Source organism: Mangrovibacterium marinum (genome assembly GCF_003046625.1).
Lineage (GTDB): Bacteria > Bacteroidota > Bacteroidia > Bacteroidales > Prolixibacteraceae > Mangrovibacterium > Mangrovibacterium marinum.
This window is the reverse complement of the sequence record NZ_QAAD01000006.1, coordinates 1-115,343: the sequence shown is the minus strand read 5'-3', so window position 1 is coordinate 115,343 and position 115,343 is coordinate 1. Positions and strand designations below refer to the sequence as shown.

At 46.9% G+C, this 115,343-nt stretch carries 96 protein-coding genes and 1 tRNA gene; 60 read left to right on the top strand and 37 right to left on the bottom strand.

The window, feature by feature from the left end:
- Window positions 1–775 precede the first annotated feature (775 nt).
- From C8N47_RS07455 to C8N47_RS07400, 12 genes are all read left to right on the top strand, one after another.
- A complete protein-coding gene (locus C8N47_RS07455; RefSeq protein WP_107821917.1) occupies window positions 776–1,735 on the top strand; it encodes a hypothetical protein in 960 nt (319 codons plus the stop codon).
- 11 nt (window positions 1,736–1,746) lie between these two features.
- Entirely contained in the window at window positions 1,747–2,802 is a 1,056-nt protein-coding gene (gene pstS, locus C8N47_RS07450; RefSeq protein WP_107821916.1) for a phosphate ABC transporter substrate-binding protein PstS, read from the top strand.
- Between the two features lie 103 nt (window positions 2,803–2,905).
- The gene (gene pstC, locus C8N47_RS07445; protein ID WP_107822034.1) at window positions 2,906–3,757 is read left to right on the top strand and encodes a phosphate ABC transporter permease subunit PstC; all 852 of its coding nucleotides are present in this window, start codon (window positions 2,906–2,908) and stop codon (window positions 3,755–3,757) included.
- Between the two features lie 11 nt (window positions 3,758–3,768).
- The gene (pstA, locus tag C8N47_RS07440) at window positions 3,769–4,656 is read left to right on the top strand and encodes a phosphate ABC transporter permease PstA (protein ID WP_211316071.1); all 888 of its coding nucleotides are present in this window, start codon (window positions 3,769–3,771) and stop codon (window positions 4,654–4,656) included.
- Window positions 4,657–4,672: 16 nt separating this feature from the next.
- The gene (gene pstB / locus C8N47_RS07435; RefSeq protein ID WP_211316070.1) at window positions 4,673–5,455 is read left to right on the top strand and encodes a phosphate ABC transporter ATP-binding protein PstB; all 783 of its coding nucleotides are present in this window, start codon (window positions 4,673–4,675) and stop codon (window positions 5,453–5,455) included.
- Between the two features lie 35 nt (window positions 5,456–5,490).
- Entirely contained in the window at window positions 5,491–6,177 is a 687-nt protein-coding gene (locus C8N47_RS07430; protein WP_107821915.1) for a phosphate signaling complex PhoU family protein, read from the top strand.
- A 1-nt stretch (window position 6,178) separates the two neighbouring features.
- Window positions 6,179–6,859, top strand: coding sequence for a two-component system response regulator PhoB (gene phoB / locus C8N47_RS07425; protein ID WP_107821914.1), 681 nt, complete (start codon window positions 6,179–6,181; stop codon window positions 6,857–6,859).
- 32 nt (window positions 6,860–6,891) lie between these two features.
- Complete coding sequence (gene phoR / locus C8N47_RS07420; RefSeq protein ID WP_107821913.1) at window positions 6,892–8,658, top strand: sensor histidine kinase; 1,767 nt, start codon at window positions 6,892–6,894, stop codon at window positions 8,656–8,658.
- 331 nt (window positions 8,659–8,989) lie between these two features.
- Window positions 8,990–10,444: a hypothetical protein gene (locus tag C8N47_RS07415; protein WP_107821912.1), complete on the top strand. Its 1,455-nt coding sequence runs from the start codon at window positions 8,990–8,992 to the stop codon at window positions 10,442–10,444.
- Between the two features lie 108 nt (window positions 10,445–10,552).
- Window positions 10,553–13,444: a TonB-dependent receptor gene (locus tag C8N47_RS07410; RefSeq protein ID WP_107821911.1), complete on the top strand. Its 2,892-nt coding sequence runs from the start codon at window positions 10,553–10,555 to the stop codon at window positions 13,442–13,444.
- Window positions 13,445–13,643: 199 nt separating this feature from the next.
- Window positions 13,644–13,997 (top strand): carboxypeptidase-like regulatory domain-containing protein, encoded by a 354-nt coding sequence (locus C8N47_RS07405; protein ID WP_107821910.1) that lies wholly within the window; start codon window positions 13,644–13,646, stop codon window positions 13,995–13,997.
- A 210-nt stretch (window positions 13,998–14,207) separates the two neighbouring features.
- A complete protein-coding gene (locus tag C8N47_RS07400; RefSeq protein ID WP_107821909.1) occupies window positions 14,208–14,666 on the top strand; it encodes a toxin-antitoxin system YwqK family antitoxin in 459 nt (152 codons plus the stop codon).
- 103 nt (window positions 14,667–14,769) lie between these two features.
- Here C8N47_RS07400 and C8N47_RS07395 read toward each other — a convergent pair whose 3' ends face one another.
- The 3 genes from C8N47_RS07395 to C8N47_RS07385 all read right to left on the bottom strand — a co-directional run bounded on the left by C8N47_RS07395 (window position 14,770) and on the right by C8N47_RS07385 (window position 19,501).
- Entirely contained in the window at window positions 14,770–15,372 is a 603-nt protein-coding gene (locus C8N47_RS07395) for a TetR/AcrR family transcriptional regulator (RefSeq protein ID WP_170111328.1), read from the bottom strand.
- A 93-nt stretch (window positions 15,373–15,465) separates the two neighbouring features.
- Window positions 15,466–17,556: a ribonuclease R gene (rnr, locus tag C8N47_RS07390; RefSeq protein ID WP_245915684.1), complete on the bottom strand. Its 2,091-nt coding sequence runs from the start codon at window positions 17,554–17,556 to the stop codon at window positions 15,466–15,468.
- A gap of 481 nt (window positions 17,557–18,037) precedes the next feature.
- Window positions 18,038–19,501, bottom strand: a complete 1,464-nt coding sequence (locus C8N47_RS07385; RefSeq protein ID WP_107821906.1) for a glycoside hydrolase family 32 protein — start codon at window positions 19,499–19,501, stop codon at window positions 18,038–18,040.
- Window positions 19,502–19,587: 86 nt separating this feature from the next.
- Between C8N47_RS07385 and C8N47_RS07380 the strand changes: the two genes are divergently transcribed.
- The 3 genes from C8N47_RS07380 to C8N47_RS07370 all read left to right on the top strand — a co-directional run bounded on the left by C8N47_RS07380 (window position 19,588) and on the right by C8N47_RS07370 (window position 24,298).
- The gene (locus C8N47_RS07380; RefSeq protein ID WP_107821905.1) at window positions 19,588–22,026 is read left to right on the top strand and encodes a T9SS type A sorting domain-containing protein; all 2,439 of its coding nucleotides are present in this window, start codon (window positions 19,588–19,590) and stop codon (window positions 22,024–22,026) included.
- A gap of 282 nt (window positions 22,027–22,308) precedes the next feature.
- Window positions 22,309–23,202 carry a prephenate dehydrogenase gene (locus C8N47_RS07375; RefSeq protein ID WP_107821904.1) on the top strand — a complete coding sequence of 298 codons (894 nt, stop codon included), beginning with the start codon at window positions 22,309–22,311 and terminating at the stop codon, window positions 23,200–23,202.
- Window positions 23,203–23,206: 4 nt separating this feature from the next.
- Window positions 23,207–24,298, top strand: a complete 1,092-nt coding sequence (locus C8N47_RS07370; RefSeq protein ID WP_107821903.1) for a chorismate mutase — start codon at window positions 23,207–23,209, stop codon at window positions 24,296–24,298.
- A gap of 456 nt (window positions 24,299–24,754) precedes the next feature.
- Here C8N47_RS07370 and rnpA read toward each other — a convergent pair whose 3' ends face one another.
- The 3 genes from rnpA to C8N47_RS07355 form a co-directional block, all read right to left on the bottom strand.
- Window positions 24,755–25,147, bottom strand: a complete 393-nt coding sequence (rnpA, locus tag C8N47_RS07365) for a ribonuclease P protein component (protein WP_107821902.1) — start codon at window positions 25,145–25,147, stop codon at window positions 24,755–24,757.
- A gap of 69 nt (window positions 25,148–25,216) precedes the next feature.
- The gene (locus tag C8N47_RS07360; protein ID WP_107821901.1) at window positions 25,217–25,966 is read right to left on the bottom strand and encodes a uroporphyrinogen-III synthase; all 750 of its coding nucleotides are present in this window, start codon (window positions 25,964–25,966) and stop codon (window positions 25,217–25,219) included.
- A gap of 30 nt (window positions 25,967–25,996) precedes the next feature.
- A complete protein-coding gene (locus C8N47_RS07355) occupies window positions 25,997–26,950 on the bottom strand; it encodes a DUF4271 domain-containing protein (protein WP_146161460.1) in 954 nt (317 codons plus the stop codon).
- A 95-nt stretch (window positions 26,951–27,045) separates the two neighbouring features.
- Here C8N47_RS07355 and C8N47_RS07350 point away from each other — a divergent pair, with 95 nt between their 5' ends.
- From C8N47_RS07350 to C8N47_RS07325, 6 genes are all read left to right on the top strand, one after another.
- On the top strand, window positions 27,046–27,993 hold the full coding sequence (locus C8N47_RS07350; protein ID WP_146161459.1) for a tRNA dihydrouridine synthase: 948 nt from the start codon (window positions 27,046–27,048) through the stop codon (window positions 27,991–27,993).
- Window positions 27,994–28,212: 219 nt separating this feature from the next.
- Window positions 28,213–29,547, top strand: a complete 1,335-nt coding sequence (locus C8N47_RS07345; RefSeq protein ID WP_107821898.1) for a TolC family protein — start codon at window positions 28,213–28,215, stop codon at window positions 29,545–29,547.
- 25 nt (window positions 29,548–29,572) lie between these two features.
- Window positions 29,573–30,655 (top strand): efflux RND transporter periplasmic adaptor subunit, encoded by a 1,083-nt coding sequence (locus tag C8N47_RS07340; RefSeq protein WP_170111327.1) that lies wholly within the window; start codon window positions 29,573–29,575, stop codon window positions 30,653–30,655.
- 10 nt (window positions 30,656–30,665) lie between these two features.
- A complete protein-coding gene (locus C8N47_RS07335) occupies window positions 30,666–33,890 on the top strand; it encodes an efflux RND transporter permease subunit (RefSeq protein ID WP_107821896.1) in 3,225 nt (1,074 codons plus the stop codon).
- On the top strand, window positions 33,887–34,198 hold the full coding sequence (locus tag C8N47_RS07330) for a hypothetical protein (RefSeq protein WP_146161458.1): 312 nt from the start codon (window positions 33,887–33,889) through the stop codon (window positions 34,196–34,198). Before C8N47_RS07335 ends, C8N47_RS07330 begins: the two co-directional genes overlap by 4 nt.
- A gap of 130 nt (window positions 34,199–34,328) precedes the next feature.
- Window positions 34,329–34,511 carry a YgaP family membrane protein gene (locus C8N47_RS07325; RefSeq protein ID WP_107821894.1) on the top strand — a complete coding sequence of 61 codons (183 nt, stop codon included), beginning with the start codon at window positions 34,329–34,331 and terminating at the stop codon, window positions 34,509–34,511.
- Window positions 34,512–34,629: 118 nt separating this feature from the next.
- Here C8N47_RS07325 and polA read toward each other — a convergent pair whose 3' ends face one another.
- Both polA and C8N47_RS07315 read right to left on the bottom strand, forming a co-directional pair.
- Window positions 34,630–37,419, bottom strand: a complete 2,790-nt coding sequence (gene polA / locus C8N47_RS07320; protein WP_107821893.1) for a DNA polymerase I — start codon at window positions 37,417–37,419, stop codon at window positions 34,630–34,632.
- A 175-nt stretch (window positions 37,420–37,594) separates the two neighbouring features.
- Window positions 37,595–37,897 carry an ArsR/SmtB family transcription factor gene (locus C8N47_RS07315; RefSeq protein ID WP_107821892.1) on the bottom strand — a complete coding sequence of 101 codons (303 nt, stop codon included), beginning with the start codon at window positions 37,895–37,897 and terminating at the stop codon, window positions 37,595–37,597.
- A gap of 260 nt (window positions 37,898–38,157) precedes the next feature.
- On the opposite strand from C8N47_RS07315, the gene C8N47_RS07310 reads away from it, so the two are divergent.
- Window positions 38,158–39,132: a polyprenyl synthetase family protein gene (locus C8N47_RS07310; protein ID WP_107821891.1), complete on the top strand. Its 975-nt coding sequence runs from the start codon at window positions 38,158–38,160 to the stop codon at window positions 39,130–39,132.
- 108 nt (window positions 39,133–39,240) lie between these two features.
- Here C8N47_RS07310 and C8N47_RS07305 read toward each other — a convergent pair whose 3' ends face one another.
- Window positions 39,241–40,695 (bottom strand): sodium:solute symporter, encoded by a 1,455-nt coding sequence (locus C8N47_RS07305; protein WP_107821890.1) that lies wholly within the window; start codon window positions 40,693–40,695, stop codon window positions 39,241–39,243.
- A 119-nt stretch (window positions 40,696–40,814) separates the two neighbouring features.
- On the opposite strand from C8N47_RS07305, the gene murQ reads away from it, so the two are divergent.
- Entirely contained in the window at window positions 40,815–41,624 is an 810-nt protein-coding gene (gene murQ, locus C8N47_RS07300; protein WP_107821889.1) for an N-acetylmuramic acid 6-phosphate etherase, read from the top strand.
- Between the two features lie 53 nt (window positions 41,625–41,677).
- Here the strand turns inward: murQ and deoC are convergent, their stop codons facing one another.
- From deoC to dtd, 3 genes are read right to left on the bottom strand one after another with little or no spacing between them, the layout of a single operon-like run.
- On the bottom strand, window positions 41,678–42,505 hold the full coding sequence (gene deoC / locus C8N47_RS07295; RefSeq protein WP_107821888.1) for a deoxyribose-phosphate aldolase: 828 nt from the start codon (window positions 42,503–42,505) through the stop codon (window positions 41,678–41,680).
- A gap of 6 nt (window positions 42,506–42,511) precedes the next feature.
- Window positions 42,512–42,868, bottom strand: coding sequence for a nucleotide pyrophosphohydrolase (locus tag C8N47_RS07290; RefSeq protein WP_107821887.1), 357 nt, complete (start codon window positions 42,866–42,868; stop codon window positions 42,512–42,514).
- A 51-nt stretch (window positions 42,869–42,919) separates the two neighbouring features.
- Window positions 42,920–43,375 carry a D-aminoacyl-tRNA deacylase gene (gene dtd, locus C8N47_RS07285; protein WP_107821886.1) on the bottom strand — a complete coding sequence of 152 codons (456 nt, stop codon included), beginning with the start codon at window positions 43,373–43,375 and terminating at the stop codon, window positions 42,920–42,922.
- Window positions 43,376–43,562: 187 nt separating this feature from the next.
- Here dtd and C8N47_RS07280 point away from each other — a divergent pair, with 187 nt between their 5' ends.
- Together C8N47_RS07280 and lplA are read left to right on the top strand one after the other, a co-directional pair.
- Window positions 43,563–45,959 carry a TonB-dependent receptor gene (locus tag C8N47_RS07280; protein ID WP_146161457.1) on the top strand — a complete coding sequence of 799 codons (2,397 nt, stop codon included), beginning with the start codon at window positions 43,563–43,565 and terminating at the stop codon, window positions 45,957–45,959.
- Window positions 45,960–46,043: 84 nt separating this feature from the next.
- Window positions 46,044–47,027: a lipoate--protein ligase gene (lplA, locus tag C8N47_RS07275; protein WP_146161456.1), complete on the top strand. Its 984-nt coding sequence runs from the start codon at window positions 46,044–46,046 to the stop codon at window positions 47,025–47,027.
- 256 nt (window positions 47,028–47,283) lie between these two features.
- Here lplA and C8N47_RS07270 read toward each other — a convergent pair whose 3' ends face one another.
- Genes C8N47_RS07270 through C8N47_RS07255 form a run of 4 tightly spaced genes read right to left on the bottom strand, consistent with a single transcriptional unit; the run spans window position 47,284 to window position 51,997 of the window.
- Entirely contained in the window at window positions 47,284–48,810 is a 1,527-nt protein-coding gene (locus tag C8N47_RS07270) for a carboxypeptidase-like regulatory domain-containing protein (protein WP_107821883.1), read from the bottom strand.
- Window positions 48,810–50,378: an aspartyl protease family protein gene (locus C8N47_RS07265; RefSeq protein ID WP_107821882.1), complete on the bottom strand. Its 1,569-nt coding sequence runs from the start codon at window positions 50,376–50,378 to the stop codon at window positions 48,810–48,812. Before C8N47_RS07265 ends, C8N47_RS07270 begins: the two co-directional genes overlap by 1 nt.
- Before the next feature lie 21 nt (window positions 50,379–50,399).
- Window positions 50,400–51,401 (bottom strand): FecR family protein, encoded by a 1,002-nt coding sequence (locus C8N47_RS07260; RefSeq protein ID WP_107821881.1) that lies wholly within the window; start codon window positions 51,399–51,401, stop codon window positions 50,400–50,402.
- Between the two features lie 50 nt (window positions 51,402–51,451).
- Entirely contained in the window at window positions 51,452–51,997 is a 546-nt protein-coding gene (locus tag C8N47_RS07255; RefSeq protein WP_170111326.1) for an RNA polymerase sigma-70 factor, read from the bottom strand.
- 150 nt (window positions 51,998–52,147) lie between these two features.
- On the opposite strand from C8N47_RS07255, the gene C8N47_RS07250 reads away from it, so the two are divergent.
- From C8N47_RS07250 to C8N47_RS19095, 12 genes are all read left to right on the top strand, one after another.
- Window positions 52,148–53,521, top strand: a complete 1,374-nt coding sequence (locus C8N47_RS07250) for an MFS transporter (protein WP_107821879.1) — start codon at window positions 52,148–52,150, stop codon at window positions 53,519–53,521.
- A gap of 222 nt (window positions 53,522–53,743) precedes the next feature.
- Window positions 53,744–53,827, top strand: a tRNA-Leu gene (locus tag C8N47_RS07245).
- A 106-nt stretch (window positions 53,828–53,933) separates the two neighbouring features.
- Window positions 53,934–54,311, top strand: a complete 378-nt coding sequence (locus C8N47_RS07240) for a response regulator (protein WP_107821878.1) — start codon at window positions 53,934–53,936, stop codon at window positions 54,309–54,311.
- A 124-nt stretch (window positions 54,312–54,435) separates the two neighbouring features.
- Window positions 54,436–54,861, top strand: a complete 426-nt coding sequence (locus tag C8N47_RS07235) for a deoxycytidylate deaminase (RefSeq protein WP_107822031.1) — start codon at window positions 54,436–54,438, stop codon at window positions 54,859–54,861.
- Between the two features lie 14 nt (window positions 54,862–54,875).
- Complete coding sequence (locus tag C8N47_RS07230; RefSeq protein ID WP_107821877.1) at window positions 54,876–56,510, top strand: S41 family peptidase; 1,635 nt, start codon at window positions 54,876–54,878, stop codon at window positions 56,508–56,510.
- Window positions 56,511–56,549: 39 nt separating this feature from the next.
- Window positions 56,550–57,032, top strand: a complete 483-nt coding sequence (locus C8N47_RS07225; RefSeq protein ID WP_107821876.1) for an RNA polymerase sigma factor — start codon at window positions 56,550–56,552, stop codon at window positions 57,030–57,032.
- 6 nt (window positions 57,033–57,038) lie between these two features.
- Window positions 57,039–58,088: a hypothetical protein gene (locus C8N47_RS07220; protein WP_146161455.1), complete on the top strand. Its 1,050-nt coding sequence runs from the start codon at window positions 57,039–57,041 to the stop codon at window positions 58,086–58,088.
- 70 nt (window positions 58,089–58,158) lie between these two features.
- A complete protein-coding gene (locus tag C8N47_RS07215; RefSeq protein WP_107821874.1) occupies window positions 58,159–59,079 on the top strand; it encodes a porin family protein in 921 nt (306 codons plus the stop codon).
- A 302-nt stretch (window positions 59,080–59,381) separates the two neighbouring features.
- Window positions 59,382–60,239: an outer membrane beta-barrel protein gene (locus C8N47_RS07210; RefSeq protein WP_170111325.1), complete on the top strand. Its 858-nt coding sequence runs from the start codon at window positions 59,382–59,384 to the stop codon at window positions 60,237–60,239.
- Between the two features lie 76 nt (window positions 60,240–60,315).
- Window positions 60,316–61,023, top strand: coding sequence for a dipeptidase PepE (pepE, locus tag C8N47_RS07205; protein ID WP_107821872.1), 708 nt, complete (start codon window positions 60,316–60,318; stop codon window positions 61,021–61,023).
- A gap of 139 nt (window positions 61,024–61,162) precedes the next feature.
- Window positions 61,163–61,396 (top strand): hypothetical protein, encoded by a 234-nt coding sequence (locus C8N47_RS07200; protein WP_107821871.1) that lies wholly within the window; start codon window positions 61,163–61,165, stop codon window positions 61,394–61,396.
- Complete coding sequence (locus tag C8N47_RS19095; protein ID WP_107821870.1) at window positions 61,380–61,682, top strand: type II toxin-antitoxin system RelE/ParE family toxin; 303 nt, start codon at window positions 61,380–61,382, stop codon at window positions 61,680–61,682. The genes C8N47_RS07200 and C8N47_RS19095 overlap by 17 nt, the downstream gene beginning before the upstream one ends.
- A gap of 9 nt (window positions 61,683–61,691) precedes the next feature.
- Here the strand turns inward: C8N47_RS19095 and C8N47_RS07190 are convergent, their stop codons facing one another.
- From C8N47_RS07190 to rbfA, 3 genes are all read right to left on the bottom strand, one after another.
- On the bottom strand, window positions 61,692–62,894 hold the full coding sequence (locus C8N47_RS07190; protein WP_107821869.1) for an ABC transporter permease: 1,203 nt from the start codon (window positions 62,892–62,894) through the stop codon (window positions 61,692–61,694).
- The gene (locus tag C8N47_RS07185; protein WP_107821868.1) at window positions 62,895–63,719 is read right to left on the bottom strand and encodes a class I SAM-dependent methyltransferase; all 825 of its coding nucleotides are present in this window, start codon (window positions 63,717–63,719) and stop codon (window positions 62,895–62,897) included.
- 74 nt (window positions 63,720–63,793) lie between these two features.
- Entirely contained in the window at window positions 63,794–64,132 is a 339-nt protein-coding gene (gene rbfA / locus C8N47_RS07180) for a 30S ribosome-binding factor RbfA (RefSeq protein WP_107821867.1), read from the bottom strand.
- A 584-nt stretch (window positions 64,133–64,716) separates the two neighbouring features.
- On the opposite strand from rbfA, the gene trpS reads away from it, so the two are divergent.
- Together trpS and C8N47_RS07170 are read left to right on the top strand one after the other, a co-directional pair.
- A complete protein-coding gene (gene trpS / locus C8N47_RS07175) occupies window positions 64,717–65,718 on the top strand; it encodes a tryptophan--tRNA ligase (protein WP_107821866.1) in 1,002 nt (333 codons plus the stop codon).
- Between the two features lie 188 nt (window positions 65,719–65,906).
- Window positions 65,907–66,935 (top strand): PorP/SprF family type IX secretion system membrane protein, encoded by a 1,029-nt coding sequence (locus tag C8N47_RS07170; RefSeq protein ID WP_107821865.1) that lies wholly within the window; start codon window positions 65,907–65,909, stop codon window positions 66,933–66,935.
- On the opposite strand, the gene C8N47_RS07165 is transcribed toward C8N47_RS07170, so the two are convergent.
- The 6 genes from C8N47_RS07165 to C8N47_RS07145 all read right to left on the bottom strand — a co-directional run bounded on the left by C8N47_RS07165 (window position 66,932) and on the right by C8N47_RS07145 (window position 77,415).
- Window positions 66,932–71,128, bottom strand: a complete 4,197-nt coding sequence (locus C8N47_RS07165; protein WP_107821864.1) for a T9SS type B sorting domain-containing protein — start codon at window positions 71,126–71,128, stop codon at window positions 66,932–66,934. The genes C8N47_RS07170 and C8N47_RS07165 overlap by 4 nt on opposite strands.
- A 106-nt stretch (window positions 71,129–71,234) precedes the next feature.
- The gene (locus C8N47_RS07160) at window positions 71,235–71,606 is read right to left on the bottom strand and encodes a hypothetical protein (RefSeq protein WP_107821863.1); all 372 of its coding nucleotides are present in this window, start codon (window positions 71,604–71,606) and stop codon (window positions 71,235–71,237) included.
- 118 nt (window positions 71,607–71,724) lie between these two features.
- A complete protein-coding gene (metF, locus tag C8N47_RS07155) occupies window positions 71,725–72,678 on the bottom strand; it encodes a methylenetetrahydrofolate reductase [NAD(P)H] (RefSeq protein WP_107821862.1) in 954 nt (317 codons plus the stop codon).
- A 29-nt stretch (window positions 72,679–72,707) separates the two neighbouring features.
- Complete coding sequence (locus C8N47_RS18755; protein WP_170111324.1) at window positions 72,708–72,866, bottom strand: hypothetical protein; 159 nt, start codon at window positions 72,864–72,866, stop codon at window positions 72,708–72,710.
- A 120-nt stretch (window positions 72,867–72,986) separates the two neighbouring features.
- Window positions 72,987–76,664, bottom strand: a complete 3,678-nt coding sequence (gene metH, locus C8N47_RS07150) for a methionine synthase (RefSeq protein WP_107821861.1) — start codon at window positions 76,662–76,664, stop codon at window positions 72,987–72,989.
- Window position 76,665: 1 nt separating this feature from the next.
- Entirely contained in the window at window positions 76,666–77,415 is a 750-nt protein-coding gene (locus tag C8N47_RS07145) for a hypothetical protein (protein WP_107821860.1), read from the bottom strand.
- Window positions 77,416–77,946: 531 nt separating this feature from the next.
- Between C8N47_RS07145 and C8N47_RS07135 the strand changes: the two genes are divergently transcribed.
- The 7 genes from C8N47_RS07135 (at window position 77,947) to tdh (ending at window position 84,924) form a co-directional block, all read left to right on the top strand.
- Window positions 77,947–78,615, top strand: a complete 669-nt coding sequence (locus C8N47_RS07135) for a hypothetical protein (protein WP_107821858.1) — start codon at window positions 77,947–77,949, stop codon at window positions 78,613–78,615.
- A 480-nt stretch (window positions 78,616–79,095) separates the two neighbouring features.
- Window positions 79,096–80,343: a hypothetical protein gene (locus C8N47_RS07130; protein ID WP_146161454.1), complete on the top strand. Its 1,248-nt coding sequence runs from the start codon at window positions 79,096–79,098 to the stop codon at window positions 80,341–80,343.
- 238 nt (window positions 80,344–80,581) lie between these two features.
- The gene (locus C8N47_RS07125; RefSeq protein WP_107821856.1) at window positions 80,582–81,031 is read left to right on the top strand and encodes a hypothetical protein; all 450 of its coding nucleotides are present in this window, start codon (window positions 80,582–80,584) and stop codon (window positions 81,029–81,031) included.
- Window positions 81,032–81,288: 257 nt separating this feature from the next.
- Window positions 81,289–82,758 carry a cysteine--tRNA ligase gene (gene cysS, locus C8N47_RS07120; protein WP_107821855.1) on the top strand — a complete coding sequence of 490 codons (1,470 nt, stop codon included), beginning with the start codon at window positions 81,289–81,291 and terminating at the stop codon, window positions 82,756–82,758.
- 133 nt (window positions 82,759–82,891) lie between these two features.
- Window positions 82,892–83,293 carry a nickel-responsive transcriptional regulator NikR gene (nikR, locus tag C8N47_RS07115; RefSeq protein WP_107821854.1) on the top strand — a complete coding sequence of 134 codons (402 nt, stop codon included), beginning with the start codon at window positions 82,892–82,894 and terminating at the stop codon, window positions 83,291–83,293.
- Window positions 83,294–83,334: 41 nt separating this feature from the next.
- On the top strand, window positions 83,335–83,817 hold the full coding sequence (locus C8N47_RS07110) for a thioredoxin family protein (RefSeq protein WP_107821853.1): 483 nt from the start codon (window positions 83,335–83,337) through the stop codon (window positions 83,815–83,817).
- A 78-nt stretch (window positions 83,818–83,895) separates the two neighbouring features.
- A complete protein-coding gene (gene tdh, locus C8N47_RS07105) occupies window positions 83,896–84,924 on the top strand; it encodes an L-threonine 3-dehydrogenase (protein ID WP_107821852.1) in 1,029 nt (342 codons plus the stop codon).
- 36 nt (window positions 84,925–84,960) lie between these two features.
- On the opposite strand, the gene C8N47_RS07100 is transcribed toward tdh, so the two are convergent.
- Together C8N47_RS07100 and C8N47_RS07095 are read right to left on the bottom strand one after the other, a co-directional pair.
- Window positions 84,961–85,974: a DUF4421 family protein gene (locus C8N47_RS07100; RefSeq protein ID WP_107821851.1), complete on the bottom strand. Its 1,014-nt coding sequence runs from the start codon at window positions 85,972–85,974 to the stop codon at window positions 84,961–84,963.
- Window positions 85,975–85,981: 7 nt separating this feature from the next.
- Complete coding sequence (locus C8N47_RS07095; protein ID WP_107821850.1) at window positions 85,982–86,749, bottom strand: exodeoxyribonuclease III; 768 nt, start codon at window positions 86,747–86,749, stop codon at window positions 85,982–85,984.
- A 63-nt stretch (window positions 86,750–86,812) separates the two neighbouring features.
- Here C8N47_RS07095 and rsgA point away from each other — a divergent pair, with 63 nt between their 5' ends.
- Window positions 86,813–87,757 (top strand): ribosome small subunit-dependent GTPase A, encoded by a 945-nt coding sequence (gene rsgA / locus C8N47_RS07090; protein WP_107821849.1) that lies wholly within the window; start codon window positions 86,813–86,815, stop codon window positions 87,755–87,757.
- A 64-nt stretch (window positions 87,758–87,821) separates the two neighbouring features.
- On the opposite strand, the gene uvrC is transcribed toward rsgA, so the two are convergent.
- From uvrC to C8N47_RS07060, 6 genes are all read right to left on the bottom strand, one after another.
- Window positions 87,822–89,627: an excinuclease ABC subunit UvrC gene (gene uvrC, locus C8N47_RS07085; protein ID WP_245915683.1), complete on the bottom strand. Its 1,806-nt coding sequence runs from the start codon at window positions 89,625–89,627 to the stop codon at window positions 87,822–87,824.
- 118 nt (window positions 89,628–89,745) lie between these two features.
- Window positions 89,746–90,264, bottom strand: a complete 519-nt coding sequence (locus C8N47_RS07080) for an adenine phosphoribosyltransferase (RefSeq protein WP_107821848.1) — start codon at window positions 90,262–90,264, stop codon at window positions 89,746–89,748.
- 35 nt (window positions 90,265–90,299) lie between these two features.
- Window positions 90,300–92,177 carry a tRNA uridine-5-carboxymethylaminomethyl(34) synthesis enzyme MnmG gene (mnmG, locus tag C8N47_RS07075; RefSeq protein ID WP_107821847.1) on the bottom strand — a complete coding sequence of 626 codons (1,878 nt, stop codon included), beginning with the start codon at window positions 92,175–92,177 and terminating at the stop codon, window positions 90,300–90,302.
- A gap of 53 nt (window positions 92,178–92,230) precedes the next feature.
- The gene (ybeY, locus tag C8N47_RS07070; RefSeq protein WP_245915682.1) at window positions 92,231–92,602 is read right to left on the bottom strand and encodes an rRNA maturation RNase YbeY; all 372 of its coding nucleotides are present in this window, start codon (window positions 92,600–92,602) and stop codon (window positions 92,231–92,233) included.
- 19 nt (window positions 92,603–92,621) lie between these two features.
- The gene (locus C8N47_RS07065) at window positions 92,622–93,041 is read right to left on the bottom strand and encodes an ATP-binding protein (protein WP_170111323.1); all 420 of its coding nucleotides are present in this window, start codon (window positions 93,039–93,041) and stop codon (window positions 92,622–92,624) included.
- Window positions 93,042–93,043: 2 nt separating this feature from the next.
- Window positions 93,044–96,310 carry a coiled-coil domain-containing protein gene (locus C8N47_RS07060; protein ID WP_107821844.1) on the bottom strand — a complete coding sequence of 1,089 codons (3,267 nt, stop codon included), beginning with the start codon at window positions 96,308–96,310 and terminating at the stop codon, window positions 93,044–93,046.
- 445 nt (window positions 96,311–96,755) lie between these two features.
- On the opposite strand from C8N47_RS07060, the gene C8N47_RS07055 reads away from it, so the two are divergent.
- Both C8N47_RS07055 and ruvB read left to right on the top strand, forming a co-directional pair.
- Complete coding sequence (locus C8N47_RS07055) at window positions 96,756–97,208, top strand: response regulator (RefSeq protein WP_245915681.1); 453 nt, start codon at window positions 96,756–96,758, stop codon at window positions 97,206–97,208.
- A 63-nt stretch (window positions 97,209–97,271) separates the two neighbouring features.
- Window positions 97,272–98,294 (top strand): Holliday junction branch migration DNA helicase RuvB, encoded by a 1,023-nt coding sequence (ruvB, locus tag C8N47_RS07050; protein ID WP_107821843.1) that lies wholly within the window; start codon window positions 97,272–97,274, stop codon window positions 98,292–98,294.
- Window positions 98,295–98,297: 3 nt separating this feature from the next.
- Here ruvB and C8N47_RS07045 read toward each other — a convergent pair whose 3' ends face one another.
- Window positions 98,298–99,371, bottom strand: a complete 1,074-nt coding sequence (locus tag C8N47_RS07045) for a glutaminyl-peptide cyclotransferase (RefSeq protein WP_170111322.1) — start codon at window positions 99,369–99,371, stop codon at window positions 98,298–98,300.
- 461 nt (window positions 99,372–99,832) lie between these two features.
- Between C8N47_RS07045 and C8N47_RS07040 the strand changes: the two genes are divergently transcribed.
- The 8 genes from C8N47_RS07040 (at window position 99,833) to C8N47_RS07005 (ending at window position 109,072) form a co-directional block, all read left to right on the top strand.
- The gene (locus C8N47_RS07040) at window positions 99,833–101,305 is read left to right on the top strand and encodes a lipopolysaccharide biosynthesis protein (RefSeq protein WP_107821841.1); all 1,473 of its coding nucleotides are present in this window, start codon (window positions 99,833–99,835) and stop codon (window positions 101,303–101,305) included.
- 193 nt (window positions 101,306–101,498) lie between these two features.
- A complete protein-coding gene (locus tag C8N47_RS07035; protein WP_107821840.1) occupies window positions 101,499–102,887 on the top strand; it encodes a lactate utilization protein B in 1,389 nt (462 codons plus the stop codon).
- Window positions 102,888–102,926: 39 nt separating this feature from the next.
- Entirely contained in the window at window positions 102,927–103,370 is a 444-nt protein-coding gene (locus tag C8N47_RS07030; protein ID WP_107821839.1) for an RrF2 family transcriptional regulator, read from the top strand.
- Window positions 103,371–103,493: 123 nt separating this feature from the next.
- A complete protein-coding gene (gene hemW, locus C8N47_RS07025) occupies window positions 103,494–104,627 on the top strand; it encodes a radical SAM family heme chaperone HemW (RefSeq protein WP_107821838.1) in 1,134 nt (377 codons plus the stop codon).
- A gap of 108 nt (window positions 104,628–104,735) precedes the next feature.
- Window positions 104,736–105,170 (top strand): dUTP diphosphatase, encoded by a 435-nt coding sequence (gene dut, locus C8N47_RS07020; RefSeq protein WP_107821837.1) that lies wholly within the window; start codon window positions 104,736–104,738, stop codon window positions 105,168–105,170.
- Window positions 105,171–105,236: 66 nt separating this feature from the next.
- Window positions 105,237–107,000 (top strand): tetratricopeptide repeat protein, encoded by a 1,764-nt coding sequence (locus C8N47_RS07015; protein ID WP_107821836.1) that lies wholly within the window; start codon window positions 105,237–105,239, stop codon window positions 106,998–107,000.
- Window positions 107,000–107,878, top strand: coding sequence for a lipoprotein insertase outer membrane protein LolB1 (lolB1, locus tag C8N47_RS07010; protein WP_170111321.1), 879 nt, complete (start codon window positions 107,000–107,002; stop codon window positions 107,876–107,878). Before C8N47_RS07015 ends, lolB1 begins: the two co-directional genes overlap by 1 nt.
- A gap of 6 nt (window positions 107,879–107,884) precedes the next feature.
- The gene (locus C8N47_RS07005; RefSeq protein ID WP_107821834.1) at window positions 107,885–109,072 is read left to right on the top strand and encodes a murein hydrolase activator EnvC family protein; all 1,188 of its coding nucleotides are present in this window, start codon (window positions 107,885–107,887) and stop codon (window positions 109,070–109,072) included.
- A 33-nt stretch (window positions 109,073–109,105) separates the two neighbouring features.
- Here C8N47_RS07005 and C8N47_RS07000 read toward each other — a convergent pair whose 3' ends face one another.
- A complete protein-coding gene (locus tag C8N47_RS07000) occupies window positions 109,106–109,807 on the bottom strand; it encodes a Crp/Fnr family transcriptional regulator (protein ID WP_107821833.1) in 702 nt (233 codons plus the stop codon).
- Between the two features lie 110 nt (window positions 109,808–109,917).
- Between C8N47_RS07000 and C8N47_RS06995 the strand changes: the two genes are divergently transcribed.
- The gene (locus tag C8N47_RS06995) at window positions 109,918–110,334 is read left to right on the top strand and encodes an OsmC family protein (RefSeq protein ID WP_107821832.1); all 417 of its coding nucleotides are present in this window, start codon (window positions 109,918–109,920) and stop codon (window positions 110,332–110,334) included.
- Between the two features lie 196 nt (window positions 110,335–110,530).
- Window positions 110,531–111,892 (top strand): NAD-dependent succinate-semialdehyde dehydrogenase, encoded by a 1,362-nt coding sequence (locus tag C8N47_RS06990; protein WP_107821831.1) that lies wholly within the window; start codon window positions 110,531–110,533, stop codon window positions 111,890–111,892.
- Here C8N47_RS06990 and C8N47_RS06985 read toward each other — a convergent pair.
- Both C8N47_RS06985 and C8N47_RS06980 read right to left on the bottom strand, forming a co-directional pair.
- A complete protein-coding gene (locus C8N47_RS06985) occupies window positions 111,885–112,172 on the bottom strand; it encodes a hypothetical protein (protein ID WP_107821830.1) in 288 nt (95 codons plus the stop codon). The genes C8N47_RS06990 and C8N47_RS06985 overlap by 8 nt on opposite strands.
- A gap of 96 nt (window positions 112,173–112,268) precedes the next feature.
- Window positions 112,269–112,760, bottom strand: coding sequence for an SRPBCC family protein (locus tag C8N47_RS06980; RefSeq protein ID WP_107822028.1), 492 nt, complete (start codon window positions 112,758–112,760; stop codon window positions 112,269–112,271).
- Between the two features lie 385 nt (window positions 112,761–113,145).
- On the opposite strand from C8N47_RS06980, the gene C8N47_RS06975 reads away from it, so the two are divergent.
- Window positions 113,146–114,954 (top strand): sensor histidine kinase, encoded by a 1,809-nt coding sequence (locus tag C8N47_RS06975; protein ID WP_107821829.1) that lies wholly within the window; start codon window positions 113,146–113,148, stop codon window positions 114,952–114,954.
- Window positions 114,955–115,343 lie beyond the last annotated feature (389 nt).

Genomic DNA, 115,343 nt, shown 5'->3' with positions numbered 1-115,343 from the left:
CTTTGGTGTTTTTCACTCCTACTTTTGCGCAATTCGGATCTTTTGTCCTACCAGACGGGTTTTCATTTTTCAGTACTGGCTTTAGCCATTCAACTTGGGTCGTATAAAAGATGATAAGAAGATTCTCCCGTCCCGTACGGGACGGAATTTCCCCCTGTCGTCGTTCAGCTACCCAAATGTCATCCCTCCGGGATTGCAGGAAGCTTTTCGTTTGATTCCGGCCTTCATAAAAATAGGCCAACCGCCTCCCAACATTTTGGCATTGTTCAAAAGGACTTCTTACTAGTTAACGCTTTTTTAAATAACAACCCGATAACTTGAGACAACCACGACAACAGAAAAATTCGACAACAAGGAAAACCAGGAATGAGCCTCTTGTTTTCAATCCGTCCCCGCGCCACCATTCACTCCGACTAAAGACTGCCCCTTTCTTCGGTCTGCTCACAGCATAGGCAAACAATTATTGAAAGCCTTTTTCGTGCTCATGACATGGGCAGCCAATTGCTGAACAGCAAAGGCCCGGAAACCGGAACTACCCGCAGCTTAGCACAATTCAAAAAAAACACCAGGCAACAACCACCGGCTGTAACATTTTTGCAACACCCTACAACCCCCTGTTTTTCTGCACGTAGACAGACTAAAAAAACGCCAAAATGGTCCATTATTCACACAATTAATCGTTTTGTAATCTTTCATTAATCCACCTGTAACTAAATAGATCTTGATTTGCTTTCGAATTCTGGCAAAGGAATTTAATTACGAATCTTAAGTATATATGAACCGCAAAGTAATCTTAACACTTGCTATGCTAGGCGTAGCTTTAATTGGCATGTCACAGACACCCGAAGAGTTTAAACCGAGTGGGAAACCGTTCGTTACCATTTTCAGTAACGTTCATTCTACAATCGCCGACGGCGAAACCGCAACAGCTTTCGAGCTGTCACGCCTGTATCTTGGATACGAATACGCCTTCAGCCCCAACTTCTCGGCTAAAGCAAACCTCGACATCGGTGACCCAGGTGTTGGCAAATTACAGATGACCGCCTACGTGAAAAACGCTTACGTTGCCTACAAGAACAACGGCTTGACGGTAAACTTCGGTTTAATCGGTACCACCGCCTTTAAAACACAAGAAAAAGCCTGGGGTAACCGTTACGTCGAAAAGTCGTTTCAAGATAAATTCGGGTACAACTCAAGTGCCGATTTAGGAGTAAGTGCCGCTTACAAATTCTGCGACGCCTTCAGCGCCGACATCATCCTGGTAAACGGCGAAGGTTACAAAAAACTTCAAGCCGACAGTGCAATGCGCATGGGTTTCGGAGCAACAATCAACCCGGTCAAAAAATTAACAGCCCGTGCTTATTACGACTTCATCAGCAAAGATGTAACCCAATCAACACTGGCCTTCTTCGCCGGTTACAAAGCCGACAATTTCAGCATCGGTGCCGAATACAACAAACAGTATAACAATGGCTATGTTGACGGACAAGACCTGGATGGTTACTCAGCTTATGCTGCCTTCAAAGCATCGAAAAAAGTAAAACTTTTCGCTCGCTACGACAAGTCAAACAACGACTATAAATCGTCGAACAATGGCGAACTCTACATTGCAGGTCTTGAGTACGCTCCTGTAAAAGGAATTAAAATTGCTCCCAACTTCAGTGGCTGGAAACCTGCCGACGACAGTAAGCCATTCGCATCAACTCTATTCGTGAATTGCGAAATTAAATTCTAATAAAATTAAACATGAAAAAGTTATTGACCTTGGTTTTAGCAGTTGCTCTTTTGAGTAGTTGTTCAAACTCATCGAAGAAATCAACTGAAAGCAAAAGTGTAGACCTGACAGCTGCCGGAGCAACCTTCCCGCTGCCCTTCTACAACATGGTTTTCAAAAAATATGGTGAAGAAAACGGATCAACCGTTACTTACGGTGGCATTGGTTCGGGCGGTGGTATCCGCTCGCTGAGCGACCAGGTTGTTGACTTCGGTGCTACCGATGGTTACCTGAGCGATGACAAACTGAAGGATATGCCGGGCGAAGTTTTGCACATCCCCACTTGTATCGGGGCTGTTGTTATTGCATACAACATCCCGGGTGTTGAGTCGCTGAAATTAACCAACGAGTTGCTGGAAAAAATATTCATGGGCGACATCACCAAATGGAATGACGCTGCCATTAAGGCCAATAACGAAGGCGCCAATCTGCCCGATATGGACATTACCGTTGTTCACCGTTCGGACGGTAGCGGAACCACCCAAATTTTCTCCGACTTCATGACCAAGATCAGCGAGAAATGGGCAAACCAGATTGGTGTTGGCAAATCGTTGAACTGGCCGGTAGGCATGGGTGCCAAAGGGAACCCGGGAGTTGCCGGAACCATCAGCCAAACCGAAGGCTCCATCGGTTACATCGGTTCCGAATTTGCCTTTGCACAGAAAATCGCTATGGCCGAAGTGCAAAATGCTGCCGGCAACTATGTGCTGCCAACCATCGAAACCATCAGTGCTGCTGCTCAAGGCGAAATTCCGGCCGACACACGCATCATGTTGACCAACTCAGCCGATCCGGCAGCCTACCCCATCAGCGGTTTCACCTGGTTGATTTTCTACAAAGACCAGGCTTACAACAACCGCAGCGAGGCGCAGGCTAAACAAACCGTTGACTTGCTGAAATGGATGGTGAGCGAGAAAGCACAGAGCGAAGCTCCCAAAGTACACTATGCTCCGCTGCCAGCTGCTGCTGTCGAAAAAGCAAAAGCTATTTTGAGCACCGTAACCTACAACGGCAAGGCGCTGCAATAACATTAAGCTCTTTCGGACGAAGTGAGCAAGGAGGAAAACCGGGAAGTTAGCCCTTCCCGGTTTTCTGCTCAGAACATGCAATTTGAAATTTGATACACGCTTTATGAATAGTGATAAAATAACAAAACTCGTTTTATCCCTTGGCTCATTTATCCTCATTATAGTGGCTGCAGGAATGGTTTACTCACTGGTAGTGGGCTCAATTCCGGCATTCAAAACCTTTGGCTTCCAGTTTATCTTTTCCAACAACTGGGATCCCACATCCGGGAAGGAAAACTACGGTGCCCTGCCCTTCATCGCCGGAACGCTGATTTCATCCATTCTGGCACTGCTGATTAGTCTACCCCTCTCCTTCTCCACCTCGCTGTTTTTGGGCGAATACTTTAAAGGAACCCGCGTTGCCCGCATCTTAAGCACGCTGGTTGACCTGTTAGCCGGTATTCCGTCGATTGTTTATGGTCTTTGGGGCTTCTATGTGTTGCGCCCCCTGATGATCGAACTGGGAATCGGCAGCCAGGGATTTGGCGTATTCACAGCCAGCGTCATTCTGGCCATCATGATTATTCCTTACGCCACATCGCTGAGCAACGAAATTATTAGCATGGTTCCCAACGATCTGAAAGAAGCCGCCTACTCGCTGGGAGCTACCCGCCTGGAAGTCATCCAAACGGTAACCATCCCCAATGCACACTCGGGAATTATTGCCGGCTACATTTTATCGTTTGGCCGCGCATTGGGCGAAACCATGGCGGTGACCATGCTCATTGGAAACTCAAACAAGGTTCCCGACAGCCTCTTCGGCACCGGAAACTCCATGGCCAGTGTCATCGCCAACCAGTTTGGCGAAGCCGACGGGCTTAAGCTAAGCGCACTAATCGCCATCGGGCTGCTGCTGTTTGTCATCACAGCACTGGTCAACGCACTCGGAAAACTGATCATTAAAAAGATGCAATAAAAGTCAGGAACGTGAACACTACAGAAAACATACGACTTCAGGATACTTCAAAAGGCCGTCAGCTCAAAGATAAACTCATTCTTGGACTGGTCATTTTACTCTCGCTAATCACCATTTCGCCAATTGTCCTAATTATTGGCAAGCTGGTCGCGAAAGGCTACCGGCAAATCAGCCTCGAGTTCCTGATTAAAAATACACCCGATACCTATACCGCCATGACGGCTTTGGCCAATGGCGAACGCATTCCGGGCGGTATTGCCAACGGTATTGTCGGCACCCTGATTATGGTTGTCCTGGCCTCGGCTATCGCCATCCCTGTGGGCATCATCGTTGGCATTTTCCTGTACGAAAATCCCGGTAAGCGACTGGCCAACTTCACCCGCAGCCTGTCCGACGTTTTGCAGGGAGTGCCGTCAATCGTCCTGGGTTTGATTAGCTACCTTTGGGTGGTCAAGCATGTTACCAACGGTTACTCAGCTCTGGCCGGTGCTGTTTCGCTGGCCATCATGATGCTTCCCATGATTGTACGCTCAACGGAGGAAACCCTAAAGATGATTCCGAACACATTAAAAGAAGCGGCCTTAGCCTTAGGAACGCCCTACCATAAAGTCATCCTTCGGGTATTGATCCCTACCGGATTCAGCGGCATGTTCACCGGCATCCTGCTGGGCATATCCCGCGTTTTGGGTGAAACCGCTCCGCTGATGTTAACGGCCCTGGGCTCTTCCATGATCAACCTGGACATTAGCAAACCCACCAGTGCAGTGCCACTGCTCATCTGGGAATTTTATAATGATCCGAACATGATTGACCTGATCTGGAGCTCCTCACTCATGTTGATGGCCATCGTTTTGATCCTGAATTTGATTTCAAAACAAATTGCGAAGAAGACAAAATAAACAGAACTTTAGAGACATGATACAAGATACAATTGCTGAAATAAAAAATCCCGCGCTGAGCATTCAGGACCTTTGCGTTTACTACGACCAAAACAAAGCCGTAAAAAACGTTTCGGTCGATATTAAAAAGAATACAGTGACAGCCATCATGGGCCCCTCGGGCTGCGGAAAAAGTACCTTGCTGCGTGCACTAAACCGGATGCACGAGCTGTACGACAACATCCGCACCGAAGGCAAAGTATTGATTCACGATCAGAACATTTACGACGTTCCGGCCATTAAACTGCGCCGCCAGATGGGCATGGTCTTCCAACGCCCCAACCCCTTTCCAACCATGAGCATCTACGAAAATGTGATTGCCGGTTATAAGCTGAATGGCATCCGCCTGAAAAAGGGCGAAAAAGACGAGGTTGTTGAGCGTTCACTGCGCGATGTGGCCCTCTGGGACGAGGTGAAGGATACCCTGCATAAAAAAGGAACTTTCCTCTCGGGTGGACAGCAACAGCGCCTGTGCATTGCCCGTGCCCTGGCTTTCGGTCCGGAAATCATCCTGATGGACGAGCCCACCTCGGCACTCGACCCCATTGCAACCTCGAAAGTTGAAGACCTGCTGGTGAAACTGAAGGAAAACTACACCATCATTTTGGTTACCCACAACATGACCCAGGCGGCCCGTATTTCGGATTATTCGCTATTTATGTATCTTGGTGAGTTGGTGGAGTACGGCAAAACAAAAAACATGTTTACCAACCCCATCGATCCGAGAACAGAGCAGTACCTAACCGGAAAATTCGGATAATTAACACGACACACTTCACTTAAAAAGTAAAAGATATGACCATCAAAAAAGATGAGGCTATTCAATCGATATTAGATGACTTTGAAAAATTGGCCAATACGGTTCTCGAACAACTCGACTTTATGGAACACTTTATCACATCGGGTGAGTTAACTGTTTCGGACGAGGTGCTTGGCTTTATTGCTAAAAACGAGGAAACCATTGACAAAATGGAAGTCAAGCTAAGCGACAAAATCGTGAACACCATCGTTTTGCAAAAACCAGTCGCTTCGGAGCTCCGCAAGCTGATGTCCTGCTACCGCATCCTGATTAACCTGGAACGTATTGGCGACCGGGTCATCAATGTTTCAGCCTTCATGAAGAAGATTAAAACAAAGGAGCTGTACGAAGCTTTTCACGAAGTATTTTCCAATACGGCAATTCTGAGTGTGAAGATGGTTCGCAAAGCCTTGCTGGCCTTTTCGAACGACGATCTGGACCTGGCCATCTGGACCATTAAGAACGACGATATCATGGACGAAATCAACAGTAAGTTGATGAAGAAACTGGTCAAAAAAGCAACCACCGAAGAAGCCAACAAAAGCTTACTGGTGAGCACCATCACCATGAAGGAAATGATGAGTAACCTGGAACGCATCGGCGACTATGCAACCAATATTGCCGAAGCAGCCATCTACTCCATTGAAGGAAAAGATGTAAGACACCACAAATTAGAAGACTAACATGGACGTTACACCCAAAATATTAATTGTTGACGACGAACAGGATTTACGCGAAATCCTTCAGTTTAACCTGTCGAGCGAAGGCTTTGAAGTGGATACAGCAGCCTCGGCCGAAGAAGCCCTGACCAAAGAACTGCAAAGCTACCATCTGATTTTGCTCGATGTGATGATGGGTGGCATGTCGGGCTATAAAATGGCCGATATGGTGCGGAAAGAACATCACCTGGATACCCCAATCATCTTCCTCACCGCCAAAACATCGGAAAATGACCTGCTGACCGGATTTAATGTGGGCGGCGACGACTATATCGTAAAACCCTTCTCCATCAAGGAGGTCATTGTTCGCATTAAGGCCGTACTGAAACGCGGCAGCGCAAGCGGACAGGCCACAACAAGCCTGCAACACGAGGATATGCTTGTTGATGTTGACCGCAAGACGGTAAGCATTAAGGAGGAAGCCATAAACCTGACCCGCAAAGAGTTTGAAATACTGGCACTGCTGCTCCGTAACAAAGGCAAATTTATCAGCCGCCAGGATATACTGGACCGTATCTGGAGCAACGATGTTATTGTTACCGAACGAAATGTAGATGTGAATATCGCCCGGCTGCGGAAAAAAATAGGCAACTACGGAAGCCTGATTGTCGGACGTTCGGGCTATGGCTACTGCTTCGAAATGTAATTTGCGAATACTAACACTTAAAAGTAAACGACGTGCTTAAACAACGAACATACCAACAACGAATCTTTATTTACTTTTTCAGTGCCTTTACAGTGTTCACACTGTCCATTCTGGCCTTTCAATACAGCCGCGAAAAAGCCTATCGCACCAATCAGCTGGAGAATACCCTGGACAATGTGGCCCAGATGACCAACTTGTTCATTCAGCACAAGCAGCTCGACAAAAACAAAGATTACCGACAGTTGGATTCGATCGTTTACCTAATTCCCGATCCGGAAATCCGCGTAACGGTAATCGACCCCAAAGGGCGGGTGCTTTTCGACAGTTTCGTGGACGACTATTCGGACATGGAAAACCACTTTAAGCGCCCCGAGGTGCAAAAAGCCTTGTACAACGAACGCGGTGCCAACATCCGCAACTCGGCTACCACCGGCCTCGACTTCTATTACTACGCCCGCAATTACGATGAATATTTCATTCGATGTGCCGCCGTGTACAACATCAAGATTCAACACTTTCTGAAGACTTCCCGGGTTTTCATCTTCTTTATGATTGCCCTGTTTCTGTTGATGTGGATCCTGCTGTATATTGTCACCAAACGCCTGGGAGAGTTCATCACCAAGCTGCGCGACTTTGCCATGCGTGCCGGAAAAGAAGAGGACATCGACCCCAACTACAAGTTTCCCGACTCGGAGTTTGGCGACATACAACTGCAAATTGTGCGTATTTACAATCGCTTAAAAAGGGCGAAGGATGATTTAAGTGCCGAAAAAGAACGCCTGTTCAACCATTTGTATGCGCTGAACGAAGGGATTGCCTTTTTCACCACCGACAAAGAGAAAATACTGGCCAACAGCCACTTCATTCAATACATCAATTTAATATCGGAGCATTCCACCATTTCGGCCGAGTCGCTGTTCGATGTTCCCGAACTAAAACCCCTGATTGAAAAAATCGAGGAGCATCTGCAACCGGGCAACACCATCAACCCCAAAAATCCGCCACAGGTGCAGATTACCGTGGCCAAGAATGAAATGTTTTTCCGCGTGCAGGGCATTGTGTTTGCCGACCGCAGCTTCGAAATCCTGATTGAAGATGTTACCCGTCCCGAGAAGCGCCGTTTGCTGAAACAACAACTGACCTCCAACATTGCGCACGAGCTGAAAACTCCTTTGGCATCGATTAAGGGCTATTTGGAAACGCTGCTTTCCAACAAAAACGTGCCCCAGGAGAAAATGCACTATTTCATTGAGCGGGCTCACCTGCAAAGCGAACGCCTGAATGAATTGCTGAACGACATTTCACTGCTCAATAATATTGAGGATGCCGGCGACCTGTTCGAGTTTAAGCAGGTGAAACTGCGTCCGCTCATCAACGATGTGGTCGAGAACCTGGAATCGCGAATTGCGGCCCAAGAAATTAAACTGGAGATTGACATTGCCGAGCAGATTTCGGTTTACGGAAACGACAGCCTGCTGTCATCCATCTTCCAGAATTTTATCGAAAACAGCATCAATTATGCCGGCCCTAAGGTAACACTGCGCATAAAGCAATATCTGGAAGATGAAAAGTACTATTACTTCAGCTACTCCGACACCGGCAAGGGAATCCCCGAAGAGCACCTGAGCCGCATTTTCGAGCGTTTCTACCGGGTTGACGAAGGACGCACCCGCGATACCGGAGGAACCGGCCTGGGACTTGCCATCGTGAAAAATGCAGTCAGCCTGCACAAAGGAGAGATATCGGTTCGCAACCGCCCCGAAGGAGGATTGGAATTCCTGTTCTCACTAGCGAAATAATAATTCACACCAAATAACACAACGCTCAAAATCCCGATGGACTCGTTCATCGGGATTTTCTGTTTCACCATTTTGCAACACCTTCTTAATAGAATTGGATTTCAATCATTTACAAAAACCAATGTAATTCAAGAGTAAATAATTTGTAATCATCATGCAACATAAAGGCTCGTATTTAGCAACAGATTTCAGAGGCAAACAATGGCACATACAACCACCATTCGGAGAGTGTCGCTGAATTGAGCAAGATTAAGAAAACATTACAGCAACAAGCTGATAATTAAAAGCTAAAAAGTACAAGTTATTTAATACCAAATTTTATTCTAGCAAAATGAAAAAGTTGAATTTATTATTTGTGATGTCCCTTTTCTTAGGTGTTACATTATTTACGTCATGTAGCGAAAGCGATGATCCTACCTTCGACGCTCCGGCCGTAGTGGTTCCTGCCAGCAGCTCGGTTATTGCCGGCGAAACAACCGCTATGGAATTTAACTATACCTCTGAAGCCGGTTTTGCTTCAGCATCGGTTGTTGCCACAAACGGTACCGCAACCATTACAACAAACGGCAGCTCTTCGGCGACATCGGGAACTATCGTTGTCAGCTTTGTGGGTACTGCCGAAGGTGCAGCCTCTGTCGTGCTTACAGTGGTTGATGCCCAGGGAAACAGCGACGAAGTAACCGCTGTGTTGACCGTTGAAGCGGTTCAAACTGAATTTGAAATTACCGGAAATATTACCGAAGACACAACCTGGTCAACGGGTAATGTATACGTATTGAAAACACGTGTAGCAGTAACCAGCGGAGCTACCTTAACCATCGAACCGGGTGTCGTAATTAAAGGTGCTGCCGGTACGGGCTCTAACGCTACTGCCCTGATCATTGCACGCGGTTCTATGATCGATGCTGAAGGTACCGCTGAAGCTCCGATTATCTTCACATCAGTTGCCGACAACATCATGCCCGGAGAAATTGCCAGCCCGAATCTGGATCCTGACCTGAACGGTTTATGGGGTGGTTTGATCGTACTTGGTAGCGCCAAAGTATCGGTAAGCACAGGTACTGAAGCACAAATTGAAGGGATCCCTGCAACAGACACTAACGGCCTGTATGGTGGCGACAACGACGACGACAACTCAGGTATCATCAAATATGTTTCGATCCGTCACGGTGGCGCGAACATCGGCGAAGGAAACGAAATCAACGGTTTGACGCTTGGCGGTGTAGGTTCTGCGACAACTATCGAAAACATCGAAATCGTTTCGAACCAGGACGATGGTATCGAGTTTTTCGGTGGTAAACCAACGGTTAAAAACGTAGTCTGCTGGAACGTAGGTGACGATGCATTGGACACGGACCAATCATTCTCGGGTGTTATCAACAACGCACTGGTTATCAACCCCGGCGATGAATGTTTCGAGCTGGACGGACCGGAAGGAACCTACCAAGGCGCTGGCCACACAATCACCAATGTTACTTGTAAAGCTGAAGACGCTCAAGGGTTGATCGACTTCGATGCAACAACCGACGTGAATATGAGCAACATCTACTTCTACGACTTAGCTGCCGGTCAAGATGTTGAAGAGTATACCAAATATGCTGCAAACACATTAGGATTTGCAAGCTCAAACTTCCAAGTTACATTGCCAACCGGAGTGAGTGTTGCCGATGCCTTCGCGGGAGCTGAAGCTATTGTTACTGAAGTTGCTGAAGGTGCAAACACCGTAGGTGCTGACTTAACCGTATTTGCCAACTGGACCTGGGCTTCTGCTGCAAGCGCATTCTAACTCAAGGAGAAAAATCATCCGAATTACTTTATATCCAATAAAACTCACAGGCCTCCGCGGCTTGTGAGTTTTCACTTTTCACTTATTTATCGAAGAACAAATACAATCATGCGAGTATTAAAATTGTCTGTTACTACCGTCTTTCTTTTTCTAACAACCCTTCTTTTCGGACAAAACGGCTACTTTCGGGGAACGGTTTATGATGGTAAAACAGGTGAGTTCCTTCCGGGTGTAACCATCTTTGCTGAAGGAACAACAAAAGGAACAATTACCGACCTGGACGGTAAATTCAACCTGCCCCTCCCTGCGGGAACCTATCAAATCAGGGTATCATTTATTTCTTACCAAACACGAAGTATCAACGATGTTATTATTAATGAAGGAGATGCAACGGTTCTGGATAATATTCAACTGAACGAGGCTACCGTTCAAATTGGCGAAGCTGTTGTTACAGCAAAAGCCATCCGCAACACCGAAGCAGCCATGCTTAGCATGAAGAAGAAATCGGCCAACCTGCTGGATGGTATTTCAGCTTCAGCACTTCAAAAAATCGGAGACTCGGACGCAGCAGCCTCCATGAAACGCGTTACCGGAGTCTCTGTTGAAGGCGGTAAATACGTCTTTGTCCGGGGTCTTGGCGACCGTTACACCAAGACGCTTCTCAACGGCTTGGACATCCCCGGACTGGATCCCGACCGAAACACCATCCAAATGGACATTTTCCCAACCAGCATCGTTGAAAACCTGGTTGTGAACAAAACCTTCAGTGCCGACTTGCCGGCCGACTTCACCGGCGGTGTGATCGATATTAACATTAAAGATTTCCCGGTACGCAAAACCGGTAATCTTTCCGTGAGTGCCGGTTATAACCCGGGCTCTCACCTCAATAATAATTTTGTGAGTGCAGCGGGTGGTAAAACCGACTGGCTTGGAATTGACGATGGCACACGCGATATTCCCGCAACCACCAACATTCCATTCCTTACCGATGCTATCAGCAGCGAGAGTTCAGCAACACGCTACAAAGAAATTCTCTCTTCGTTCAATCCTACAATGGCGGCAACACGCGAACGCAGCCTCATGGATTTCGGCCTTAGTGCTTCCTTAGGCAATCAAATAAAAGTTGGCAAGTATGATTTGGGATACCTCGTTTCAGCTTCGTACAAAAACAATACAGACTATTACGAAGGAGCTGAATACGGCCGCTACGGCTTATCAGCCGATGTCAACCTGAACGAAATGGAAACCCGCGAATTGACACAGGGAGATTATGGCGTAAACAACGTGCTTTGGAGTGCACTTGGCGGTCTGTCATTAAAATCGCAAAAGGCCAAATACCGCTTGAACTTCCTGCACCTGCAAAATGGGGAATCAAAAGCGGCAATTTTCGACTACTATAAAAACAACTACGGAACAACGATTTCCGGTATTCAACACAACATCGAATACAGCCAACGCGCGTTGACCAACATTTTCCTGTCGGGTAAATACAATTACCACGATAAGGGCTGGGAGATCGAGTGGAAGCTTTCGCCAACCTTATCAAAGATCGACGAACCGGATATCCGTTTTACCCGCTATTTGGTTGAAGACGGGAACTATATCATCGGAACCGAATCCGGCTTTCCGGAGCGTATCTGGCGGGAGCTGGAAGAAAAAAGCTATGCAGGCGTTTTGCACTTTACCAAAAGCCTCAAAATTAATAACGAAGATGCCAAGTGGAAATTCGGTGGAGCCTACACCTACAAAGACCGCTCGTTCGCCATCCGCGACTTTAACATCAACATCCGGGGCGATGTACCTTTAACCGGTGATCCGAATGAGCTGTTTGCCCCTGAAAACCTCTGGCCTTACAACGGAAAAGTAAGTGCCGGAACCACTTACGAAGCACCGTTTGTCCCGGTAAACTACAATAGTTACGACGCCAATGTGAGCAATATCGGCGGATATACTTCGCTCGAGTTCAACCCGCTTGAGAAGCTAAAAGCAATTGTAGGTGTGCGCGCCGAACAATACCTGCAACATTATACCGGAAAGACACAGCAGGATGCCATTGAGTTTAATGATGAGAAAGTTCTGGACAACCTGGACTTCTTCCCTACCGCAAACCTGATTTTCAGCTTAAACGAAGCGCAAAACCTACGTTTCTCGTATGCCAAAACGATTGCGCGCCCTTCATTTAAGGAGTTGTCCTTCGCTCAAATCTTCGACCCGATTAGCGGTAGAAACTTCTTTGGAGGTATGTTTCGCGATTACAACGAAACCAAAGGAATTGTTTACTGGGATGGTAATCTGACAAAAACGGACATCCAAAATATCGACTTACGCTGGGAACTGTTTAAACCCAGCGGACAAACCGTTTCAATAGGCGCCTTCTACAAAAGCTTTAAAAAGCCCATCGAGCTTGTTCAGTACTCTATTCAACCCGGATCGTTCCAGCCTCGAAATGTTGGCGACGGACAAGTTATAGGAGCTGAAGTTGAATTACGGCAAAACTTAAAGCCGATTAGCGAGAAACTGAAGAACATGAGTTTCCAGGTTAATTTCACCTACACGCACTCGCAAATAAAACTGAGCGATACCGAGTACGAATCGCGCCTGGAATATGCCCGGACAGGACAAAGCATTTCGCGCTACCGCGACATGGCCGGACAAGCGCCTTATATCGTCAACGCCGGAATCTCGTTTGATGGCAGTGACGAAGGTTTTGGCAAAGGCCTAAACGCCGGATTATACTATAACGTCCAAGGCGAAAGTCTGATGATTGTGGGAATTACCGACCGCCCGGATGTGTACAACGTTCCCTTCCACAGCTTAAACCTGAACGCTTCGAAAGCATTTGGTGAAGATCAAAAATGGAAGCTTGGTTTGAAGATCGACAACCTGTTAAACTCGAACAAAGAGGCGATCTACAAAAACTTCGGCGCCAAAGAGCAATTTTACTCCAAACTAAGCCCGGGAACAACATTCCAGCTGAAAGTAAGCTATGCATTCTTCTAACACTTTAGTATAAAGGCTTTTTTAGTAACAGAAGTTACTCGCATGTAGCCCAAGCCCCGGTAATCTCCTCGCAGATTCCGGGGTTTCTTGTATTCCTAAGCCTCCGCCGAGCAATCTCACGTTTAATCTATTTTTAATTCAGCTGTAACGGGCCGGTAATGTGCGGCAACTACATTTGAACTACCTAAAGTTAAAGAAGATGAAGAATTTAGTTTTAAGCCTAATGATGGTTTTTGCAGTTAGTTTTGCAATGGCCTCGGAAAAAAACGACAAGCAAACTGCTGAAGTAAATGTGAACGCAACGATCATGCTCAGCGGTTCAGTAATCGACCAAAACACCAACGAAGCATTAGTCGGTGTAAAAGTGAAGCTGGAAGGCACCACACAGGTAGCCTACACCGATTTTGACGGTAACTATACATTCGAAAACGTGAAACCGGGAACCTACAACGTTTCTGCAAGCTATGTTTCATACCAAAACAAAAGCCTGCAAAACATTACGGTTAGCCCTTCGAACAAACAAATTGAGATTAGCTTGAAATCTACAAACTAGTTTTTGTACGGTTTATATATATACTTAAGATTGCAGCCGCTTCTGAGAGCAGAGGCGGCTTTTTTATGTCGCCTCAATACGACTTTACATAAGGGATTAAATTTTCCGGCAGCTTATGAAATTTAATCGTAATTGTTCTTTAATATTTTATACGCCACTTAACTTTGGCTTAACATTGAAATACAAACCAATTAACAGGAGGATACAGCTATGAAAAAGATATTCTTATTGATGGGGTTCATTTTCTTCGTTGCGCTGGGAGCCAACGCGCAGGAAATTGTTGAAAAAGAAGGCATCTATTATTTCGATTCGAAACCCTATACGGGCAGCTATATTGGCACTTACGAAAACGGTCATACGCAGTTCAGCCTGTACCTGAAAAACGGCAAAAAAGACGGCGAAATGCGCACCTATTTCGAAAACGGCGAGCTAAATGAAATTCGCCATTACAGCAAAAATGAAATGGACGGTACCTGGATCACTTACAATAAAAACAAGGTACAGGTGGGACTGGCGAATTACAAGAATGGCAAAAAAGACGGCGAATGGAAAATTTGGGACGATGCCGGCAACCTGATCTACGAGATGAACTATGTTGACGGGCAAAAATCGGGGAACTGGAAAAAGTACAAGCCCAACGGCGAAATTCTTAGCGAACGAACATTCTAACCAGCACGCTGGTTTGAAAACGAAAAAAGAGGAGCAGCAATGTTCCTCTTTTCTATTTTGTGAGCCGCCCCTCGCGGGCTAAACTGTCATTTTTTCCACGAAACTAATTGCGCTTCATAATGCCGTAGCAAAGGATCTTCAGGATGTTATCCACGCCGGTTTCCAGGTTTACCGTGCCATAGTCGCCTGCCGACAGCGGCATCTCGAGCCCTTTAATGGCCGTAGTAATCCCAATAGCTACCAAGGTGAAATCTTTAACGTCAAAAGCGTTCTTACGCACCCCTTCAATCAAAATGCGTTTAATCATCCGAATTTCTTCCTGATTGTACTTATTCTTGATATTATCGATAAACTCGATAGCGGTAACATCGTTCTCGAGCGCATGGTAAAAATTGGCCAATCCCCGATAGGTGTTTAGCTTGGTTAAAATATAATCGCGCAATTTTTCAACAGGATCCGTATTGCGCAGAATTACTTTCTCGAGCTCACGTTTCAGAATTTCAACTTCCTTCAGAATCACGGCCTGAAACAAATCTTCCTTACTGCTGAAATAATAATACAGCGAGCTTTTGCCCTTCCGCACGGCATTGGCAATATCGTCTAAAGTTGTTTTCTTATAACCGTATTTACTGAAGATTTCCTGTGCAATCTTCAGAATATTCTCGCGATTGGCATCCTTTTTATTCACACCAGTGTCGGAACTCATAACCATAAAGAGGTATTAATTAATTTGATTTTAAGGCGGATAAAGATAGCTGATTTTTTCGAATAAATTATACCAAAAATCAATTGACAAAAATCAACTATCGGCAACCAACTTAAAATCAAGTTGTTTTTTCGTCAAGTCGGCGCGCATAATTTCGACCCTCACCGACTCGCCCAGCTGGTAGGTCCGCTTACTGTGGTTGCCAACCAAACAATAGTTCTTCTCATCAAAAACGTAAAAATCGTCGTCCAATTCGCGCATCGGCACCATTCCTTCGCATTTGTTCTCCAGCTCCACATAGAGGCCCCAATCGGTAACTCCCGAAATAACCCCGGGGAAAACCTCACCGATCTTGTCCTTCATAAACTCAACCTGCTTGTATTTGATCGAGCTGCGTTCGGCATTGGCAGCCCGACTTTCCATCTCGGACGAGTGCTTGCAATAATCTTCAAATTTCTGTGCATTGGCCGAACGTCCGCCATCCAGATAGCGCTCCAGCAGGCGATGCACCATCACATCGGGATAACGGCGAATTGGCGATGTAAAGTGACTGTAGTATTCAAAACCAAGTCCGTAGTGCCCAATGTTACGGGTCGAATATTCGGCTTTGGCCATCGACCGGATTGCCAGCGTCTCCACCACATTCTGTTCGCTTCGGCCCTTCACCTGCTCCATCAACGAGTTCATCGAATTTGAAATAGTCTTGGCCGAGGTCGTTTGAATATCGTAACCAAATTTCTTGATAAAATGGTTGAAGTTTTCCAGTTTCTCCGGATCGGGTTTATCGTGAATACGGTACACAAAAGTCTTGGCTTGTTTTCCTCCCTTTGTTTTCCCGATCGACTCGGCCACTCGTTTGTTAGCCAGCAGCATAAACTCTTCAATCAGCTTATTACTATCCTTCGATTCCTTAAAAAATACGGAGAGCGGTTTGCCGTCCTCATCAATTTCAAACTTCACTTCGATGCGGTCGAAGGCCAGTGAACCTTCTTTAAACCGTTTATTGCGAAGCTTAACCGCCAGGCTATTCAGCCGTAATACTTCTTCTTTCAGCTCTCCCTCGCCGGTTTCAATAATCTCCTGTGCCTCTTCGTAGGTAAACCGCCGGTTCGAGTGAATCACGGTTCGGCCAAACCACTCTTTCAGCACTTCGCCCTCTTCGTTCAACTTAAATACAGCCGAAAAACACAGCTTATCTTCTTCAGGTCGCAATGAGCAAACCCCGTTCGACAACTTCTCGGGCAACATAGGTACCACCCGGTCGACCAAATAAACCGAAGTTGCCCGCGAATAAGCTTCCTCATCGATAATGGTGTTGGGTTTCACATAATGGCTCACATCGGCAATATGAACACCAACTTCCCAAACACCGTCCTTCAACTGCCGAATTGAAAGTGCATCATCAAAATCTTTCGCATCGGCCGGGTCAATGGTGAAAGTCGTAACATCGCGCATATCGCGGCGTTTATCAATTTCGTCCTGCGGAATCTCCATCGGAATACGCTCGGCTGCTTTCAGTACATTTTCCGGGAAGCGCAATGGCAAATCGTACTCGGCCAAAATAGCGTGCATCTCGGTTTCGTTCTCACCCGCGTTACCAAGCACCTCAATCACTTCGCCAAAGGGGTTTTTGGCCCGTGCCGGCCACTCTGTAATCCGTGCTACTGCTTTCTGTCCGCCAACAGCGCCGTTTAGCTTTTCGTTCGGGATAAACAGGTCGAAGCCAACTTTCCCGACCGGGATCAAAAATGCAAAGTTGCGCGACCGTTCGATGGTACCAACAAAGGTGGTTTTGGCTCGCTCAATAATTTCGACCACCTCACCCTCGAGCTGGTGCTTTTTGCGACGCGCATACACCATTACACGCACTTTGTCGCCTTCCATTGCATGGTTCAGGTTACGCTGCGAAACCAACACCGGTTGATCTATCTCATCCGAGATAATCAGGCCGAAGCCTTGAGGCTGAAGCTCAACATGCCCGCAAACCTGGCCGCCACGGGATTTTACCTTGTATTTGCCACGGAACACTTGTTCAACGGTGTTATCCTCGGCCAGCTCGTCGAGCACCACACTGACCAGGCGCCTGATCTCGGGATCTTTCACGCCCAGTTCGCCCGCCAGCTGCTTGTAATTATAGGATTTTTGAGGATTATCGTAAAAAATCGTCAGGATTGCATTTTTCAAATTTCGCTTGTTAAACGTCTGTGATCCTGATCGTTTTTTCTTTTTTTTCTTCATAATGTGAAGTTGAATATTCGAGATTGAAGTTAAAACTTTTTGGATGGGATAAAAAGAGGAGCGCAAATATTTGCCTCCTCCCTAAAACAAGAGGTCGTTAGATTTTCAGATGCCCGATTATCAGACTTTTGTAATACCTTAATTTAGAGTGCTTTGACGAATCGCGCAACAAACAAGCAAAACACTGAACACCAGTCACTTATAAGTACCAAACGAACTATTCTAAAATATACGGCCGCATGTTTACGGCGTAGTTCTTAACTGCAACAACAGCAGAACGCAAAATGTTGGCCATTCCGGGCAGTGCCACGGCAAAATAGCCCCCTCCGATTGCTTGCTACAAGCTGAGCACCGACATCTCCCGATGGCCTGCAACATTCATGTTTGTGCACACAAGCCGGATATGAAGAATGCTGTTGCCCCAGATCTACTTTTTCCCTTCCCCATAAACCGACTCGAGCGGATAGATCTCGAGATTCTCGATATAGAGTTCACCTCCGGTATTGTAAAGGACACAGTCTTCGGCATCGATAACCGGAGTGAAAACACTCGACATCACCACCTTACCATCATTGGCAAATATTTCAACCGACGAACGATCCACCCAAATATCGAGCTTAATTTTACCATCTTCGGGAGGCAACGAAGCAGTCGCTCCCAAACAGAACAATTGCTGACGGGTGGCATCGTAGCGAATTTCGGTTCCTTCGCCGGTTTTTCCAACCCGGATTACAAAGCCGAAACTGCTAACCGACTTCAACCCAAAGGTTCCTTTCAATCTAAAGCAATCTCCTTTAATCCGTTTAATGGGGTTTTTATTCAAGCCGGGGATGATATTCTTATCCGTTATCGAAATTACTTTGCGCTGTAGTTGCTCCAGTGCTTCAATAGGTTGTTTCACCAGGCGTATGCCCTCGGGATAAGTGCGCAGCTTCAACTCTACCGGAATCGACAATTGACCGGCAAAAGGCATATCGGGTTGTTGTGCATCACCAATCGAAGCCAGTTGCAACACCCTGGATGTGCCCTTCTCGTCTGCTACGGCAAACGTTTTTGCTCCCCTGAAAGTCCCGGAAACACCCGACAACAGCTCTGTTTCCGGCTTAAAACGCTTTCCATCGAACTGCCCGACCATATACGAGCCAAGCGAGTCGGTTACAACCCAATAGGTTTCATCAAGATGATTATTGACCGGCAATTGGAACATATCCGGACTTCCTTTGGGGCCAATATAGTGGCTCTGGTAAGTCCAGTCGATTAAATTCCCGGAAGTATAAAATGAAATTCCTTCCGGAATATCCGAACTCTCCGGATTACGGGCCAGCACCATCACATAGCATTGGCCGGCATCGTACCAGAAAACTTTGGGCGACCGGGCGTTTTCATCGGCTTTAAACGGAATCAGCGGGTTGCCACCATATTTAACCCAGTTCTTGCCGGCATCGGTACTGTAAGCCAGCCGAATACCACATTCAACGCTAGTGTAAAACATCAACCAACTTGGCTGATCACCCAATTGCTTACCCAGTCTGTTTTGGTGATCAACCAGAACACTTCCGGCGCGAATGGTACATTTGTACAAATCACGGGTATTGTCGTCCGGCTCAAGGGCTACGGGCAGACAGTTCCAGTGCACCAAATCGGGGCTCACGGCATGTCCCATATTCAAATAAACAGGCGTAACGTCAACCGTGCTCTGCTCATAAAAAAGATGATACAAACTATCCTTTTCCGAATAAATCACCCCCGAAGGACTTCCAATCCAATTTTGTGGTGAAGTAAAATGATATTGAGGTCGATAAACTTGTGAAAAATTCGTTTCTTCATCTTGCCCAAAAACAAAACCGGCAAGGAAACAACAAAGCACAATAGTAGTAATTGTTTTTATCATGACTGATTTTTCAGTTTTATGAGCAAAATAAACAAAAATTTGTTACATAATTTGTAAATCACAATCATCAAGACATCCGTTCCGATATGAAACTGATCTTTTCATTCATCATCATCCTGTTTCTTTTGGCTCCGCAACAAGGACATGCTGAAAACAAGCACCGCAGCAAACACAAGCATATTCCTCTTTGTTACGCATCGGCCAAAGTAAACCGGGTGTACGTTCCCTCGCGGGTGAAAAGCCGGTTAAAATCAGCGGCCATACAAACTGCAACCATCGAGGTAAGTTATTCGGGTTTTTCGGAAGAAGCACAAGCTGCTTTTGCCTATGCCGTAAGCCTTTGGGAGCAGTTGATTAGTTCTCCGATTACCATCCATATCCATGCCAACTGGAGCCCCCTGGCATCGAACGTGCTGGGCAGCTGCACGGCCTCCGATCACCTGGAAAATTTCGACAGCGCCGCCTTGGCCAACCACTTCTACCCCATCGCCCTGGCAGAAAAAATAGCCGGCAAAGAGCTGAACAGCAGCGACGATCCCGACATTATCGCTCAGTTCAACAGCAACAATGCCAACTGGTATTTCGGTACCGATGGCCAAACCCCGGACGACAAATACGATTTTGTGACTACTGTGATGCACGAGATCGCCCATGGGCTGGGATTCAACGGAATGTGCTACGAACCCTCCGACGGCATCGGCGCTTACAGTTGGACTACTGACCACCCCGCCATTTTCGACGATTTCATGATCAATCTGGATGGCCAAAAACTTACCGACGAAAATATCTTTGCCAATTATTCTGCCGAGTTGATGGCCGAGTTCGAATCCGGCTACCTCGACTTCGCTGGCGAATGGTCAAAAACCAAGCTCAACGGTTCATACCCCCGCCTGTATGCGCCGCTTTCGTACGACGAAGGATCGAGTTTATATCATCTGAATGAGTTGAGCTACAATAACGAAAATGCCTTGATGACACCGGCAATTGGCAAGGGGGAAGCCATACACGATCCCGGCATTGCACTGACGATGCTCGAGGAAACAGGCTGGATTAACACCACCATCAGCCACCAGGAGCTGACTGATACCGAAGAGCTTTCAGCACCGCTGGAGGTAACTGCCGCAATTGTAAGTGACAAGGGGCTGGATTCCACTTCGGTGCAACTGATTTATACCGATGCTGATTTTTCGACGGCTGACAGCCTGAGCATGACCTGGCTCCAGGCAAACGATTTGTTTTCAGCAGAAATACCAGTCACCGAAGCCGCCACATTTCAGTACTACCTTACAGCACAAAATATCGAAGGCCGCAGGTTCAGGCTTCCCGCAGATGCGCCGCAGAGCTACTTCGATGTCCATGTGGGTCCCGACCAGCAGGCCCCGGTTATCGCTCACGATCCGGTGAAAATCATGCTCGAAAACAACCAAACGGCAGCCATAACAGCTGTGGTGAGCGACAACATTGCTGTGTCGGATGTCGAACTGGAATATGCGGCAAATAAGGAGGCCTTCCAAACCCTGTCGCTCAATTCCGACGGCGATAGCTATGAAACCAATTTGAGCTTTTCGGACCTGGTTGATGGCGATTCAATCCGCTACCGATTGATCGCAACCGATAGTTCATCGCAGTCGAACACAACCAGCTCTCCCGCCGACGGATATTATACCATTTCGGTGGAAGGATATTACGCTCCGCTGACAACCTATAGCAATGATTTTAACAACACAAGCCGCGATTTCATCTCGACTGATTTTTATATCGGGACCGAGTTAGGCTTCGAAAACGGAAGCCTGAATAGTCCGCACCCCTACCCAAGCCCCAACGCCAACGATGAGTCTTATAACCTCAGCTGCACGCTGAAACACCCCATCATTTTAGAAGAAAATGGCAAAATGAATTTTAATGAAGTGGTTTTGGTTGAACCGGGCGATGACGGCGCCGTTTATGGCAGCGACAATTTTTGGGATTATGTGATCGTGGAAGGCTCGCTGGATGGAACGACAAACTGGCTGCCGCTGACTGATGGTTATGATGCGGGCCAGAACAGCCCATGGCTTTCAGCTTACGAGAGTTCCACCGTTGGGCGATCCGATTTGCTGCTCCCCCACGAGATCAACCTCACTGAAAACGGCAACTTCAGCGCCGGACAAACTGTCTATATTCGGTTCCGACTCTATTCCGATCCCTTTGTAAACGGCTGGGGCTGGGTGATCGACGATTTAGTGATCCAGGATCCCAAAACAGCCTCGGAAACAATGCTCGCCTCATCCGGGACCTTCAGCTTCTACCCAAACCCGGTAAAAAGTAAGCTTTTCATCGAGGCCAACCTGGCAACAGCTCCCGGAAAAATCCGCTATCAGCTTCAAACCACTTCGGGCCAGCAAATTCAATCGGGGATATTTGACGGGCAAAGCCAACAGCTGACCGAGAAACTTGATCTGTCCATGCTAACACCGGGCTTTTATTTTCTGGTGCTGGATTTCGAAAACGGCGAGCGCTTCAGTCAAAAAATTATCCGGCAATAACCAGGCGCCAGAGCAAAACGGCTATTGATTTTCCGTTTTTCGACTTGCCGGAATTAAAAATTAACAACAAAAACAAGGATTAATTTTGATTTTAAAATAAATCTCTATCTTTGTCAACAAATTAGACAGAAACAAATGCTTTCAAACAATACATTTTATTACTGGTTTTATTACTTCACTTCAGCAAACGGGGTCGAACAGTAATTGTATTGTCAAAAGCAAATAAAAATACTAGAAGGTCCCGAATTTTTTCGGGACCTTTTTTTTTGAAATAAACCAAACATGAATGTAACGATTATCGGATTAGGACTCATCGGCGGATCGGTTGCCAGGGACTTGCGCAAGGCTCACTTTGCCACCCACCTGATTGGCGTTGATGCCAGTGAGAAGCACGCAGCCGAAGCCCTTGAAATCAATTTGGTCGATGAAGTTCTTCCTCTACAACAGGCCGTTGCGCAAGCCGACCTGGTGGTGGTTGCCATTCCGGTCGACAAAATCCGCCGGCTGCTGCCCCAAATTCTGGATATGATTCAACCGGGCACAACGGTTACCGACCTGGGCTCAACCAAGCTGCGCATTTGCGAAGCCATTGAAAACCACCCCAACCGCCGCAACTACATTGCCGCCCACCCCATGTCGGGAACCGAAAACTCAGGTCCTTCAGCAGCTTTGGAAGGACTGTTCGAAGGAAAAATAACGATCATCTGCGATCAGGAAAAAAGCGGGCCGCAACACCTGGCTTTGGTCGAAAAAATGTTCCAGTGTATGGGCATGAACATTGCCTACATGTCGTCCGACGAGCAAGACCACAGCACGGCCTACATCTCGCACCTGCCGCACGTTGTAGCGTACGCACTGGCCAACGCGGCCATGGCCAAAGAAAACCGCCACATCATCTTCGACCTGGCAAGCGGTGGTTTTAACTCAACCGTTCGCCTGGCCAAAAGTACCCCTTCGATGTGGGGACCTATTTTCCAGGACAACAAACAATACATTGTTGAATCACTTGATATGTATATCAAGCATCTGATCGAGTTTAAGGACAGCATCCTGAACAACGAAGAAAAGATGTACGAACTGATGGAAAATGCGACAAAAATTCGCGAAGTGCTGAATGGCTCAAACCCATCACTAATTAAAAACGAAGAAAAAATTATTAAACTTTATACCAAATAAAAAGATGGCAACAGAATTAGACATTAGACCGATAAAAGAGTGGTTACCCGAGTTAAACAACCCGCTCTTAATTGCAGGGCCTTGCAGCCTGGAGACTGAAGAACAAGCGATGGACACAGCCCGTCAGCTGGCTAAAGATCCCCGCGTATTTGGCTACCGCGGTGGTGTTTGGAAACCTCGCACCCGCCCGGGTAGCTTCGAAGGAATCGGTTCGATTGGCCTGGAGTGGTTGAAAATGGTTAAACAGGAAACCGGCTTACGCGTTGGTACTGAAGTCGCAAACGCTCAACATACCGAAGAAGCATTAAAAGCCGGATTAGACATCCTTTGGATTGGTGCGCGTTCAACAGCAAGCCCTTTCGTGGTGCAGGAGATTGCTGACGTTTTGAAAGGAACCGACGCTACCGTAATGGTTAAAAACCCGGTAAACCCGGACGTCCAACTGTGGATGGGAGCTTTCGAGCGTTTGAGTCGCTCAGGCATTAAAAACATGGTTGGTATTCACCGTGGTTTCACTCCTTTCCGCGAAACCAAATACCGCAACTACCCCAACTGGAAAACCTTCATCGAGCTGCGTCGTTTAATGCCGAACTTACCGGTTATCTGCGACCCCAGCCACATTGCCGGAAAACGGGAATACCTGTTCGAGGTTGCTCAAAAAGCATTCGATATGGGTATGGACGGACTGATGGTTGAATCGCACCGCGATCCCTCATGTGCACTGAGCGATGCCGGACAACAACTAACCCCGGCCGACCTGTTCAAAATGTTGGACAAACTGGTAATCCGCAACGTGTCGGTTGATAATAAACAATTTGAAAACCAGCTGGAAGTACTGCGTAACCGCATCGATTCGCTGGACACCGAGCTGTTGGAGATTTTGTCGTCGCGCATGAATATTGTTCGCGAAATTGGTCAGTACAAAAAGGAAAACAACGTTACGGCATTGCAAATCAGCCGTTGGACTGAACTGATGAACAAACGTGTTGCAACCGGCGAAAAAATGGAGCTGGATCCTGTTTTCGTGAAAATTCTCTTCCAGTTAATCCACGAAGACTCGGTGCGTATGCAAACCGAAATCATGGATGCCGAATAATTTGAGGATCATAAATTTATGAAGAAGGACTACCGAAAAGGTGGTCCTTTTTTGTGAAAGTCTCACTCCGCAGAGGCGCTAAGTTGCAATGCCAATAACTGTTTTTGACTAGACGAGGAACGACAACCCGGCAACTTGTGAAAACAACGACAACAGTATAGTTGAAAGAATCCTAAACTTTCATTCCTGTTGGTGATTCCCGGGAATCATGAATGTTTTTTGTGAATACCGATCAGAACAAAGTCCTCGAGTCGCGACAACATTCGCCACCAGAAGGCTGGTTTCCCGAGAAGTCGATAAGTTTTAAGAATAGTTCATTAAACTCCTATAACCACTTGGGCTCCCCTGTCTTACAAGATGGCCTACTGATTGACAAAACACGCTAAACTAAGGCATTACAAATGTCTGATCGTCTAAAACCTGAAAATCTAACGATCTATTGAAATTCGTTTCTTTTTATTCCGGATCGCCAAGCATCAATTTCAGTTTGTCAAGAGCTTTTAGCATTCCCTTTTCAACCGTTTGATAATCACGTAGCTCTTTAGCCGCATAAATAAACATGACGCTAAGCTGCTCTCCCCGTTCATCCAGAAACGAGCTTAAGGCAGGACGATTGAGCCGATAGGCTTCGCGCATCAATCGTTTCAGGTAATTGCGCTTTACGGCGCGTTTGAAGTTACGCTTTGAGACCGAAAAGGCGGCCTTTACGGCTTTGCCATCGTCAAAGCTGGCTTTCAAAAACACGACCTTAAGCGGAAAAACAAAAAACGACTCCCCTTGCTCAAACAATTCGCCGATCAGCTTTTTGCTGTGAAGCCGGTCACTTTTCGAAAGACAAAATTCACCCATAGCTCAACGAAAATACAATAAAAAAGGGGAATTAACTTCCCCTCATTATACCTGTATCGATTGGAATAATTACTTCGCTTTGTTGTATTTTTTAATAAACTGCTCCAGAGCCATGGTCATTGACGGTGCCTGAGGCGTCGGCGCTTCGATATCCAACCGCAAACCGGCGTCGCGCACGGCACTGGCTGTTGTTGGACCAAAACAAGCGATTTTGGTGTTGTTTTGCTCGAATTCCGGGAAATTTGTTTTCAGCGACTTGATCCCCGAAGGGCTGAAGAACACTAAAATATCGTAGTTCACATCTTTCAAATCCGACAAATCACTGCTAACCGTCCGATAAAGAATTGCTTTGGTGTATTTAAAGCCTCCTTTATCCAGTAATTGCGGAATTTCTTGCTTATGAATGTGCGAGAGAGGAACAAGGTATTTGTCATCCTTGTGCTTTTTCATCAAGTCAGTCACACTGGAGAACACACCGGTACCATAGAAAATTTTACGTTTACGATAAACGATATACTTCTGCAAATAGAAAGCAGTAGCTTCCGAGATACAGAAATATTTCATGGTATCAGGAACGGTTATCCGTTGGTCCTGACAAATTCTGAAAAAGTGGTCAATTGCTGTACGGCTGGTAAAAATAACTGCCGTATGGTCCAAAATCTGGATTCGCGTCTGCCGAAATTCTTTCGCAGAGACGCCTTCAACCTGAATGAAAGGTCTGAAATCCACCTGAACACCCATTTTTTCGGCTAAATCAAAATAAGGGGATTTTGCAGTTGCAGGTTTGGGTTGCGATACTAAAATTTTCTTGATTTTCAAGATTTCTCAATTTAAAAATTACACACCAGCTTAAACTAACACCAATTTGTAGATGAAGAATAGTGGTAAAATTTCAAGGGTACAAAGGTACAAAATCAAATAAAATAACGGAAAATCTTTCCTTAGTAAAATTTTAAGCCCTCGTAATACCAGCAAAATATAGCATACAAGCGCCATAATGCCTCCTATTCCAACAATAATTTCAGGGTTTTGCAACCTCGAAAAGGCCAATATCAGTGTCACCGGCACCAGGCCTAAGCCTAAAATCCGGTTATATAGATTCATATTATACAGAACTTCTTGTGTTTCAGCGTTGGTTTCCGTAAGCTTTCCCTGGGCGGAATAAACAACCTGCTTGAAGCCGAAATAAACAACAACGCCTCCAAAAATCACCAGATATTTCAGGATGCTGCTGCTTAATCCGAGGCTTAGCTGGCTCCCGAAAATCTGAAACAGGAACAAACTCAGAATCAGCGCAAACAGCAGATCAAGGCGGAATGCGGCATGCGTTAAACTGACCGACCGCTCCCGATACAGGCGCGAAGCCGTTGCGTAGTTCACCGCAGCGTGAAACATTTGCTTGAGATATTTCCCAAAAAACAGCCGAACGGATGTAAACAACACCAATGCCGCAATCAAAACACCGATCGTCCAGTCGGCTGAACGCCCGGGGAGCTTATGCTCGGGAAGTGCCAAACCGATTATTGCCGGTTCCGCAACAGTCTCAACCCGCAGCGATTCCAGGGGATGGCGCATCGGAATTAGGCTAATCGCCCCACTCCGGAGCTGCTCACTTTTTGACGTATTATGCGTTTGCAGGTGCTGCTGGCCAGTGCTCGCGGAGCTGACGACAGAGGCTGCTGCCTGCCCCGAAGACGACAGCGGTGCAGAGTCAATCTTCCCCGTAGGGTTCGAGAGAACCTTGAAAGCAGGGGTTGAAAGTGAGGTTTTCAAACTATCATCAGGCTGTAATATTTCTGTCATGGCCAGCACCGTGTTTGATTTTTCTGCAAAATTAATGATTTCGAGACTCAAATCGTTTGAAACTGTACCTTTGTGCAAAAATTATTTTTTTCAACATGGACAAACCGCCTATTTTCCATTTAGCGCCACTCCAGGGATTCACCGATTTTGTGTACCGCAAGTGCTACCATCAACTATTTGGAAACATCAATGCTTACTACATTCCATACATCAGCCTGGGCCCCGGAGCCAAAATTCGAAACAGTCAGCTACGCGACCTGCTACCGGAAAACAACCAGGAAGTACCGGTCGTTCCGCAGGTATTATGCTCCAACCTAAGCGAACTGCGTGAACTGGCGCCAATCATCCGCGACTTTGGCTACTCAAAATTAAACCTGAATATGGGCTGCCCCTACCCCATGGCTACCAACCGCGGCCGCGGATCGGCTTTACTCGAAAAACCGGACGAGCTGCAACAGATGTTCGATCTGTTGTTTTCGAAATTCAACTTCGAAGTATCGGTCAAATTCCGGGCGGGAATCACGGATGAAGAGCCGATTTTCAAGCTGATTCCCTTGCTCCGGGCCTATCCGTTCAGCCAACACATCTTCCATCCCCGAACCGCCAAGCAGCTTTATAAAGGCCAGGCAAACCGCGATCTGTATGCCCGTTTCGTTGAAGCCTTCGGCCAGCCTGTCGTCTATAACGGCGACATCAGCACTGCTTCCGACATCGCCCAACTACAACAACTGGTGCCGACACAACACGAATGGATGATTGGCCGGGGAATTCTGTCCGACCCCTTTCTGATTGCACGAATTAACAAACAACTACCGGATCCTACCACCCAAACGGAAATGAAAAGAACATTCCATGAGCTGGTGTTCGAAGAATACCAACGACATTTCTCCGACAATGGTCAGGTTTTAATGAAGATGAAGTCCTTTTGGTCCTACTTTGCAAATTCATTTTCCAACCCACATAAAGCATTTAAGATCGTAAAAAAAGCTTCTTCGCTGACAAAATTCAAAGCCAGTTACCCTGAGACCTTTCGCCTTTATTGAACTTTAACTCGCTTCATTCCTGCCCTTTACATTTACCACACCGAAATACAACTCCTATTCACATCCATCCCACGCTCACTACTTGACTTAAAATCAAATTCTTAGTATATTGATCAAAAAAATCGATTCTGCAATAGAAAAAACCAATCACATCCACACATATAGATTTCTGCATATTTCAATATATTTGTCGCAGGAATTTAAAACACAAAATCAGATATGCGTAAAATTGATCACCTCTTACTCCTTTTAGCGATGCTGGCTTTACCCATTTTAGCCAGTAGCCAAAGCAAACGGCAATTGAGCTTACAGGAAGCTCTTCAATTGGCCGAGGAGAACAACCTGGCAAGCAAAAGTGCCGAAGCACGTGAGTTGGCAGCCCGCGGTCAGTACCGAATGACCAATTCCGTCTTTCTGCCCGGACTAACGGTGAGCACCACCGGTGTCGCCACCAACGATCCGCTTTCGTCTTTCGGTTTTAAACTGAAACAGGAAATTGTCACTCAAGCCGATTTCGACCCGGCGACTTTGAATGATCCGGGCCGGATTGACAACTTCAACACCAAGCTGGAAGTGCAGCAACCGCTTCTCAACCTCGATGGTATTTATGCCCGCAAGGCTGCCAAAAACCAGTACGAGGCCATGAGCCTGCAAACCCAGCGCGTAAAAGCTAATATTCGCTACCAGGTGAAGAAGGCCTATTTTATGCTGGAACTTGCTCAAAACGCCGTTGGCGTATTGGAAACTTCGGTAAAGGTTGCCGAGGATGCCCTGAAACTCACCAAAGACAACGAAGCCCAGGGCTTTGTCAAACATGCCGACGTTTTGGAGGCCATGGTTCGGGTTGACGAGCGCAAAAACCAGTTGTTGGAAGCCCAAAACAACATGCAATCGGCCAACGAATTCCTTGCCCATTTACTGGGTGTTGATTTAAATACGCCTATTGAAACAACCGACCCGATGATCCAATCGCCGACACTGGCGGTCTGGCAAGCATCGGAAACAACCATCGAAAGCCGCTCCGATGTTCAGGCCATCCAAAAGCAAATTCAGGGAGCCGAGAACATGCTGAAATCTGAAAAGATGAAGTTTGTACCCCGCCTCAACGCTTTTGGAGCCTACGAGTGGAACGACAGTAAATTGCTGGGAACTTCGGCCAACAACTACCTGGTTGGAGCAAGCCTGAGCTGGAACCTGTTTGGTGGCTACAAAAACGTGGGCAGCGCGCAGCATGCCAAAGCGCAATTACAGGAAGCACAGTACAATTACGAAGACTATCTGTCGCAAAGCCAAATTCAATTGAACCAGGCCAAACGAAATGTGGAACTGAAATACCAACAGGTGCAATCGGGCAAATTGGCCAGGGAGCAAGCTGCTGAATCGTTCCGCATTCGCAACGACCGCTTTGCACAAGGCCTGGAAAAAACAACCGAACTACTGATGGCCGAAGCGCTGTCATCACAAAAAAACCTCGAATTCATCCAGGCCATTTACAACTACAAGGAAGCCGTCTTTCAACTTGAATTATTACTCGAAAAAGATATTAACGAATAACGCCACGATAACAATGAAAACTCGTATGAATAAAACCAAACTTATGCTGCTTGCTGTAACAACAGCAACGCTGTCGCTGACTTCTTGCGGAAGCAAGGACAAGCAAGAAAGAACCCCTGAACACAGCATCACCGCCAAAGTAGCAACGGCCCAGGAGACCAACTACCCGGTACAATACAGTTTCTCCGGAAAGCTGCAGGCCGACAAACAATCGAACCTCAGCACCCGTGTGATGGGGCAAGTGCAAAAGGTTTATGTAAAACCCGGTCAAAAAGTGAATGCGGGTGACCTGCTGATTCAAATTCGCAACCAGGATATTTTGGCTAAAAAAGCACAGGTTGAAGCCAGCAAAGTGGAAGCAAGCACCGCTTACGAAAGCGCCGAGAAAGATCTGAAACGTTACGAAGCGCTCTACAAAAACAAAAGCGCTTCGGACAAAGAAATGGACGACATGCGTACCCGCTACCAAATGTCGAAAGCGCGCCTGGATGCGGTTAACCAAATGGAACAGGAAGTAGAAGAATCGCTGCGTTACACGGCCATTCGCGCTCCGTACAGCGGTGTCATCACCGGTAAGTTTGTGCAGGAAGGCGATATGGCCAACCCGGGTATGCCCTTGCTAAGCATAGAAAGTCCAAGCCAATGGAAAGTTTACGCCCGCATTCCGGAAAGCGACATTTCTCGCCTGGAACTGAATTCACCCGTCAACGTGCAATTCACCTCTGTTCCTGGATTGGAAATTGGTGGTACCGTTTCTGAAATCAACCCGTCGTCGACCAACACCGGCAGCCAGTTCGAAGCCAAAGTTCTGCTAAACACATCCGGCGCCGACGCCAAACAACTATACAGTGGCATGTTTGCAACGGTGAACTACGAAGAAGGCACCCAACCAATGATTTTAATCCCCCAAAGCAGTTTGGTAACCCGCGGTCAGCTGGTTGGCTTATACACCGTGAGCCAGGCCGGAACATCGCTGCTGCGCTGGGTCCGCACGGGTAAAAGCTACGGCGATTCTATTGAAATCCTTTCGGGATTAAGCGATGGTGAGAAATACATTTTGTCGAGCGAAGGAAAATTGTTCGACGGAGCACTGGTTGTAAACAAATAAGCAGAACAGTATGAAGACAGGATTTGCAGGCGGAATCGCCAAACTATTTATAAACTCGAAGCTGACGCCCCTCTTGATGGTCGCTTTTCTGATCATCGGGATGTACAGCTCGTACCTTACTCCGAGGGAGGAAGAACCTCAGATTGACGTACCAATTGCCGACATCTTTTTCCGCTATCCGGGTGCAAGCCCCAAGGAAATTGAGTCGCGTGTGATGCAGCCGCTGGAGAAAGTTGTTGCCAATATTCCGGGTGTTGAATACGTGTATTCAACCTCGATGCCGGGCCAGGCCATGTTGATTGTACAATTCTATGTAGGCGAAGATATTGAACGCTCGCTGGTGAAAATGTACAACGAGATCATGAAGCACATGGACCAAATGCCCGCCGGAACTTCACTACCACTCGTAAAAACGCGTTCCATCGATGACGTTCCCGTACTGGGGTTGACCTTGTGGAGCGAAAACTACGACGACTATCAACTGAAGCGCATGGCGCAGGAACTGAACAACGAGATTGAGCAGGTAACCGACGTCTCGGAGACCAAAGTGATCGGTGGCCGTTCCCGCGAAATTCGCGTGGTATTGAACAACGAAAAAATGGCCGCTGCTCATGTTGATGCCTTGATGATTGCCCAGCAAATTCAGCTGGCTAACGGTCAATTCCAGGCCGGTTCATTCAGCAAAAACGATACGGAATACCTGGTTGAAGCCGGCGAGTTCCTGAAATCGTCGGACGACGTGGAGAACCTGGTTGTCGGTGTTTACAACGATCACCCGGTTTACCTGAAACAAGTGGCCGATATCATCGATGGACCGCAAGAGCCGGTGCAATACGTCGAGTTTGGTTACGCGCATATCGACGAAAATAAATCGGACTATCCGGGTGAGTACCCTGCCGTGACCATCTCCATCGCGAAACGCCGCGGCGCCGATGCCATGCGTGTATCCGACGAGATTCTGCAAAAATTAGATATCCTGAAAAAAGACCTCATACCTGAAGACGTCAACGTAACCGTGACCCGCAACTACGGGGAAACAGCTTCGCACAAAGTATCCGAACTGTTGATGCACTTAGCCGGTGCCATCATTTCGGTGACCTTTGTGGTAATGCTGGCCATGGGATGGCGCGGTGGCCTGGTGGTGTTCCTCTCGGTTCCTATCACCTTCGCCCTGACCATGTTCAGCTACTATTTCCTCGATTACACCCTGAACCGGATTACCCTGTTCGCGTTGGTTTTCGTGACCGGTATCGTGGTCGACGACTCCATCATCATTGCCGAGAACATGCACAGGCACTTCAAAATGAAGAAGCTGCCCTTCATCCAGGCAGCCCTGCGCTCCATCGACGAGGTGGGGAACCCAACCATTCTGGCCACCTTCACCGTAATTGCAGCCGTGCTGCCAATGGTCTTCGTAAGTGGTTTGATGGGCCCCTACATGAGCCCAATGCCAATCGGTGCCTCTATCGCCATGATCTTCTCCCTGCTGGTGGCTTTGACCATCACACCGTACCTGGCTTACCGCCTGTTGAAACACGACAAAGGTGAAGAGAAGGAGTTCCGCATGGAAGATTCGATGATCTACAAACTGTACAAGAAGACCATCAGCCCGATGCTGGAATCGCCGTTCAAGCGCTGGGGATTCATTATTGGCGTAACCGTTTTGTTGCTGGCTTCCATGACTTTGATTTATTTCAAAATGGTGGCTGTGAAAATGTTGCCGTTCGATAATAAAAACGAATTCCAGGTGGTGGTTGATATGCCCGAAGGTACGACACTAGAACGCACAGCCGCTGTTACCAAAGAGCTGGCTGCTTACATCGCCTTGCAGGACAACGTGCTGAATTACCAGACTTACGTTGGAACGGCTTCGCCGATGAACTTCAATGGTTTGGTACGTCATTACGACCTGCGCCAGGGAGCCAATCTTGCCGACATCCAGGTGAACCTGACCGACAAAGGCGATCGCAAGGAACAGTCGCACGACATTGCCAAAGCCCTTCGCCCCGGATTACAGGCAATCGGGAAAAAATACAAGGCCAATGTGAAAGTTGTGGAAGTTCCTCCGGGCCCGCCGGTCTTGTCAACACTGGTGGCCGAAGTTTACGGACCGGACTTGGATACGCAGACGAAGATCGCCCACGATGTGAAAAAGATCTTCTCGGAAACAGCTGACGTGGTAGACATTGACTGGTACCCGGAAGACGACCAGATTGAATACAAATTCAATGTACTGAAGGAAAAAGCCGCCTTGCTGGGACTGACCACACAACAGGTCACTCAAAGTTTGGCCATGGCTCTGGGCGGACAGGAAGTATCGCAACTGTACCAGGAAAAAGAATACGAACAAACGGGCATTAAACTTCGCCTGGGCGAGAAAGACCGCTCGGGACTGAATGAACTGAAGAACATCAACATCCTAAGCAAAACCGGTCAAATGGTGGCTCTGGGCGATGTTGTTGAAGTTGACAAAGGCATTCAGGACAAAAGCATCTACCGGAAAAATCAACGTCGTGTGGTTTACGTTACGGCCGATGTTGCCGGAAACCTGGAAAGCCCGGTGTATGCCATTCTCGACATGTCGGAAAAACTGAAGGGCATCCAACTGCCGGAAGGTTATTCACTGAGCGAAGAGTACACCGAACAACCTTTCACGCAAGATAACTACAGTGTGAAATGGGACGGCGAGTGGCAGATCACCTACGAAGTATTCCGCGACCTCGGTACCGCTTTCGCTGTTGTGCTGCTGGTCATCTACATGCTGATCATCGGTTGGTTCCAGAACTTCAAAGTGCCGTTTGTGATGATGATTTCCATCCCGCTGTCGCTGGTTGGTATCCTCATCGGGCACTGGCTGATGGGTGCCTTCTTCACCGCCACATCCATGATCGGGTTGATCGCGCTGGCGGGGATCATGGTCCGAAATGCCATCTTGCTGATCGACTTTATCAACCTCCGGCTGGCCGATGGCACGCCATTGAAGGACGCTGTAATTGAAGCCGGGGCTGTGCGTACAACGCCAATCCTGCTGACTGCGGGAACAGTGGTCATCGGTGCCGTGGTCATCCTTTTCGACCCGATCTTCCAGGGATTGGCCATCTCGCTGATGGGCGGTAGTATCGCTTCAACCTTCCTGACGCTGGTCATTGTGCCCTTGATCTACTACATGACTGAAAAGAAAAAATACCCGGAAACGGAAGACATCATTCAACCTGAAAAAACCGAAGAATTATGATGAAGTTTGTCATTATCCAATGTGTGAAGGCTTACCAGGATGAGCTCAAGCAGATCTTCAAGTCCATCCACATCAATGCTTACAGCGAGATGGATGTTGAAGGCTTTATGAAAAACGCTGATGGCACATCTGATTACTCGAACTGGTTTGGATCGACCAAAAATCCATACAACTACATGGTTTCGTTTAGCTTCCTGGCTGCCGACAAAGCAGAAGAATTGCTGAAACGTGTGGATGATTTCAACAATACGATCCAAGGCATGAGCCCGATGAATGCCTACATCGTTGGGGTCGAAAAATCAGTATAAACAAAATTTACGTTGTGAGATGTGAGTAACGAGTCGTGAGAAAGAAACGAATTACTCATGTCTCACGACTCCTGGTCATTCAAAACCCGGGAAATCGATTGAAGAAATTTATACATCAAAAAAGAAAAATATGATTGAAAGAATTATTCGCGCTGTGGCAGGCACATTTGTGCTGGTCAGCATTTTACTGGCGGTTTATGTGAATATCAACTGGTTGTTTTTTACAGGTTTTGTGGGGTTAAACCTGTTGCAATCGGCATTCACTAAATTTTGCCCGCTGGAGTATATTTTGAAGAAGTCGGGGGTGAAGTAGATCACCGGTTTGTTGTTTTATTCTGAAAAGCAGGATCCAGATTTGGGTTCTGCTTTTTTCTTGGGTGAAAAAAATTGAGGGGTTGACTCCAAAGTCAAACCCTCAATTGTGTTCTCCATCAATGTGCTTCCAGCCAGTTTTGTGCGGCATTCATTTCAACTTCGAGTGGCAAACCAACATCAACGGCCTTTTCCATTTGCTCCTTTACGATTTGCTTCACTTGTTCCAACTCACTTTTCGGAACATCGAAGTTCAATTCATCGTGCACCTGCAGCAACATTTTGGCCTCCAGCTTTTGCTTTTTCAACTCGTTCCAGATGTTGATCATGGCGAGCTTAATGATGTCGGCAGCCGATCCCTGGATAGGCGCGTTGATGGCGTTTCGCTCAGCCACGCCACGCACCACCGCATTGGCCGAGTTGATATCGTTCAGGTAACGGCGACGCCCTTTAATGGTCTCCACATAACCTTTTTCGCGTGCCAGTTGAATACACTCATCCATGTATTCCTTCACCCGCGAAAAGTTCTCGAAATAGCCGTCGATCAATCCTTTGGCTTCCGAGCGGGAAATGTTCAGTCGCTCCGACAAACCGAAAGCAGAAATTCCGTAAATGATCCCGAAGTTGGCTGTTTTTGCTTTTCGCCGCATGTCCGACGTCACCTCTTCCAAAGGCACTTTATAAATTTTGGCGGCCGTGGCGGCGTGAATATCCTGTCCGTTGCGGAAAGCCTCCAGCAGATGCTCGTCCTTACTCAAGGCTGCCATGATACGCAACTCGATTTGCGAGTAGTCGGCCGACAGGAACAGATGCTCGTCATCCGAAGCAGTAAACGCCCGGCGGATTTCGCGGCCGTTCTCATCGCGGATCGGGATATTCTGAAGGTTCGGGTTTGTCGAGCTCAAACGGCCGGTAGCAGCAATCGTTTGGTTGAAGGTCGTATGGATCTTTCCGGTCTTGGCATCAACCAGTTGGGGCAGAGCCTCAACATAGGTTGACAACAACTTTTTCAACCCCCGAAAATCGAGGATTTTGGACACGATTGGGTGCTTGTCCACTAACTTGATCAGCACTTCCTCCGAAGTCGAATATTGCTTGGTTTTCGTCCTTTTGGCATTCGTATCAATTTTCAACTTTTCGAACAAAATCGGCCCCAACTGCTTGGGCGATGACAGGTTGAAATCCTCGCCGGCCAGCTCTTTCACCTCCGCTTCCAGATCGACAATCTGTTTACGCAACACCCCGGCGTAGTCATCCAGCGCTTTGGTGTTCAGCGTTACGCCGGCCATTTCCATATCGGCGAGCACAGCAATCAGCGGCATTTCAATTTCCTCGAAAACCGAACGAACACCTGTTTCATCCAGCTTACCATCAATCGTCTGTTTCAGTTGAAGGGTGAGGTCGGCATCCTCGCAGGCATAGTCGCGCAGCTGATCCACCGGCACATCGCGCATGGTTTTCTGGTTTTTCCCTTTCTTGCCAATCAACTCCTGTGTTTCAACCTTCCGGTAGTTCAGGTAAGTTTCGCACAAATAATCCAGGTTATGCTTCAACTCGGGTTGAATGAGGTAATGAGCAATCATGGTATCGTACAACGGCCCTTTTACATCCATCCCATATTGCTTCAGCATGGAAATATCATACTTGAGGTTCTGCCCGATTTTGCGAATATTTTCATCTTCAAAAATCAAGCGGAACTCTTCGAGCACCTTCGTTGCCTCTGCCCGATCTTCCGGCAAAGTCACACAAAACGCTTCGCCTTTGCGGAAAGCAAACGACAAACACACCAGTTCGGCGTTTCTGGTGTCCAAGCCGGTTGTCTCCGTGTCGAAGCAAAATTCATCCTGCACCGAAAGTTCGGCTTTCAGGCTGGCACGCTGCATGGCATTTTCAACCAGATAGTAATCGTGCGGCGTATCACTAATGGTCGCAAAGTTCGTCTCAACAACAGCATTCGCTGCGGCCGGCGCTTCGGGAGCACCAAATAAAGTTCCCTGTGCAAAGGCGGGTTGGGCTGGCTTCAGGCTCTCTATTTTTTGCACCATTGAGCGGAATTCCAACTCCGTAAAAATTTCCTTCAACTTTGCCCAATCCGGATCAGCCATGGTCAGACTTTCCTCATCAAAGGCAACAGGCACATCCTGAATAATGACCACCAACTGACGCGAAAGGCGAACCTGCTCCTCATTTTCCTGCAACTTTTCCTTTTGCTTGCCTTTCAGATCGTTAATATTGGCATACATGTTATCGATTGAGCCATATTTACCGATCAGTTTCATAGCTGTTTTCGGGCCAATGCCCGGACAGCCCGGAATGTTGTCGGCCGTATCTCCCATCAGCCCCAGAATGTCGATGACCTGCTCGGGACGTTCCACTTCAAAGTTTTGCTTCACCTCGTCAACACCCCAGATTTCAACATCGTTGCCACCACGACCCGGTTTGTACATAAAGGTATTCTGAGTCACCAACTGCGCATAATCCTTATCGGGCGTCATCATGTAAGTAGTGTAGCCGTTCTCGCCTGCCTTTTTGGCGAGTGTGCCAATCACATCGTCGGCCTCAAAACCAGCCTTCTCAATAATCGGAATATTATAGGCTTCAATGATCTTACGAACCCAGGGGATGGATTTCCGAAGATCTTCAGGCATCTCGTCACGGGTTGCTTTGTAGGGCTCATACATCTCGTGGCGGAAGGTCGGCGCGTGCACATCGAATACCACAGCCACGTGCGTTGGTTTTTCCTTGCTCAGCAACATTTCCAGCGTGTTGGTGAAACCCAGCATGGCCGAGGTATTCAGTCCTTTGGAATTGAATCGCGGACTACGGATGAAGGCAAAATACGAGCGATAAATAAGCGCGTAAGCATCGAGCAGAAATAAACGTTTATCGGGAGATGAATTATCAGACATCGTTGATTTTTTTTAAAGTTGATCGAAGTCAGCAAACAGGAACATCAATAATAGATTGAAGTTTCCGAAAACCGATCGCTTCTGAATGAATAAAGACCGAAATTAGAAACTTCGCGTCAATAAATAAAAAAAGCCGTCTAAATCGACAGCTTTCGTATTCGTTGTAGTTTTTGATTTACTCACCACATGTACAGCGCTGCAGGCAGTTAATCACCTGACTCAAAATGTCATGCTTCAGGTAGTAAAACGTATTTTTCCCTTCGCGACGAGAGCAAAGCACGCCTTTATCCTTCAAAATTCCTAAATGATGCGAGGTTGTTGATTGCTCAATCCCCAGCAATTCGTGAATTTCGGTAACCGTCAATTTTTTGCCGGCTTCCAGATGCTTCAAAATGGCGATGCGCATCGGATGCGCCATTGCTTTCAACATATTTGCAGCCATATCCAAACGGTCTGCATCCAATTCCTGAATTTTCATGTCTATATATTTTCAATCCAATGTCTAACAATCACCGTTAGACGAATGCAAATATATAAATATACTATTTCTTCTAAAAGAGTTCGTTCGCAATCCACACGATTTTTAGATCGAATTTTAGGAATATTTAAGAAAATGAGCTGTCGGCATGTCGAAATGAAGTTTTTTTGATCAATACGTATAAAATTGCCTCCAACAAAAGCATAGCAAACTAAAAACCGTTTAATTTGCTATTTTTGACCGAAGGAAAAACGAGGCACATGGGATCATTGGATATCATCAGAAAACCAATAACACACGAACTGGACGAATTTGAGGATTATTTTAAATCGACGATCAAAAGTGATATTCCACTCTTGTCGCTCATCATCCAATACATTTTGCGAAAAAAAGGCAAGCAGATGCGTCCGATGTTTGTTTTTCTGGCAGCCAAGATGAATGGCGGATTCAACGAGACGACACACATGGCGGCTTCGTCCATCGAGCTTTTACATACCGCCACCCTGGTGCACGACGATGTGGTTGATGAATCGTACGAACGTCGGGGCAGCTTTTCGATCAATGCCTTGTGGAAAAACAAGCTCGCCGTTTTGGTTGGCGATTTCATTTTGGCCAAGGGTTTATTGCTGAACATCGACAACGATAATTACCGTTTTCTGAAGTTGATCAGCCGTTCGGTAAAAGATATGAGTGAAGGCGAAATTCTGCAAATGCGCAAAAGCCGGAAGCTGGATCTCGATTACGACAGCTATTTTGAGATCATCGAAAAGAAAACAGCATCGCTCATTGCAACCAGTCTGGCCATTGGTGCAGCATCGGTTACCGACGACAACGAGGTGATTGAGCGCATGTTCCGGATTGGAATCGATGTTGGAATCGCATTTCAAATTAAAGATGACATTTTCGACTACCAGGCTAAAGGTGCCCTGGGCAAGCCAACCGGCAACGATATCAAAGAAAAGAAAATCACCATGCCCCTGCTGTATGTGCTCAGCAATTCGGACGAAAAAGAGCGTCGCCGCATCTTGAACGAGGTGAAGAAAAAGCACAAAAACACCGCCAAAGTGCAGGAACTGGTGAAACTGGTTGTTGACCGTGGAGGCTTGGATTATGCGACCGAACAGATGAATGTATATCGCGACCGGGCCATTCAGCGCATTCTGGAATTCCCCGAAACCGACGCCAGAGCCTCCCTGATTGAATTGGTCAACTATGTGACCACCCGAAAGAAATAAGGCACCACAGCTCCCGAAAATGAAGCATTCCCGATGACCAAAGATGAGCTTCAGCGTGTAACTTAACCTGAAAATTGGTGTAATTCCAATGTTCTCACAAGGGCATATTTACGCTTCAGCCGTTGTTCCCGAACGCTTTGAGAACAAAAACAGGCCGCCAACCATAATCAAACCGTTGAGCAACAACAGCTCGAATCCAAATTTATAACCGCCCAGCCAGCGCTCGGAATTAACATTGATGAGGTAAGTTAACGCAGGCGACAACAAACCAATAACCGGCACATAGCGATCGATCACTTTTCGTTGACTCAGAATACCAAACGCAAACAAGCCCAGCAAAGGCCCGTAGGTATAGCCGGCTACCCGGAATACCGCCGACACAACACTCTCATTGTTGATCACCCGAAAGATCACAATCACCAAAAACATCAGCAGCGAAAAGCCAACATGCACCAACATCCGCGTTCGCTTGCTTTTTGCGGCTGCCGGATCGAGATTTAAAAAGTCGATGCAAAAAGAGGTCGTCAGCGCTGTTAAGGCCGAGTCGGCACTTGAATAGGCAGCTGATAAGATCCCGAGCAAAAACAAAGCGCCCGCCAGTGGTCCAAAGTATTTGATGGCCAGCAAGGGAAAAAGATCATCCGTTCGTGCCGGTAAATCGATGCCCTTTTGAGCGGCATAATAGTACAGAAGAACCCCGAGCGACAAAAAGAAAATATTGGCAATAAGGAAGGCGAAGCTAAACCAGAAGATATTTTTTTGGGCATCGCGCCGGCTTCGGCACGTCAGGTTTTTCTGCATCATATTCTGATCCAGCCCATTCATAACGATGACAATGCCCAAGCCAGCAAAAAACTGTTTGAAGAAATTGGTTTTCGAGCGCCAGTCCCAGTCAAAGATGCGGCTAAACGGATGATGATCGACAACAGCAACCATTTCTTCCGCATTCAGGTTCAGCTGTTTCAGGATGACCCAGATGGTGAGGCCAACAGCCCCCAGGATGAAGAGCGTTTGCAGCGAATCGGTCCAAACAACGGTTTTAATCCCCGCCCGATGGGTATACAGCCAAATCAGAAACAGCGTGAGCAACACCGTCAGCCAAAAGGGAATATGCAGGTCGTTAAAAAAAGCCAGTTGCAAAACGCCTGCCGCCAGATAAAGGCGGAACGATGCGCCAATGGTTTGCGAAACCAGAAAGAAAAAAGCCCCGGTCTTGTATGAGCGAAATCCAAACCGCTGATCGAGATAACTGTAAATTGAAACCAGCTGCAAGCGATAATAAAGCGGAATCAACACCAGGGCAATCAGCCAGTATCCGATAAAATTACCCAGCAAAAACTGAAGATAAGTCCAGGCGGTGTTACCCACTTCGCCGGGCACCGAGATAAAGGTCACCCCCGAGATGGTGGAGCCGATCATGCCGAAGGCCACCAAATACCAGGGCGAACGGCGGTTTCCGGTAAAAAATGTTTCTCCATCGGCATTGCGCGAGCTCAGCCACGACACGCCCATCAATACCGCAAAAAATGTTAGAATAATCAGTGCAATTGCTAAGGTTCCCATCAAATTACGTTTCAATCTTTAAAAATTGGAATAAACTGCGGTTTATACAAACCTAAAAAACTTGCCGACACGTGCAGATGACTTATTTTTAACTCAAAATTCATTCTTTACCGAAAAACATGAGCAAGCAAAGCGTCACCGAGTCCGAATCGCTGTACGACAGGCTGGAAGAAATGACAGTCAGGCAGCTGTTGGAAAACATTCATGAAGAAGACAAAAAAGTTTTACCGGCCGTTCAACGGGCAATTCCTCAAATTGAAAGGCTGGTGGAACAAATCGTTGAGCGGGTAAAAAAAGGTGGCCGCTTGTTTTATATTGGTGCCGGCACCAGCGGTCGACTCGGGATTTTGGATGCTTCGGAAATTCCGCCAACCTACGGCGTGAACGACAACTTAGTTATCGGGCTAATTGCCGGTGGCGATCAGGCAATACGAAAAGCTGTTGAATCGGCCGAGGACAACCCGGAGTTGGGTTGGCGGGATTTGCAAGCCTGCAAGGTCAACCAGCTGGATACGGTGATCGGGATTGCAGCCTCCGGACGAACCCCCTACGTGGTTGGAGCCATTACCAAAGCGAGTGAAAATGGCATTCTAACGGGCTGCATTACCAACAACCCGGAAAGCCCCTTAGCCCAAAGCGCCGATCTGCCCATTGAGGCCATTGTGGGGCCCGAGTTTGTATCGGGAAGCACCCGCATGAAATCGGGAACATCGCAAAAGCTGATTCTGAATATGATTACAACCACGCTGATGATAAAGCTGGGACGCGTAAAAGGAAACCGCATGGTCAATATGCAACTCACCAACCAAAAACTAATTGAACGAGGCACCCGCATGATTATGGCCGAACTCGGCATTGACGAAGCCAAAGCACGCCAACTGCTCTTACAGCACGGCTCGGTTGATCGGGTGCTGAAACTGCACCGCTAGCATAGCTCGTGTGTTACATCCCCCAAGGGGCCAAACAGGCGCGCCCGCCCGCATTAAAAATAGGTGATTTCTTCACCCAGCAAATCGCTGAGCAGGTTGTTGGCCAAGCGGCTTGCCCCGATGCGGAACAACTGCGGGTTCATCCACTCTTCACCCAAAATTTCCTTCACAATCGTCAGGTAAAGAATGGCGTCCTCTGTTGTAGCGATGCCGCCGGCGGGTTTAAAACCGATTTGTTTGCCGGTTTTCATCCAAAAATCCTTAATTGCGCGGCACATCACGATGGCTGCTTCGGGCGTTGCGGCAGGACTCATTTTTCCGGTTGATGTTTTGATGAAATCAGCACCGGCCTCCATCGCCAACATCGAGGCATGGTGAATCTTTTCAGGCTCGGCCAGGGCTCCGGTCTCCAGAATAACCTTCAGGTGGGCTTCGCCAATAGCTTCTTTGATGGTCACAATCTCTTCCTTACAAATCAACTTATTTCCATCCAGAAAGGCCCACAGAGGGAGAACAATGTCAATTTCATCGGCACCGAGCTCCACCGCTCTTTTCGCTTCCTGCACCTTCATTTCGATAAAGGTCATGCTCGAAGGAAAGCCTCCGGCAACTGCGGCAATTTTGACAGGCTCAACGGCCAGCACCTCTTTCACACTGCGCACCATATTGGGGTACACACAAATTGCGGCCACATTCACCAAGGTGGGGTAATCGTTGTAAAAATCGTTCACCCGCGCGGCAAATGCTTTCACACGGCTCACCGTATCGGTTGGATTGAGGGTCGTGAGATCGATACACGAAAATGCCAATTGTTGCATTTCGTGGTTATTGTTTGATGCTGCTTTTTCGTTGATCGCAGCGAGTTCAGCCTGAATTGTCATCGTTGCTTATTTTAGTTTTGAATTATTCTGATGGCGGTCTTTATCCCGCTTCGTTTTCTTCTCGATACTTTTCAAAAAAGCTTCATTCAGGTCGATTCCGGTTTGATTGGCTAAACAAATCAACACCCAAAGTACATCGGCCATCTCCTCTCCCAGATCTTTCCCCAGATCTGCTTTCTTGAACGACTGATCGCCATAGGTCCGGGCCATCAGGCGCGCTAACTCGCCCACCTCCTCGGTTAAAATGGCCATATTGGTTAGCTCGCTGAAATACCGCACGCCAACCGTGCGAATCCAATAATCGACCATTTGCTGTGCTTCCGGAATGCTTACCGGAGCCTTGTTCGCTTCAATTTTGTCCATCAACCCAATTGTTTTAGTTATACGAAGTTAAGGAATCCATGTTTAACAGGCCTAAAAATCTTTATTTTGAGAGTCTATTAGGATGGTTACCGGCCCGTCGTTCACCAGCTGCACCTGCATATCGGCACCAAACTCGCCCGAGCCTATTTGCTTGTGCAGGCGTTCGTGCATAGCCTGTAAAAACTTTTCGTACATCGGAATGGCAAAATCGGGCTTGGCCGCCCGGATATACGACGGACGATTTCCCTTTTTGGTGCTGGCATGCAAGGTAAACTGGCTCACGACAATCATGTCACCATCGATCTCTTCAACCGACTTGTTCATCACCCCGTTATCGTCATCAAAAATCCGAAGTTGGCAAATCTTCTTGACCAACCAGTCAATATCTTCATCGGTATCGGCATCTTCAATGCCCAGCAAAACCAATAAACCTTTTTCAATAGCCGATTTCACATCACCGGCAATGGTTACCGATGCCGACGAAACTCGTTGAATTACTACGCGCATACGTTCTTTTTCGTTTTTTAAAAGCCTGATCCCGAACAAGCGGCTTCAAATCATTGTTTAATAATTCCTAAAGTTGCAATAAACAAATTGCCATCTTCGGGCGAACACCCAAAGATAAGCACGAATTGAAAACACAGCGGATTTGATCGGACAAATCGTAGAAACAGCAAACCAGAACAGAAGCAACATGAACCGCCATAAAAATCGCCAGATCATCCTTTCCCTGCTTTTCCTGTTGGGCTTTCTGCCGGCGCACGCGCAGCAAGGAAAGCTACGGGGTCGCGTATTCGACCTCAACACAAACAACAACATCGCTTTTGCCAATGTGATCATTTCGGGGACCACCAATGGCACCATAACCGACGAAAACGGAACCTTTAGCTTTAGCGGGCTGAAACCAGGCTTTGTTCGGGTTGAAGTTTCGCTGCTCGGCTACCAAAACACGCTGTCGAGCGAAATTGAGATCAGCAATGCCCAAACGGCCCAACTGGAGATCGGTCTTGAACGCACAAACCAACAGCTCGAAGAAATCCGCGTCGCTGCCTCGCCCTACCGAACGCGCGAAGAAAGTCCCTTGTCGCTGAAAACAATTGGCCTATCCGAAATTGAGAGCAGCCCGGGAGCCAACCGCGACATTTCCAAGGTCATTCAATCTTTTGCAGGGGTGCAGTCTACCCCTTCATTCCGCAACGACATTATTATCCGCGGGGGCGGCCCTTCCGAGAGCCGTTTTTTTCTGGATGGCGTTGAAGTGCCCAACATCAATCACTTTGCCACCCAAGGCGCCTCGGGCGGCCCTGTGGGCATCATCAATGCCGATTTGCTTCGCGAGGTACAATACTATTCCGGGGCCTTTCCGGCGAACCGGGCCAATGCGCTGAGCGGCATTTTCGAGTTTTCGCTGGTCGACGGCAACAGCGATCAATTTCGGGGGCAAGCCGCTGTTGGCGCCGCCGAGATCAGCGCAACGGTTAGCGGCCCGGCAGGCAACAAAACAAGCTACGTTGCATCGGTGCGGCGCTCGTACCTGCAATTTCTTTTTGGCTTGCTGGACATGCCCTTTCTGCCAACCTTTAACGATTTGCAGTTTAAACTTAAAACCCGTATCGATGCTCAAAACGAACTATCCATTATCGGGCTGGGAGCTTATGACTTTTCAAAGCTAAATACCGATATTGAAAATCCGGATGAGCAACAGCAGTACATCCTCACCCAATTGCCCGAAAACACACAGTGGTCGTACACCATTGGGGCCGTTTACAAACGTTACAATGAGCATGGTTATCAAACCTTTGTAGTAAGCCGCAACCATCTGAATAACGAAGCCGAAAAATATCGCGACAACAACGACAGCTCCGAGGCCAATAAAACCATCGACTACCGCTCGCAGGAAGCCGAAAACAAGCTCCGCTACGAAAACCTCATCCGCACGGGCGGAACCAAGCTTAACTTTGGCGCCAATGCCGACTTTGTGCGCTATACCAATTCAACCCAACAAACCCGCTATTACAACGACGGGCCACTACGGGTCGACTACACGACCGAACTCAACTTTGTGAAGTGGGGACTGTTTGCACAGGCAAGCCAAAGCTTTGTAAACGACCGGCTGAGTTTAAGCCTTGGCCTTCGGGTAGATGCCAACAATTATTCGTCCCGGATGCGCAATGCTTTCGAGCAGTTTTCGCCTCGTTTTTCAGCCTCGTGGAAACTAACTCCGGCATGGGCTGTCAACTTCAATACCGGCCGTTATTACCAGTTGCCGCCCTACACAGCCCTGGGGTACCGCCAAAACAATCAATACATCAACAAACAAAACGGGCTGAAATACATCCGCGCCGATCATTTCATTGCCGGCATCTCGTACCAGCCCCAGGCCAATTTGTTTCTCAGCCTCGAAGGCTTCCTCAAAAACTATGCGGACTACCCTTTTTCGGTGAACGACTCCATTTCGCTGGCCAACCTGGGCGCCGACTTTGGCGTGGTTGGGAACGAAGAAGTTAGTTCCGAGTCGGAAGGTAAAGCCCACGGTGCCGAACTGCAAGCCCGATATTCCGAAGCCGGAAAATTTAATTTCAACCTGTCGTACACGTTTGTGCGCAGCGAGTTCGCGGATAAAAACGGAACGATGATTCCCTCGAGCTGGGACAGCCGCCACGTACTGGTGCTAACTTCAACAAAAAAGATGAAACGCAGCTGGCAAATCGGTGCGCGCTGGCGCCTGGTTGGAGGCTTGCCCTATACGCCCTGGGATATGGACCGATCGTCGCTGGTTGCGGCCTGGGATGCCAATAACGGCCCATTTCTGGATACAGACCGCTGGAACACCAAACGATTTAAGGCATTTCATCAGCTCGACCTGCGTATCGACAAAGCCTATTATTGGAAAACGATGACGGCCAAATTCTACCTGGATTTTCAAAATTTTTACAATTTCAAAAATGAAAACCAGGATATTTTGCTGCGCCAAACCGATGAAGCCGGCAATTACCGAACCACCGACAACGGCACCCGCTACCTGCTGAAACGGGTGAAGGACGACTCGGGAACCATTTTGCCAACCGTTGGCATTATCCTGCAATTTTAGCCGGGATAATTTTATCCCACAGGCGCTATATTTGCAACAAAATTCGTTTTCCGCTGTTTGGGAAAACCGATTAAGCTTCATCAAATGACTGTACTTTGTTACCACCTGAATCATCCCGATCCGTATTTCAACCTGGCTACGGAAGAATATTTACTGAAAAATTTTGAAGACGATATTTTCATGCTTTGGAGCAGCGAAAGCTCTATTGTTGTGGGAAAACATCAGAACGCCCTGGCCGAAATCAATCATCGCTACGTGAAGGAAAACCGGATTAAGGTTGCCCGGCGCTTGTCGGGCGGCGGTACTGTTTTTCACGATCCGGGAAACCTCAACTTCACCTTTATGCGCAAGGTTGAAAAAATTGAAGAGATCAATTACCGGATCTTCCTGCAACCGGTAAAAGAAGCCCTGGAGAAACTCGGTCTGGAGGTTTCGAGCAGCAAACGCGACGACCTGATTGTGGATGGCAAAAAAATTTCGGGCAATGCGCAACACGTTTACCGCAAGCGGGTTTTACACCATGGTACCCTCCTATTCAACAGCCAGCTGAAGAAGTTGAAAAATGCCCTGAAGGTTGATTTATCGCGCTTTGAGCATAAAGCTGTGCAATCGAACCGGAGCGAGGTCACCAACATTGCCGATCATCTTCGCGCCCCGATGACGGTTCGCGAATTCAGCAACTTCATGTTCGAAACCATCGCGAAAAACTTCGCGGATTACCGGGTTATGGAACTTACGGATGCCGATAAACAAGCCATACAGGTTCTGCGTGATGAGAAATACAGCCAGTGGGAATGGATTTACGGCTACTCGCCCAAATACACCTACCGCAACACCATCGACACAGCAAAAGGAAAGCTAAACGTTGCGTTACAGATTGCTAAAGGAAAGATCGTTCAGTCGGACTGGGAAGGCCCGATCTCCGAAAAACTGTCCTTCAAACTAAAGGAACTTTTGCAAGGCAAAAACCATGCTTACGAGGAACTGGAGCCGGTTTTCTCGCTGCTTGAAGCCCAGTTGAAACAGGAAGACATCAGCGCAAAAGAGCTGCTCGACCAACTTCTGTAAGATAAACCGATTCTTCGGCTTCGTTTTACGCACATATTTCGGTGCAATCCGCAAGCATTTCGGTCCGATCCGCAGGCATTTCGATTCAATCCGCAGGTGTTTCGCTCCAATCCGCAGGCGTTTCCATATAATCCGCTGGCATTTCGGACTGATCCGACAATATTTCGGTGCAATCCGCAGGCGTTTCGGTGCAATCCGCAGACATTTCGGTGTGATCCGGAGGCATTTCGCTTCGATCCGGATGTAAAACGGCTTATCAACGATCGGTTTTATTGTCGGCAGCCTCATTGCCGAACGATTTCAACGCCTTGCGCAAGTCATCGGTCGGTTGAATGATGTTGTAATTCTCCCAGAATGCCGGATCGTAATCGCCGATAATCTCGGTAAATATATCGGCTGCACCAATTTGTTCCTCTTTCGGAAATCGTCGTAAACGCGTCGGACTGTGCTCGTTAATCAGCAAATCGGAAACGCTGTGAAAAACCGAGTTCACCCTATCGTGCCGGCTACGCACCCGAAAACCGGCCGACGAACGCGCGGTATTCAGATACCAACGGCCTTTATTCTGACGGTAACTCACCTGATAATCGAGTTTCAACACCCGTACATTGAACCCTTTCGGTTTCTTACGGATAAGCTGATTGCGAGCAATGCGAATACCATGGCGCGACAAGCTAAACTCGGCGTAAACCAGTGCAAAAGTCTCCTGATCGATCAACAGCCGGCCCTGGTAAGTCAGGAAATCAGTTTTCGCAATCGGACTGAAATAAATCACGTAAGTGGGGCGCCCCAAATAGTCGATCATAGCCCCTGCTTCGTAGCGGTACGCATACCGGTACTCCCGATCCATAAAACTATCCCTTGTTTTCACCACATCCAGCCGGCTGGTGTAATAGGGTCCGCCCTGCATTTTAAAATCAACCCATTTAAAAGCCTCCACATCGGGACTCTTTCGCCCTTTTACAAAGCGGATTTTATCGTCGTGAAATGGCTGACTATACGATGCTTTCAGCAGTTGAATCACCGCTTCGGAAATGTTAATATAGACCTTGTCCTGTGTCAGCGTTTCACGGTAGAAAGCAGTCATCAGCCGGTTTTCCGAAGGATAGTTCTCTGCCATGCGATCCTCCATTTGCTCCATCACCCACGTCGGGTTGATGGCTCGCACCTTGATTTCTTTCAAACGGATATTCACCGGATCGAGCATAATGGACTGTGGCTGTGCGGGCAGGCTATCGGGCATGAGCAGCAACTTTCGGTACCCCATGCACGACACCACCAGTTGCTGACCACGATATTTCGGGGGTATCTTCAGCTCGAAGAGGCCATCGTCGTTCGTAATGGTTCCGAAGGGCTGCTGAACGACCGAAATACTGGCGTAGGCAAGCGGCTCGCCAAATTCGCCATCCAACACTTTGCCCTGCACAATTTGATAGTCCTGCCGGGCCAGCTCCGTCTTTACCTCCCGCAAGCGAATGACGATCTGATTATCGAGCTCCTGCACCTCAAACTCGGGCGCAAGCAAATCGCGCAATACCGACTCGAGCGATTGTCGGCTGTAACCAACAGTTACCGGCTGCTCGGTATTGAGCAGGCTGGGATCGTAGGAAAAATTAACCTCCGCCAGCTCCGAAATCTGCTCCAAAACCTGCCCCAACGGCTGATCGGAGACCGTGAGACTAATTTTTCGACTTAAAAAAACAGCTTTCTGATCCTGGCCGCTAACCGAAAAGGCCCCGCAACAAAGCATCAAAAAGCTGAGAAGTAGCTGGTATTTTATCATTAAAAGACTTTCTCCAAATAAAAGGTCGTTTCAATTTCCTGCCCGTCGCGAAGCACCGTCATGTCAATTTTCCGGTCTTCCTTACTCATGAGGATCAAATTTATATCATTTAAGGATAAACTTTTGTGATTTGAACGGTTTAATGATAAAATCTGGTCATTTTCCTGCAAGCCGGCACGGTCGCCGGGCGAGCCCTGGCGCACCTGGTCGATGGTGAAAACCGGCATTCCGGGAAATGGATTCGAGATTTCGAGCCCGCTCATGTTGTAGTTGAAGTCGTCTTTCACTTTTCCGGTGGGGCGCAGTTTAATCTGGCTGTTCGGATAATCGATCGTCACATAAAAGCGGCGTAAGATCTCAGCTCCCAGGGTTCCGTTCCGGTCGTCGCGAATGAGCTGCTCCACCATCGCGGCCTCCGGGAAGGAAACTATGGGCTCCGACAGAATGAGCGGGCCAACCCATATTCCGCCAATACGCCCTTTGGTGCCATACAAATCACCATTTAAACCGCGTCCCAGGAACGTTTCGATATGCTTTTCGGGCACGTCAATCCGCTCATCCGAACTTGTCGACAGCCAGATCGCATCGCTGGCTCCGGTATCCACCAGCAACTTCACCGGCACGTACTCGTTCTGGTCCGTCACAATGGTGGTGCGCACATAGGGCTTGTTATACTCAAAGTGAATGGGCATTACAATGTCGCGGTTGATCACCCGGTCGCGGTAATACTCCGGCTTGATCAAGGTTAATTTTTGATTGTCGTAATCAATCTCCACCACAAAATCTTTAAACAGGTCGAAACCAATCAATCCGTGCACCGGCAAGCCCAGGATCTGCGAAATCTGAAAATGCTCGTCAATAATCATCTGCACCTGCTGGTTGTAGGAAATCAGTCCGGTACCGATTTTCATGGTATTGTTGCCCGAGCGATACGCCGTTAAGCTTTCGCCTTCGCCCAAACCCGATATCTCCACCGGCCGCATATAGTTCAGATTGATCTTATCGACAAAAGGTAACTCAGTAATAATCGGAAACCGCACGCCCGTGTCGAGAATAAAATTCAAGGTATCCGAGTCGTTGATGATAACCGGAATAATAATCAGGTTACTGGCCGATTTAAAATCGATAGTGATGCTTTTGGATCGCTTATTCAGAAACTCGAAGCGATTTTTCCCGGGCGAAAACTTCTCCATTCGCTCATAATTGAGCGTCTCGCGCAAGGGCACATAGTCGCGAACAACCAAGATGTTATCTTCGATTTCAAAAATCAGATAATAGTCTTTCATCAGCCGTTGCAACACCTGCCGGATGGGTACATTCGAAATATTAAGGCTTACCTTTTTATCCTCAATCAGCTTGGCATTGTACGAATAATCGAGATTGAAATAGTCGCAAATGCGCTGAATCACATCCGACAGGGGTTCTTCGTCGGCCACAATACTGATATTTTGATCCAGAATTGACTTCGCGCTCTGGTCAACCTGGGCTGCCGCTGTAAACGAAGCGAGCATCAACAGGACAGTCGCCAGCATAGCAGCCATTTTCTCACTCCATCTATTCGTTTTCATAGCCTTTTTGTTTTTAGGGTTCTACTTTTTGCTCAGCAGGTACGCCTCTGCATCCGTCTGCTGAATGGTCAGCTTATGGGTCATGGCAATTACCTCCAAAATAAACCGGATGGGCCGGTCATCAAAGTGTGCCGTCAGCAACAGCTGATCCATCGCGGGATCAGCCGTCACAATATGCACATTGTACACCTTGTTTAACTGTTTTATCACCTCTTCAAGGCTGGTCTTTTCAAATTGAAAAGAATGGGTTTTCCAGGCCAGGTAATTGGGATCGATATTCGTCGATTTTTCGAAAACCGAGGCTGATCCAACCAACAGCCCCCGCTGCCCCGGACTCAGCATAAGCGCGCCAGCCTTGTCTGTCCGATTGGCAGCACTGACCTCCACTTTGCCGCTTTCAACCACCACGGCTACTTCGCCCGAAGTCGGTCGGGCATTCACATTGAAACTGGTTCCCACCACCCGGATATTGGCAGGCCCCGCATGAATCACAAAAGCTTTCGCGGCATTGGGGCGAACTTCGAAAAACGCTTCGCCGTTCAGGCTCACTTCGCGAATATCACCCTTAAACTGATCGGGATAATCCAACCGACTGCCCCGGTTTAAGGTAACCACGGAGCCATCAGCCAATTCAATTCGGGTTCGCCCGTAGTTGTCCGTAACGGCCGATTCAGGGGCTACCGTCTGCCAATTGCTTTGCGCAGTCCAAAGCAGCACCGATCCAAGCAACAGAACAAGCGCAACAAGAGCGGCAATCCGCATCCAAAATCGATTTAGTCGCCATAAGACCGGCCTGTTCTGCTTGCGAATGATAGCCTCCACTGCCGGATAATCGCGGGTGGCTGCAAAGCGCCTTTGGTGCAGATGAAGATCGACCTGCCGGGCTGTTTCGCAAATTTGCTGCAATTCCTGCTCGTCCCAGGCATCCTCGCCCGGCTGAGCTTTATCGGGAGCCGGCTCATCAAACAACTGTTTGGCCAATGCTGCCCATTTCTCGTTTGTATTGTCTTTTGGTGTTCCCATTTGTAGCTATGACAAGCAACAGGTGGAAACACCCTGAAAAGTAGCGGGAATTATTTTTTGAAGATGCTGATTCCGATCAGCAGATGACGGTATTCTTTCAAATCGGAACGGAGTTGCCGGAGCGCCAAGCCCATCTGTGTTTCCACGGTTTTGACCGAAATGTGAAGCTGCCCGGCAATTTCGCGATAGCTAAGCCCCCGCTCCCGGCTAAGTCTGAAAATTTCCCTCCGCCTGGCAGGCAATGCGTTAATGCTTGCTTCAATTTTCAGGTGCAGATCTACCTCCATAAAATACTGACTGGGTGAAACATCAATGTTCTCCGATAGAATCATTTCCGCGTATCGCTGTTCAACCTTACGGTGGTTTGCCAAGTTAATCAGCTGGTTTTTAACCATTCGAAACAAGTAACTTTTTACAGAACGATGAACGCGAATTTGCCGGCGTTTTTCCCAAAGCTGAACAAAGAGCTCCTGCACCAACTCGCGACTTTGTTCATCATCCTGCAAAAAATGAGTCGCAAACAAGCACAAAGCCGAATAGTAACGATGAAAAAGTATGCTGAAGGCATTTTCATCATTTCCGGCTATCCGTGACATCAATTCAAGGTCGGTTTGTGTGTTCATTGGCGCTCCAATCGGGGGTTCCGTATCAAAGATGGGCGAAAAGCCTTAAAACCACGCCAATGTTCGTATATTTTTCAGCATAAGTAAAGATTCTATATTTGCAGCATTTTGAAATTACAATTTATGCAAGAAACAACTTTACCGACCAGGTTCAGCCGCCCCTTTTGGGTTGCCAACTCTGTTGAACTCCTTGAACGACTGGCCTACTATGCCGTTTTTATCGTCATCACCATCTACCTGTCCAATGTGTGGGGATTCTCCGATGTTGAAGCAGGATGGATTAGTGGTGTTTTTTCGGCCACGCTTTACCTGCTGCCAACTTTTGTGGGTGCCTACGCCGATAAAATCGGTTTCCGCAAGGCCATCATCATCGCCTTCAGCCTACTTACAGCGGGCTACGCCGGCTTGGGCATTTTACCAACCCTGCTCGAAAGTGCCGGGCTGGTCAGCTACGACATGGAAACCACCTTTAACGGACTAAACACAAGCCCGCTACGCTGGACAATCGTGCCGGTGATGGTGCTCATTGTTATCGGAGGATCGTTCATCAAATCGGTGATATCGGGTACTGTAGCCCGCGAGACAAGCTCCGAAACGCGCGCACGCGGCTATGCCATCTTCTACATGATGGTCAACATTGGAGCATTCATCGGTAAAACAGTGGTCGACCCGCTGCGCAAGAGCCTGGGAGACCAGGGGCTGGTTTACCTGAACTTCTTTTCGGCAGCCATGACCGCAGTGGCTCTCATCTCGGTCTTCTTCCTCTACAAATCGGTGAAAACCGAAGGCGAAGGCAAGTCGTTCCGCGAACTGGGAGTCGGACTTCTAAAAGTTGTCGGCAACGTCAGACTGATCATCCTGATCCTGATTATTAGCGGCTTCTGGATGATCCAGAGCCAGATGTATGCCACCATGCCCAAATATGTGATCCGGATGATCGGACAGGATGCTTCGCCAGGCTGGTATGCCAACGTGAACCCGCTGGTGGTGTTTGTGCTGGTGAACTTTGTAACAAGCCTGATGAAACGATTTACAGCACTACGGTCGATGACCATCGGTATGCTGATTATTCCGTTTTCAGCGCTCATCATGTCTTTCGGAACACTAATTGGGCATGAGAGCATCCTGGGGCTGCACCCGGTAGCTTTTATGATGGTTGTTGGTATCGCTTTTCAGGCGCTGGCTGAATGCTTCATCACACCGCGTTACCTGGAGTATTTTTCACTTCAATCGCCCAAAGGTGAAGAAGGCCTGTATCTTGGCTTCTCGCACCTGCACTCTTTCATATCGTATTTGCTGGCCTTTGGTCTGGGAGGTTACCTGCTGGACAAGTATTGCCCCGATCCGCGGCTATTTGACACGCCCGAAGCTTACAAGCTTGCTACCGCACATGCCCACTACATCTGGTTTGTGTTCGTAGGCATTGGCCTAATTTCGGCTCTTGCGCTGCTGCTTTACGGCTATCTGACCCGGGAAAAGAAAACACTTGAAGCTTAGTGGTCAAAAAAATTGCGTTTTTTTAAAAGAAATCCAGTCGGATAGAAAAACCACTATTCTACTGGATTTCAATGCAAACAAAGCAAACCACAAATTATACCGGACAGAAAAGCAAAAACTTTTTTCAGATAATGCTTTGAGCGAATAAAATTTCCACTATTTTTGCATCGCTAATTCAGCCACGGGTCAGTAATTCGAAAGAAAAACGATCCATGCACCAACGCCCGGGTGGCGGAATTGGTAGACGCGCTGGATTCAAAATCCAGTGATAGCAATATCGTGCGGGTTCGATTCCCGCCCCGGGTACAAAGGCATCCAATTTTTGGATGCCTTTTTTGTAAAATATACTCCCGCAGGTATAGCTTTTAATACACAGAAGCAATATCTTTGTTTAGCACTAAAAACATAAACCATGATTGTTGTTGACGCGCTGAAAATATTGATAGCTGAAGACGTGGAATCCAACTTTCTATACCTGAATGCTGTACTAAGTAAAATCAAAGCGAAAATTATATGGGCTAAAAATGGTCGCGAAGCTGTAGAAATGTTCCGGCAACACGACGATATTGACCTGGTTTTAATGGACCTGCAAATGCCCGAGATGAATGGCTACGATGCAACCAGACTGATTAAAGACATCAACCCAAACGTTCCGGTTATTGCTCAAACAGCTTTTGCCATGGCCGAGGACAGAAGCAAAGCGCTCGATGCCGGCTGCGACGAGTACCTGGCCAAGCCGATTCGTTCAAAAGATCTGCTGAACCTGGTTGAACGCTTTATGCACGTCTGACTTTCATCCGCTTATACGATATCCAGAAACGCTCATTCTTTCTCCGAATGAGCGTTTTTTCGTTACTGTTTATGCCAAAAAGCAATCGCATTTATTACTTTTGAAGACTTTCAACAAAAAACAAATGCACAACAAACAATACCTTTTAGACAAACGATACCTGCAAATGGCTCAAATATGGGCTCAGAACTCTTATTGTAAACGCCGTCAGGTAGGCGCCATTCTGGTTAAGGACAAAATGATTATCTCCGACGGATACAACGGCACCCCGTCGGGTTTCGAGAACAACTGTGAGGATGAAAACAATCAAACCAAGCCATACGTTCTACATGCTGAAGCAAACGCCATTTCGAAAGTAGCCAAATCGGGCAACAGCAGCGATGGAGCGACCATGTACGTCACTTCGTCGCCCTGCCTGGAATGTGCCAAATTGATTATTCAGGCCGGAATTAAACGGGTTGTATTTACCGCCAACTACCGACTCGAAGATGGTATTAACCTGCTGAAACGTGCCCAAATTGAAGTCGTTCAGGTAGAAACTGAAGACTAACAACAACAGAAAACATGAAGAAAAAAATAAACATCTACCTCCCTTTATTGATCGCCCTGGCAATCATCGGGGGAATATATCTGGGCAATCACTTAAACAGTCAAGCCCCCAGACTTGGCCTGCCCAGCCTGACTGCTCCCAAGAGCAACAAACTAAGCATGATTATCGATTTAATTTCGAATGCCTATGTTGACTCGGTTGCCACCGGCGAGCTGGTTGAAGAAGCCATTCCGACGATCCTGAAAAAGCTGGATCCGCATTCCACCTACATTCCTGCACGCGATATGCAGGAAGTGAATGAGGAGATGCAAGGCAACTTTGGCGGCATTGGCGTACAATTCACCATTTACAACGATACCGTCCAGGTAGTTGATGTGATTTCCGGAGGTCCGTCGCAAAAACTGGGCATCCAGCCCGGCGACCGGATTGTTGCAGTAAACGATTCGCTGATTGCCGGCAACGGTGTCAAAAACGAAACGGTGATGAATTTGCTGCGGGGCGAAAAAGGCACCCGCGTAAATGTCGATATTAAGCGCAAAGGAATTAACGACCTGATTGCCTACGAAATTACCCGCGGCGACATTCCCATTATCAGTGTCGATGTGGATTATATGATTAACGACAGTACCGGCTACGTAAAGGTGAGCCGCTTTGCCGAAAAAACCTATACCGAATTCATGAAAGCCATGACCAATGTTGATGCCCTGGGCGCCCAACAGGTCATTATCGATCTGCGCGGCAACCCGGGCGGCTACCTGATGGCCGTGGTAAAAATGGTCAACGAATTTCTGGATGAAGGTGATTTGATAGTATATACCGAAGGCCACTCCCAGGCCCGGAAAACATACACCGCAACGGGCAAAGCCAGCTGGGCCGACAAGCGCATCTTTGTGCTGATTGACGAATACTCGGCTTCGGCCAGCGAAATTTTCACCGGTGCCCTGCAGGATAACGACAAGGGCATTATTGTGGGGCGCCGCTCGTTTGGCAAAGGCCTGGTACAGGAACAAATTCCCTTTACCGACGGATCGGCTCTGCGCCTGACAGTAGCCCGCTACTATACACCCAGCGGTCGTTGCATCCAAAAACCCTACGACGAAGGAACCGAAGAGTACTATCACGACCTGATGAACCGCGCGGTACACGGAGAGCTGGAAGAAGCCGACAGCATTCAATTCTCGGACACACTGAGGTACGAAACCAAAGGGGGCCGTATCGTTTACGGGGGCGGCGGTATCATGCCCGATTATTTTGTGCCACTAGACACAACAGGCTACTCGGACTACTATTCGAAAATCACCCAAAAGGCACTGGTTTACCATTTTGCTTTCGACTATACCGACTCCCACCGCGCTGAGCTGGAACAACTGAAAACACCGCAGGAAATTGTCAATCACCTGAAAGGTGAAAACGTGATGGATCAGTTCATCAGCTATGCCGCAACAAAAGGTGTAAAACGCAGTGAATCGGGCTTAAGCGTATCGGGTAAGATTATTGAAACGCAACTGATGGCCTACATTGCCCGAAACGCCATTGGCGATGAAGGCTTCTACCCCATCATTCAGCAAATTGATAAAACATTACGCAAAGCCATTGAACTTTCCGGCGAAAATCAAACGCTTTCTCAGCTTTTGGCTGTAACAAAATAAACGGTCAACCGTCATAGGGAGTAATTGAACAGAAACCCCATGACCGTTGAAGAGTACAACCAAGCCGTAAACCAGCATGCCGATGCTGTTTTTCGATTTGTCCTGAAGAATATTCGCGACCAGGAAAAAGCACGCGATATTGTTCAGGACAGCTTTGAGAAGCTCTGGCTGCACCGCAAGTCTGTGTCCGCCGAAAAAGTGAAAGCCTATCTCTTCTCAACGGCTTACCACCGCCTGATCGATTGGGTGCGCAAAGACAGTCGCCTGAGCATTGTCGATGAAATTCGATCTGACGAAGCTTGCTTTGAGCACTACAGCGACCTTCAGGAAGTGCTGAACAAAGCCATTGAGCTGCTGCCCAACGACCAGCGCTCGGTATTGCTTTTACGCGACTATGAAGGCTATTCGTACAAAGAAATAGCCGCGATAACCAAACTCAACGAGTCGCAGGTGAAAGTGTACATCTACCGGGCACGCGTGTTTCTGAAAAATTACATTGGTAAAATGGATGTTTTAGTTTAAATGCGTATGAAAATTAACCGGTCAAATTACGAAAGCTATTTTATCGACTACCTTGATGGCAACCTGCCGGATAATTTAGTGGATGATTTGCTGGATTTTTTGGCAGAAAATCCGGAGCTGGCCAACGAGTTAAATGTCGCCAAAAACATACACCTGAAACCACAAACCTGCACCTTTAACTTTAAAGAAACACTGTACAAACATTCGACGAACATCAGCGAGGATTTCGAAATGCAGGCTGTAGCTTATCTTGAGGGCGACCTAAACGAGGAGAACAACGAGCAGTTCTTAAACCAAATAGCCGATGACTCGGCCAAGCTACAAACGCTGCACTTGCTAAAGCAGGCCAAACTTAAGCCCCAATCCACCATCGAGTATCCGAACAAAAAGAAATTATTGCACCACCCGCGCAAAACATTCTCCCTGTGGGCATCGCGTATTGCGGCCCTGTTGCTGATTTTCTTTTCGGTATGGGCCCTAATCCCGCGAAAACAGCCGGTAGTGCCCGACAATCCGATTGCCTTTAAAACAGAAGAGCAACAAGCACCATTCTCGGCGAAAACAGCCGATAAGAAAGCTTCAATTGTGCGCCCAAAGCCAGTCGCTGATGCAAGCATAAAAGTGACTGAAAGTACCGAAAAAGAGCTAGCCAAAGTTGAATCAGCAAAGCAGCTGCCGACTCCGGTTGCCGAAACCAGGGTACGGGAAGTGCAGCCAACCCGATTAGCCATTCCGGAACAAATTCAACCTTTAAAAGCCCAAATTGAGCCGCTGGCCGTGCAGAGCGGAGAACTACATATCCGTGCAGCAAATAATAAGCTTGCGCTCCAAAAGCCGGCAGTTAGCGTTGACGAATACCTGGCTCACAAAATCATTAATGCCCCCAAAGGCGAAAGTTTCACCTTCAACAACTTAGCCAACGCCGGACTAAATGCTGTGGAGAACCTCACAAATGAACGTTTCAATGTAGAAAGAACGGAAAACGGCAAACTGAAGCAAATTAAGTTCGACAGCCGACTGATCGCGTTCTCCATCCCGTTCAAAAAAAATCGCTAGCCCTGTAACAAATTCTGAAGGCTGCCCGTCATAGGGAGGAAGAACACAGAAACCCTAAAAATTTCGACCCATGAAGAAAATATTATTCCTGACACTCATCGCCCTGTGCACCATCCGGCTTTATGCCCAGGATACCATACAGGTTAAACAAATCACCAAAACCATCGTTCGGGTGAACGAGGAACCGACAAAGACAAAAGTTAGCTTGCTCAACGATAAAATCAGCATTGAAGACAATATGCTGAGCGACACAACAAACATCCGCGTTGGACGCCGAAACTATCAGATTATTGAGGGACAAAAAGGCTCCCACATTATTGTAACTAAAGACGTAGACGTGGAAAAAGACTGGCAAAAACGCAAAAAATTTAACGGCCACTGGGCCGGCTTCGAGCTTGGAATAAACGGACTGGCCAATACCGACTACGGCATGTATCCCGACCCGACCAACGAGTTTATGGAACTGCGGCAGGCAGCCTCACTCGAGGTAAACATCAACTTTCTGGAAGCCAACATTTGCCTTAAACCTGATCGTGTGGGGCTGGTTTCGGGCTTCGGGCTGCAATGGAACAATTACAAATTCGAAAACTCCATCACCCTTGATAAGATTGGAGGAAATCCACTGATTCAACCCATTGATATCGTCGAAAACAACTACAAAAAATCGAAATTAACCGCTTCGTACCTAACCGTTCCCCTGATGCTGGAGTTCCAGTTTCCGGTAAACGACCACACCAACACCCTATTTGTCAGTGCCGGGATGGTTGGTGCACTGAACCTGGGCTCGCACACCAAGGTGAAAAACGACCATTCGAAAGAAAAAGACCACGGCAGCTTCAACCTCAATCCGTTTAAATACTCGGCCATTGCCCGCATCGGATTACGGGATCTGTCGTTCTACGCCACCTACAGTTTTTCCCCCTTATTCAAGGACGGCCGAGGCCCCGAACTTTACCCCTTTACCATCGGCATTGCGCTGGCGAACTTCTAGAAGAAGGACAAAAAATAAATCTGAAAAGATCTGCGAAAGCAGGTCTTTTTTCTGAAAGTCTACCAAGCAAAGACACTAAGGCGCCATGCCAATAACTGGATTTGACTAGAGGTGCAACGACAACCTGACAACTGTTGAAAACAACGACAACAGCATCGTCGAAAAAATCCTAAACTTTCATTCCGGTTGATAATTGCCCTGAATCATCTGTGTTTTTTGTTGCTCATTGAACGGAATACCGGTTGCGTTTTGTTTTTCAGCCAGAAAGCGCTTAACTTGAACGAAGAATGATAAGCTTCATCATGAAAGTCAGCATTTACCCGAAAAACCGATTTCCACAAGGCCTGCCAGTCCTAAAAAGCTGCTTCCTGCTGCTTGTCTGGATCGCCATAGCTGGATTGCAAGCGCTGCACGCTCAGGACGCCAAACTGAGCCAATTGCCGCAAACACAAACCGATTCCATCGACAAAGTCCTGCAGATTGAAGCGCTTCATGACTCGGGCTTCAACTTTTGGGAAAACCGCTTTAAAGGAAACTGGGCTGGGGTATTCCTCGGCGTCAATGGCTTTGCGCAAACCGACTATTCGATGTACCCCGAACATTCCAACAACTTTATGGAGCCTACGCTGTGGAAATCAAATTGCCTGAGCATAAACCTGATTCAGATCTCCCAGCGACTGCAACGCAACCGGAACTTCATCGGGCTGGTTACGGGCCTGGGTGCCGACTTCCAGTCGTACCGCTTCGACAACGACTACAGCATCGAAAAAGGCCTCAACCGGGTAGAACCGGTTCTGCTGACAAAGGAAGAAAAGCTAAAGTCGAAGTTTTCGTCGGTGTACCTGAGCGTCCCCATGCTCATCGAATTTCAGATTCCGGTCAAACATTTCGACAACCGCCTGTATTTCTCAACTGGCGTTATTGGCAGCCTTCGGCTGAACACACACACCAAAGTGAAATACGAGGCCGACGGCAAAAAACAGAAAATTAAAGATCCCGGCGACTATTACCTGCGCGATTTTCGCTTTTCCGGAACCATTCGGGTGGGCTACCGCCGCATCAACCTGTTTGCCACCTACGACCTTCAGCCGCTGTTTACCGACCAGCATGGCCCGAGGCTCTATCCCTTCACCCTGGGCATTGGTTTAATCACCTTCTGAAGCCAAAAGCTGCCGGATTTATCGCCCACTTCGGGCGAAAAGAACTATTTTAGCTGCAAACTGAAAACAAAGAAAAATGAAACTTTTATTGAGCAGTAATTCCACCATGCCAGGCGAAGAATACCTGGGATTTCCGACACCACATATCAAAAGCTTCTTAGGCGATAAACCCGTCAAAGCGCTTTTTATCCCTTATGCAGCGGTCACTTTCAGCTTCGACGAGTACGAGCAAAAGGTGAACGAAGCCTTTCAGCGTGTCGGTCACAGTGTGGTGGGGATTCACCATTTCGACAACCCGGTCAGGGCCATTGAAGAAGCCGAGGCCATTGTTGTTGGCGGCGGAAATACCTGGCAACTGGTGCGCATGCTCCACGACCAAAACCTGATGATGGCCATCCGGCGAAACGTGCAAAGCGGAACCCCTTACATTGGCTGGAGCGCCGGCTCGAACGTGGCCTGCCCCACCCTGCGTACCACCAACGACATGCCCATCATCGACCCTACAAGCTTTAACACCACCGGCCTGGTGCCTTTCCAAATCAATCCGCACTATATGGATGCCAACCCCGACGGCCATGCCGGCGAAACCCGCGAACAACGTATTGCCGAGTTTATTGCCATCAACCCGCTCACTTACGTGGTTGGCTTGCGCGAAGGAACCCTTATGAAACTGGAAAACGACACTCTCGAGTTAATCGGCAACCGCTCGGCTCGCATCTTTATGCAAGGTATGGAAGCCTACGAGCTGAATCCGGGTGATGATTTCAATTTCCTGTTGAAGTAAAAATAGAACAATGATCCAGTCGTGCCTTGGGATGCGATCTTATCAAAAGGTTGTATCCCAGCACACGACGTAAACTTCCTTAAAATATGAAAGGACTATCCCGCTATTGTGGGTTGAATTCAAATTGCTAACTTTGAATATGGCAATTGACATTCAAAATAAGAAAATCGAACTAATTCAATGGTTGTCAACACTGGAGGATGCAGCAATTATTGACAAGATAATGGCCTTACGCGATGATGAACGAAATGATTGGTGGAATAAAATTTCGGAGGAAGAACAGGAGTCCATTGAAACCGGAATTCGTGATGCCGATCAGGGAAAACTAAATTCACATACACAAGTCCGGAAAAACTATGAAAAGTGGTTATAAGATCTTTTGGACCGACCACGCCCTATCCGAGCTACAACTGCATCTCGCCTACATTGAGAACAACTGGACAAAAATGGAGATCAAAAATTTCGCACACCAGTTAGATCACGTTATTGAATTAATCTCCCATAATCCATCCCTTTTCCAAGCCACAAAACAGAACAAAAACGTAAGAAGGGCAGTTATCCACAAACATTTCACTCTCTATTACCAAACAAAAAAAAGAAGAATCGAAATCCTTGCTCTATTTGGAAATCGCCAAAATCCGCGTAAAAGAAAGCTTTGAGCTCTTCGATCACTTTTTGATCGACCGCACAGGGTACCAGGCCGCCAGAAAGCCGATAGCCAATACAATGGCGAGCGTTGCCAATACATCGAGCAATTGCAGCTGCACCGGGTATGCCGAGATGGCAAATGCACCGCTTCCGGGAAGTTTTAAGAGCTCGAACCGGCTTTGCGCCCATACCAGCCCCACGCCACCAACTAAACCAACCAGAGCGCCGGTAATGGAGATTAGCCAGCCTTCCATCAGAAATATCTGCCGAATGAAGTGCTTGCTGGCCCCCATACTCTCCAAAATGAAAATATCGTCCTTTTTATCGAGGATAATCATGGTAAGTGATCCCAACAGGTTGAACGAGGCGATTATCAGAATGAAACTCAGAATCAGAAAGCTGGTCCATTTTTCCGACTTCATCACACGGTACAGAAACTCGTGCTGCTCGTAGCGGTTCTGCACCTTGTAAGCGTCGCCAAGCAAAGCCTTAACTTTGGCCTGAATATCTTCAACTTCAACCCCGGGCTTTAGTTTTAATTCCATCGATGTTACACGGCCATCGAGCTCGAATATTTCGCGGGCAAAATCAATGGGCACCAAAATGTACTGGGCATCAATTTCCTGTTGTACCGAGAACACGCCGCTTGGGAACAGATAGTCCCGATTGAATGCATTCTGCAACACCACCCGACCGGCCTGCTGCCGCTTGGGATAGTACACGTAAATGGGACTGATGAAATTCAATCCAACGCCTAAATCAACCGCCACGCCCTGCCCGATAACGGTAAACATCCGGTTGTTGTGGTTCAACACAAACTGCCCGTCCACCAGCATCGAATCGAGGCCTGAAAATCCGGCATAATTGGCTTCTACGCCTTTTACGACACCGTATTTCTGGCGATCTTCGTATTGCAGCAAAGCGTTATCTTCCACCACCTGCATAAATTCGGCCACGCCTTCCACTTGCATCAGTTCGCGAATCTCAGGCCGATCGAGCGAGAAACTCTTCCCCTCGACAGCGGTAAGTTTCAAGTCGGGATCGAAACTGGAAAGCATTCCCTGAATAAAGCCATCGATCCCGTTAAAGGCCGAAAGCACCACAATAAGCGCCATGGTGCCAACAGCCACACCAACCACCGACAAAGCGGAAATCAGGTTAATGACATGCACCGATTTTTTCGAAATCAGGTAGCGACGCGCTATGTGGATGGCCAGCTTCAATTATTTAAAAGCTTTAACGATCAGTCCGGTACCGGTGGTATGGCTTCCTTTCACATCGCAATAGTTCAGGATTGCTGCTATGGGAAAGGCTAGGATGTAATAAAAAGGGATCAGAATGAAGAACAGCTTGCTCACCCCCAGCAGTTGAATCGGGTACTTCATCGACAGACGCCAGCTAATTTTTCCGGGTGTTCCGTACGAATAACGAGCTTCAACCTTGGCGAAACCAGCCGATTTCAGCTTGTCTTCAATCTCCTGAATGTTGTACCCATCGCGCACATGTTCGTCCACAAAACCGTGAACACCACCTTCTTCGTGATCGTGATCGTGCTCATGAGCATCCGAGCCACCTTGGTCCGACGGGGTTGAAATCAGCACGACCCCACCCGGTTTCAGCGATTGATGAAAATTTTTGAAAACCTGCACATCTTCCTCAATATGTTCCATCACATCAATCGAAAGAATCAGGTTGAAAGCTTCGCGCTGTTCAAACTTGGTCAAATCGGCCTCTGCAAAACGAACCCGATCCGATTGTTGAATCTGCGTGAAAAATTGATTACAATCGGCAATTTGTTCTTCCTTTACATCCACCGCCAAAATCTGCGATTTCGGAAACAGACGACTCATCCGGTAGGTGTACTGACCAAAGCCTGAACCGGCATCCAAAATGGCACTTTTGGCCGGCAGCTCGAGTCGTTTCAGTTCCTGGCGTACGTGCCAGGATCGCAACAACAACAGGTCGAGCAAACGATAAAATACTTTCCGGAGGGCCGGGGTTTGATTAAAAAGCTTTCCCAGCGTGCGTTTTATGGGGTCGTATTGCATGGTTTGGTTTCAAGTTTCGCATCTCAGGCTTCGGCTGACACAAGGGCCAGCCGAAACTGTAAACGGTGACTAATTTATGATTTCAGGAGGTTGTCGATGTTATCGATATAATCCAGGCTATCATCAACATAAAATTCCAACTCGGGGATAACCCGAATTTGCTTGCCCACCTTACGGCCGAGCATACCCCGGATTTTCGGATTTTTAATGCGGATTTCTTTCAGCACTTCCTTGACATTATCCGAGGGGAAAATGCTCAGGTAGGCACGCGCCAGCCCCAAATCGGGGGTTACCCGCACCACGGTAACACTAATCATTTTACCCATGAACAGGGTACGTGCTTCGCGTTGAAATATTTCGGCTAACTCGCGTTGCAGCAGCCGGCTTATCTTTTGTTGTCTTGTCGATTCCATTCTCTTGTTAAAATTGTCCGCGCCAAAGTTAATCAAAAATACCGGACGCTCTGATTTGATTTGTTTTGGGACGAAAAATGTCGGTCACAAAAATTGAAAACAAAACCTGCGCTGAATTGCCCCCACCCTCAGTTCGTAAGCAGATGCCGGGAAACGGCCAGGGGAAGGGTGAAACTGCTCGTGAACGATGAGAAATTGCTCAGGGGACGGTCAAACCTGCTCATGAAGCCAGGCAGATTGCTCAGGGGACGGTCAAATTCCTCAGGGAACGCGTCAAGTTGCTCGGGGGACGCGTCAACCGGGGCTTTCGGAAATTCCGCTTTCGGAAATTATTGACTATTCCACGTTCCCGATGACCTCTTTGATAAGTATCCTTTGTCATTTCGCCTTTTTTGCCTCCTCAAACGGGTAAACCCTGTGATCTCTTCATCCACCCCGAAAATAAATTTTTGAGTTTCAAGGATTCGGGTTAATTTTGCTGATCGAATTAAAAAGAACCGATATTCGGTTTCGCTAAGCCGTTGAAGATTCTTCCCAACGAAGGCTCATCAGCGGGATTTTTTAATCTTCTTACTTCCACTAAAATGAGTAAACCAATTGTAGTTAGCGGCATCAGGCCGACCGGGAACCTGCACCTGGGAAACTATTTCGGCGCCGTACGCAGCTTTTTAAAAATGCAGGAAGAATACAATTGCTATTTCTTTATTGCCGACATACATTCACTAACCACACACCCCACGCCGGAAAACCTGCAAACAGGTGTGAAACAGGTTTTGGCCGAATACCTGGCATGCGGAATTGATCCGGAAAAAGCCACCATTTTTATTCAAAGTGATGTGCCCGAGATTACCGAGCTGTACACTTTTTTGAATATGAACGCTTACCTGGGCGAGTTGGAACGCACAACATCGTTCAAAGATAAAGCCCGCAAAAACCCGGAAAATGTGAACGCCGGCTTGTTAACCTATCCGGTGTTGATGGCCTCGGACATCATTATCCACAAAGCCCAATATGTGCCCGTTGGCAAGGATCAGGAACAAAACCTGGAAATGGCCCGCAAATTTGCCGGCCGCTTTAACCGGATGTACAAAAGCGAAGTGTTCCCCATTCCGCGCCCCTTCACCTTCGATGGTGGCGACATGATTAAGATCCCCGGGCTGGACGGCAGCGGTAAAATGGGAAAATCGGAAGGCAATGCCATCGCCCTGGTTGAAGATCCCAAATCGATCCGCAAAAAGGTGATGCGTGCCGTGACCGATGCCGGTCCGACAGAGCCAAACTCACCAAAGCCGGAACCCATTCAGAACCTGTTCACCCTGATGGACATCATGACCGATCCGGCCATTGTGCAACAATTCAACGATGCTTACAACGACTGCAGCATTCGTTACGGCGATTTGAAAAAGCAGCTGGCCGAAGATATTGTTACGTTCACGGCACCAATTCGCGAGCGGGTAAACGAAATTCTGGCCGACGAAGCTTATATGGCCAAAGTTGCCCGCATGGGTGCCGAAAAGGCCCGCGAGTCGGCTCAGGCAACCCTGAAAGAAGTCAAAGAGCTGATCGGCTTCAAAAAACTATTCTAAAAAAATACACACTCTCTTTTAGCAGAAAGCCCGGTCGACAAAACCGGGCTTTGTTGTTTCAGCATTCCTGGCCCATCACAATTTTTAGCCCCAAAATAAGTTTTATTGAAAAACAAGAAGGCCGTAAAACATACTGATTTATTCAGAAATGACTCCCTGACTGAATGGATTTTAATTATTTTTAGGCTATGCGCAGCAGAACTCGAAAAGTACTTCATATCTGCACCGGACTGCTGGTTCTGTTCAGTTTGTCGGCACGAACTCCGGGCTACGGTCAGGACGTTTCGTTTTCGCAATACTACGCCAATCCCCTTTATATGAACCCCGCTTTTGCCGGAACAATCGGCGCTCCCCGGCTGTCGCTGCAATACCGCGATCAGTGGCATCAGTTTAAGGATGCCTATACCAGCTATACCGCAGCCATCGATCTGCCGGTAGACCTTCTCCAGGGCGGACTGGGAATCTACATTTTGAATGATGCGCAAGCCAATAAGATCCTGAATAATTTTCAGCTGAACCTGGCCTATTCGGTGCGGGTGCAGCTCGACCGCGATCTATTTGCTCATGCGGGTGTGCAGCTCGGTTATGCCGAAAATTCGCTCAAAACAGGCGAGCTGATCTTTGCCGACAACCTGGACTACAACGGCGGCATTCCGGGCACCTCGGCCGAAAGCTTCGAGGAAACCAAACGCTCCTACCTCGACTACGGCATGGGACTGCTGCTGTACAGTAAAAAAGTCTTCGGAGGCCTTGCCGTTCACCACCTCACCGAGCCCGATTTATCCTTTTCGGAGGATAACCCCACCGACAGCAAGCTGCCGCGAAAATACACCATCCACGCGGGCGCGCGGCTTCCGGTTTTCAGGCATGGCCATTTGCGCAAAAAGTTCGACATCTCGCCGCAAATCATCTTTCAGAAACAGGGCATCTCTGACCAAATTAACTACGGCCTGTTTGCCACCAAAAGCGGCCTTACCGGCGGAGCGTGGTTTCGTCAGAACTTTGGCCTGCGCTACGATGCCATGATCTTGGTGGTGGGTTTTGTGAACTACAAATTTCAGCTTACCTACAGCTACGACTGGACGATTTCGAAATTGGCAGGCCATACCGGTGGTACCAGCGAAATATCGCTGGCTTTTGTGCTGAATAAACGCAAACAAGCCAACCGGCTGCTGCCCTTCTTCGAGCCCTACCGCGAGCGTTACGGCACCCCTTAGCGAATCAGTAAAATTTGTCCTGTTTGCTCGTGCTTCTTGCCCGTTAAATCAACAAAAGTAGCCATCCATACATAGTTGCCCATTGGCGCTTCTTTCCCGCTTTTATCGGTACCATCCCACGGACTGGCTGATGTGGTGGACTCGAATACCAACTGTCCCCAACGGTCGTAAATACGCAGTAGAAAAGGCATACCGTTATCGCCTAATCCGGCGGGCATAAACACGGTATTTTCAACAATATCGCTGCCGGGGCGAAAAGCATTGGGCGCATAAATCCGATCGACAACTACCTGTATTTGGGTTGTAGTTGAATCGCTGCACCCCAAATCTGAGCGGGCAATCAACCACGCAATATAACTGCCCACCGCAGGGTATTCGTGCTGCGGGGCATAGTCCATTGAGCTGTCTCCATCGCCGAAAATCCAGTTGTACGCATCGGCATCAGTCGAATTATTGTAGAAAGTGACCAACGGATTCTGCGGCGAAACAACCGGATAATCGACCGAGAATGCTGCAACAGGCGGATCAACGACCTGAACAAGCCCTTCTTTGGTTAGCATCTCCAAACAACCAGTCAAATCCGACTCGGCCAGCATGGTTACATCGTAAGCTCCGGGCACCGTATAGGTCAGCGCTAACGAATCGCCACTAAAACTCCCCAGATCCGTAAACCAGCTAATCCGGCTTTCTTCCTTGATGTTTGTAACAATCAACATCGTTTCCAGGCTATCGCAACCAGCTGGTGGTTCTGCTTTAAAATCAATATTCAGCGCCCGCTCTGCACTGAAATCAGGCTCCTCCTGATAGGCCGTATCCTTACAATAACCTTCATCTACGATTAACTCAATGGCGGGCTTCACCCCTGCGAAATCAAACACCCGCACCAGATATTCTCCTTCAGCAATGGTATCGGTAATGGCTGCATTCCGGAACGTCCAGTTCAGCGACTCCAGATCGTTTGTTGTCCCGGTAAAGCGCAGCGTTTCCACATAAGCCCTGCATGTAGGCTGAAAATTAAACCCGAAGGCGGCTTGCGGCTGCGGATAAAACTCAAGCTGAATGGTATCGCCACTCACACAATCGTCCTTAGTCGTCAGCTTGTAATAAAGATCATAAATCCCCGGAACGGTCGCTTTAACGGTCGCCGAGGCATCAGTCGATTCGCTAACGGTCAAATCCGGCGAAGCTGCCAACCACTGAAAGCTTCCCGGATAGTCCCACAACGCGGGCGAATATCCGGCAAAATCAACATGAACGTTTGTCGTCAGCTCGCCGCAGACTGCCGGATCGGCCTGAATGCTTACCGGTGGGTTGCCAAAGATGACCACTTCAGCTGTATCGCTTGCCCGACAGCCATCGGTATTTTCGATCGTCAACACATACGAAGCTGTTGAATCGACCCATATCTCAGGTACTGCACCAAAGGCAATGCTATCGCCCTGAGCCGTCTGCCACAGATAGGAAACAAGTTCGCTGAGATCAGACCTAACATCTGCCGTTAACAGCACGGAATCCGGCGCACATTTCGAATAAGTATCTGAAACAATGCTGAACTCGGGCCCGGCAATAAAGCTTAGCTCGATGGTATCGCCACTCACACAATTGTCTTTCGTGGTCAGTTTGTAATAAAGCTCATAAACTCCGGGAGCGGTCGCTTTAACCGTAGCCGAGGCATCAGTCGAGTCGCTAACAGTCAAATAGGGCGAAGGTGCGAACCACTGAAAGCTCCCCGGATAATCCCACAAGTCGGGCGGATAGCTGGCAAAATCAACATGAACAGTTGTGCTCAACTCGTCGCAGGCTGCGGGTTCGGAGTGAATCGTTACCGGCGGATTTCCGAAGATGATCACTTCGGCCGTATCGGTCACCGTACAAGCATAACTATTCTCGATGGAGAGTATGTATTGTGCCGTTGAATCGGCCCAAAATGTTTCCGTATGCGCCAAAGTATCTCCGGACGAAGTTTGCCACAAATAAGAGGCAACATCAGCCGATCCCGAGGAAATAATGGCCTTCAGCTCCACCGAATCCGGAGCGCATCTGTAAAATTGATCCGGCTCAACGGTAAACTCCGTACCGGGCGAAAAAGTCACTTCAATGGTATCGCCACTGATGCAGCCGTTTTTGGTGGTCAGTTTGTAATAAAGCTGATAAGTTCCCCAGCCGGGAGCCAGCATGGTTACCGACGAATCAGTAGGGTCGGCAAAACTAACTCCCGCATCATCTGATGCCCATTCAAAGGTTCCCGGAGCAGTGGTCCACAACGAGTCGGGATAATTGCCCAGATCGGCTGTAACGGCGGTTTGCAGCTCGCCGCACACCAGGCTATCGGCGGCAATCGTTACCGGAGGCCGCCCGAAGATGATGACATCAGCTGTATCCGTGGTCGAACAGCCATACTCGTTCCACACCGTCACGATATATTGTGCCGTAGAGTCCACCGTAAGCGTCGACGTGGTGCCCAGTTCCTTCCCTTCCTTGCTTTCCCAGAGAAAGCTTGTCGCTTCGGACGAATTTGCCACCAGGCTAAGCTCTTTGGGAAAACAATAAGACAAATCAGCAGGAGTGATCTCCAACTGCGGCTTGGCATAAAACACATAAACCGAATCGTGCAGTGCCGGGCAGTCGCTGATGGTCGTCGTCACTTTATACATGCCTTCTCCAGACACGCGAATCGACGAGCTCGTTTCGCCGGTCGACCACAGGTAGGTCTCAAAATAAGGTCCTGCATCCAGAGTCAGCTCATCACCGGGGCACAACAACAGCGTATCACCGTCGAAATTGATATTTTCGCCCAGATCGAGGACCACATTCAGGTTGAAACCAACCGGATAACCGTAGGATTCTTTATCGCCCTGCCCATACACATAAGCCAGGAAACCCTCATCCGGATCGGTATTTAACAGCGTATGCGATCCACTGGCCGACAACAATATTTGAGCATACGAGTATGCAGTCCCGGCAAAAGGCTTTGTACTGACGGGGTTGCCATCCAACCTCAAATTGGAAGCCTGATCGGTTAAACTCACAATATTGATATGATAGCTTGTGATATTCTCCGAGTCGTAGGCTACAAAAGTCACATTGTTCTTGGACTGTGCTGTCGAGCTGAGGACGATCATCGACGGATCTCCATACTCGGTGCCTCCTTCGCCCAGATAGTTTTGAGATGCACTGTACTGCGCAACCAAAATAGGCTTATCTGCCGCAATACGGCTGGCTTGACCGGACTCCAGATAGATTTCCTTAAATTCCCCCCGGTTTAACACAAAAGGGGCCCAAAAGGGGCCGGCATCAACTGTCGTACCATCCTCGCTGGCAATGATCCGGTAGAAATCCAGTTCCCGTCCCATCAACGGAACGGCGTAATACTCGGTTCCCCAGGAGTAAAGCGGAGGCATTTGTTCAAATAAGTGATCGTAACCCGAAATCAATTCCGGATCAGCCAGATTGTCACTGGTGCGCGGCACAGTGGTCCCGAAATTACCGGAGTAAACGGCGATATTCTTATCGGCCACAACGTGACTGCCAGTTAAGTCCCCCTGCCCGTCCAGGTCGGGCTCGTTTGCGGACTGCACCTGGTAGGTTTGTCCTTTATTCAGCGTGATGACAAAGGGCACATTAGCCGGCTTTAAGCCATCGGTAATTTTGGATGGCGTAATCGTTACTTGCGTCTGATCTTCCGTAGCAACAATTAAAAACTCACTGTTTCGGCCGTTTAAGCCCGTTCCGTAAGAGTTGTAATGCGGTTCATAGCACAGTGTAAAATACTCCTTGCCAATCGATTCCACCGGGTAAATCACCGCCGCATCCGACGATTTATAATCCCAATTCATCGCATACACATTCACCGGATCGTTGGCAACCAAATAAATCCCTTTGTTCCCAACGCTTTCCGACGTCATCACCTCGTTGGTCTCCCAAGGAATTTCCACCAGCTGTTCCGAATTAGCGCTAACGGAGTAAGTACCCAATAAATTGGTTCCTCCCTGATTGTATATCGAAAAGTAAGTGGTGTAAGCAGAGGTAACCGTAATGGTCAGGCGATGATCCACAACATTATCATTCCTCCCTTCCATAAAGCCAAACCAAAACTCGGTTCCTTCGGTGGAGCGGGTACAGCCTTCGTGATTCGCCCACGAGAATGCAGGGATCAGGATGACGAAACAAAGTGCTAAGAGGAGTTTTTTCACGGTCGTTCGAATTTCTGCTTTTAAAGCTAACGAAAACCCGCGAAAAACATTTTATAAGGTCTTTGATTTTAAAAACATAGCGAACGAGCCAATGCAGCCCGCAGCGCTATCTACTGCTGAAATAGCGGCGGAACAGCACCTTTTTCAGGTCGCGAAAAATAATTTGATGAGCGATCACTTCAATTTGATTGTAACGGGGAAATTCGTTCGCCGTCTGATCAATGTCGCGCTGGCTGATATCGACCTGATAGAGGATAGACATCAACAAATCGCTATTGGAGTGCATCAGCCGATCAATTTGATCGACCAGTTGGCGGTGCAATTTTTCGTAGGCATCATCAATCGATCCGGAATATTCAATCTCCACGCCGAACAAGCCAAAATCCTTCATAATCTGGGCAATTGTATCGAGGATGATGTCTTCCCGATTCAAAAAGACATCTACATTTCCGGGCTTTATATTGGGTAAGTCACGCATTCAATCAATTTTAGGATGAAAAGTTAAGCAATTTTAAGAACTCAAAGCGGGTAAAAATTACAAATCCGAACTCAACAACTGAGATCGGATTTGAATATCGGTATAAGACAGTTTTCGCTTAAAATACGGCTTCAACAATTTTGCGGGCGTTGTCCGACATACCCATGGTGTACAAGTGCAAACTAGGCACCTTGTTGGCCACCAATTCTTTCGATTGCTGAATAGCCCATTCGGTTCCCACCAACTTCGCATCGTCGTTGTTCTTACATTTTTTTAACTCGTTCACCAGATCCTGCGGCAAGTCGATGCTGAAGATCTTGGGCAGAATAGTCAGATGCCGCAGGTTGCTGATCGGCTTGATTCCCGGGATAATCGGAATCGTAATTCCTTCAGCACGACACTTCTCAACAAAGTCGAAATAAACCTGATTATCGAAGAACATCTGGGTGACGATATACTCGGCTCCGGCATCCACCTTTTGCTTCAGATAGCCCAAATCCGTGTCGAAATTCGGCGCTTCGAAGTGCTTTTCCGGATAACCAGCCACACCGATACAAAAATCCAGCGGTGTGGTATTTTTCAGGTCCGAGTCGAGGTATTTGCCATTACGCAAATCCACAATCTGTTTCACCAACTCGTCGGCATTGGCATGTCCGTTCGGGTCGGGGCGGAATACCGTATCCCCTTTCACGCCGTCGCCGCGCAAGGCCAGCACATTTTCAATACCCATAAAGTTCAGATCAATCAGTACGTGCTCGGTTTCGCTTTTGGTAAAGCCACCGCACAAGATATGCGGAACCACCGGAATCCCGTATTTGTGCTGAATAGCCGCCGCAATAGCCACTGTTCCGGGGCGCTTGCGAACCACCTGCTTGTGAATCGATCCATCCGGCATTTCCTTGTAAATCATTTCATCGCGGTGTGTTGTGATGTTGATATAACTGGGATTGTAATCGATTAAGCTTTCGATGGTGCGGTAAATATTGCTGGCATCATTCCCCTTCAGCGGTGGAAGCAATTCGAATGAGAATACCGTTTTATCGCTTTGATTGATGATATCTATAACTTTCATTTTCCGGGTCGAATTTGTCTGATTTCGGTTTATTTAAAGATGTTCTCGATCTGTTTCTGTGCTTTTTTACTCTGACGTTGCATTTCGGTTTCAATCGAGTTGTTGAAATGAAAAATCATATCCAGCACAAACATAACTGCCAAACCTAGTAAAAATGCTATAATCGCTTTCTTTGTCGAACTATTCATTATCTTTTAATTTTTAAGGTTATTGAGGGTTTCACGTGTATTATTGAGGGTTTCATTCCAAGTGAAGCCCTCAATAACCATTCAAAGTGAAGCCCTCAATAAACCCTCAATAATTTAGTCTTATACTCCTTTATAGTTAATGTTTACCGGCAGGAACTGCTCCACTAAATCAACCGATACGCCTTTACGCTTGGCATAGTCTTGCACCTGATCTTTGCTGATTTTCTCGAGGCTGAAGTAGCGCGACTCAGGATGTGCAAAGAACTGCCCACAAACCGCAGCCGTGGGATACATGGCATAGTGTTCCGTCAATTCAATACCGATTTTTTCAGCGCCCAGCAAGTTAAACAAATTGCGCTTTTCCTGATGTTCCGGGCAAGCCGGATAGCCCAGTGCCGGACGAATGCCCTGGTAACGGACTTTCAGAATATCGTCCCAAGTGAGGTCTTCATCGGGGGCATAGGCCCAGTATTCCCTGCGCACTTTGGCATGCAACAACTCGGCAAAAGCTTCGGCCAAACGGTCGGCCAGTGCTTCGAGCATAATCGCTTTATAATCGTCGTGATCGGCTTTGTACTGCTCCAGCCATTGCTCGATGCCAATACCGGCAGTCACGGCAAATCCACCGCAGTAGTCGGTTTTGCCAAGCTCTTTCGGTGCTACAAAGTCCGACAAGCAGAAGTTGGGCACACCTTCGCGCTTCTTCTCCTGTTGACGCAGGTGGTAGAAACGCCCCAGCTCGTCGCTGCACGCTTCATCCTTGTACAATACAATGTCGTCGCCGTCGGCCTGAGCCGGCCAAATACCATATACGCCATTGGCCTGCAACATCTTTTTCTCAATAATCTCGTCGAGCATCAGCTGCGCATCCTCGTACACTTTACGCGCCTGTTCGCCCTGAACTTCATCATCCAAAATCTCGGGGAAGCGGCCTTTCAGCTCCCACACAAAGAAGAAGAAGTTCCAGTCGATGTATTTACGCAGCTCTTCCAGCGGGAAGTCAATCAACTCGTGCACCCCGGTTTGCTTCGGCTTATAGATCACATCAGCGCTCCAATCGGGCATAAATTTATTGGCACGGGCTTCCTCCAGCGTCAGGTATTCCTTTTGCTTTTTCTGTCCGTGGAACTCGCGGATCTGCGCATATTCATCTTTCAACGACTGCGCGAAATCTTCGTTCTTCGACAGCAAATTCGCCACAACGCCCACCGTACGGCTGGCATCCTTCACGTACACCACCGGCTCCGAATATTGCGGGGCAATTTTCACGGCGGTATGGATCTTCGAAGTTGTTGCACCACCGATCATCAGCGGCAAATGGAAGTTCTGGCGCTCCATTTCGGCGGCCACATTCACCATGATTTCCAGCGATGGCGTAATCAAGCCACTCAACCCGATAATATCTACGTTCTCTTTACGGGCTGTTTCCAGAATCTTTTCGGTTGGCACCATCACCCCGAGGTCGATCACCTCGTAGTTGTTACAGCCCAGCACCACGCCCACAATATTTTTACCAATATCGTGCACATCGCCTTTCACGGTAGCCATCAGCACCTTTTTCTGGCTGCTTTGCTGGTTTTTGAATTTCGCCTTATCCGCTTCGATAAAGGGTAACAGGTGCGCTACCGCTTTCTTCATCACCCGGGCCGATTTAATCACCTGCGGCAGGAACATCTTCCCTGAGCCGAACAAGTCGCCCACCACGTTCATGCCGTCCATCAGCGGGCCTTCAATAATGTTCAGCGTTGGGCTGTACAGCGGAATGGCTTCATCCAAATCCTGCTCCACGTAATCCGGAATACCTTTCACCAAAGCATGCTCCAGACGTTTTACCAGGGGCAGCTCGCGCCACTCGTCCTTCTTCACCACCTTGCCTTCGTCGGCTTTCAGGTTTTGGGCAAAGTCCAGCAAGCGTTCCGTCGCATCGGGGCGGCGGTTCATCACCAAGTCCTCAATATATTCGAGTAGATCTTTCGGAATTTCATCATAAATCTGCAACATCCCCGGGTTCACAATCCCCATGTCGAGCCCCGCTTTGATGGCATGAAACAGGAATACCGAGTGAATGGCCTCGCGCACCAGGTTGTTCCCGCGGAAGGAGAACGACACGTTGCTCACCCCACCGCTCGTTTTGGCATGCGGCAGGTTTTGCTTAATCCAACGCACGGCTTCAATAAAATCAACCGCATAGTTGTTGTGCTCTTCCATCCCCGTACCAATGGTCAGGATGTTGGGGTCGAAGATGATGTCCTCGGCCGGGAAATTCAGCTTTTCGGTGAGCAACTTGTAGGCGCGGGTGCAAATCTCCACCCGTCGCTCGAAGTTGTCGGCCTGGCCTTTTTCGTCGAAGGCCATCACCACCACGGCAGCACCGTACAGCTTAATTTGATGGGCATGCTCGAGGAACTGCTCCTCGCCTTCTTTCAAACTAATCGAGTTCACAATGGCTTTCCCCTGCAAACATTTCAAGCCGGCCTCGATCACCTCCCATTTGGAGCTGTCGACCATCACCGGAAGCTTGGCAATGTCGGGTTCCGACATCAGCAGGTTCAGGAAAGTCACCATTTCCTTTTTGGCATCCAGCATGGCATCGTCGAGGTTCACGTCGATTACCTGGGCACCATCCTGCACCTGGTCGCGGGCAACGGCCAGCGCCTCTTCATATTTTTCTTCCCGAATCAGGCGGGCAAACTTGCGCGAACCCGACACATTACAACGCTCGCCAATATTCACAAAATTGGTTTCGGGCGTGATGGTCACCGGTTCCAGTCCGCTGAAGCGGGTTAATTCGTCATTTTTTTGTTTGATATGCGGCTCGGCTGCCGCGGCAATGCCGGCAAATTTGCGGATATGGTCGGGCGTGGTTCCGCAACATCCACCGATGATGTTCACAAAGTGGTTATCCAGGAAGTCCTTCACCTGAACAGCCATTTCCTCGGGAGTTTCGTCGTACTCGCCAAACTGGTTGGGCAAGCCCGCATTGGGGTAGGCGCTAATGTAGAAGGGCGCTTTTTTCGCCATTTCTTCCAAATAAGGGCGCATATCCTTCGCGCCCAGCGAGCAGTTCAGTCCGATACTCAGCAGGTCGATGTGGCGCACCGAGTTCAGGAAGGCCTCCACCGTTTGTCCCGAGAGGGTGCGGCCGCTGGCATCGGTAATGGTGCCCGAGACCATCACCGGAAGATACAGATCACGTTCTTCCAGTTCCTCCTCGATGGCAAACAGCGCCGCCTTGGCGTTCAGCGTGTCGAAGATGGTTTCCACCAACAACAGATCCACACCCCCGTCGAGCAAGCCTTTCAGCTGTTCGCGGTAGGCTTCTTTCACCAAGTCGAAGCTGGTGGCGCGGTAGCCCGGGTCGTTCACGTCGGGCGACAGCGACAAGGTTTTATTGGTGGGCCCCAGGGCACCGGCTACATAGCGCGGCTTATCGGGATTTTTTGCGCTAAACTCGTCGGCAATTTCGCGGGCCAGAACGGCCGATTTATAGTTGATGTCGTACACCCACTTTTCGGTGTGATAGTCGGCCTGCGAGATGCTGGTGGCATTGAAGGTGTTGGTTTCAATGATGTCGGAGCCGGCCTCGAGGAAGGCTGCATGGATACTTTTAATCACATCGGGGCGGGTAATCGACAGCAGGTCGTTGTTGCCAAACAGCTCGTTGGTCAGTTCGGCAAATTCTTCGTTTCGGAAATCCGCTTCGGTCAGCCCGCACTTTTGGATCATGGTTCCCATGGCCCCGTCGAGCACCAGCACGCGGCGTTTCAGTTCTTCACGTATGTCTTTTTTTTGTGTCATCTTACAAAATCAATTTCAATTCGTTTTCGCCGTGCACGGCAATTTGGTCGTCCACAATAAACACGGCGGCAATTACTTCGGGCATCAGCTTAAGGTGTTTGAGCACCTTGTCCAAATCGTTGGCGCGTTTCACCCGGTTGCCGATACCCACTGCCAGAGCCGATGCCTGCGCACCTTTCGGGGCGAGCATCATCACAGCCGTTGCTTTGCTGTGATTAATGGGCTGACCCTTGGTTCCCGTACCGGTTCCCAGCCCCAGGGGTGTTTGTTGGGGAAGGATTTCGAGGCCCATCAGTCCCGAATCTTCCAAATCGTCAGCAAAAATACTTACAATCAGCGAATCTCGAAGCTTTAAATACAAATCTCCGTCATTTTCAACAATCATTTCATCTGGAGCGAAGCTGGCCAGCAAGCTTTCGCCCACCAGTTGGCTGATCAAACCACTTTTGGCAGCCTGTGGTCCGGTGCCGGCCAACTCGGCAGCGCGGGCTGCTTCAACGATGGAGGCCGGAGCGTTGTCGGCCACCGGATAAGGTTTCAAACTTTTCTTAAAAAACGGTTCTTCAGCCACGTAGGCCTTCAGTTCGTCTACCTTTTGGCTGAGCACCTTCAGGGCTTCGGCCTCCATTTGGGGGCTGTACGATTGTGGATCGACGCCAATCCAAAGGTTGTAGTCGAGGTATTGCACCGTGAAGGGCTGAAAGCGCTCGCGGGAAAAGCAGTTGCGGTACGATTTGGGTTCGAAAAGCATAATCCGGATTTTTTGTGCTGTTTTTCAAATTAAAACCTGTTGGTTGAACGATTTGGATTGATTTTGGTTTAGCGCCGGGCCATCTTTCGTTGCCCGCTGTTGGGGCCCCGGTTCAAAAAACCGGCTCGCCGACTGCCCGGCATCTGCCCGCGGCCGAACCACCGAACAGCCACGGCGAAAAAACCGCGTGCCGGGGCGCTTGTCAAGCCCCAAAATCATTCCTTTTCGCGGCAGGCTGAACCGAAGCCCAAACCTGCTGATTTGCAACCATCGCGGGCAAATGTAAGCTGTAAAGGCTGAATTGTCAAATTATACCCGCCGGATGCCGGGGCCCAAGCTCTTAAAAAAGAGCCGAAACTTATTTAGAATCGGAATAAATTACAAGAAGTTAAAACCCGTGAAGCAGTTTTTTCACGGGGCTTGCAGCCATTTTAGGTTGAAGAACATGAACGACATATCAATTAAACAATTGACTTCGAAATGTCAAGTGTGTAACTTGTGTGGCAAACTATTTAATTAAAATTATAACTTATGAATACTTCTGAAACAGGCTTCGAAAAAAACCTATCGATTTACGAACAAATGTTAGACGAAATCCAATCGCCCACCGCCAACTACAACCCGCCTGTAGCCCAAATGAGTGTTGAAACCCTGCAAGCCCATGTCGATCCGGCCCGGGCAGCCCTGCGCACGGTAACCCAAACCCAGGCCGACTACACCTTTGCCGTGAACGACCGCCAGGCAGCCTACGACGACATGAACAAACGCATCACCCAAGTTAATACGGCCCTGCCGCTGTTTGGCGTAAGCGCCCGCACCCTGGCCGATTTTAAATCGGTTTACGACAAGCTGAAGGGCTACTCAACTGTCTCGGAAATGGGCTTCGAACACCTAAAAGAAAACTTTGGCGAGTACCTGATGCTGCTGAAAAAAGTAACCAACTACGCCCCCACCGATCCCGATTTAACGGTTGAAGCACTCGAAAGCCTCGAGTCGCAGCTCGACGACCAAAACCAGGCCGTCAGCCAGAGCGATGCCGCCCTTTCGTCGGCACGCGACACCCGCAACCAGCTGATGTACGACGAACAGACCGGCCTGGTGCCCCTCTGTAAAGACGTGAAGCAATACTATAGGTCGGTGGAAGGCGTAAACGGCGTGATGTATAAACGCCTGGTGTCGCTGATGAAACCCCTGCGCTAAAAAACGGATCCGAACAAGTTACGGAAGCTCCACCAGAGCTCACGGAAGCTCCACCGGAACTTACGGAAGCTCCACCAGAACTCACGGGGGTTCCATCAGAGTTCACGGAAGCTCCACCAGAACTTACGGAGGCTCCACCAGAGCTCACGGAAGCTCCACCGGAACTTACGGAAGCTCCACCAGAATTCACGGGGGTTCCATCAGAGTTCACGGAAGCTCCACCAGAACTTACGGAGGCTCGACCAGAGTTCACGGGGCTTCCACCAGACTTCACGGAGGTTCCATCAGAGCTTACGGAAGCTCCACCAGAACTTACGGGGGTTCCACCAGAGCTCACGGAAGCTTGTTCGGCCTTCAACATTGCCTATTCTGTTGTTCAAACGGTCTATACCGCTGCTTTGGCGGCGGTTTTCACCCTGTACATCCGCCCGGGGGAAGCTGCTGAAGCCCCCGATGAAGTTGAACCTAAAAAAAACAACCATGGCCCGCAATAAAAAGAAAAAGAAACAAGCCTACTGCAGCTCGCAACAAGAACAGCGCACCCGGATGAATGTATTTTACCGCAATATGTACAACATTCTGGCGGCCTACCAGTGCGAAGAGTTCGTGGGCCTGATGCCCCAATCGCTCAAACGTGCACTTTATAACATGCGCACGCCATCGTTCCGGTTTACCGAGGCCAACTGCCCCGATATCAACCGCGAACAATACAACGAAATCATCCAGATGGTGAGCTACACCCTTAAAAAGATGACCATTTCGCTGAACGATAGCGACGGGAAAACAACGCTGAGCGATTTTTACACCATGGGCTACAACCTGCGCATCCTGCAAGAAGCCACCCAAACACACCCCTACGAAAACGGCGAACGAATGCACGAGCTGCTCACAACCCGTTTAAACCTGCTCGCAGCGGACGAAAAGGCCATGTTAATGTTGGCCAATATATGCCACTATGCCTCGGCCTACTTCAGCTCTTACACCAATTACGTGGTTACCGTGCACCCCGAATTTCCAAGCGAGAGCTCCAAAAAAGGCATGCAGGGACTTCAGCTCATCGTGTCCACCCACAAAGTACCGGTTCACTATTTCAAGGTCAACGGGCATATTCGGCCGGCCTTCGCAATCGGACTAACCGCGCCCGAACGTCAACTGAAATGGTTAAGCATGAACCGCGCCTTGTTCGACCACACCCCCTTTCACGATCAGCTGCAAACACCGGTTTATGTGCAGTCGCACACCTTTCAGCGGCTGGCCGAGCGGCTCGATCTGATGACCATCAAAGAGCTGTACTTCGACCTGCGGAACTCCATTCTGCGCGCAACGGTCATCCGTTATAAACGCTATCACCTCATCGAATATCGGGCACTCGACTGTAAACTGGGCTACCTGGTTGCCGATCTGATTGACGGGAAACTACTGGTTAAAACCTTCCTGTTTCTGCCCAGCGACGGCACCCCCGAGGGCGAAAAACTGGAACAACTGTGCGGCCTCACCAAGGTGGATATGCAATACCTGAAGATTGATCATCTGAGTGCTTTCCACCACACCGATATTAAAGAGGATGCGCGCCTGAAAAAGCTGTTTTGCGATGCCGGCTGCGAAAGCCTGTTCGACTTCTGCGAACGACAACGAAACAAAAACTGCCGCCACGACCAGCTGTCGAGCTATATCATCCAATACATCCAGCTCGATCAGGAAGAAGAACAGCCCGCCATTGCCGGATAGCAGCCCAACAAACCGATCCGGGGGGCCCGGGCAACATAGCTGTGGCGCCCTCCATCGGCCGCGAAAACCGCGGGGCGACCGGCCCGTTTTAATCGAAACCCGCATCAATCGCAAAGCGTGATGCCGCCGAAAAGTTTAAATTTTTACTTTTGTAACCATTCAAACCTGCTCCACTGTACGATCAAACACAGCATTTATTTGTTGAGCCTTTTAGAAACAAATACAAAAACAGAAAAACATGAAAAAGAGATTCCTCACCATGGCCTTGCTGCTGATCAGCGCCGCCGTGTTTGCACAATCGGCACCCCTCGCACAAGGCGAAAAACAACTCAACTTTGGGCTGGGCGAAAGCAACCACGGCCTGCCCCTTTACATTGGCGCCGACTTTGCCTTTCACAACGACTGGACCGCCGGCCCGGTGCTGAAACTGATCCTGGACGACGACGACAGCAAATTTGCCGCTATTGGCCGCGTGGATTACCACTGGAACCGCCTGATGGAAATCCCCTCGAACTGGGACTTCTACCTGGGCGCTAACCTGGGTGTGCTCAGCGGCGATGGCGTCGACCTGAACCTGGGATTGCAAATTGGCGGCCGGTACTACTGGAGCGACCGCTGGGGCGTAAACCTCGAAATTGGCGGCGGCACCGGCTTCGACACCGCCGTTGGGCTGAGTATGAAGTTTTAAACTGAAAAATACAGATCAGTCAGAAGGCCGGATGTTCTCCGGCCTTTTGTATGCTGCTCCCGTCCAATAAGCGAGCCTAACCATCACTTTAAAACAAATGCACATAAGGTTCCTTCCAACAAAATAATCGACTTCCAGCTGCATTCAGGCAAGCACCTGAGCCAGCAAGCTGAAAAAGAGCTTCAAATTGAAGGCATCGCGGATGAGCCGCAGCAAGTTTTCGAGAAATTTCTACCTTTGCAAAAATTTCTCAATCGATGGATAATCAACTACAGATCTACAATACGCTAAGCCGCAAGAAAGAAATTTTTGTTCCTCTGCACGAGGGCAAAGTTGGTCTTTACGTGTGCGGCCCTACCGTTTACGGAAAGGCTCACCTGGGCCATGCCCGCCCTGCGGTAACCTACGATTTACTGTTCCGCTACCTCAAACACCTGGGCTATAAGGTACGCTATGTCCGCAACATCACCGATGTGGGGCACCTGGCCAACGATGCCGACGAAGGTGAAGACAAAATCGCTCAAAAAGCCCGTCTGGATGAGCTGGAACCCATGGAAGTTGTTCAGCTGTACACCAACGATTATCATAAAAACATGGAGAAGCTGAATGTGCTTTCGCCAAGCATCGAACCCCGCGCAACAGGGCACATCATTGAGCAAATTACCGTGGTCGAAAAGATTTTGGCAGCCGGTTATGCTTACGAAAGCCAGGGCTCGGTGTATTTCGATGTTGAAAAATACGCCAAAGATTATCCTTACGGCGAGCTCTCGGGCCGTAAAATTGAAGACATGCAGTCCAACACCCGCGAACTGGACGGACAGGATGAAAAACATTCGCCGCTCGATTTTGCCATCTGGAAGAAAGCAGCCCCCGAACATATTATGCGCTGGCCTTCGCGCTGGAGCGACGGTTTCCCGGGCTGGCACCTCGAGTGTACTGCCATGAGCTGCAAATACCTGGGCGAAACCTTCGATATTCACGGCGGCGGCATGGATCTTTGCTTCCCCCACCACGAAGCGGAAATTGCGCAGGCCAAAGCAGCAAACGGCCACGATGCCGTGCGCTACTGGATGCACAACAACATGATTACGCTAAACGGTCAGAAAATGGGCAAATCGCTCGGGAATGCCATCTCCCTCGACGAGTTTTTCAGCGGTGAACACGCTCTTCTGGAAAAAGCCTACGATCCGATGACCATCCGCTTTTTCATGCTTACGGCGCACTACCGCAGTACGCTCGACTTCTCGAACGAAGCCCTGCAAGCTGCCGAAAAAGGTATGGAACGCCTGCTTAAAGCCAGCGAAACCATGAACGGACTAAGTCCCGCCGACAAGTCATCGGTCAACATTGGCGAGCTGAAAGAAAAATGCTACGCCGCCATGAACGACGACCTGAACAGCCCCATTGCCATCGCCCATCTGTTTGATGCGGTGAAGATTATTAACTCCATCGCGGATGGCAAGGAAAGCATTTCGGCCGAAGATCTGGACGCATTGAAAAGCCTCTACAACACCTTTGTTTTCGACTTATTTGGATTGAAAAAGCCCGAACAAGCCGAAGGCAGCAACGAAGCATTCAACGCAGCCATCGACCTGCTGCTGCAACTGCGCCAGGATGCCAAAGCCAACAAAGACTGGGCAACAGCCGATAAAATACGCAACGAGCTCACCGCCCTGGGATTTGTCGTTAAAGACACCAAAGACGGCGCCAGCTGGGAATTAAAATAAGCGTTCACCCACCCGATCATACAAACCCTTGCAAAAGCTTTGCAGGGGTTTTTTATGCCCCCTTGCCCAATGACTCACAAAACGCTACTTTTGCGCATTAACCGGCGCCAACAAGCGCTTTAAACAACCAATTATGCCTGTTTCCCGTTTTGGTGTTTCGCTCGATGAAGAGCTGCTGAAGGCGTTGGACGAGTATGTGCAGGAAAACAACTTTGCCAACCGTTCGCAAGCCATCCGCTTTCTGGTGGAAAAAAACCTGGTCGAAAAAAAGTGGAAATGCGACAACATCGTAGCCGGTGCCATCACCCTGGTTTACAACCTCAGCAAAAAGGAAATCCGTAACCGCATTCAGGATATCCAGGCAACGCATACCGAACTGATCCTCTCCTCGCAGCTTTTCCACATCAGTACCGAAAACTGCCTCGAGATTGTTGCCGTGAAAGGCCCTTCGTTTCAGCTCACAGCACTGGCCGATCAGCTGATTGGCATTAAAGGCATCCAACACGGAAAACTCACCATGAGTAAAGTGGAATAACCATCGAATAACATGATCATTCTTTAATTCAATAAATAGCCATGAAAAAACTGTTTGTACTGCTTTTTGTAGCCTTTGCCCTGGTAGGCCAGGCTCAGCTAAAGCCCATTTACAATCCTGAAGCCGATGCTCAGGCACAAATTGACGCAGCCGTCAGCCAAGCCTCGGCCGAAGGCAAACACGTATTCCTGCAAATTGGCGGAAATTGGTGCGTATGGTGCCGCCGCTTTCACCAGTTTGTACACGAAAATGATGCACTAAACCAATATCTGAACGACAACTACGTGGTGGTAGCGGTGAACTACAGCAAAGAAAACAAGAATGAAGCACTACTGGAAAAACTGGCCTTCCCGCAGCGTTTTGGCTTTCCGGTATTCGTTGTGCTCGATGCAAAAGGCCATCGCATTCACACCCAAAATTCGGCCTACCTCGAGGCCGACGGAGGCTATGATCAGGACAAAGTGTTGGGCTTCTTCAAGCAATGGTCGCCGGCAGCGCTCGACCCCAAAAGCTATCAAAAATAAGGTTCAAAACATGACTTTAGTCCTTCATTTAAACTTCTATATTCGCCTAACTTGCATTTAAAACAAAAGTATTTTTCAATGAAAGCAATTGTTAAAAGCAAACCGGAACGCGGACTTTGGATAGAAGATGTTCCGATGCCGGCTGTTGGCCCCAACGATGTTCTGATAAAAGTGAAGAAAGCTGCTGTATGCGGCACCGACCTGCACATTTACAAATGGGATGAATGGGCCCAAAATACCATTAAAACACCGGTTACCATTGGCCACGAGTATATGGGTGAAGTGGTTGAAATCGGTTCGGAAGTGGACCGTGTTCATGTCGGCGAACGGGTAACCGTTGAAGGACACATTGCCTGTGGCTTTTGCCGCAATTGCCGCCGGGGACGTCAGCATATTTGCGACAACACCATCGGCATTGGCGTACAACGCGATGGTGGTTTTGCCGAATATATTTCGGTTCCGGCCAAAAACGTTCTGAAAATCGACAGCCGCATTCCCGATGAGTTGCTCTCGATCATGGATCCGCTGGGAAATGCAACGCACACGGCACTCTCCTTCCCGCTGCTGGGCGAAGATGTACTTATTACCGGTATTGGCGGCCCCATTGGAGCGATGGCTACGGCGGTATGTCGCTTTGCCGGAGCCCGCAATATTGTAGGTACCGACCTATCGCCCTACCGTCGCAAACTGGCCCGCCAGATGGGTGCAACGCTTGTCGTTGATCCCTTGAAAGAGAACGTGCAGGATGCTATGCGCAGTCTGGGTATGGTTGCCGGCTTCGACATAGGCCTGGAGTGTAGCGGATCGCCGATTGCTTTCAACGATATGGTCGAAAACATGTACAACGGCGGTAAAATATCGCTACTGGGTCTGTTACCCAAGACAACCCAAATTAACTGGAGCAAATTGATTTTTAAAGGCCTCACCCTCAAGGGAATTTATGGCCGCGAAATGTACGAAACCTGGTATCAGATGGAAATGATGCTGACCTCCGGACTCGACATTTCTCCGGTGATCACCCACCGCCTGAAAGCTGATGATTTCCAAAAAGCCTTCGACATCATGGAAGAAGGCAACTGCGGAAAAATTATTCTGGACTGGGAATAACGAGCTTCACATACCGATAACAAAAGGATCAGGCTGCTACAGTTTGATCCTTTTACTTAGGGTAAACTCCAGAAAACTGGTTCCGTTGGCAATTTGCATCCCCCTAAACCGAACATCGGAATTAAATTGCGTTTGCACAAAGGAGGCTCCCACATAAAACCATGGAAAATGATAGCCTCCGGAAAGCCGAATTTCGCCACCGATTCCGGCTTTCTGTTGCCGTACAATCCCTTGGTCAACATACTTCATCTTGTTAAAACGCACGCCTATTTGTACCGATGTTGAAGCAGTAAGAATGGCCTTGGGAAAAGGAACCAACGAGTAAGCATAGCCAAAACTTCCGTAAGATGAATAAGAATGAAAGAGGACCAACTCGGCCCAATCGACAAAATAAGCAGTGCTGATTTCTGTTGGAATGATGCCTTTTCCATTTTCAATCTTCAGCGACGATACCCCGACTCCCCATAAGAAAGACCCGGCGCTTTTCAATTGCAAATCGGTTTGATTGAAGGCTGCTTTATACGAAAATCGTTTCGAATTGAGAACATAAATGAAATTAACCCCCAGATTGGTAGTCTTCAAATTGCCCATCCGGTCATAAACACCATCCACCGTCTGAAACTGCCTGGCCTGCTCGCCGTGAAGTGTCGCATAATAACCTTTGGTACGCAAGGCCATCACGTCTAAAATAAAAGGGCGTGCAATAATATAACTCTGAAGCCCAAAGCTGGATGTGTTCCCGTATTTTTGGGTATCATTATCGGAAAAAAAACGGTCAGTCCCGATCTTAAGGCCGAACCATTTGTAGTTTACCCCCAATCCGAGCTTAAAGCTGTCGTTTGAACGATATTTTATTCCCAGTGAGTTCTCCTGGTCATTTAGGATCAGGTGATTTCCTTTATCGGCATTATACACCCTTACGATCAAATCGCTGTAGTATGAAGCAATGTAATCGGGATCGTAGCGTTTCGTACTGAAGCCTTCCGTTTTTTGCGCACTAAGCAGTTTACTTGCAAACAAAAGTGCAAGAATCAGCCATCCTTTCTTCATTCCCCTCCTAAATATCGAGCTTTACCCACACCGGACAGTGATCGGAATGCACCGCTTCGGGCATAATACCGGCATCAACAATCTTCTCTTTAAGCGGCTCGGTTAACATGTTATAATCGATACGCCATCCCTTATTTCTCGCCCTGGATCCGGCCCGATAGCTCCACCACGAATAATGATCGGGCTCTGGTATCACCTCCCGAAAGCTATCCACATAGCCCAGGTCGACGAACTGCTGAAACCACTCCCTCTCTTCGGGCAAAAAACCGGAAGTGTTCTGCTGTTTCTCCGGATTATGGATATCAATCCACAACCGACAGATATTGTAATCGCCGGAGATAACCAAATTCGGTAAGCTTTTGCGAAGCTCATTTAAATAGGCTGTAAAATCGGCCAAGAAATCCATTTTATACTCTTGTCTGGGACCACCGGTAGTTCCGGAGGGGAAATAGGCACTAATAACGCTAAAATCGCTAAAATCGGCACGAATCACCCGACCTTCCACATCATACTTGGGGTTATCCATTCCGTTTACGACCTGAAGCGCCGGCTCCTTACTTAAAATAGCCACGCTGCTGTAACCCGGCTTTTGAGCCGAGAAGCTATAAAAATGATATCCCAAAGCTCTAAACTCCTCTTCACTCATCTGCCCCGCCTGTGCTTTGGTCTCTTGCAGGCATAAAATATCCGGATCGGCTTCTGTCAGCCATGTTAAGAAATCTTTCTTTAATGCCGCTCTCAGGCCATTCACGTTATAGGATAAAATACGTTTCACAAAAATTCGTAAATTTGATTAAACTTTTCAAAAGTAACAGAAACAATTAACTCAGGAAACCCAGTGAACAAAGGCATCGTCATAAAATCGACCGGAAGTTGGTACACCGTTAAGGCTGAATCCGGACAACACGTTGATTGCAAAATCAAAGGGAATTTTCGCATCAAAGATATTAAAAGTACCAACCCGGTCGCAGTCGGAGATCAGGTTCTGTTCCGGCTCGACGAACAACAAGGCAATGAAAACGCCAAAGCTGTTGGATTGATTACTGAAATTTGCGATCGTAAAAATTACATTGTCCGCAAATCCCCCAACCTGTCGAAGCAATCGCACATTATCGCGGCAAACATCGACCAGGCCTTTTTGGTTGTCACCATCAACTATCCGGTAACCACCACCACCTTTATCGATCGTTTTTTAGCCTCTGCTGAAGCCTACAGAATACCTTGCACTTTGATTTTCAACAAAATAGATCGGTACAACAAAGAGCAAACCAATCAAATGGATGCACTGATTGAGCTGTACAGCGCCATTGGTTACCGTTGCCTGAAAACATCGACCAGGAAAAACATTGGTCTCGACAACCTGAAGCAATGGATGACCGGAAAAGTGAACGTTTTCTCCGGACACTCAGGAGTTGGAAAATCAACGATCATCAATAAAATTGAACCGAGCCTGAATCTGAAAACAAAAGAGATTTCAGAATACCATCTCTCGGGCCAGCATACCACAACTTTCTCCGAAATGTTCGAATTACATTTTGGCGGGTATATTATCGACACTCCCGGAATTAAAGGTTTCGGGATGCTGGATATGGACAAATATGAAATCGGTCACTATTTCCCGGAAATTTTTAAACGGCTCGAAAAATGTCAATACAATAATTGCACCCACACCCACGAACCGGGCTGCGAAGTTAAAAAAGCAGTCGTTGAAAACGAAATTGCAGAAAGTAGATACTATTCGTACCTCGGACTACTGGAAAGTGACCAAAAGTACCGAAACTAATCTGGATTAATAAAGAAACACAACCCGCTTTTTGCGGGTTTTTTATTGCTCTATTTTCTATATATCAATACTTTAACTTAAAATAATCGAAGATTTTAGCGGCTCTAGAATCGCCTATTTCAGCAGCAACTGTATCATAGGCCTGTTTTTTAAGATTCTCGAGGCTTTTAAATTTCCGCAAAAGATGCTGAATAGTCTTCTCCCCCACTCCGGGGATATCTTGCAGCTCTGAATGAATAAAACTCTTCGACCGCTTCTGCCGATGAAAAGTAATTCCAAAACGGTGGGCTTCGTCGCGGGCGTGTTGAATCACTTTTAAGGTTTCGGAATTTTTATCGAGATACAGCGGCACCGAATCTCCGGGGAAAAATATTTCCTCCAATTTCTTGGCTATACCAATAATCGGAATTCGCCCCCGAAGCTTCAGCTGCTCCAAAGCATTGAGCGCTGCTCCCAACTGTCCTTTACCACCATCAATAATAATCAAGTTCGGGAGTGGCTTTTTTTCGTCGACCAGTCGTTTGTATCTCCGATAAATAATTTCCTCCATCGAGGCAAAGTCGTTGGGCCCTTCAACCGTTTTTACATTAAAATGCCGGTACTCCTTTTTGGCAGGTTTCCCGTTTTTGAAAACCACACAAGCAGCAACCGGGTTTGTGCCCTGCAGGTTCGAGTTGTCGAAACATTCAATCTGAATAGGCAAGTCGTGCAATCGTAAATCCTTTTTCATGGTTTCCATAATACGATTGGCACTTTGCGCCGGCTTCGACTGTGCGTACTGTTTTTCCTTTTCCATCCGAAAGTACTTGGCGTTGCGAATCGACAAATCCAGCAGCTTCTTTTTATCGCCGCGGATAGGAACCTTAAACTCCACCCCATTCAGTTCGATATCGGGCTTAAACCGAACAAGCAATTCTCTGGAGTTGCTGAAAATTTTTTGTCGGATATCTACGATCGCATAAGCCAACAATTCTTCGGGCGATTCGTCGAGCGCCTTTTTAATTTCTGCGGTATAAGTTTGGACGATCGCTCCGTTAATCACCTTCAAATAATTGACGAAAGCCGACTTCTCCACAACCTCAATTCCGAACACATCCACATCCGTAATCGTTGAACTGACCACCGTCGATTTATTCTGAAATTTCTCCAGTGCATCAAGTTTAATCTTCACCTGGTTGGCTTCCTCAAACTTATAATTTTCGGCAAAAGTTTTCATCATTTCCCGAAGATATTTGATCACGCCAGCGATATTGCCTTTCAAAATATCCCGGATTTCATCGATATACCGGGAATAGTCCGACTCTTCCTGGAAACCCTCGCACGGACCAAGGCAGTTCCCGATATGGTACTCCAGACATACCTTATATTTTCCAGCCTGAATATTTTCCTTTTGCAGGTTCAAGTTACAGGTTCGAAGTCGATAGAATCGCCGAAATAAATCGAGCAGAGTTCGCACCGCAATAACCGAAGTGTAGGGACCAAAATACTGCGAGCCGTCGCGAATCACATTCCGCGTTTGAAACACCCGCGGGAATGCCTCATTTTTGATCACAATCCACGGATAAGTTTTATCATCTTTAAGCCGTATATTATAGCGTGGCTGATATTTTTTAATCAAATTATTTTCAAGTAGCAGCGCATCCTGCTCCGTCTCCACCACCATGTGTTTGATGTCGTAAATATTCCGAACCAATAAAACGGTCTTCCGGTTATCGTGATTTTTGGCAAAATAGGAAGCGACACGCTTCTTCAGATTTTTCGCTTTCCCCACATAAATAATCTTCCCCGTATTATCGAAATACTGATAGATTCCCGGTTGATCCGGCAATACAGAAACGAGCTTTTTCAGGTAATCCAATCGACTATCCACTGACAAAATATTTTAGAATGCTGTAAGTTTACAAAGCTAAAAAACGGATATCCCCTCAAAGAATATCCGTTCTGTTTTTACCATTTTTCAACGCTTCCTTTGGCATTTTTTTCAACCATCAATATGTCACAACACTGTGTGTTTCGTATTCGTCCAGGAGCGCTTTATTGCCATTTTCAATGAATTTCAAATCGCAGATGAATGAGAAGAAAACCTGCTTGACTTTCATCTTTTGAACCAACTTGAGGGCTGCCAAAGCCGTTCCGCCTGTCGCCAGTAAATCGTCATGAATCAACACAACATCGTCCTCGCAAAGGGCATCCAGATGCACCTCTATGGTATCAGTTCCATACTCCAATTCGTAAGTTTGCTCAATTGTTTCGGCGGGCAGCTTTCCCTTTTTTCGAGCCGGCACAAAGCCTGCCTCGAGGTGATAAGCCAATGCACCGCCAACAATAAAACCGCGCGACTCAAGCGAAACCACCTTGGTTATTCCCCTCCCCTCGAAATGCGAGCATACCTGATCGACCACTGCTTTAAAAGCGTCACCGTCTTTCAAAAGCGTTGTAATATCTTTGAAATTAACCCCTTTTTCAGGGTAATCGGGTATCTCCCGAATGTATTGTTTTAAATCCATTTTAAAGCTGTTTTATGAATGTTCCACGTGGAACACTACCTTCCCAACATGATTAAAAGTACGTTGATATCCGCGGGACTAACGCCCGAAATACGGCTAGCCTGCCCAATGGTTTGCGGTTGAATTTTGGCCAATTTTTGCCGGGCTTCCGTCGATATTGTATGAATACTTTCGTAGTCAAATTTATTCTCGATGTTGATATTTTCAAGCCGTCGAAACTTATCAGCCATCTGTTTTTCGCGTTCGATATAGCCGGAATATTTGATCAAAATTTCTGCCGATTCGAGTATTTCATCGTACCTGTTTTCGGGTATCCGCTGCAAGAATTTTTGAAAAGGAGTAACCGGTTCAACCACGTCAAAAATCGAAATTTGAGGTCTTGCGATTACATCTTTCAACTTCACTCCCTGCTTCAGCGGAGAGGTATTTTTTTGCTCCAACAGTTCATTTATAAACTGCGGCTTGATCGAAAATCCCGAAACGAACTCCACAATTTCATCTCTTAGTTTTTGCTTTTCTGCCAATAAATCCATGCGTTTTTGTGAGGCTAAGCCCAGTTCAAAACCTTTCGGTGTGAGTCTGGAATCAGCGTCATCCTGCCGCAAAAGAATGCGATATTCGGCACGAGAAGTGAACATCCGGTAAGGTTCATCTACCCCTTTTGTTACCAAATCGTCGATCAAAACACCAATGTAAGCTTCATCACGATTCAATACAAATTCGCCCTTTTCATGCACTTTTTGATGGGCATTTATCCCGGCCATTAAGCCTTGCGCGGCAGCCTCTTCATAGCCGGTAGTTCCATTGATCTGTCCGGCAAAGAACAAGTTCGATACCAATTTAGTCTCCAATGTATGGTACAACTGGGTCGGATCGAAGTAGTCGTACTCAATTGCATAGCCGGGTCGAAACACTTTTGCCTGTTCTAAACCTGGTATTAATCGCATCGCTTTAAGCTGCACATCCCACGGCAAAGAAGACGAAAAACCATTCAAATAGTACTCAATTGTAGTCTCTCCTTCGGGCTCTAAAAACAATTGGTGCTGCAATTTTTCGGCAAACGTCACAATCTTCGATTCGATGCTGGGGCAATAACGAGGCCCCGCGCCAACGATGGTTCCGTTATACATTGGCGAGTCGTCGAAGCCCACTTCAAGCTCCTTGTGTACCGCTTCGTTCGTATAAGTAATCCAGCAGGATCGTTGTTGCAAGCTCGATTTTTCTTCAGGAAGATAGGAGAATTTATAGTGTCCTTCGTCCCCCTTTTGCTCGGTAAGCTTTGAAAAATCGATCGTTCGTCCATCGATCCGAACAGGTGTGCCGGTCTTTAAGCGGCCGGTTACAAAACCTGCATCCGCCAGCTGATCGCTGATAAAATACGAAGCGGACTCCCCTATCCTACCACCTTCCATCTGCGATCGACCAATATGCATCAAGCCGTTCAGGAAAGTTCCATTGGTCAGAACCACCGATTTTGCCCGAAACTCGACGCCTATTTTTGTTTTAACCCCCTTAACAATGCCATCTTCCAACAACAAGTGAATGACAGCATCCTGCCACAAGTCGAGATTATCGATTTGCTCCAATTCATTTCTCCATTGCTCAGAAAAGCGCATCCGATCGCTTTGCGAACGGGGGCTCCACATCGCTGGCCCTTTCGACCGATTGAGCATCCGAAACTGAATAGAAGTCCGATCGGTAATAATACCGGTGTAGCCACCCAAGGCATCAATCTCGCGAACAATTTGTCCTTTGGCAATTCCGCCAATCGCCGGATTGCAGGACATCTGGGCATATTTTCCCATATCCATTGTGATGAGCAAGGTTTTCGACCCCAAATTGGCAGCCGCAGCAGCAGCTTCGCAGCCGGCATGCCCCCCTCCTACGACAATGACATCATATAATGGTAACATCTACATAAAATTTTAGTCCACAAAAATAATAGAAAAGCTTCAAAAAGAAAAGGTTAGAAAATTGAGAGATAAAAGTCCTCTTTAGCGGTCATGAGCTTCTTTTCATCAGCTTTTTTGTCGGGATATCCGAGTAAATGCAGCACTCCATGCACCAAAATACGCCTCAATTCTTCGTCGAACGACACACCAAATTGAGTAGCATTTTCTGCAACGCGATCTACACTAATAAAAATATCGCCGGAAATAATGCCATTTTCAACATAGTCGAATGTAATAATATCCGTAAAATAGTCATGATCGAGGTACTCCTGATTGACCTTTAACAGATATTCATCACTGCAAAAAATGTAATTAATAGCTCCTGGTTTTTGATTTTCGGAAGTAATAACTGTCTTTATCCAGCTTTTTAATTTCCTTTTTTCCAATTTTAGAGGCTTCACATCCTCATGATAAAACAGTATGGGCACTTTTGAATTTGAATTTTAATTGAATGATTGAACCGTTATTTTTGAATTTAACTTCGTCTACTACGCGCTGAATAATAAAAAGCCCTCTCCCACCCTCTTTATGCAGATTGTCAGCTGCCGTGGGATCGGGAATATTCGTATAATCAAATCCCGCACCTTCGTCCTGAACTTCAAACAAAAGTGCATCGTCGGTAAATTCGGCAAAAACCGTCACAAACTTGCGATGATCAAATTTATTACCATGGCCGATAGCATTAGAAACCGATTCGCATACGCCTAACTTTACAAAATTGCCTTTAGCGTCACCAAACTCACTCGTCGAAACGATTTCGGAAACGAAATTCTGAACCTCATTCAGATATCTAAAATCAGAAGGTATGCGTAAAGATTTCCTCAAATTTATGGATTTAGTTGATTAATATAATTTCTAAACTTATTCTCGTAAAATTTGCGCATCCGGATTGTATTATATCTCAGATCTTCCTCTCTATTATTCTCCTTACCTTTATACTCGAATACCGAATCAGGGTTACTGTAAAAAATCTGATCGGCAGTTTTCGATTCGCGCTGTTCATCTAAATCCCGCTCCTGTTCCGCCTTTTCGGCTTTCAACAAGTGATCAAGAATCAAATTCTGCCGCCGGATCAGCGAGTCATCTATTTTTTTGCCCAGCAAATCAAGTCTATTTTGTTCAATTAATTGTTCGATCGCTCTAAGTTGCTCTTTTGCAGAACTTCCAACGCCTTCATCCATCATCATCTCGCCAATCATCTGTTTCAGCATTTCCTGCTGCATCAACGATTTTCCGACTTGCTCACCGAGTTGTCCCTGTTCACCGTTTTTTAAGCCGTCGATCATTTTTTGCAATTGATCTTTCAGCGATTGCTGCGCGTCTTTCAATTTACCCATGCCTGCTTTTCCACCACCGCCAGGTTTATCACAACTCTGATCGCCTGGCATCGAATTGGCCATCATCTTCTCCAGATTTTCCAACGCTTCATTTAATAAAAGCGCCAATTCGTTAAATGCTGTGATCGCATTTTGCTGATCCCTCAAAACCATTCGGAAATCGGCATCTTTAAAATGACTCAGGGTGTTTTTTAACGAAACATCTATTTTAGATAGTTCGTTACTAACCCTCGCACTTACTGCCGGAGTTCGCGAGGCCAGTGCAAATAACGAATCTTCAACCTGTTGGGTTTGCAACACGAGAAATTCCTGTTGGTTCTGCACTTCGTTCAGCGAAGGATCTCCGACCGACAAACGAGCTGACAAATTTAAGATTTCTTCCTGCTGTAACGATAAAAACACCAGATTCTTAAGGATTTGTTTCAAATTATCGATGTCTTCTCCGTTTTGGGTGAGCTGACTATCCGCTAACATCTGCTGTAGCGAAAATGCCAAATTCATTAACTGTTGCTGGTTTCGTCCAATTTCTTCCTTTGCCATTTTCCTGCGATTACCTCCAAGATGCTCATCAATATCTTTGTAATTCTTATCGATACCCTCGAATTCATTATCCATCGGATAGATATTCATTGGTTTAGATAGTTCTTCGTTCGACTCGCGCAAACGATCCAACTGATCCGATAGCTCACGAACACGTTCCCGGTTGGCGTTTTCCTGTTCCCTCACCCCATCCAGGTCTCCCCGATCAATATCAATGGCTTGTTGAGCTTCATCCTCGGCAACTTCATGAATTTCAGAAATAATCGACTCCAAACTTTGCTCTATCTTATACCGCTTCAATAATTCCAGGTTCCGATCAAGCTGCTTCGAAAAATCTTCTACAGGAAACTCCATTCGCTTCATTAACTGATTCAGCCGATCCTGATCAAACTCTTGAGCAAGCTTATTAAACTCGTCGAATAATTTTTGCAACTCATCGGTCATAATCTCTTTCAGCAGATCATCGATTTGCTGTTGTTTCTCAAGCAGTTCATCACGCTGGTTACTATAGGAGTTATTCAGACTATTCAACTGATTATTCTTATTAATTAGCTGATTAATAGTGCGCTGTAGTTGTTCCCTCTTTGCGGAAATTTGTTGAACGAACTGTTGCTGATCCCAAGAGCTCAAATTCTCGGAAATGCTTCGATACTGAAAATCCGCCATCTCCTGCTTGAGCTCCTGAACCATCTGCTGGGTTTCGCCGGCGAGCTCTTCAACCTCTCCGAACAACTCTTCAGAGCTATTGTAAACATCCTGATAATCGGGAAACTCGAAATTAAATACTTCCGAAGTAGCCTTTTTGAAATGATGAAAATAATCGTTATCGCTGATGGTAAAATAGTAGGAAAAATGATCACCTAAATTCCTGAGCGGCTTGAAATTAACTGCATAGTAAAATTCCTGTTGCGACAGGTTCGGCAAAATACTCAAATTAAAAACTGAATCGGTTTCCATGTTTCGCAAATTAAACTGCAACTGGTGGAAACCGTAGTCGTCGGCTATCGCTCCTTTGAAGAAGAAACGCATCAAGTTGGTCGAGTCCTGCAACTGCACAACATCGATCGTCGGAAAATCATCCGGCATCAATTCCACTTCGAACGAAATTACTTGTTTAGATTTAACTTCAGCATTCTGGAGTAAAACCCGGTAGCTGCCCGACTTCGTTAAGGTGCTTGTCAATTGGAATATGCCGCTATCGCTGCTCACACTGTCGAGTCGTTGTTCGCCGTTCGCCAAAATTAAGCGGTCAACATCGGAACAATCAAATTCCCACGCAAGTTGACTGCCGTACGGGGCTGAAAAATTGGTAACTGCCTGGTAACGTTGCGCAGGCAAACCCGTGTAGCCAGGCGGCGTAACAGTAACCATATACGACAAAATAAGTGGATTGGGAATTACCTGGATGGCATATCGATCTGAAACATATTGTAAATCAGTGAAAAAGAATGAAAACGATGCTTGCAGGTTATTCAACTGATACGTATAATGATTACCCTCTTGCTCCATCACGAAATTTTGTCCACCTATATTAACATAAACACCGGATGGCAAATCTTCTCCTACACACTCGACCGAAAGCACAAGCAAGCCACCTTTTAACACCCGGAGGTTTGAATTATTCAACACAAACCGAAAAGGAGCTGGTTTTACGAACTCCTGCGTGAAGTGAATCAGCCGATAGCCGGCCTGCAACAAGTAACCGGGAACTGTTATACTAATCGTCAAGGTGGTTATCATAACGATTATAAAACCGATCACCGCATTCGCTATTAACCTGAAATTGAAATATAAACGGAAACTAAAAGGTGGCAATTCCGATATTTTCTGCAGAATACTGCTTTCAACAAGTGCATTGTTGGCGGGCAACACGCCCAGCTCAACCACATTTATCAAGTGATCTTTCAATTCCGGAAAATGCTCACTTACAAGTTTAGCCTGCGCTACCCGATCAAATTTTCGCAATTTCAACAAATACGAGATTGGTGTGAGCACATAACGATAGGCCAACAGGCCAAAAATGAAAAACAAGCTACTAACAAAAGCAATTTTAAAAGGAACAGACGTATAAAACAGATATTCAATGCCTAAACCAGCTGCTATTAATCCTAAAAGCACGGTAATTAACAACAAGCTGCCTTTCAAAAACTGCAAAATCCAATATTTGCGACAGTATAAACCGAGTTTATCAACAATGCAAGAATAGTTGTTAGCCATTTTTTACAAATTACTAATTCACAGAATAAAGTGAAAACCCAAAGTTGTTAATTTCTCCGGAACAACTGTTGAAACAAATCCGGAATTTTCCACCCAAACAATTTTGAAACTCTAATTTTATTACTAAGCAATATTGAGATCGGAAAAACAAAATCAAATTTTGGCGAAAAAACCACCAGAAATTAAACACAATTTACCGCTGTTTGCAACAAAATAAAATGAGCAGCTAACGGTTTTCAACAATTGTTAACATCGAATAAAAAAGCTTGTGTTCCAAACCAAATATCTGTTCATTCCTTGTTAATAAACCCGAAAACAGATTTAATTTTCGTTCCCTGCAAGAAAATTTTCGAGAATTTATACAAGCTATGAACAGGCTATTATCATTAGCATTGAAGTATTAAAGAAGAAATAAAAAGAATGATAGAATAAATATCTGTTGATAATGGGTTTCCTTTTTGCTGAAAATCGGATTAAATTTGAGATGGATTTACAACGTAGAAAAATGAAAGAAAAACTGTCCATATTACTTGTGGAGGATAATGTGTTGAATCAGAGGATTGTAACTTTCAGTTTGAAAAAATTCAACCACGATATTGAAATTGCCAACAATGGCCTGGAAGCGCTTAATGTCTTTAAAGAGAAGAAATTCGATGTTATCCTGATGGATATAATGATGCCCGTGATGGATGGTTTGGAGGCCAGTTTGAAAATAAGAGAATACGAAAAAGAAAATAACATTGTCGATCCAACACCTATTATTGCAGTTACGGCTAATACAATGGATAACGATCGCGAAAAATGTTTGGCGCATGGTATGAACGAATTCATTGCTAAACCATTCGACGTTAGTAAATTGAATTTTGTATTGACTGATTTACAGATCAATAGTTTTTAATTGGATTTACGCCGCCTCCCGAAATAAAATTATATTTGTTCCCTAAAGCCAGGAATAAATTTTATGACGGAGCCAATCGATCTACACCAGGAATCTTTTTCCGACAAGGATAACGATATTGACAAGCGTTTACGCCCCTTATCGTTTGACGATTTTAAAGGGCAACAACAAATTGTTGATAACTTACGTGTTTTTGTTCAAGCAGCTAAAATGCGGGGTGAAGCGCTGGATCATGTTTTGCTTTTCGGCCCTCCCGGGCTCGGAAAAACGACTCTCTCGAATATTATTGCCAATGAACTTGGGGTTAGCTTGAAGCTGACTTCCGGTCCGGTTTTGGATAAACCAGGCGATTTGGCCGGACTTTTAACCAACCTGGACGAGCGCGATGTGCTCTTCATCGACGAAATACACCGTTTAAGCCCCATAGTCGAAGAATATTTGTATTCCGCTATGGAGGACTATAAAATCGATATCATGATCGATAAGGGGCCCTCAGCACGTTCAATTCAGCTCGAATTAAATCCCTTCACCTTGGTTGGTGCGACGACCCGTTCCGGTTTGTTAACAAGTCCTCTTCGCGCTCGTTTTGGGATAAAATCACATTTCGAATATTACGATCTGAAAATATTAACCGGTATTGTTAAACGCTCGGCAGCAATTTTGCAAGTCGACATCGACGAGCGGGCAGCCATCGAAATTGCGTCGCGCAGCCGTGGAACTCCCCGGATTGTGAATGCTTTATTGCGCCGTGTACGTGATTTTGCGCAGGTGAAGGGAAATGGACGTATTGATATGGAAATTACCAGGTTTTCGCTCGAAGCGCTTAATATTGATACACACGGCCTGGATGAGATGGATAACAAAATCCTGCGGACAATTATTGATAAATTCAAAGGAGGCCCCGTTGGAATCAGTACAATTGCAACCGCGGTTGGCGAAGATAGTGGAACGATCGAAGAGGTTTACGAACCGTTCTTAATTAAGGAAGGTTTTATCAAGCGCACACCTCGCGGAAGAGAGGTTACCGATTTGGCCTACAAGCATTTGGGCGTTTTTAGAGCCGACGGGAATGCCACGCTCTTCTAGCAATTAGTTCGTTTCGACCAATTTTACTTCAAATAAACTGGGCCACAGTTTGCCGGTAACATACATTTTTCCGTTTGACTTGTTAAAGGCTATTCCGTTCAGCACATCAATTGGTTTTTCTGGATTATACATCACCGACATGAGCCCCGAAAAATCGATCTTAGCGGCAATTTCGCCGGTTCGGGGATCGATTTTTACAGCGTAGTTGGTTTGCCAGATGTTGGAATAAACATAGCCATTGTAGTACTCCAGTTCATTTAGGTTCCGAACCAAACCGTTGTTATCGTAAACCGCTACTCGTCGCTCTACCTGGAAGGTTTTCGGATTAATAAAGTCCAGAAATTCAGAGCCGTCGGTTTTAATCAGATACTCGCCATCATGTGTTAATCCCCAACCTTCAGCCGTGTCGTATAAAAAGCTGTCAACCCGGGCAAAACTGTTTAAATCATACACAAAGCCTTTCTGCGCTTTGTAGGTTAGCTGGTAGATCTTATCGCCGACAATGGTGATTCCTTCGCCGAAATATTTTTCTTCCATCTTAAATTCCTGAAGGATTTTTCCGGACTGAAGATCGAAGCGGTAAATGCCTGATTGACCATTTTGACCTGTACTCTCATAAAATTTGTTGTTATGCACTTCCAGCCCTTGGGTGAAATGATCGGTGTTGTGCGGGTAAGTGTGGACGATCTCGTAGCGCAGTAATTGCGGTTTTACGCGCGAAAAAACTTCAAAATTCTTATAACTAACACCTTCTACCCCATCTGTTTTGGTCGCAATCACTTTAAACTGATGTTTTCCTAAGCTTGAAATGGACTTGACCTGATAGTTGAAATTTTCGCTGGTCGATTTTGTGAGGAGCTCGTTGTCGAGGTAAAGCTCTGCATTTTGCAGTTCGCCATTTTTCGGATCTACCTTAATTTGTACCCGGATACTGTCGCCATACACCGGCTTTCCTTTTGGAAAACGGATATCGATGCGGGCAACAGGTTTGCGCGAACGGCTGCTGGTGTTGCTGCATGAAATTGCGGTAATAACCAATAAACAAACACTTACGAGGGCAAAAGCTTTCAATTTCATTCTAATCATTTTTATCAGGCAGCGTAAAAATACATAAAAGCATGCTAAACAGAACAGCGACCCGTGATTGTTTGAAAATGTTATCAATTTAGCACAAAAATTTATGCGAGGGAATAGTTGGCAAAATGGCAGTAGCTCTCGGTAAAATGAATCGGAAATGCTTGTAATTTATTGATAATTTAAGACGAATAGTTCGTTGAATTTTTTTTAATCATGCGTATTTTAGCGCTTTGTGCACTTGGTGAGTGATAGCCAGAGTGCAATAGATCAATTTATTACAAGTGTGTGCTAGTCTGGGAACTGAAAATCGAACGATCTATCGAACCCAGGAAAGACTACCAAATAAGTATTTTAGTGCGGGATGAAGGATTTCGGATCTTTTCGTTTTCGATCTGAAAGATTTTTCGCTTTACTGGAGCGGGTGTTGGCGAATAGCTATCTTTACCAAAAATTTCAACCCTTTGAGCTCGTTTAAAAAATTAGTTGGCGATACCGCCATTTACGGAGTTAGCAGTATTGTTGGGCGGTTTCTCAATTGGTGGCTTGTCCCGTATTACGCCAATGTTTTCCCGCCGGCCGAGTACGGTGTAGTCGGAAACTTGTATTCGTACATGGCTTTTTTGCTGGTGTTGCTCACCTACGGCATGGAAACCGGCTACTTTCGGTTTGCTTCTCGCTCGGACGATAAGGAATTGGTGTATTCCAGCTCGATGATCTCCTTGTTTGTAACATCGGCGGGTTTTTTACTGCTGGTGTCAACTTTTTCCGAGAATATTGCCAACTGGATGGAATACGGGCAACATCCCGAATACATTCGCTGGATTGCCCTGATTATGGCCTTCGATGCCTTCACAGCCATTCCGTTTGCCAAGTTGCGCATTGAATCGCGCCCCATTAAATTTGCCTTCTTAAAGCTGGTGAATATTCTGGCTAATATATTCTTTAATATCTTCTTTATCAGTATTTGTCCGGCTATTTTGAAGTCCAATCCCGAGAGTTTCATTCGCCATATTTACAGCGATGAAATTGGCGTTGGCTACGTATTCATTTCCAACCTGATTGCCAGTGGTATTACCTTGTTGATGCTGGTACCGGAACTGAGAATAAAACTTCGGTTCAGTAGGCGTTTGCTGAAGGAAATGATCTGGTACTCCTTCCCCATTTTGGTGGTTGGTGTGGCAGGTATGGTGAATCAGAATATCGACAAAATTCTGATTCCCAAATTGGTGCCCGACGAGCTTGGCCCCATGGAACAAGTCGGAATTTATGCAGCTAACTACAAGCTCGCCGTGTTGATGAATATGTTTATTCAGGCCTTTCGTTATGCTTTCGAGCCATTCTTTTTCTCGCAGGTGAAATCGGAAAACAACAAACGAGGCTATGCCCTTATTTTGAAGTATTTTGTCATCTTCGGGTTGATCATCTTTCTGGGTATTGGTTTATTCCTCGATTTGTTCCGGCAGCTGGGCATTTTGGGAGAAGGATATCTATCCGGCTTGAAAGTTGTTCCGATCGTACTGATGGCTAACCTGTTTTTAGGGATTTATTACACCCTGTCGTTGTGGTATAAGCTGACCGATAAAACCCGTTTTGGAGCCTATTTTGCGCTGGTTGGAGCTGCCATCAGTTTAGTCATCAACATCTTGTTTATTCCCGTTTACGGCTATATGGCTTCAGCCTGGGCCGTACTGATTTGCTTTGTAGTGATGACGGTGCTCTCCTATGTAATCGGACAGAAGCATTTTCCGGTTAATTATCCAATTAAACGAATTGGCCTGTATTTCGCGCTGGCATTGGCCATCTATGCGACCAGTTGTTTCGTGCCGGCGAGTTCACAATTGGCACGCTACGCAATCAATCTGGCTTTGTTCGGGGGTTTTCTGGGCTGTGTATTTGTATTAGAAAATAGGGAATTCAGAAAGTTTCTTCGGTAATTAAAGACAATTAAATATTTTTATATATTATTTTTGTCCGGCGGCAAAGACCATTCCACGGAACAAAAAGCTTTGTATCTCAGAATTTTCTAAATTGAGTTCGGTAGCCACTCATAAATGGAAAGAGACAGTTCAATTGGGAGAAAGAGCGATAGAGCAAGATTAAATAAACAACGATAATACGAAAACTGCGATGGCAGAAGTTAAAAAGAAATTCCTGCACGATGCGGATCAAATTGCTTTCGATAAAAAGCATCGGGCAACGATCAAATTCAATATTTCGCGCTACGATGCGGCGGTTGAACGCGGCCGTCAGCGCTATTCCGACCTGGATACAGCCAAGGAACGAGGTTCGTTTATAAAGCGCACTGTTGTTGAAAACCTGGACAAATATCTGATCGAATTTGAAAAGAATATCACTGCCCGCGGTGCCGATGTTATTTGGGCTGAAGATAGTGCCGAAGCCATTCAGGCGATTGTTCAAATTTTAAAGGATAACAAGGCTGAACTGCTTGTGAAAAGTAAATCGATGACAACCGAGGAAGTCGATTTTAACGAGCATGTCGAGGCGGCGGGCGTGCATTCGCTGGAAACCGATTTGGGCGAATATATTGTGCAGTTGGCAGGCGAAAAACCCTACCATATTGTGACACCTTGTATGCACAAATCGAAGCAGGATATTGCTGAGTTGTTTCACGAAAAATTTGATACACCCGAAAAAAGCAGCCCCGAATTTCTGACTGCTTTTGTACGCGAAAAATTGCGCCAAAGCTTTGTAAACGCCGATGTTGGTGTTACCGGAGCAAACTTTTTGGTGGCCGATGTGGGCGGAATCGCATTAACCGAAAATGAGGGGAATGCGATGATGACTTTTTCGTTTCCGAAAGTACATATTGTGATCGCCGGAATCGAAAAATTAGTACCTAAAATGAACGATCTGGCACTGATGTGGCCTTTGCTGGCAGCACACGGAACCGGTCAGCAGATTACGGTGTACAATTCCATTGTTTCGGGCCCGCGGCAAGCTGGTGAAACCGATGGTCCCGAAAAAATGTATGTCATTTTGTTAGACAATAAACGGACAGAGCTGTACAAACAGAAGGAACAGTATTTAGCGCTGAAATGCATCCGTTGCGGTGCTTGTTTAAATGCTTGCCCCATTTATAAAAACATAGGAGGTTATACCTATGCGGCAACTTACAGTGGGCCTATCGGCTCGGTGATTACGCCTTTTTATAAAGGTTTCGCCGATTATAATCACCTTAGTTCGGCTTGTTCGGTATGCGGCAAATGTACCGAAGTGTGCCCGGTAAAAATACCGCTTCATAACTTGCTGTTGTTCAATCGGCGGGATGCCGTAGAACAAGGGAACGGTTCGTTTGTTTGGAATCAGGGGATGAAAGCTTACGAGTTTGCTTTTCGAAAACGGAGTCGGCTGGATGCCGTTGGTGGTAAGGTGAAAAATGCCTTGGCCGGCCTTGGAAAAAATGCACTGGGCGAGCAGAAAAAAACACCTCAGTTTGCCGATCGCTCGTTTAGCCAGCAATGGAAAGACTTGCATAAAAACAAGAAAAATTCGTGAATTATAGATAAGATCTGAGACTTTTAAACTAGTGATATTATGCTTTCAAATACGTGTAAATACGCCGTTCGTGCTTTAATCTACCTCGGTAAGTTTGGCGAAGAGGGAGAGAAAATCGGTATCAAAAAAATTGCCGGTGATTTGGAAATCCCGACACCCTTTTTGGGAAAAATTCTTCAAAACCTGGTGAAACAGAAAATCCTCACATCAACAAAAGGTCCCAACGGTGGTTTTGGCTTGGGAAAACCCGCCCAGGAAATTACCTTGTTCGAAATTGTGCGAACCATTGATGGAGACGACTTTTTCAATAACTGCCTGATCAGTCACGAAACTTGCTCTTCTCATCACGACCACGGCAAGCCTTGTGCGGTTCACAAACAATTTAGTGCTGTACGGAACGAGCTGATGGTTTTTTACTCGGAAACCAGCATTGCTAAAATTATTGCCGACATGAAGGGGCACGAGGATTTGATTAAAATATAAAAATAGCTGGTCCCGGAATTTGATGTTTCAGCCAGCGCTGATAAAACATGGAGTTGCTGTTCTCTTTCCCGGATGGAAAGTCTCGGTTTGTGTTGAATGTTAAAGTGTTGAAGATTTTTTAAGATGGCTGGAATTTACATTCATATTCCGTTTTGTAAAACGAAATGTCACTATTGCGACTTCTATAAGTCGACGGATTTTGCATCGCGCCCTGATTTTCTGGCTGCTTTGATGTTGGAGATCAAAGCCCGAAAATCGGAGCTGAATCAGGAAGCAATCGAGAGCATCTATTTTGGCGGAGGTACGCCATCGGTGTTGAAAGTGGCTGAAATAGACCGGATTTTAACACAGTTGTATCAATGTTATCGGGTTTCCGATGATGCTGAAGTAACCGTGGAATGCAATCCCGACGACCTTAGCCGGGAATTTTTGGAAGCACTGAAAGCAAGCTCCGTTAACCGGCTAAGCATCGGTACACAATCCTTCAACAATCAGGATCTGAAAAGCATGAATCGGCGACATAGTGCCCAACAAGCCATTTCGGCCGTTCAACTGGCTCAGGAAACGGGCTTTTCAAATATCAGTATCGATTTAATTTACGGGCTGCCCAACCAATCGCTCGAGGCTTGGCGCGATAATGTGCAGCAGGCTATTGCACTGAAGGTTCAGCACATCTCGGCTTATCACCTCACCTATCACGAGGGAACGGTTTTTTACGACTACCTGAAAAACGGCAAAATAAAGGAATTGCCTGATGAGCTCAGTTTCAATCAGTTTAAACTGTTAAAGCAAGAGCTGGAGAAGGCGGGATTTGAGCACTACGAGATATCTAATTTCGCACAACCAGGACTTTATTCACGACACAACCGCGCTTATTGGGAACGTAAATGTTACCTCGGATTCGGACCATCGGCACATTCCTTCGACCTGAAAACCCGCCGCTGGAATGTTTCGTCGCTACGAAAATATTTGCAGGCATTCGAGCATAATACACCCTATTGGGAAAACGAAATATTGAGCCAGCAAGACCAGTACAACGACTACGTAATTACTTCGTTGCGTACGCAATGGGGAATATCGGATTCTTACTTAAAGCAAAATTTTAGCGGCCGATTTTATGATCATTTTATGATCGAAATAGAACCCTTTTTAAAATCGGGCCATCTTAAACTCCATAATGGAGCTTACTGCCTCAATACCGAAGGCCTGTTCATTTCCGACAAGATCATGGAGCAAGTTCTTTTTGTTGAAGATTGATAAATAGTGTTAATTGATTTGAACGAAAGCAGGCGCTCCGTTTTAAATAGCTATATTTGGAGATTGTAAAATTATAAAGCAGCTCAACGATCAATAAATGACATCGATATGCAGGTGAAAATTATCAATAAATCAGAAAATCCCTTACCAACTTACAGTACTTCCTTATCAGCAGGCATGGATCTGCGGGCTAATTTGAGCGAACCGATTGTGTTGAAACCGCTCCAGAGAGCGTTGGTGCCCACAGGTCTGTTTATTGAACTGCCCGAGGGCTACGAAGCTCAGGTTCGTCCCCGCAGTGGTTTGGCTCTGAAAAAGGGTATAACGGTTTTAAATTCACCGGGAACAATCGATGCCGATTACCGGGGCGAAATAGGTGTGATTTTGATCAATCTTTCGCAGGAAGACTTTATCATTCAGCATGGCGAACGGATTTGCCAGATGGTAATTGCCAAACACGAAACAATTGGTTGGGACGAAGTTCAGATTTTAGAAGAAACAGAACGGGGAGCCGGTGGTTTCGGGCATACCGGATATCAGTAAGCCGTCTGACTCGGCGTAGCGTCGCACAGAATTTAACAACCAGGTCGTTGGCCTAAATGGGATAAAATGAATATTAAAAAGTTAGGATATTTTGCATTGCTTGGATTAACGCTCGCGTCCTGTGCAACCACCAAACAGCAGCTCGAAGTTGCTGGTCCGGAACTTACAAAAAGCCAGGAAACAGCACTGACCGAAGATCAGAAAAACGAATTTGAATATCTATTTATCGAAGGTCTGAAGCAGAAAAAGTTAGGTAACCTGACCAATGCCGTTTCAGTTTTCTCACGTTGTCTCGAGATCGATCCGCAATCGGCTGTTGCCATGTACGAAATGGGAACACTGCACTATGCTAATAAGGATTTGACCAGTGCTGCGTTGTTGCTCGAAAAAGCGTCGGCTATTAACCCCGAAAACAAGTGGTATAAAATTTCGTTGGCGCAGGTTTATCAGCAGCGTCGGCAGTTTAGCGAGGCCGCTCAGATTTATGGTGAGCTTACCGAATTAGAACCCGACAATCTTGAGTTTTTATACAGCAAAGCAGTGTTGCTTGGTATGGCCGAAAACTACGATGAAGCTATTGCGGCATACAACCAGCTGGAAGCGAAGTCCGGTTTAAGCGATCAGATTTCGGTGGCAAAGCAAAATCTGTATCTGAAAATGAACCAGCCAGATAAAGCATTTGCCGAAATTAACCGATTGATTGAATCGAACCCCGACGAACCACAGTATTACGGGCTGATGGCTGAGCTGTATCAACAACAGGGCGACAAGGAGAACGCACTGAAATACTACAACAAAATCCTCGAAATAGCCCCCGAAAACGGTTTCGTCCATTTTTCGCTGGCCGGTTTTTACACCGAGGAAGGTGATTTTACTAAAGCTTTTAACGAAATTAAGCTGGCTTTTGCGAACGACGAGCTGGATGCCGACACCAAAATTCAGTATTACATGATGCAAACAGCATCGGCCGACCAGTCGGATTGGACGGATGAGCAGATTGACGAATTACTGGATATTTTGCACGATAAATATCCCGACGACAATCGGATGTTTGCCATTTATGCCGATCATTTGGTGCGGCAGAATAAATTGGTTGAAGCACGTGACTACCTGAAAAAATACCTCGATACCGATAAAAGCAGCTTCGAAATATGGTGGCAATACTTGTTGATAAGCAACGATTTGCAAGATTGGAAGGCGCTGTATCAAGACAGTTCAGAGGCTGTGGAACTCTTTCCAAACCAAGCGGCTTTATATGCTTTGAATGCGGTGGCTGCCCTTCAACTCGATAAATATTCCGAAGCCCTTGAAATTATAGAACAGGGCGAAACTTATGCGCAAAGCAATAAAAACCTGATGATTCAGCTGGCTATTTACAAAGCCGAAGCAAATTATAAGCTCAAGCACATCGATATGGCGCTGGAGGCTTATGACGAGGTTTTAAAACTCGATCCCCAAAATTTCATGGCTATGAATAACTATGCCTACTATCTTTCGGTTGAAGGAAGGGATTTGGAGAAAGCTGAAAAGTTGAGCAGCAAGGTGGTGCAGTCTAACCCCACCAACCCCACTTACCTCGATACGCATGCCTGGGTGCTCTTTAAACGAAAAGATTATAGTTTGGCAAAGTATTATATCGAAACAGCTTTGGAAAACGGTGGGGCTGAAAACGCCACTTTAATCGAACATTACGGTGATATTCTTTTCATGTTGGGCGAACAATCCAAAGCGTTGGAAGAATGGCAAAAAGCGCAAAGCCTCGGAGACGGATCGTCCGTTTTGGAGCAGAAAATAAAAGAATCACGCTACATTGAAAGTAAAGAAGAATAGTGAAAAAATCAGTTATCAATATTCAAACGCTCTTTGTCATTTTTATCGCGCTGTTGTTTGCATCCTGTAAAGCCAGTAAAACCATAACAACTTACGACAAACTGCGCCCCATTAGTGCTAACAGGCTGATTAAAAATGTTGAAGAAAATGCCTTCGAATATGAGGGCCTCGACATTAAACGCATTGCCTGCGTCTACGAAAGCTCCGACAGCAAGACCTCATTCCGCGCATCGTTAAGTTCCGGGAACGGTCAGTTTATTCAAGTTTCAATCAGTAAATTGAACTTGCCTGTGGCGCGTATACTGCTTACTCCCGACAGCGTTAAAATGGTGAACTACTTGCAAAAAAACTACTTCGAGGGTGACTATTCTTACATTGAGGATCTGCTGGGAGCGGCGGTCGATTTTCAGGTGGTACAGTCTATTTTAACCAACGATGTGTTTTCGTATCGGCAGGACGAAAAGGATAAGGATTTTAAGGAGTTTGTGTCCTATGCCGATAGTGGCTTGTATGTGCTTCAGTCGCTTAAAAACAGAAAACTGGCCAAGATTAACCGGAAAGGTAAAGACGAAAAAATAGATCGTTATTTGAAAAAGCTCGACGAAGAGAGCTTCATTGTGCAGTATCTCTATATCGATCCGAAAACCTATAAAGTGCGCAAAATCGTGATGGACGATGTTACCGAAGGACGTAAGCTAACCGTTAATTTCGATGAGTTCGAAATAGTTGGTAAACAGTTGTATCCCGGAAATATCGATCTTCACTTTTTGAGTCCGGAGAATAATTTGAAAATGAAAATCAGACTGAGTAAATTCTCCCTTGATTCGAATCCGGATATCAGCTTTAAAATTCCCGATAAGTACAAGAAAACTCACTGATATTAAATGATGAAGCGGCTTTTGTTGTGTATTAGTCTGTTTTTTTTGCTATTGGCATCCAACGGCCAGTCGCTGTCGGACTTACGCGCGCAAAAAACCGATGCTGAAAAGCAAATTCGTTATGCAAACAGTCTTCTGGAGGAAAGCCGAAAAACAGAAAAGAGCTCGCTTGCAAAACTGAAACTGCTCAATTCCGATATCGACTACCGTAATCGGATGATCGATCACATCAACCGTGAAATTGAACTAGTCGACTGGAGTATCGCTAATAACAGCCAGATCATCAGTATGCTGCAGACCGACCTGGCCGGTTTGAAAAAGGAATATGCAGCCATGATTCGCTTCGCACAGAAAAACAGAAATAGCTACGATATGCTCATTTTTCTGTTTTCGGCCGATAATATGAATCAAGCGTACAAGCGTTGGATTTATTTGCGGCAATATGCCCGCTACCGGAAGTCGCAGGGCGAACTGATTCATCTGGTGACCCGTGAATTGAACGACAATTTGGTAAAGCTTGAAAGCCGGAAGTCGCTCAAAACCGATTTGCTAAACGGTAAAATGGCCGAGTTTAAAGCACTTGAACAACAACGTGCAGAGCAGAATGGCTTGATCTTATCTCTTCAACAAGAACAAAAGGAACTAAAGAGGCAAATTAGGGAACAACAGAAAATACAGGATGAGCTGAACCGGAGGATTGAACAGATGCTTGAAGAAGAGGCCAAAAGAACTGCTTCAACAGAAGGCTTCCAATTAACACCCGAGCAAAAACTGGTGTCAACCGACTTCGAGAAAAACAAGGGACGCATTCCTTGGCCTGTGCACAAAGGAATTATTACCGAGCATTTTGGCATTCATCCCCACCCTATTTTAACGCAAATTCAGGTACGCAGCAATGGAATTGATATTACAACCGATGCCGGAGCTAAGGCCCGCGCCGTTTTTGCGGGCGAAGTCAGCCGCGTGTTTGCCATATCAGGTGGCAATATGGCGGTAATTATCCGCCATGGAAGCTATTTAAGTGTTTATTCGAACCTGAAGGAGGTGATTGTTAAAGCCGGGCAAAAAGTTGCTCTGCTGCAGGATATTGGTACTATTTACACCGATAAAGCTGATGGAAATGCCACCGTGGTGAAATTTCAGATTTGGAAGGAAAACCAAAAGCTTGACCCCGAGGACTGGATAGCGCGATAGCCTAAAAAGCCCGCTACTGAGGCGGGCCTTGCATTATAAATTGGCCACTCTCGATAAGGCCTGAATATCGAGCATTTTTATTCTACGTCCTTGTATTTCAATCATTTTGTCCTGCTTAAATTCCGATAATAAGCGAATTACACTTTCAGTAGCCGTACCAACAATATTGGCTAACTCTTCGCGGGTTAACGAAATCTGGAGCGTATTGGTCGGATCCAGGTCAAAGCTGTCTTTCAGCAGGATCAGAACTTCAGCCAAGCGTTCGCGCACTGTTTTTTGAGCGATATCGGTAATGTAGTCGTTCGCCTCTCGCAGCTCTTTGCAGACAATTTGCAGCATGTGGTGCGAAAATTCCCAGTTGTTCTGAATTAAAAACAGCAGCGTTTGGTACGGAACATGGCACAATACAGCTTCCTCAATCACTTTAGCGGTCGTGCAGGCCAATTCCTGGCTCAGTAACGAGCGGTAAGCAATGATATCCCCTTTTTTGGCAAAACGAATAATTTGTTCTTTACCATCAATCCCGGTTTTGTAAATCTTCAAAATCCCTTTGGTAACACAATAAAAACCAGTCAATCGGCTGCCCTCTCTGTAAATAATGCTACCCTTTTTGTAAAGAGAACAAGTTTTATCATAATTTAAATGAATGTATTCTTGTTCCTTCAGTTTTTTAAATAACTGAAAGCCTGACAAATCACATTCTTCCTCGCTCGGCCGTTTTAAAGAACTTTTCATTTACCGTTTTGTTTTTAACGTTGGATCTACAATTAATTAGATGCTTTAATCTATTAAATAGATTATTTTTAAACAAAAATAGTGCAAAATTCTATAAAAACTAGTTTGTTATGAAACACGTAGTCGATTTATCCTGGAAACAAAAAATGACTTTCGAAGCCGATATGGACGGGCATAAGTTGGTGTTGGATGCCAATCCGGAATCCGGTGGCGATGATTTGGGACCACGCCCCAAAAAATTGATGCTCGCAGCGCTGGCCGGTTGCACCGGAATGGATGTAATTATGATATTGAAAAAAATGAAAGTTGAGCCGGAAGAGTTTCACGTGATTGTTGAAGGTGATGTAGCTGACGAACATCCCAAAAAGTATACGCAAATGAAGGTTGTTTATCAGTTTAAGGGAGCCGGTTTACCCTTAGATAAGCTGGAAAAAGCGGTTCAGTTATCTGAAGAAAAATATTGTGGCGTAAGTGCAGTGTATAAGGCTGCCCTTGATTTAACTACGGAAATCAGAATTGTAGAATAATGCGACTGTGAGGGATCTGGCTGGCAGACCCACCATTTGCTGAGATTTGCAAGTTTCGTAATGGCGGTTTCACGTCCGCTCTAATCCGTCGTAAATGCGCTGGTTATCGAAAGCTAACCAGCCTTATTGGGTCTCGTACCGGTTGTTTACTCGCCATTTCGTATTAACTTTGATAGAGCAATAAAATCAGAATTCTATGAAAGCAATAAATCCTTATACCGGAAAAGTATGCGGAACCTACCCGAGACATAATCAGAACGACCTTGCTCAAATTATCGGAAAGGTTGATTCAGCTTTTCAAAGCTGGAGAAATAGTGGCTTTGAGCAACGCTCCGGTCTAATGTTGCGTTTAGGAGAATTGCTGCTGAGTAAGAAAGAATGGCTTTCAGTTCTGATCAGCTCCGAGATGGGGAAACTAAAACGCGAAGCAATAGCAGAGGTCGAAAAATGTGCCTGGGTTTGCCGGTACTACGCCGAAAACGCGGAACAGTTTTTAGCGAACGAGCCAGTGGATATTGAAGCGCGCAAAGCTTTTGTCAGCTATCAACCGCTTGGCACGGTACTGGCTGTTATGCCCTGGAATTTTCCTTTTTGGCAAGTATTTCGATTTCTTGCTCCGGCACTAATGGCGGGCAATACTGGTTTGCTGAAACACGCCAGCAATGTACCCGGTTGTGCTTTGGCCATTGAGCAAATGGTTGAAGAAGCCGGCTTTCCGGCGAACGTTTTTCGGACCATTCTTGTGGCGGGTGCCGAGCTTAAACCCATCATCGAGGATCCACGTGTGAAGGCAGTCACCCTAACCGGAAGCACTCCGGCTGGTAAAGCTGTTGCAGCTACTGCCGGAGCCGTTTTGAAAAAAACGGTGCTTGAGCTGGGGGGGAGCGATCCCTACATTATTCTGGATGATGCACAGATTCCTGAAGCTGCTCGCTTATGCGCTTCAGCACGCCTTTTAAATGCCGGACAAAGCTGCATCGGTGCCAAGCGGTTTATTGTGCTCGATAGAGTGTATGAGGCATTTCTGGAGCAGTTTTTAAATGAAATGAAAGCAGCCCGTTTTGGCGACCCATTGGATGAAGAGACTCTTTTAGCTCCGATGGCACGTCTCGATTTGCGCGACGAATTGCACCAACAGGTGCAGAAAAGTGTGCAGCAGGGAGCCCGACTGCTTTGCGGCGGCTATATTCCCGAAGGCGAGGCAGCCTTTTATCCCGCAACCGTGCTGGCCGATGTTAAAGCTGGTATGCCTGCCTACGATGAAGAGTTGTTTGGGCCTGTGGCTGCCCTGTTTCGGGTGAAAACCGAAGAAGAAGCCATCGCCCTGGCTAATGATACCGTTTTTGGCTTGGGTGCAGCCGTTTTTACCAGTGACCATGAAAAAGGCCTCAAACTGGCTGAAAAGGGGCTTGATGCAGGCTGTGTGTTTATCAACGATTTTGTGAAATCGGATCCCCGCTTACCCTTCGGCGGAATTAAGCAAAGCGGTTATGGCCGCGAATTATCATTGGTCGGGATTCGCGAATTTGTGAATGTCAAAACAGTGGTGCTTAAATAAGGTTTCGGGCAAACCAACCGAAAGCGAGAATAAATAGAACGATTGAAAGGATCAACATTCGTCGTTCGAGTCGCGCTTGGTGTTTCTCATCGGCGCGAATTTGTTCAATAATTCGATTCTGGTCTTCCTCGTTTCCTTCCTGATAGCTGCTCTTAAGTTGCGAACTAAGGAAAATTTTCTCTTGTGCTTCATTCCTGCCGTGTTTCTGCCATTTTAGTTGTACTTTATGTTCCCGAAAACGGGATAACAGTTCAGCAAGATGACCGGTAGCGAATGACATAGCTATTTTGTTTAAATGTTAGTATGGGCAACAAGTTATAACAAAACTTGGTTAATTACAATTATGTTTTTCGAAAAATGAGATATTCTACCGTTTTTAGGACTCGTTTGGACAACCGAAAAGTGTATGCAACTTTTCAGCCCTGAAACGAAAAATGTTTCGCAGCTGCTTTTCTACAAACAAAAAATGGGCGAAACGGCCGATCAGGCCTAGTGGTAATTGGTACGAGACCTTGTCCTCCATGATAATTCCATCCGAAACCGACTTGAAGTGATGTTCGTGATGCCACATTTTATAGGGCCCAATTCGTTGTTCGTCAACAAAATATTTCTCGTGATGCACCTGTGTGATCTCGCTTACCCAGTTTGTTCGAAAACCTGCTAAGGGTGATACCTGATAGCTGATGATCTGCCCGGCGTACATGTCATCCGGCATTCCCGAAGTGATTACAAAGCCGAGTTCGGGCGGAGTGATTAGCGCTAAATTTTTGGGAGATGAGAAGAATTGCCAGGCGTGGTTGATCGGAATGGCAAGTTTCTGTTTAACCGATAACGTATAGATTCCCGAGCTGAATTTAATATGAATCATACTTTTTGTGTTCATAATAACAAGAACTGTTTATTTCTTTGTTTAGATAGTCTCTCGAAATATTAAACAACACTAAATGGCATTCTGTTTGGTTGTTTTTGTGGATATATGAAATTTAAATGAGAGAAATCATTTCTAATTGAAAACATATTCGGGATATTTGGTGTTTAAATGTCAGAATGTAGGTTTCGAAAGAAACGGTCGCTGATGCGCCGAACATGATTTCGGAGTCTTCACAAGCCCGAAATACTTAATTGTTACGATATTGATTCAGGTTTGATAGTTTAGTTAGGTTTATTACTGAAAAGGCTTCGTTTTCACAACGGGCCTTTTTCTGTATCAATGAAGGTTTTTTATCTTTGTTAGCCATACCAAAAGCGCTAAAATGAAGGAAAAAATATCCGGAGAATGTCGACTATTCTTTTTGAAACGCTATGTCGTGGTTTTTTTTCTGTTTCTGCTTTTCGCAGCTTTTGGATTTTACCTGTTGGTCCATTCGCTTGTGGTTCAGCAGCAGCTTTTGCTCAGGGTTGCTCAGGAAAAGAAACTGATGAGTGAGCGTGACCTCACTGAGCATCTGATTGATGAAGCTGTTCTCGATTTGTTGACAATTTCGGACAGCAAACTATTTCATGATTTTTTCAATGGAAAAATTGAAGATCCTTCTTTTAATCAGTCCCTGAGTCAGTTGTTTATCGATCTGTTGGAAAAAAAGCAAGACTATTACCAACTTCGGTACCTGGAGCGTAGCGGAAAGGAAGTTTTTCGAATTGAATGGCGTCAGGGCAGTCCGTATATTTGTCGAAAGGATGAATTGCAGGACAAAAGCCATCGTTATTATTTTCAGGAAACCATAAAACTGAATCCCGGAGAATTTTATATTTCGCCGTTGGATTTGAATATCGAACATGGCCAAATCGAGCTGCCTTTTCGGCCAATGATCCGCATTGGACTGCCGGTGTACAACGATCATGGAGCGAAACTAGGGATTGTTATACTGAACTACGATGCGACTACTTTGCTGCAGAAGCTGGATGCGAAGTCGCTGTCGGGGGAGGGCGTGAGTTATTTGGTGAATGCACAGGGCTATTTCATGAATGCCAGAGATACCGCTCTGGAGTGGGGTTTTATGTTTCCCGATAAAAAGGCGATGACGATCGACCGGATATTTCCCAAGGAGTCGGAGCAGCTGATGAACTTAAGCAACGGACAGATTACAAGTGATGCGGGAATTTTTACGGTGATGACTGTGTGGCCTTTTCGAAATATCGGAGCGCTTAACCGGTATCGAAAATCGACCAGTGACTATTCCTGGAAACTCATTTCGTTGCTTCCTGCCGGGCAGCTTGCGGTGTCAAAACTAGTTCCCTTGGGCGGTTTTATTGCAGCTGCTGTTCTGGTATTCATTTTAGGACTGGTTTTAGCCTATTTTTATGCGCGTAATTCAGTTGACAAACAGCGGGCGCTCCGCAGATTAATGGATTCGGAAGCGGCGCTCAAAGAAGCCAACAGTTCGAAAGACCGCTTTTTTTCGATTTTGGCTCACGACCTCAAAAATGGCTCCGGGCCAATAGCACAGTATCTGGAGCTTATTCATACTGATTTTGATGATTTCACCGAAGAAGAACGGAAAAGTCACATAAAAGATGTGTCGTTAGCGGCCCGGCAACACAATCGTCTGCTCAATGATATTTTGGAGTGGGCTCGCCATCAGATGGGCAAAACAAGCTGTAAACCTGAGCTTGTAAATATCGGGACGCTGGTTCGCGAGCAAATAGAAATGGCTTCGGTTGGGCTGAAAAAGAAGGAATTGGTGCCCGAAATTTCGATTGAACCGGCTTTGACAGCATGGGCCGATCCGGATATGCTGAAAACGATTTTACGGAACCTGATCAATAACGCCATCAAATATTCGTACCGAGGTGGAAAAATAGCGATTAGCGGCTCTGAGCAAAACCATCGGGTAGAGATCCGTATTGTCGATTTCGGCGTTGGGATGAGTCCGGCAGAGCAAGCCAAAATTTTCGATCTTTCGTCCAAGGTACAGCGCTTCGGTACCGAGAACGAATCCGGAACAGGCTTTGGTCTTAAACTGGTTCATGAGCTGGTGGCCAAAAACAAGGGAACAATAAAGGTTGAAAGTGAAGAAAATAAAGGATCGGCTTTCATTTTAAGCTTCCCGGCCAGTGGCTAAATGGAGCAACGTACTGGAACTTAAAATCCGCATTTTAAAGGTAGTTGCAAATTGATGAGCTGCAAAAAAAACATTCATGATTCCCGGAAATGACCAACAGGAATGAAAGTTCACTATTTGGGGACGCTGCTGTTGTCGTTGTTTTCAAAAGTTGTCGGGTTGTCGTTCTAAAACGCCATCAACCAGCAAGAAGGCCTTCTAATCAATGAGAAAAAGTCGGGAGTCGGTTGGCCTATTTTTATCGAGTGTTCACATTCGAAAATGCTATAAAGAAAAAAAACAGAGTGATGTTTCGTAAGCGTCTCGGCGATGACGCAGCCCAAAAAACAGCCCGTCAATTTTCAAATGGAATTGACGGGCTGTTTAAGTTATTTTATTGAGCAGACCAC

What these genes read in the sequence shown, in the direction of transcription:
- C8N47_RS07455 (WP_107821917.1), top strand. Translation starts at nt 776, where the DNA reads ATGAACCGCAAAGTAATCTTAACACTTGCTATGCTAGGCGTAGCTTTA.
- pstS (WP_107821916.1), top strand. Translation starts at nt 1,747, where the DNA reads ATGAAAAAGTTATTGACCTTGGTTTTAGCAGTTGCTCTTTTGAGTAGT.
- pstC (WP_107822034.1), top strand. Translation starts at nt 2,906, where the DNA reads ATGAATAGTGATAAAATAACAAAACTCGTTTTATCCCTTGGCTCATTT.
- pstB (WP_211316070.1), top strand. Translation starts at nt 4,673, where the DNA reads ATGATACAAGATACAATTGCTGAAATAAAAAATCCCGCGCTGAGCATT.
- C8N47_RS07430 (WP_107821915.1), top strand. Translation starts at nt 5,491, where the DNA reads ATGACCATCAAAAAAGATGAGGCTATTCAATCGATATTAGATGACTTT.
- phoB (WP_107821914.1), top strand. Translation starts at nt 6,179, where the DNA reads ATGGACGTTACACCCAAAATATTAATTGTTGACGACGAACAGGATTTA.
- C8N47_RS07415 (WP_107821912.1), top strand. Translation starts at nt 8,990, where the DNA reads ATGAAAAAGTTGAATTTATTATTTGTGATGTCCCTTTTCTTAGGTGTT.
- C8N47_RS07410 (WP_107821911.1), top strand. Translation starts at nt 10,553, where the DNA reads ATGCGAGTATTAAAATTGTCTGTTACTACCGTCTTTCTTTTTCTAACA.
- C8N47_RS07405 (WP_107821910.1), top strand. Translation starts at nt 13,644, where the DNA reads ATGAAGAATTTAGTTTTAAGCCTAATGATGGTTTTTGCAGTTAGTTTT.
- C8N47_RS07400 (WP_107821909.1), top strand. Translation starts at nt 14,208, where the DNA reads ATGAAAAAGATATTCTTATTGATGGGGTTCATTTTCTTCGTTGCGCTG.
- C8N47_RS07395 (WP_170111328.1), bottom strand. Translation starts at nt 15,372, where the DNA reads ATGAGTTCCGACACTGGTGTGAATAAAAAGGATGCCAATCGCGAGAAT.
- C8N47_RS07385 (WP_107821906.1), bottom strand. Translation starts at nt 19,501, where the DNA reads ATGATAAAAACAATTACTACTATTGTGCTTTGTTGTTTCCTTGCCGGT.
- C8N47_RS07380 (WP_107821905.1), top strand. Translation starts at nt 19,588, where the DNA reads ATGAAACTGATCTTTTCATTCATCATCATCCTGTTTCTTTTGGCTCCG.
- C8N47_RS07375 (WP_107821904.1), top strand. Translation starts at nt 22,309, where the DNA reads ATGAATGTAACGATTATCGGATTAGGACTCATCGGCGGATCGGTTGCC.
- C8N47_RS07370 (WP_107821903.1), top strand. Translation starts at nt 23,207, where the DNA reads ATGGCAACAGAATTAGACATTAGACCGATAAAAGAGTGGTTACCCGAG.
- rnpA (WP_107821902.1), bottom strand. Translation starts at nt 25,147, where the DNA reads ATGGGTGAATTTTGTCTTTCGAAAAGTGACCGGCTTCACAGCAAAAAG.
- C8N47_RS07355 (WP_146161460.1), bottom strand. Translation starts at nt 26,950, where the DNA reads ATGACAGAAATATTACAGCCTGATGATAGTTTGAAAACCTCACTTTCA.
- C8N47_RS07350 (WP_146161459.1), top strand. Translation starts at nt 27,046, where the DNA reads ATGGACAAACCGCCTATTTTCCATTTAGCGCCACTCCAGGGATTCACC.
- C8N47_RS07345 (WP_107821898.1), top strand. Translation starts at nt 28,213, where the DNA reads ATGCGTAAAATTGATCACCTCTTACTCCTTTTAGCGATGCTGGCTTTA.
- C8N47_RS07340 (WP_170111327.1), top strand. Translation starts at nt 29,573, where the DNA reads ATGAATAAAACCAAACTTATGCTGCTTGCTGTAACAACAGCAACGCTG.
- C8N47_RS07335 (WP_107821896.1), top strand. Translation starts at nt 30,666, where the DNA reads ATGAAGACAGGATTTGCAGGCGGAATCGCCAAACTATTTATAAACTCG.
- C8N47_RS07330 (WP_146161458.1), top strand. Translation starts at nt 33,887, where the DNA reads ATGATGAAGTTTGTCATTATCCAATGTGTGAAGGCTTACCAGGATGAG.
- C8N47_RS07325 (WP_107821894.1), top strand. Translation starts at nt 34,329, where the DNA reads ATGATTGAAAGAATTATTCGCGCTGTGGCAGGCACATTTGTGCTGGTC.
- polA (WP_107821893.1), bottom strand. Translation starts at nt 37,419, where the DNA reads ATGTCTGATAATTCATCTCCCGATAAACGTTTATTTCTGCTCGATGCT.
- C8N47_RS07315 (WP_107821892.1), bottom strand. Translation starts at nt 37,897, where the DNA reads ATGAAAATTCAGGAATTGGATGCAGACCGTTTGGATATGGCTGCAAAT.
- C8N47_RS07310 (WP_107821891.1), top strand. Translation starts at nt 38,158, where the DNA reads ATGGGATCATTGGATATCATCAGAAAACCAATAACACACGAACTGGAC.
- C8N47_RS07305 (WP_107821890.1), bottom strand. Translation starts at nt 40,695, where the DNA reads ATGGGAACCTTAGCAATTGCACTGATTATTCTAACATTTTTTGCGGTA.
- murQ (WP_107821889.1), top strand. Translation starts at nt 40,815, where the DNA reads ATGAGCAAGCAAAGCGTCACCGAGTCCGAATCGCTGTACGACAGGCTG.
- deoC (WP_107821888.1), bottom strand. Translation starts at nt 42,505, where the DNA reads ATGACAATTCAGGCTGAACTCGCTGCGATCAACGAAAAAGCAGCATCA.
- C8N47_RS07290 (WP_107821887.1), bottom strand. Translation starts at nt 42,868, where the DNA reads ATGGACAAAATTGAAGCGAACAAGGCTCCGGTAAGCATTCCGGAAGCA.
- dtd (WP_107821886.1), bottom strand. Translation starts at nt 43,375, where the DNA reads ATGCGCGTAGTAATTCAACGAGTTTCGTCGGCATCGGTAACCATTGCC.
- C8N47_RS07280 (WP_146161457.1), top strand. Translation starts at nt 43,563, where the DNA reads ATGAACCGCCATAAAAATCGCCAGATCATCCTTTCCCTGCTTTTCCTG.
- lplA (WP_146161456.1), top strand. Translation starts at nt 46,044, where the DNA reads ATGACTGTACTTTGTTACCACCTGAATCATCCCGATCCGTATTTCAAC.
- C8N47_RS07270 (WP_107821883.1), bottom strand. Translation starts at nt 48,810, where the DNA reads ATGATAAAATACCAGCTACTTCTCAGCTTTTTGATGCTTTGTTGCGGG.
- C8N47_RS07265 (WP_107821882.1), bottom strand. Translation starts at nt 50,378, where the DNA reads ATGAAAACGAATAGATGGAGTGAGAAAATGGCTGCTATGCTGGCGACT.
- C8N47_RS07260 (WP_107821881.1), bottom strand. Translation starts at nt 51,401, where the DNA reads ATGGGAACACCAAAAGACAATACAAACGAGAAATGGGCAGCATTGGCC.
- C8N47_RS07255 (WP_170111326.1), bottom strand. Translation starts at nt 51,997, where the DNA reads ATGTCACGGATAGCCGGAAATGATGAAAATGCCTTCAGCATACTTTTT.
- C8N47_RS07250 (WP_107821879.1), top strand. Translation starts at nt 52,148, where the DNA reads ATGCAAGAAACAACTTTACCGACCAGGTTCAGCCGCCCCTTTTGGGTT.
- C8N47_RS07240 (WP_107821878.1), top strand. Translation starts at nt 53,934, where the DNA reads ATGATTGTTGTTGACGCGCTGAAAATATTGATAGCTGAAGACGTGGAA.
- C8N47_RS07235 (WP_107822031.1), top strand. Translation starts at nt 54,436, where the DNA reads ATGCACAACAAACAATACCTTTTAGACAAACGATACCTGCAAATGGCT.
- C8N47_RS07230 (WP_107821877.1), top strand. Translation starts at nt 54,876, where the DNA reads ATGAAGAAAAAAATAAACATCTACCTCCCTTTATTGATCGCCCTGGCA.
- C8N47_RS07225 (WP_107821876.1), top strand. Translation starts at nt 56,550, where the DNA reads ATGACCGTTGAAGAGTACAACCAAGCCGTAAACCAGCATGCCGATGCT.
- C8N47_RS07220 (WP_146161455.1), top strand. Translation starts at nt 57,039, where the DNA reads ATGAAAATTAACCGGTCAAATTACGAAAGCTATTTTATCGACTACCTT.
- C8N47_RS07215 (WP_107821874.1), top strand. Translation starts at nt 58,159, where the DNA reads ATGAAGAAAATATTATTCCTGACACTCATCGCCCTGTGCACCATCCGG.
- C8N47_RS07210 (WP_170111325.1), top strand. Translation starts at nt 59,382, where the DNA reads ATGAAAGTCAGCATTTACCCGAAAAACCGATTTCCACAAGGCCTGCCA.
- pepE (WP_107821872.1), top strand. Translation starts at nt 60,316, where the DNA reads ATGAAACTTTTATTGAGCAGTAATTCCACCATGCCAGGCGAAGAATAC.
- C8N47_RS07200 (WP_107821871.1), top strand. Translation starts at nt 61,163, where the DNA reads ATGGCAATTGACATTCAAAATAAGAAAATCGAACTAATTCAATGGTTG.
- C8N47_RS19095 (WP_107821870.1), top strand. Translation starts at nt 61,380, where the DNA reads ATGAAAAGTGGTTATAAGATCTTTTGGACCGACCACGCCCTATCCGAG.
- C8N47_RS07185 (WP_107821868.1), bottom strand. Translation starts at nt 63,719, where the DNA reads ATGCAATACGACCCCATAAAACGCACGCTGGGAAAGCTTTTTAATCAA.
- rbfA (WP_107821867.1), bottom strand. Translation starts at nt 64,132, where the DNA reads ATGGAATCGACAAGACAACAAAAGATAAGCCGGCTGCTGCAACGCGAG.
- trpS (WP_107821866.1), top strand. Translation starts at nt 64,717, where the DNA reads ATGAGTAAACCAATTGTAGTTAGCGGCATCAGGCCGACCGGGAACCTG.
- C8N47_RS07170 (WP_107821865.1), top strand. Translation starts at nt 65,907, where the DNA reads ATGCGCAGCAGAACTCGAAAAGTACTTCATATCTGCACCGGACTGCTG.
- C8N47_RS07160 (WP_107821863.1), bottom strand. Translation starts at nt 71,606, where the DNA reads ATGCGTGACTTACCCAATATAAAGCCCGGAAATGTAGATGTCTTTTTG.
- metF (WP_107821862.1), bottom strand. Translation starts at nt 72,678, where the DNA reads ATGAAAGTTATAGATATCATCAATCAAAGCGATAAAACGGTATTCTCA.
- C8N47_RS18755 (WP_170111324.1), bottom strand. Translation starts at nt 72,866, where the DNA reads ATGAATAGTTCGACAAAGAAAGCGATTATAGCATTTTTACTAGGTTTG.
- metH (WP_107821861.1), bottom strand. Translation starts at nt 76,664, where the DNA reads ATGACACAAAAAAAAGACATACGTGAAGAACTGAAACGCCGCGTGCTG.
- C8N47_RS07145 (WP_107821860.1), bottom strand. Translation starts at nt 77,415, where the DNA reads ATGCTTTTCGAACCCAAATCGTACCGCAACTGCTTTTCCCGCGAGCGC.
- C8N47_RS07135 (WP_107821858.1), top strand. Translation starts at nt 77,947, where the DNA reads ATGAATACTTCTGAAACAGGCTTCGAAAAAAACCTATCGATTTACGAA.
- C8N47_RS07130 (WP_146161454.1), top strand. Translation starts at nt 79,096, where the DNA reads ATGGCCCGCAATAAAAAGAAAAAGAAACAAGCCTACTGCAGCTCGCAA.
- C8N47_RS07125 (WP_107821856.1), top strand. Translation starts at nt 80,582, where the DNA reads ATGAAAAAGAGATTCCTCACCATGGCCTTGCTGCTGATCAGCGCCGCC.
- cysS (WP_107821855.1), top strand. Translation starts at nt 81,289, where the DNA reads ATGGATAATCAACTACAGATCTACAATACGCTAAGCCGCAAGAAAGAA.
- nikR (WP_107821854.1), top strand. Translation starts at nt 82,892, where the DNA reads ATGCCTGTTTCCCGTTTTGGTGTTTCGCTCGATGAAGAGCTGCTGAAG.
- C8N47_RS07110 (WP_107821853.1), top strand. Translation starts at nt 83,335, where the DNA reads ATGAAAAAACTGTTTGTACTGCTTTTTGTAGCCTTTGCCCTGGTAGGC.
- tdh (WP_107821852.1), top strand. Translation starts at nt 83,896, where the DNA reads ATGAAAGCAATTGTTAAAAGCAAACCGGAACGCGGACTTTGGATAGAA.
- C8N47_RS07100 (WP_107821851.1), bottom strand. Translation starts at nt 85,974, where the DNA reads ATGAAGAAAGGATGGCTGATTCTTGCACTTTTGTTTGCAAGTAAACTG.
- C8N47_RS07080 (WP_107821848.1), bottom strand. Translation starts at nt 90,264, where the DNA reads ATGGATTTAAAACAATACATTCGGGAGATACCCGATTACCCTGAAAAA.
- mnmG (WP_107821847.1), bottom strand. Translation starts at nt 92,177, where the DNA reads ATGTTACCATTATATGATGTCATTGTCGTAGGAGGGGGGCATGCCGGC.
- C8N47_RS07060 (WP_107821844.1), bottom strand. Translation starts at nt 96,310, where the DNA reads ATGGCTAACAACTATTCTTGCATTGTTGATAAACTCGGTTTATACTGT.
- C8N47_RS07055 (WP_245915681.1), top strand. Translation starts at nt 96,756, where the DNA reads ATGGGTTTCCTTTTTGCTGAAAATCGGATTAAATTTGAGATGGATTTA.
- ruvB (WP_107821843.1), top strand. Translation starts at nt 97,272, where the DNA reads ATGACGGAGCCAATCGATCTACACCAGGAATCTTTTTCCGACAAGGAT.
- C8N47_RS07045 (WP_170111322.1), bottom strand. Translation starts at nt 99,371, where the DNA reads ATGAAATTGAAAGCTTTTGCCCTCGTAAGTGTTTGTTTATTGGTTATT.
- C8N47_RS07035 (WP_107821840.1), top strand. Translation starts at nt 101,499, where the DNA reads ATGGCAGAAGTTAAAAAGAAATTCCTGCACGATGCGGATCAAATTGCT.
- C8N47_RS07030 (WP_107821839.1), top strand. Translation starts at nt 102,927, where the DNA reads ATGCTTTCAAATACGTGTAAATACGCCGTTCGTGCTTTAATCTACCTC.
- hemW (WP_107821838.1), top strand. Translation starts at nt 103,494, where the DNA reads ATGGCTGGAATTTACATTCATATTCCGTTTTGTAAAACGAAATGTCAC.
- dut (WP_107821837.1), top strand. Translation starts at nt 104,736, where the DNA reads ATGCAGGTGAAAATTATCAATAAATCAGAAAATCCCTTACCAACTTAC.
- C8N47_RS07015 (WP_107821836.1), top strand. Translation starts at nt 105,237, where the DNA reads ATGAATATTAAAAAGTTAGGATATTTTGCATTGCTTGGATTAACGCTC.
- C8N47_RS07005 (WP_107821834.1), top strand. Translation starts at nt 107,885, where the DNA reads ATGATGAAGCGGCTTTTGTTGTGTATTAGTCTGTTTTTTTTGCTATTG.
- C8N47_RS07000 (WP_107821833.1), bottom strand. Translation starts at nt 109,807, where the DNA reads ATGAAAAGTTCTTTAAAACGGCCGAGCGAGGAAGAATGTGATTTGTCA.
- C8N47_RS06995 (WP_107821832.1), top strand. Translation starts at nt 109,918, where the DNA reads ATGAAACACGTAGTCGATTTATCCTGGAAACAAAAAATGACTTTCGAA.
- C8N47_RS06990 (WP_107821831.1), top strand. Translation starts at nt 110,531, where the DNA reads ATGAAAGCAATAAATCCTTATACCGGAAAAGTATGCGGAACCTACCCG.
- C8N47_RS06985 (WP_107821830.1), bottom strand. Translation starts at nt 112,172, where the DNA reads ATGTCATTCGCTACCGGTCATCTTGCTGAACTGTTATCCCGTTTTCGG.
- C8N47_RS06980 (WP_107822028.1), bottom strand. Translation starts at nt 112,760, where the DNA reads ATGATTCATATTAAATTCAGCTCGGGAATCTATACGTTATCGGTTAAA.
- C8N47_RS06975 (WP_107821829.1), top strand. Translation starts at nt 113,146, where the DNA reads ATGAAGGAAAAAATATCCGGAGAATGTCGACTATTCTTTTTGAAACGC.